General features: G+C 51.5%; 109 protein-coding genes, 2 tRNA genes, 2 pseudogenes and 1 CRISPR repeat array. Of the genes and pseudogenes, 57 read left to right on the forward strand and 56 right to left on the reverse strand.

The genetic code is table 11. The features are described from left to right. Positions 1-388: 388 nt before the first annotated feature. Positions 389-3,154, reverse strand: a complete 2,766-nt coding sequence (locus tag ABFZ84_RS13405) for a M14 family metallopeptidase (RefSeq protein WP_369314592.1) — start codon at positions 3,152-3,154, stop codon at positions 389-391. Positions 3,155-3,522: 368 nt separating this feature from the next. Between ABFZ84_RS13405 and ABFZ84_RS13410 the strand changes: the two genes are divergently transcribed. Further along, positions 3,523-4,272, forward strand: coding sequence for a creatininase family protein (locus tag ABFZ84_RS13410; RefSeq protein ID WP_369314593.1), 750 nt, complete (start codon positions 3,523-3,525; stop codon positions 4,270-4,272). Between the two features lie 122 nt (positions 4,273-4,394). On the opposite strand, the gene ABFZ84_RS13415 is transcribed toward ABFZ84_RS13410, so the two are convergent. From ABFZ84_RS13415 to ABFZ84_RS13430, 4 genes are all read right to left on the reverse strand, one after another. Continuing rightward, positions 4,395-6,869, reverse strand: a complete 2,475-nt coding sequence (locus ABFZ84_RS13415; RefSeq protein ID WP_369314594.1) for a S9 family peptidase — start codon at positions 6,867-6,869, stop codon at positions 4,395-4,397. 88 nt (positions 6,870-6,957) lie between these two features. Then, a complete protein-coding gene (locus tag ABFZ84_RS13420) occupies positions 6,958-10,137 on the reverse strand; it encodes a TonB-dependent receptor plug domain-containing protein (RefSeq protein WP_369314595.1) in 3,180 nt (1,059 codons plus the stop codon). A gap of 274 nt (positions 10,138-10,411) precedes the next feature. Continuing rightward, positions 10,412-11,500 (reverse strand): FecR family protein, encoded by a 1,089-nt coding sequence (locus ABFZ84_RS13425; RefSeq protein ID WP_369314816.1) that lies wholly within the window; start codon positions 11,498-11,500, stop codon positions 10,412-10,414. Between the two features lie 20 nt (positions 11,501-11,520). Next, positions 11,521-12,174, reverse strand: a complete 654-nt coding sequence (locus tag ABFZ84_RS13430) for an RNA polymerase sigma factor (protein ID WP_369314596.1) — start codon at positions 12,172-12,174, stop codon at positions 11,521-11,523. A gap of 321 nt (positions 12,175-12,495) precedes the next feature. Between ABFZ84_RS13430 and ABFZ84_RS13435 the strand changes: the two are divergent. From ABFZ84_RS13435 to ccoS, 10 genes and pseudogenes are all read left to right on the forward strand, one after another. After that, positions 12,496-13,128, forward strand: a pseudogene (locus tag ABFZ84_RS13435) (NADPH-dependent FMN reductase); the annotation flags it as partial. Positions 13,129-13,442: 314 nt separating this feature from the next. Then, entirely contained in the window at positions 13,443-14,732 is a 1,290-nt protein-coding gene (locus ABFZ84_RS13440) for an alanine racemase (protein ID WP_369314597.1), read from the forward strand. Between the two features lie 238 nt (positions 14,733-14,970). Then, positions 14,971-16,316 (forward strand): annotated as a pseudogene (locus tag ABFZ84_RS13445) (IS3 family transposase). A 732-nt stretch (positions 16,317-17,048) separates the two neighbouring features. Next, the gene (gene ccoN / locus ABFZ84_RS13450) at positions 17,049-18,698 is read left to right on the forward strand and encodes a cytochrome-c oxidase, cbb3-type subunit I (RefSeq protein ID WP_369314598.1); all 1,650 of its coding nucleotides are present in this window, start codon (positions 17,049-17,051) and stop codon (positions 18,696-18,698) included. Between the two features lie 12 nt (positions 18,699-18,710). Next, positions 18,711-19,463, forward strand: coding sequence for a cytochrome-c oxidase, cbb3-type subunit II (gene ccoO / locus ABFZ84_RS13455; protein WP_369314599.1), 753 nt, complete (start codon positions 18,711-18,713; stop codon positions 19,461-19,463). After that, a complete protein-coding gene (locus tag ABFZ84_RS13460; RefSeq protein ID WP_369314600.1) occupies positions 19,460-19,621 on the forward strand; it encodes a cbb3-type cytochrome c oxidase subunit 3 in 162 nt (53 codons plus the stop codon). Before ccoO ends, ABFZ84_RS13460 begins: the two co-directional genes overlap by 4 nt. Beyond that, complete coding sequence (gene ccoP / locus ABFZ84_RS13465; RefSeq protein ID WP_369314601.1) at positions 19,621-20,493, forward strand: cytochrome-c oxidase, cbb3-type subunit III; 873 nt, start codon at positions 19,621-19,623, stop codon at positions 20,491-20,493. Before ABFZ84_RS13460 ends, ccoP begins: the two co-directional genes overlap by 1 nt. A 237-nt stretch (positions 20,494-20,730) precedes the next feature. Next, the gene (locus ABFZ84_RS13470; RefSeq protein ID WP_369314602.1) at positions 20,731-21,552 is read left to right on the forward strand and encodes a DUF2189 domain-containing protein; all 822 of its coding nucleotides are present in this window, start codon (positions 20,731-20,733) and stop codon (positions 21,550-21,552) included. Further along, positions 21,549-23,795, forward strand: a complete 2,247-nt coding sequence (locus ABFZ84_RS13475; RefSeq protein WP_369314603.1) for a heavy metal translocating P-type ATPase — start codon at positions 21,549-21,551, stop codon at positions 23,793-23,795. Before ABFZ84_RS13470 ends, ABFZ84_RS13475 begins: the two co-directional genes overlap by 4 nt. Continuing rightward, positions 23,795-23,959, forward strand: a complete 165-nt coding sequence (gene ccoS / locus ABFZ84_RS13480) for a cbb3-type cytochrome oxidase assembly protein CcoS (protein WP_369314604.1) — start codon at positions 23,795-23,797, stop codon at positions 23,957-23,959. The genes ABFZ84_RS13475 and ccoS overlap by 1 nt, the downstream gene beginning before the upstream one ends. Before the next feature lie 460 nt (positions 23,960-24,419). Then, a CRISPR array of direct repeats spans positions 24,420-24,850; the repeat unit is 36 nt; unit sequence GTTGCGGTTGGTCCGACTTTTCCAGAGTGCTACAAC. A gap of 72 nt (positions 24,851-24,922) precedes the next feature. Here the strand turns inward: ccoS and cas2 are convergent. Together cas2 and cas1 are read right to left on the reverse strand one after the other, a co-directional pair. Continuing rightward, entirely contained in the window at positions 24,923-25,264 is a 342-nt protein-coding gene (gene cas2 / locus ABFZ84_RS13485; protein WP_369314605.1) for a CRISPR-associated endonuclease Cas2, read from the reverse strand. After that, positions 25,261-25,845, reverse strand: a complete 585-nt coding sequence (gene cas1 / locus ABFZ84_RS13490) for a type II CRISPR-associated endonuclease Cas1 (RefSeq protein ID WP_369314606.1) — start codon at positions 25,843-25,845, stop codon at positions 25,261-25,263. The genes cas2 and cas1 overlap by 4 nt, the downstream gene beginning before the upstream one ends. Before the next feature lie 45 nt (positions 25,846-25,890). Between cas1 and ABFZ84_RS13495 the strand changes: the two genes are divergently transcribed. From ABFZ84_RS13495 to ABFZ84_RS13505, 3 genes are all read left to right on the forward strand, one after another. Further along, entirely contained in the window at positions 25,891-26,241 is a 351-nt protein-coding gene (locus ABFZ84_RS13495; RefSeq protein ID WP_369314607.1) for a hypothetical protein, read from the forward strand. A gap of 128 nt (positions 26,242-26,369) precedes the next feature. Next, positions 26,370-27,377 carry a hypothetical protein gene (locus tag ABFZ84_RS13500; RefSeq protein ID WP_369314608.1) on the forward strand — a complete coding sequence of 336 codons (1,008 nt, stop codon included), beginning with the start codon at positions 26,370-26,372 and terminating at the stop codon, positions 27,375-27,377. Positions 27,378-27,409: 32 nt separating this feature from the next. Further along, entirely contained in the window at positions 27,410-28,168 is a 759-nt protein-coding gene (locus ABFZ84_RS13505) for an ATP-binding protein (protein ID WP_369314609.1), read from the forward strand. 142 nt (positions 28,169-28,310) lie between these two features. Here ABFZ84_RS13505 and ABFZ84_RS13510 read toward each other — a convergent pair whose 3' ends face one another. Beyond that, a complete protein-coding gene (locus tag ABFZ84_RS13510) occupies positions 28,311-31,607 on the reverse strand; it encodes a DEAD/DEAH box helicase (protein ID WP_369314610.1) in 3,297 nt (1,098 codons plus the stop codon). After that, complete coding sequence (locus ABFZ84_RS13515) at positions 31,600-32,439, reverse strand: hypothetical protein (RefSeq protein WP_369314611.1); 840 nt, start codon at positions 32,437-32,439, stop codon at positions 31,600-31,602. The genes ABFZ84_RS13510 and ABFZ84_RS13515 overlap by 8 nt, the downstream gene beginning before the upstream one ends. 319 nt (positions 32,440-32,758) lie before the next feature. Here ABFZ84_RS13515 and ABFZ84_RS13520 point away from each other — a divergent pair, with 319 nt between their 5' ends. The 3 genes from ABFZ84_RS13520 to ABFZ84_RS13530 are packed head-to-tail and all read left to right on the forward strand — an operon-like array spanning position 32,759 to position 35,123. Continuing rightward, entirely contained in the window at positions 32,759-33,019 is a 261-nt protein-coding gene (locus ABFZ84_RS13520) for a DUF3489 domain-containing protein (protein ID WP_369314612.1), read from the forward strand. Then, positions 33,016-33,486: a DUF2924 domain-containing protein gene (locus ABFZ84_RS13525; protein WP_369314613.1), complete on the forward strand. Its 471-nt coding sequence runs from the start codon at positions 33,016-33,018 to the stop codon at positions 33,484-33,486. The genes ABFZ84_RS13520 and ABFZ84_RS13525 overlap by 4 nt, the downstream gene beginning before the upstream one ends. Continuing rightward, positions 33,483-35,123 carry a recombinase family protein gene (locus ABFZ84_RS13530; RefSeq protein ID WP_369314614.1) on the forward strand — a complete coding sequence of 547 codons (1,641 nt, stop codon included), beginning with the start codon at positions 33,483-33,485 and terminating at the stop codon, positions 35,121-35,123. The genes ABFZ84_RS13525 and ABFZ84_RS13530 overlap by 4 nt, the downstream gene beginning before the upstream one ends. A gap of 243 nt (positions 35,124-35,366) precedes the next feature. On the opposite strand, the gene ABFZ84_RS13535 is transcribed toward ABFZ84_RS13530, so the two are convergent. Then, positions 35,367-35,451: transfer RNA gene (locus ABFZ84_RS13535), tRNA-Tyr, on the reverse strand. Positions 35,452-35,634: 183 nt separating this feature from the next. Here ABFZ84_RS13535 and rlmB point away from each other — a divergent pair. From rlmB to ABFZ84_RS13570, 7 genes are all read left to right on the forward strand, one after another. Then, positions 35,635-36,444, forward strand: a complete 810-nt coding sequence (gene rlmB, locus ABFZ84_RS13540) for a 23S rRNA (guanosine(2251)-2'-O)-methyltransferase RlmB (protein WP_369314615.1) — start codon at positions 35,635-35,637, stop codon at positions 36,442-36,444. Between the two features lie 30 nt (positions 36,445-36,474). Further along, on the forward strand, positions 36,475-37,107 hold the full coding sequence (locus tag ABFZ84_RS13545; protein WP_369314616.1) for a glutathione S-transferase family protein: 633 nt from the start codon (positions 36,475-36,477) through the stop codon (positions 37,105-37,107). A 48-nt stretch (positions 37,108-37,155) separates the two neighbouring features. Further along, positions 37,156-37,806: an HAD-IA family hydrolase gene (locus tag ABFZ84_RS13550; protein WP_369314617.1), complete on the forward strand. Its 651-nt coding sequence runs from the start codon at positions 37,156-37,158 to the stop codon at positions 37,804-37,806. A 66-nt stretch (positions 37,807-37,872) separates the two neighbouring features. After that, entirely contained in the window at positions 37,873-38,334 is a 462-nt protein-coding gene (locus ABFZ84_RS13555; RefSeq protein ID WP_369314618.1) for a carboxymuconolactone decarboxylase family protein, read from the forward strand. After that, positions 38,334-39,212 carry a sigma-70 family RNA polymerase sigma factor gene (locus ABFZ84_RS13560; RefSeq protein ID WP_369314619.1) on the forward strand — a complete coding sequence of 293 codons (879 nt, stop codon included), beginning with the start codon at positions 38,334-38,336 and terminating at the stop codon, positions 39,210-39,212. Before ABFZ84_RS13555 ends, ABFZ84_RS13560 begins: the two co-directional genes overlap by 1 nt. 60 nt (positions 39,213-39,272) lie before the next feature. Continuing rightward, positions 39,273-40,916 (forward strand): acyl-CoA dehydrogenase family protein, encoded by a 1,644-nt coding sequence (locus tag ABFZ84_RS13565; RefSeq protein WP_369314620.1) that lies wholly within the window; start codon positions 39,273-39,275, stop codon positions 40,914-40,916. A 225-nt stretch (positions 40,917-41,141) separates the two neighbouring features. After that, positions 41,142-41,849 carry a hypothetical protein gene (locus ABFZ84_RS13570; protein ID WP_369314621.1) on the forward strand — a complete coding sequence of 236 codons (708 nt, stop codon included), beginning with the start codon at positions 41,142-41,144 and terminating at the stop codon, positions 41,847-41,849. 56 nt (positions 41,850-41,905) lie between these two features. On the opposite strand, the gene ABFZ84_RS13575 is transcribed toward ABFZ84_RS13570, so the two are convergent. The 7 genes from ABFZ84_RS13575 to ABFZ84_RS13605 form a co-directional block, all read right to left on the reverse strand. After that, a tRNA-Pro gene (locus ABFZ84_RS13575) sits at positions 41,906-41,982 on the reverse strand. 104 nt (positions 41,983-42,086) lie between these two features. Continuing rightward, positions 42,087-42,635 carry a MerR family transcriptional regulator gene (locus tag ABFZ84_RS13580; RefSeq protein ID WP_369314622.1) on the reverse strand — a complete coding sequence of 183 codons (549 nt, stop codon included), beginning with the start codon at positions 42,633-42,635 and terminating at the stop codon, positions 42,087-42,089. A gap of 11 nt (positions 42,636-42,646) precedes the next feature. After that, entirely contained in the window at positions 42,647-42,964 is a 318-nt protein-coding gene (locus ABFZ84_RS13585) for an integration host factor subunit alpha (RefSeq protein ID WP_369314623.1), read from the reverse strand. A gap of 247 nt (positions 42,965-43,211) precedes the next feature. Next, on the reverse strand, positions 43,212-44,183 hold the full coding sequence (locus ABFZ84_RS13590) for a beta-ketoacyl-ACP synthase III (protein ID WP_369314624.1): 972 nt from the start codon (positions 44,181-44,183) through the stop codon (positions 43,212-43,214). Beyond that, positions 44,180-45,253: a phosphate acyltransferase PlsX gene (plsX, locus tag ABFZ84_RS13595; protein WP_369314625.1), complete on the reverse strand. Its 1,074-nt coding sequence runs from the start codon at positions 45,251-45,253 to the stop codon at positions 44,180-44,182. The genes ABFZ84_RS13590 and plsX overlap by 4 nt, the downstream gene beginning before the upstream one ends. A gap of 155 nt (positions 45,254-45,408) precedes the next feature. Continuing rightward, positions 45,409-45,939, reverse strand: coding sequence for a YceD family protein (locus tag ABFZ84_RS13600; protein ID WP_369314626.1), 531 nt, complete (start codon positions 45,937-45,939; stop codon positions 45,409-45,411). Then, entirely contained in the window at positions 45,936-46,484 is a 549-nt protein-coding gene (locus ABFZ84_RS13605) for a ubiquinol-cytochrome C chaperone family protein (RefSeq protein ID WP_369314627.1), read from the reverse strand. Before ABFZ84_RS13605 ends, ABFZ84_RS13600 begins: the two co-directional genes overlap by 4 nt. Positions 46,485-46,775: 291 nt before the next feature. Here ABFZ84_RS13605 and ABFZ84_RS13610 point away from each other — a divergent pair, with 291 nt between their 5' ends. Next, positions 46,776-47,234, forward strand: a complete 459-nt coding sequence (locus ABFZ84_RS13610; protein ID WP_369314628.1) for an outer membrane protein assembly factor BamE — start codon at positions 46,776-46,778, stop codon at positions 47,232-47,234. Positions 47,235-47,298: 64 nt separating this feature from the next. On the opposite strand, the gene thiL is transcribed toward ABFZ84_RS13610, so the two are convergent. Genes thiL through glyA form a run of 4 tightly spaced genes read right to left on the reverse strand, consistent with a single transcriptional unit; the run spans position 47,299 to position 50,602 of the window. After that, positions 47,299-48,279 (reverse strand): thiamine-phosphate kinase, encoded by a 981-nt coding sequence (gene thiL / locus ABFZ84_RS13615; RefSeq protein WP_369314629.1) that lies wholly within the window; start codon positions 48,277-48,279, stop codon positions 47,299-47,301. Positions 48,280-48,295: 16 nt separating this feature from the next. Then, a complete protein-coding gene (gene nusB / locus ABFZ84_RS13620; protein ID WP_369314630.1) occupies positions 48,296-48,772 on the reverse strand; it encodes a transcription antitermination factor NusB in 477 nt (158 codons plus the stop codon). Between the two features lie 25 nt (positions 48,773-48,797). Next, entirely contained in the window at positions 48,798-49,259 is a 462-nt protein-coding gene (nrdR, locus tag ABFZ84_RS13625) for a transcriptional regulator NrdR (protein ID WP_369314631.1), read from the reverse strand. 47 nt (positions 49,260-49,306) lie between these two features. Then, a complete protein-coding gene (gene glyA / locus ABFZ84_RS13630; RefSeq protein WP_369314632.1) occupies positions 49,307-50,602 on the reverse strand; it encodes a serine hydroxymethyltransferase in 1,296 nt (431 codons plus the stop codon). Positions 50,603-51,028: 426 nt separating this feature from the next. Here glyA and ABFZ84_RS13635 point away from each other — a divergent pair, with 426 nt between their 5' ends. From ABFZ84_RS13635 to ABFZ84_RS13645, 3 genes are all read left to right on the forward strand, one after another. Then, the gene (locus ABFZ84_RS13635; protein ID WP_369314633.1) at positions 51,029-51,517 is read left to right on the forward strand and encodes a MucR family transcriptional regulator; all 489 of its coding nucleotides are present in this window, start codon (positions 51,029-51,031) and stop codon (positions 51,515-51,517) included. A gap of 546 nt (positions 51,518-52,063) precedes the next feature. Then, the gene (gene sciP, locus ABFZ84_RS13640) at positions 52,064-52,375 is read left to right on the forward strand and encodes a CtrA inhibitor SciP (protein WP_369314634.1); all 312 of its coding nucleotides are present in this window, start codon (positions 52,064-52,066) and stop codon (positions 52,373-52,375) included. A 200-nt stretch (positions 52,376-52,575) separates the two neighbouring features. Then, positions 52,576-53,676, forward strand: coding sequence for a flagellar biosynthesis protein FlhF (locus tag ABFZ84_RS13645; RefSeq protein WP_369314635.1), 1,101 nt, complete (start codon positions 52,576-52,578; stop codon positions 53,674-53,676). Between the two features lie 102 nt (positions 53,677-53,778). Here ABFZ84_RS13645 and ABFZ84_RS13650 read toward each other — a convergent pair whose 3' ends face one another. From ABFZ84_RS13650 to ABFZ84_RS13700, 11 genes are all read right to left on the reverse strand, one after another. Then, positions 53,779-54,951, reverse strand: coding sequence for a peptidoglycan DD-metalloendopeptidase family protein (locus tag ABFZ84_RS13650; RefSeq protein ID WP_369314636.1), 1,173 nt, complete (start codon positions 54,949-54,951; stop codon positions 53,779-53,781). 122 nt (positions 54,952-55,073) lie between these two features. Continuing rightward, positions 55,074-55,838 carry a 5'/3'-nucleotidase SurE gene (surE, locus tag ABFZ84_RS13655; protein WP_369314637.1) on the reverse strand — a complete coding sequence of 255 codons (765 nt, stop codon included), beginning with the start codon at positions 55,836-55,838 and terminating at the stop codon, positions 55,074-55,076. Positions 55,839-55,842: 4 nt separating this feature from the next. Beyond that, positions 55,843-57,120, reverse strand: a complete 1,278-nt coding sequence (gene serS, locus ABFZ84_RS13660; protein WP_369314638.1) for a serine--tRNA ligase — start codon at positions 57,118-57,120, stop codon at positions 55,843-55,845. A gap of 41 nt (positions 57,121-57,161) precedes the next feature. Next, positions 57,162-57,995, reverse strand: a complete 834-nt coding sequence (gene tatC / locus ABFZ84_RS13665) for a twin-arginine translocase subunit TatC (RefSeq protein WP_369314639.1) — start codon at positions 57,993-57,995, stop codon at positions 57,162-57,164. Next, a complete protein-coding gene (gene tatB, locus ABFZ84_RS13670; RefSeq protein ID WP_369314640.1) occupies positions 57,992-58,399 on the reverse strand; it encodes a Sec-independent protein translocase protein TatB in 408 nt (135 codons plus the stop codon). Before tatB ends, tatC begins: the two co-directional genes overlap by 4 nt. 60 nt (positions 58,400-58,459) lie before the next feature. Next, positions 58,460-58,681, reverse strand: a complete 222-nt coding sequence (gene tatA / locus ABFZ84_RS13675; RefSeq protein WP_369314641.1) for a twin-arginine translocase TatA/TatE family subunit — start codon at positions 58,679-58,681, stop codon at positions 58,460-58,462. A 78-nt stretch (positions 58,682-58,759) separates the two neighbouring features. Beyond that, positions 58,760-59,797 (reverse strand): SMC-Scp complex subunit ScpB, encoded by a 1,038-nt coding sequence (gene scpB, locus ABFZ84_RS13680; RefSeq protein ID WP_369314642.1) that lies wholly within the window; start codon positions 59,795-59,797, stop codon positions 58,760-58,762. Further along, positions 59,794-60,678, reverse strand: coding sequence for a segregation and condensation protein A (locus ABFZ84_RS13685; protein ID WP_369314643.1), 885 nt, complete (start codon positions 60,676-60,678; stop codon positions 59,794-59,796). Before ABFZ84_RS13685 ends, scpB begins: the two co-directional genes overlap by 4 nt. Before the next feature lie 60 nt (positions 60,679-60,738). After that, positions 60,739-61,758, reverse strand: coding sequence for a beta-N-acetylhexosaminidase (gene nagZ, locus ABFZ84_RS13690; protein ID WP_369314644.1), 1,020 nt, complete (start codon positions 61,756-61,758; stop codon positions 60,739-60,741). A 61-nt stretch (positions 61,759-61,819) separates the two neighbouring features. After that, positions 61,820-62,674, reverse strand: a complete 855-nt coding sequence (locus tag ABFZ84_RS13695; protein WP_369314645.1) for an SPOR domain-containing protein — start codon at positions 62,672-62,674, stop codon at positions 61,820-61,822. Between the two features lie 227 nt (positions 62,675-62,901). Continuing rightward, a complete protein-coding gene (locus ABFZ84_RS13700) occupies positions 62,902-64,086 on the reverse strand; it encodes a deoxyguanosinetriphosphate triphosphohydrolase (protein WP_369314817.1) in 1,185 nt (394 codons plus the stop codon). Positions 64,087-64,348: 262 nt separating this feature from the next. Between ABFZ84_RS13700 and erpA the strand changes: the two genes are divergently transcribed. Then, a complete protein-coding gene (gene erpA / locus ABFZ84_RS13705) occupies positions 64,349-64,705 on the forward strand; it encodes an iron-sulfur cluster insertion protein ErpA (RefSeq protein ID WP_369314646.1) in 357 nt (118 codons plus the stop codon). Between the two features lie 32 nt (positions 64,706-64,737). Beyond that, positions 64,738-65,610, forward strand: a complete 873-nt coding sequence (locus ABFZ84_RS13710; protein WP_369314647.1) for a hypothetical protein — start codon at positions 64,738-64,740, stop codon at positions 65,608-65,610. A gap of 12 nt (positions 65,611-65,622) precedes the next feature. Here ABFZ84_RS13710 and ABFZ84_RS13715 read toward each other — a convergent pair whose 3' ends face one another. After that, positions 65,623-66,282 carry a hypothetical protein gene (locus ABFZ84_RS13715; protein WP_369314648.1) on the reverse strand — a complete coding sequence of 220 codons (660 nt, stop codon included), beginning with the start codon at positions 66,280-66,282 and terminating at the stop codon, positions 65,623-65,625. Between the two features lie 121 nt (positions 66,283-66,403). Here ABFZ84_RS13715 and ABFZ84_RS13720 point away from each other — a divergent pair, with 121 nt between their 5' ends. From ABFZ84_RS13720 to ABFZ84_RS13745, 6 genes are all read left to right on the forward strand, one after another. Continuing rightward, complete coding sequence (locus tag ABFZ84_RS13720) at positions 66,404-67,075, forward strand: nitroreductase (RefSeq protein WP_369314649.1); 672 nt, start codon at positions 66,404-66,406, stop codon at positions 67,073-67,075. 6 nt (positions 67,076-67,081) lie between these two features. Next, positions 67,082-67,558 carry an SRPBCC family protein gene (locus ABFZ84_RS13725; protein ID WP_369314650.1) on the forward strand — a complete coding sequence of 159 codons (477 nt, stop codon included), beginning with the start codon at positions 67,082-67,084 and terminating at the stop codon, positions 67,556-67,558. Then, on the forward strand, positions 67,555-68,337 hold the full coding sequence (gene xth, locus ABFZ84_RS13730; protein WP_369314651.1) for an exodeoxyribonuclease III: 783 nt from the start codon (positions 67,555-67,557) through the stop codon (positions 68,335-68,337). Before ABFZ84_RS13725 ends, xth begins: the two co-directional genes overlap by 4 nt. 32 nt (positions 68,338-68,369) lie before the next feature. Next, positions 68,370-69,215 carry an alpha/beta hydrolase gene (locus ABFZ84_RS13735; protein WP_369314652.1) on the forward strand — a complete coding sequence of 282 codons (846 nt, stop codon included), beginning with the start codon at positions 68,370-68,372 and terminating at the stop codon, positions 69,213-69,215. Positions 69,216-69,224: 9 nt separating this feature from the next. Beyond that, a complete protein-coding gene (locus ABFZ84_RS13740; protein WP_369314653.1) occupies positions 69,225-70,313 on the forward strand; it encodes an ATP-dependent DNA helicase in 1,089 nt (362 codons plus the stop codon). A 61-nt stretch (positions 70,314-70,374) separates the two neighbouring features. After that, positions 70,375-70,761 carry a DUF805 domain-containing protein gene (locus ABFZ84_RS13745; protein WP_369314654.1) on the forward strand — a complete coding sequence of 129 codons (387 nt, stop codon included), beginning with the start codon at positions 70,375-70,377 and terminating at the stop codon, positions 70,759-70,761. Between the two features lie 36 nt (positions 70,762-70,797). On the opposite strand, the gene ABFZ84_RS13750 is transcribed toward ABFZ84_RS13745, so the two are convergent. Next, positions 70,798-71,775 (reverse strand): DUF3137 domain-containing protein, encoded by a 978-nt coding sequence (locus ABFZ84_RS13750; RefSeq protein WP_369314655.1) that lies wholly within the window; start codon positions 71,773-71,775, stop codon positions 70,798-70,800. A 201-nt stretch (positions 71,776-71,976) separates the two neighbouring features. Here ABFZ84_RS13750 and ABFZ84_RS13755 point away from each other — a divergent pair, with 201 nt between their 5' ends. Next, a complete protein-coding gene (locus tag ABFZ84_RS13755) occupies positions 71,977-75,483 on the forward strand; it encodes a response regulator (protein WP_369314656.1) in 3,507 nt (1,168 codons plus the stop codon). A 1-nt stretch (position 75,484) separates the two neighbouring features. Here the strand turns inward: ABFZ84_RS13755 and ABFZ84_RS13760 are convergent, their stop codons facing one another. Further along, on the reverse strand, positions 75,485-77,236 hold the full coding sequence (locus tag ABFZ84_RS13760; RefSeq protein WP_369314657.1) for an ABCB family ABC transporter ATP-binding protein/permease: 1,752 nt from the start codon (positions 77,234-77,236) through the stop codon (positions 75,485-75,487). Between the two features lie 250 nt (positions 77,237-77,486). Here ABFZ84_RS13760 and ABFZ84_RS13765 point away from each other — a divergent pair, with 250 nt between their 5' ends. Then, on the forward strand, positions 77,487-77,882 hold the full coding sequence (locus ABFZ84_RS13765) for a PilZ domain-containing protein (protein ID WP_369314658.1): 396 nt from the start codon (positions 77,487-77,489) through the stop codon (positions 77,880-77,882). Here ABFZ84_RS13765 and mmsB read toward each other — a convergent pair. From mmsB to ABFZ84_RS13815, 10 genes are all read right to left on the reverse strand, one after another. Further along, the gene (gene mmsB, locus ABFZ84_RS13770; protein ID WP_369314659.1) at positions 77,879-78,769 is read right to left on the reverse strand and encodes a 3-hydroxyisobutyrate dehydrogenase; all 891 of its coding nucleotides are present in this window, start codon (positions 78,767-78,769) and stop codon (positions 77,879-77,881) included. The genes ABFZ84_RS13765 and mmsB overlap by 4 nt on opposite strands. Positions 78,770-78,789: 20 nt before the next feature. Beyond that, a complete protein-coding gene (locus ABFZ84_RS13775) occupies positions 78,790-79,206 on the reverse strand; it encodes an EVE domain-containing protein (RefSeq protein WP_369314660.1) in 417 nt (138 codons plus the stop codon). 20 nt (positions 79,207-79,226) lie between these two features. After that, complete coding sequence (locus ABFZ84_RS13780; RefSeq protein WP_369314661.1) at positions 79,227-80,285, reverse strand: enoyl-CoA hydratase/isomerase family protein; 1,059 nt, start codon at positions 80,283-80,285, stop codon at positions 79,227-79,229. Further along, complete coding sequence (locus ABFZ84_RS13785) at positions 80,275-80,538, reverse strand: hypothetical protein (RefSeq protein ID WP_369314662.1); 264 nt, start codon at positions 80,536-80,538, stop codon at positions 80,275-80,277. Before ABFZ84_RS13785 ends, ABFZ84_RS13780 begins: the two co-directional genes overlap by 11 nt. An 11-nt stretch (positions 80,539-80,549) precedes the next feature. Then, positions 80,550-81,698 (reverse strand): isobutyryl-CoA dehydrogenase, encoded by a 1,149-nt coding sequence (locus tag ABFZ84_RS13790; protein ID WP_369314663.1) that lies wholly within the window; start codon positions 81,696-81,698, stop codon positions 80,550-80,552. A gap of 4 nt (positions 81,699-81,702) precedes the next feature. Continuing rightward, positions 81,703-82,338: a DedA family protein gene (locus ABFZ84_RS13795; RefSeq protein WP_369314664.1), complete on the reverse strand. Its 636-nt coding sequence runs from the start codon at positions 82,336-82,338 to the stop codon at positions 81,703-81,705. A gap of 44 nt (positions 82,339-82,382) precedes the next feature. Continuing rightward, complete coding sequence (locus ABFZ84_RS13800) at positions 82,383-82,808, reverse strand: GFA family protein (RefSeq protein ID WP_369314665.1); 426 nt, start codon at positions 82,806-82,808, stop codon at positions 82,383-82,385. A gap of 2 nt (positions 82,809-82,810) precedes the next feature. Next, on the reverse strand, positions 82,811-84,307 hold the full coding sequence (locus ABFZ84_RS13805; protein ID WP_369314666.1) for a CoA-acylating methylmalonate-semialdehyde dehydrogenase: 1,497 nt from the start codon (positions 84,305-84,307) through the stop codon (positions 82,811-82,813). 195 nt (positions 84,308-84,502) lie between these two features. After that, a complete protein-coding gene (locus ABFZ84_RS13810) occupies positions 84,503-85,006 on the reverse strand; it encodes a hypothetical protein (protein WP_369314667.1) in 504 nt (167 codons plus the stop codon). A gap of 169 nt (positions 85,007-85,175) precedes the next feature. Continuing rightward, positions 85,176-85,628: a PAS domain-containing protein gene (locus tag ABFZ84_RS13815; RefSeq protein WP_369314668.1), complete on the reverse strand. Its 453-nt coding sequence runs from the start codon at positions 85,626-85,628 to the stop codon at positions 85,176-85,178. A gap of 482 nt (positions 85,629-86,110) precedes the next feature. On the opposite strand from ABFZ84_RS13815, the gene ABFZ84_RS13820 reads away from it, so the two are divergent. The 3 genes from ABFZ84_RS13820 to folB are packed head-to-tail and all read left to right on the forward strand — an operon-like array spanning position 86,111 to position 88,264. Further along, on the forward strand, positions 86,111-87,085 hold the full coding sequence (locus ABFZ84_RS13820; RefSeq protein WP_369314669.1) for a calcium/sodium antiporter: 975 nt from the start codon (positions 86,111-86,113) through the stop codon (positions 87,083-87,085). A gap of 3 nt (positions 87,086-87,088) precedes the next feature. Next, positions 87,089-87,850 carry an SDR family oxidoreductase gene (locus ABFZ84_RS13825; RefSeq protein ID WP_369314670.1) on the forward strand — a complete coding sequence of 254 codons (762 nt, stop codon included), beginning with the start codon at positions 87,089-87,091 and terminating at the stop codon, positions 87,848-87,850. A gap of 3 nt (positions 87,851-87,853) precedes the next feature. Then, positions 87,854-88,264, forward strand: a complete 411-nt coding sequence (gene folB / locus ABFZ84_RS13830; RefSeq protein ID WP_369314671.1) for a dihydroneopterin aldolase — start codon at positions 87,854-87,856, stop codon at positions 88,262-88,264. Here folB and ABFZ84_RS13835 read toward each other — a convergent pair. Beyond that, complete coding sequence (locus ABFZ84_RS13835) at positions 88,261-88,743, reverse strand: DUF3592 domain-containing protein (protein WP_369314672.1); 483 nt, start codon at positions 88,741-88,743, stop codon at positions 88,261-88,263. The two genes, folB and ABFZ84_RS13835, sit on opposite strands and share 4 nt — an antisense overlap. 168 nt (positions 88,744-88,911) lie before the next feature. Here ABFZ84_RS13835 and uvrC point away from each other — a divergent pair, with 168 nt between their 5' ends. The 7 genes from uvrC (at position 88,912) to ABFZ84_RS13870 (ending at position 96,655) form a co-directional block, all read left to right on the forward strand. Further along, positions 88,912-90,837 carry an excinuclease ABC subunit UvrC gene (uvrC, locus tag ABFZ84_RS13840; RefSeq protein ID WP_369314673.1) on the forward strand — a complete coding sequence of 642 codons (1,926 nt, stop codon included), beginning with the start codon at positions 88,912-88,914 and terminating at the stop codon, positions 90,835-90,837. A gap of 37 nt (positions 90,838-90,874) precedes the next feature. Beyond that, on the forward strand, positions 90,875-91,660 hold the full coding sequence (speB, locus tag ABFZ84_RS13845) for an agmatinase (protein ID WP_369314674.1): 786 nt from the start codon (positions 90,875-90,877) through the stop codon (positions 91,658-91,660). Between the two features lie 91 nt (positions 91,661-91,751). Then, positions 91,752-92,633 (forward strand): RnfABCDGE type electron transport complex subunit D, encoded by an 882-nt coding sequence (locus tag ABFZ84_RS13850; RefSeq protein ID WP_369314675.1) that lies wholly within the window; start codon positions 91,752-91,754, stop codon positions 92,631-92,633. A gap of 13 nt (positions 92,634-92,646) precedes the next feature. Beyond that, the gene (locus tag ABFZ84_RS13855) at positions 92,647-94,026 is read left to right on the forward strand and encodes a DUF2330 domain-containing protein (RefSeq protein WP_369314676.1); all 1,380 of its coding nucleotides are present in this window, start codon (positions 92,647-92,649) and stop codon (positions 94,024-94,026) included. Positions 94,027-94,090: 64 nt separating this feature from the next. Continuing rightward, a complete protein-coding gene (gene pgsA / locus ABFZ84_RS13860) occupies positions 94,091-94,645 on the forward strand; it encodes a CDP-diacylglycerol--glycerol-3-phosphate 3-phosphatidyltransferase (protein WP_369314677.1) in 555 nt (184 codons plus the stop codon). Beyond that, positions 94,642-95,340, forward strand: a complete 699-nt coding sequence (locus tag ABFZ84_RS13865) for a response regulator (protein WP_369314678.1) — start codon at positions 94,642-94,644, stop codon at positions 95,338-95,340. The genes pgsA and ABFZ84_RS13865 overlap by 4 nt, the downstream gene beginning before the upstream one ends. 4 nt (positions 95,341-95,344) lie before the next feature. Beyond that, a complete protein-coding gene (locus ABFZ84_RS13870) occupies positions 95,345-96,655 on the forward strand; it encodes an ATP-binding protein (protein WP_369314679.1) in 1,311 nt (436 codons plus the stop codon). Here ABFZ84_RS13870 and proC read toward each other — a convergent pair. The 3 genes from proC to ABFZ84_RS13885 form a co-directional block, all read right to left on the reverse strand. Further along, complete coding sequence (gene proC / locus ABFZ84_RS13875; protein WP_369314680.1) at positions 96,652-97,464, reverse strand: pyrroline-5-carboxylate reductase; 813 nt, start codon at positions 97,462-97,464, stop codon at positions 96,652-96,654. The two genes, ABFZ84_RS13870 and proC, sit on opposite strands and share 4 nt — an antisense overlap. A 53-nt stretch (positions 97,465-97,517) precedes the next feature. Beyond that, a complete protein-coding gene (locus ABFZ84_RS13880) occupies positions 97,518-98,021 on the reverse strand; it encodes a type III secretion system chaperone family protein (RefSeq protein ID WP_369314681.1) in 504 nt (167 codons plus the stop codon). 136 nt (positions 98,022-98,157) lie between these two features. Next, a complete protein-coding gene (locus tag ABFZ84_RS13885) occupies positions 98,158-98,400 on the reverse strand; it encodes an accessory factor UbiK family protein (protein WP_369314818.1) in 243 nt (80 codons plus the stop codon). Between the two features lie 113 nt (positions 98,401-98,513). Between ABFZ84_RS13885 and lgt the strand changes: the two genes are divergently transcribed. The 4 genes from lgt to ABFZ84_RS13905 all read left to right on the forward strand — a co-directional run bounded on the left by lgt (position 98,514) and on the right by ABFZ84_RS13905 (position 102,291). Further along, positions 98,514-99,383, forward strand: a complete 870-nt coding sequence (gene lgt / locus ABFZ84_RS13890; RefSeq protein WP_369314682.1) for a prolipoprotein diacylglyceryl transferase — start codon at positions 98,514-98,516, stop codon at positions 99,381-99,383. Then, positions 99,380-100,495 (forward strand): class I SAM-dependent methyltransferase, encoded by a 1,116-nt coding sequence (locus ABFZ84_RS13895; protein ID WP_369314683.1) that lies wholly within the window; start codon positions 99,380-99,382, stop codon positions 100,493-100,495. The genes lgt and ABFZ84_RS13895 overlap by 4 nt, the downstream gene beginning before the upstream one ends. Further along, the gene (gene pgeF, locus ABFZ84_RS13900; protein WP_369314684.1) at positions 100,492-101,262 is read left to right on the forward strand and encodes a peptidoglycan editing factor PgeF; all 771 of its coding nucleotides are present in this window, start codon (positions 100,492-100,494) and stop codon (positions 101,260-101,262) included. Before ABFZ84_RS13895 ends, pgeF begins: the two co-directional genes overlap by 4 nt. A gap of 84 nt (positions 101,263-101,346) precedes the next feature. Continuing rightward, the gene (locus tag ABFZ84_RS13905) at positions 101,347-102,291 is read left to right on the forward strand and encodes a ribose-phosphate pyrophosphokinase (protein WP_369314685.1); all 945 of its coding nucleotides are present in this window, start codon (positions 101,347-101,349) and stop codon (positions 102,289-102,291) included. On the opposite strand, the gene ABFZ84_RS13910 is transcribed toward ABFZ84_RS13905, so the two are convergent. The 6 genes from ABFZ84_RS13910 to ABFZ84_RS13935 all read right to left on the reverse strand — a co-directional run bounded on the left by ABFZ84_RS13910 (position 102,288) and on the right by ABFZ84_RS13935 (position 108,183). Continuing rightward, a complete protein-coding gene (locus ABFZ84_RS13910) occupies positions 102,288-102,665 on the reverse strand; it encodes a VOC family protein (RefSeq protein ID WP_369314686.1) in 378 nt (125 codons plus the stop codon). The two genes, ABFZ84_RS13905 and ABFZ84_RS13910, sit on opposite strands and share 4 nt — an antisense overlap. Positions 102,666-102,791: 126 nt before the next feature. Beyond that, entirely contained in the window at positions 102,792-104,399 is a 1,608-nt protein-coding gene (locus ABFZ84_RS13915) for a PAS domain-containing hybrid sensor histidine kinase/response regulator (protein WP_369314687.1), read from the reverse strand. Positions 104,400-104,506: 107 nt separating this feature from the next. Next, positions 104,507-105,412, reverse strand: coding sequence for a 30S ribosomal protein S6--L-glutamate ligase (rimK, locus tag ABFZ84_RS13920; protein WP_369314688.1), 906 nt, complete (start codon positions 105,410-105,412; stop codon positions 104,507-104,509). A 19-nt stretch (positions 105,413-105,431) separates the two neighbouring features. Next, positions 105,432-105,896 carry an ATP-dependent zinc protease family protein gene (locus tag ABFZ84_RS13925; RefSeq protein WP_369314689.1) on the reverse strand — a complete coding sequence of 155 codons (465 nt, stop codon included), beginning with the start codon at positions 105,894-105,896 and terminating at the stop codon, positions 105,432-105,434. Beyond that, positions 105,893-107,017, reverse strand: coding sequence for a CaiB/BaiF CoA transferase family protein (locus tag ABFZ84_RS13930; protein ID WP_369314690.1), 1,125 nt, complete (start codon positions 107,015-107,017; stop codon positions 105,893-105,895). The genes ABFZ84_RS13925 and ABFZ84_RS13930 overlap by 4 nt, the downstream gene beginning before the upstream one ends. A 77-nt stretch (positions 107,018-107,094) precedes the next feature. Beyond that, positions 107,095-108,183, reverse strand: coding sequence for a PAS domain-containing protein (locus ABFZ84_RS13935; protein WP_369314691.1), 1,089 nt, complete (start codon positions 108,181-108,183; stop codon positions 107,095-107,097). A 312-nt stretch (positions 108,184-108,495) separates the two neighbouring features. Between ABFZ84_RS13935 and ABFZ84_RS13940 the strand changes: the two genes are divergently transcribed. From ABFZ84_RS13940 to ABFZ84_RS13960, 5 genes are all read left to right on the forward strand, one after another. After that, positions 108,496-109,704, forward strand: coding sequence for a pyridoxal phosphate-dependent aminotransferase (locus ABFZ84_RS13940; protein WP_369314692.1), 1,209 nt, complete (start codon positions 108,496-108,498; stop codon positions 109,702-109,704). Positions 109,705-109,814: 110 nt separating this feature from the next. Further along, positions 109,815-110,288 (forward strand): Dps family protein, encoded by a 474-nt coding sequence (locus ABFZ84_RS13945; RefSeq protein ID WP_369314693.1) that lies wholly within the window; start codon positions 109,815-109,817, stop codon positions 110,286-110,288. Between the two features lie 136 nt (positions 110,289-110,424). Beyond that, positions 110,425-111,369 carry a hydrogen peroxide-inducible genes activator gene (locus ABFZ84_RS13950; protein WP_369314694.1) on the forward strand — a complete coding sequence of 315 codons (945 nt, stop codon included), beginning with the start codon at positions 110,425-110,427 and terminating at the stop codon, positions 111,367-111,369. 275 nt (positions 111,370-111,644) lie between these two features. Next, on the forward strand, positions 111,645-112,316 hold the full coding sequence (locus tag ABFZ84_RS13955) for a carbonic anhydrase (RefSeq protein WP_369314695.1): 672 nt from the start codon (positions 111,645-111,647) through the stop codon (positions 112,314-112,316). A gap of 29 nt (positions 112,317-112,345) precedes the next feature. Beyond that, positions 112,346-113,998, forward strand: a complete 1,653-nt coding sequence (locus ABFZ84_RS13960) for a SulP family inorganic anion transporter (protein ID WP_369314696.1) — start codon at positions 112,346-112,348, stop codon at positions 113,996-113,998. Here ABFZ84_RS13960 and ABFZ84_RS13965 read toward each other — a convergent pair. Further along, positions 113,995-115,275 (reverse strand): M20 family metallopeptidase, encoded by a 1,281-nt coding sequence (locus ABFZ84_RS13965; protein ID WP_369314697.1) that lies wholly within the window; start codon positions 115,273-115,275, stop codon positions 113,995-113,997. The genes ABFZ84_RS13960 and ABFZ84_RS13965 overlap by 4 nt on opposite strands. Between the last annotated feature and the right edge of the window lie 68 nt (positions 115,276-115,343).

Below are 115,343 nucleotides of genomic sequence, written 5' to 3' on the forward strand. Positions count from 1 at the left end.
AATCCGGAAGCTGATGAAAGACGATATCCGGCGCGATACAGAGATTGTCGAGAGAATCAGTCGGGTGATTACGGATTGAGGATGTCAGTCAGTTACAAAGCTCGCAGCACCAGCTGTTTTTAATCGTAAGAAAACTGCGCTTGCAGCGGTATTGCCTCATCCTGGGGCAATACCGCCGTTCGATGACATAGGGTTGGGATGTGATAGAAAGCGTTCGCTTAATCGACTGACCAAACGGTCTTTAAGAAGGTTGCCTTGTCAGATTCCGCATTATCCCGAATGCAATTTACAAGCAGTATTGTGAAATATTTTATTCACCGTCACGTTTGTTAGGAAACTAGGTAAGGCCAAATCCCGAGCCCTGAAAATGGACTCGGGATGTCTATGACTATTCAGCACCACTATAAAGAAGCGCATTAAACAAGAACTTGAACGTGCCATAGGATTGCGCACGTTGTGCGACTTGGGGACCAAGCAAAAACAATTTTCCATCACCGACAGAAACATCAGCGATAGCGATCGTTCCCGCCAATCGCTCCTCCCCAATAGCCCAGCCACTGCGAAGAAGGTCCCGGCCTTCAAACCAAGAGACGCTGTTTACGTCCCCGTCTCCAGTTGCCAATTCAAAAGTCTGCGACCGGTTAAAAAAGATATCCACTTCATCTGGTAAACCATAGGCGAGTGGTTGGCTGTTATCGACTTGGGCTCGCAAAATAGAGCCCGGTATGAAGAACTCCTTGCTATCAAGTGGTATTTCGATGCCATCAATAGTTTGGACAAGCGCAGGTTCAAGCGGTGTATCTAAAAGTTGCGAAAAGCGACCAGCACTACCGAGCGCGATCACCGCACCGCCACCACGGACAAATTCTGCAATTGCCGGAACCGTTTTCTCATCAGTGATCTCACCAAGCATGTGACGATACTCACGCGGAATATCACCACGCTCGGGCTGTGTTTCCGGTGAACTCTCCCCCCACGCACCGGCTGACGGCAATGCACGGTCTGCAAAGAGTAACACATCGAAGTCTTTAGAGAGGCCTCCTTGATCAAGGCGCTGTGGGAAAACCAACTCATAAGAGAACTCGAATTCTTCGAGCAGCCAGCGCGTCCACCCCACAGGGATCACCCCGCCATAGCGGTCAACAAGTCCGATCCGAACCGGCTTGAGCGCAATTATTTCGCCCGACGGTCTAGTGTTTACCGCAGTTGCAGAAATGCCAAGCTCAGTGACACTGCTCACCACAATCAGACGTGCTTCATCCGAAGCCGGTACCCAAAGTGCACCTGGCTGCATAGTCTCGCCGTCAATATTCACCTCGCCCGTCAACCATGACGGTTCAATACCTGCCTTCAACAAACGATTTGTAAGAATAAAACTGTTGTTCGCATCGTGACTGACGATCCATCCGGCTGCCCCCTGGCCTTCAATTTTTCCAGCTGGCGGCATGATGATATCCGACATCTGTGAAAACACGCCTTCAACGCCTTCAAAGACTCGGTCAAAGCTAACGCCCATTTGGTACGCCAGAGTATAACCCGTGACATCATAAGGTGGTTTTGGCGGACCACCCGGATATTCCTCATCATGGGGATGTTCCTGTGGTTCAAACATATCCATAATGTGCGGGCGATAAGCTTGCGCTGTACGTACAACATACGACCCGGAAGGATAGGTCTTGTTCCCAACATTAAAGGCGTTTTCAGCTTTCTCCACATCGACGCCATTTTTAATCAATGCATTGAGGAAAGCAATCGCAGTTGGAAAGTCGCGCTGGTCAGGCGAAATCACATAAGCGCGTGGATCGCGATTTTCCGGCGATTGCATGATCTCTTGGTACAACGCGGGATCGACCAGTTTTGGATCTCTACCTCGTGGTTGGTATTCATTGTTCCCTTCAGGAACGTATGGCGCAGCAGCAGCAAGCGCGTCAACGTTGGACGGTAATACTGTCCAGTTGTCACGACTACCTTTTTCAATGCTGTTGGCAGCCATGCGATAGATGTTGAATAACAAACGCTCTCGATTGCGCGATGCGTAATCCAATACGGCCATGTTGAGCGTATACTGATAATTTAGTGTATCTTGCAGGTGCCATTCCTGCGGCCCAATCGGCATAATTTCATCACCGCGCGGCAGTTGGGTGGACGGCACGAGTGGAATTGTGGTCGGCGTAGGGCCGCCTGTAATTTCAGTCAACAAACCAATCGCGTTGTGAAAATAAGAAACAGAACGAACCATGCCGTTGTGCCATGTTGAGTACGGTGCCGCTCCCCGTTTACCCGACCCAGCTTTGCCTTCTGAAAGAAGACGCGAATGCATCGCAGATGCGACCTCGTCTAGCTGCGCCATGACGATCGGGTCATAGTTAAAATTGAAAGGATCGCGGAACGGCGGCACGAAAACAACCATACCCGCAGGCGCTGTCTGATGCTGATTATAAACGATTTGCGGGTACCAATCGCGGAACAGAACTCTGTTAATGTTCTCTGTTTCTGGCATCTGTACCATAAAACTGTCACGGTTATTATCGTGACCAACATATTTCTGGTAGAGTCGCGGTAGATGCTCGAACTCACGGTCTTCTTTTCTAGAATGGCGCATATACCAATCGCTGACCAACTCCATCCCGTCAGGATTATCATGAGCGAAAAGAATTATAACATCATTCAATATACGAATTGTTTCTTGGTCCGTCTGCGTCAGCATTTTGTAAATGACCTGGATCTGACCTTGGGATGTCACTGTTTCGGTTGCATGCAAACCCGCATCAATCCACACAACGGCCTTCCCCATATCAGCGAGGTTGCGTGCTTCTTCGGGATCTAGGTTTTTAGCTCGAGCTAATTTTTCGGAAATGGCGCGGTAGCGTTCAAGATTGGAAATGTTTTCAGGACTAGAAACAATTGCCATCCACTGCGTACGACCCTCGGCAGTTTTGCCAATATCAACTAATTTCATTCGGTCAGATTCAACAGCAAGCCGCTTTAGGTAGCCCTCATACTCGCTATAATTGGCGAGATAATAGTCCGTACCCGGTGGCTGCTTGAAAAAAGAATCGGGCGGTGTCGGCGTAGACAATGCCATGCCCGGCTGTGGAAACAACGCTGCTTGAATAAGCAGCGCCGCCGACAAAATAAGCGAATGAGACTTCATAAATTTACTCCAGATTGTTATTGTTGTCTCGAAAATCGAATAATACTGAGTGGTTTCCCTAGCCGGCCAATTGTTACTTACCTCACTACCTACTGCCGATGCAGGCGCAGCATATGCCTCCCCCTTTTCCCATTCGCCCGACGCAGCGCAACCGTGCGCACAATGAATAACCAAGTTACAGTGTGCCTGTTGGATTAGACTCCTGACACGATTAAATGGCCGATCTATCGCGACAAGCATAGCCTAGAAAATAAAAGGCATTACTCTTTCGACAATTGCTGCCCGACTGAAACTCTATAGAAGTATAATGTTCATCAGGCGTCCACAATCAAACCTCAGAAACTGGTAAAATGAAAAGGGAAATCGCGATGGAACTTCAATTATCTACCTGGCCGGAAATCGAAACATATTTAAAACGCTCGCGGCTGATTGTCATTCCCATTGGCTCAATGGAGCAGCACGGTCCCACGGGGTTAATCGGCACGGACTTTATCTGTCCTGAGGTAATCGCCCGCAAGGCGAGCAAAGCATCCGATGTAATGGTCGGACCAACATTCAATGTTGGTGTAGCGCAACACCATATGTCGTTTGCCGGCTCCATATGCCTACGCCCAAGCACCATGATCGCTGTTATGAATGATTGGACGAATGCACTCGCTCATCATGGCTTCAACAAACTGGTGTGGCTCAACGGGCATGGTGGTAACATCGCAACTATCAACGCCGCTTTCGCGGAATATTATCACCAACGCAACTATGCCGCCGACGGCATCCACAAGAATGTACGATGCATCTTGCGCAACTGGTGGGATTTGCGGGGCATTGCCGATCTCTGCGCGCGTCTCTATCCAGAAGGTCATGGGCAACACGCTACGATTTCCGAAGTCGCCGTGACTTATTTTTGCCATCCGGAGCTAAGTAAAACCGAAGAGCTAAGCCCGAAGATTGCGCCAAAACATGAACCATTTACCGATGCGGATGACTATCGCCGAAAATATCCGGATGGACGTATTGGCTCGGATCCTAGCCTCGCACGCGCTAAAGATGGTGCGCTTATTATTGAGACGGCCACCCTAAGCCTAGCTGAGGAATTGAAAACGCTCAACTCCGAGTCCTGATCCAAATACATCTTTACGAAGATCAAATCGGCTAGCGTAAAATCACCCGCCGTTTAATTGTGACGGGATGACAGATCAAAGTCATCCCGTCAAAGAAGAAGTCAGAGGGATACTAACTTTTTCTATTTCTTAGCGTTTTTCACGTACTTGTCGAACCAATCAAACTCTTCGGCAAGCACATCCAAACGGCTTTCACGAGCAGCATAAATATGATCTTCAAACGGATACATCACGAGCCGAACAGTGGCACCAAGCCCTTTTAACGCATGATACATCCGCTGAGACTGAATCGGATACGTACCCGTATTCGAATCGATTTCCCCGTGGAACATCAAGACAGGTTCATTGATCTCCGGTGCATGCATGAATGGCGACATTTGCATATAGACATCTGTCGCCTCCCAGAACGTGCGACGTTCACGTTGGAACCCGAATGGCGTCAATGTACGGTTGTAAGCACCGTTCATTGCAATACCCGACGCAAAAATATCACTATGCGTCAGGAGATTCATCGTCATAAACGCACCATAGCTGAGGCCAGCCACGCCCATGCGGTCCGGATCTGAAACGCCCATCTCGACAAGCTTATCAACAGCCGCCTCCGCATTTGCCACAAGTTGCGGGACGTAGGTATCATTGGCTTCGAGGCCACCTACAATCGGCATCGCTGCATCCGCAAGCACGGCATATCCCTGCGTGAGGAAGAGCATGTAGTCAGTCGAGGTTCGCTGTGACATCCCAGAATATTTATATGATGAACCGCGAACCTGCCCGGCACCTTGCGTACTCGCAAACTCACGCGGGTAAGCCCAAACGACCGTCGGCAAACGTTGACCTTTTTTATAGCTAGGTGGCAGATAAAGAGTGCCACTTAACGGGACCCCATCATCACGAACATAATTGATCTGCTGCTTGTTAGCTTGTGTCAGCGCTGACGGTTCTTGAGTAATGTCAGTCAACGCCATCTTTGTCCCGGCTTCAAGATCGCGCAAATAGTAGTTCGGATAATCAATGCTAGTTTCATAACTTGTAATGACCCGGCCCGCGCTATCATCCAGCACAGCAACGACATGTTCGTAACTTTCACCTGATGTTGCGAGGAGCCGCTCAGTTTGACCCGTTGAAAGATTAAAACGATCAAGGAACGGATGATCTCCATCTGGAGATCCACCCTCACCTGAAAGATAAATCCAGTCACCATCTTGGCGAAGAACATCACCAGATTTCATAACCGGCGCGCCAGGGTCGCCGTACCAGTCATCACCATTATGCTCCCAAAGTACAGAAGCTTCAGTGCCTTTCTCAAATTTAGTGATCCAAACTTTCGTCCCGCGAGTCGCCCAAGTGAACTCTTTCAAAAGAGCAGCAGACCCGTCTGCAGTGAATTTGAAAAGTGACGGATCGTAATAACTTTCGCTGACAACACGATTGTTAGTACGCATCAGTTCTCTGGCTTTGCCTTTGAACGGTGCCGTCAGGACATTAACGGTATCGCGATAAACCGCCTCATTTTTCGGATTACCACCATCTAGCGGTTCTACATAAAGAAGCGATGCAGGTGTGCCAGGAGCCCACGCAAATCCCCGTGCGCCTTCTGGTGCCCAACCCATAGATTCTGGACCAGCACTATTCATCGGCAAACTCGCAACATGTTTGACGGATTTGCCCTTGTTATTGAGAATGTCCACCTCTTTCGGGAATCGACTTGCAGGTACCAAATAGGAATAAGGTTGCGCCATGCGTACCGACAGGAAGTATTTACCGTCATCCGACTTCGTAAGTGTCTCATACACCCCAGCATCACCAAATGCTTTTGCATCACCAGTTTTCGCATCAACGATCATCGGTTGAGACGTCATATAATAATCGAAGAGCGCTTCGTCGTGTTTGTTGGTCAACAGATCTGTGAAGGTCCAGACAGGTGCCTTTTCGCCATCAGACTCTTGCACCACAGAACTCTTGGGTACGCCCAAATTTGGAGCCTCGCCTCGATTTGGCATAACAAAATGACAAAGTAGATGCGCATTTTCATCAACCCACGAACATGGTGCATCCGCTTCTCTACTGATGCTACGCGCAGCATTAATCACTGGACCAGAAAGCTTTGTGGCATTTCCTGTAGCTACATCAGTAACCCAAAGCTCAATACCGTTTTCGACCGTATGGAGGAAAGCGAACTTACTGCTATCAGGTGACCAAATCGGAGGCCCTAGCCGTTCGGACGGAACTGTTAGGGCTTTTTTCTCACCACCAGACAAATCGACAAGCTGATAGCCAGTGCCAACCCCGGTGTATGAAGAGTGGAGGTCATATCGCGGGGTGTTATATGGACCATTTGTAGCAATATTTATGCGCACACCACCTAGGCGGAGCATCGGCGCAGCGCGGTCTTCTATCGAAGGCATGGCAACCAACGGAGTAATCACCATCCACTGACCATCAGGGCTAACACTTGCCGCGGGCTGCGGCGCAATATCGAGAATATCAACTGCTGCTTGTGACGGAGTGCGGTATTCGTCTTGCGCAGATGCAGCAACGCAAGAAAGGCTTACGGCGAAAGCTAACCCAACTGATGGGAGTCTTGATCGTATGAGCATGGCATTTCTCTCTAAAAATGTTTGATTTTTTTGATAACCGAATTGGGGCCGACGCATTTTCATAGCGTCGGCCCTGCAGTCGCTGGGACTAGAACGACTTCGTCACGCCGAGGAAGAAGTTCCGACCGACGTTCTCGTAATGAGAGCCGTCAAACGTACCGGCATAAATACCCGGTAAGCGTGGTGGATTCGTGTTCAGCAAGTTATTGATACCAACTTGAAGTGTGAGACCCTGATTAGGTAGCTCATAACCGATAAACAAGTCATGATAGAGTCGGGAAGGAACACCCTCAACATTATATTCGCGAGTTCTTTGGACATCGATCTCAGCGGAGCCGACATAACGCATGTTCCAAACGACCGTCAGATCATTGATGTTGTAGCTTGCAGAAAAACGACCACGCCAAGTCGGATCATCATATTCACCGTCTTCAATTAATAGAGAAGTTGGATCGGTCACATCAACCAACTCTTCGAGTTCCATGAGGTACACAAGAGACAAGTTGAAATTTAGGCCCCCTGACAACGATCCCACAACATCTTCAAGCTCCAGACCATAAGCCGCGGAGAAGTCGATACCTTTAGCAGAGAGTCTACCGATATTGACCTGACGAAGGTCAATTTGCGAAACGACACTCGGATCGGCAAGACCGGGGAAGTTACCGCGTGTAACCAAATCACAAAACACATTGTCAATGCTCGGCGAGTCTACACAGTTCTCAACGATCTTGTTGCCATCCAAAGTCTGGATGGCGTCTTCGATTTCGATTGTCCAATAGTCAGCAGACAAACGAAGCCCAGGAACGAAACGAGGCGTGATCACGCCGCCGATCGTCCAGGAGTTTGATGTTTCTTCCGTAAGGCTTTCGTTGCCACCGATCACAGTTTGAAGCGCAAGTGTTGCTGCGGGATCGGTCCAGCCCACCGGAACACCAAATGCGCGGCAGTTGGCTTCGCGGTTCGGCACCAGATTGATCTGGGACGCATCGCAAGGATCGTTATCGATGTTTAGAGTTCCTCGGCTTTCCGGGCCGAAAAGTTCAATGATATTTGGCGCACGCACACTCTTCGAACGGGTTACGCGTATTCGAACATCCTCGCTTGGAGCCCAAGCACCGCCGAGTTTCCAGGCAAGAGTAGAACCGATGCTGCTGTAATCAGAAAAACGCATCGCGCCCTCTATTTCCAGCGATTCCGCTAAGAATGCCCCTTCAAGAATCGGGGCCACCGCTTCAATAAAGGCCTCTTTAACGTCAGTGCTGGCCTTAACCGGCTGAGCACCGTTATCTGTACGATATAACTCACCGCGAGCGGCAAGTCCGTCATCTAGTGCAGACAGTTTATCCTGGCGGTATTCAGCACCAAGAGCGACGCTAAGCGGACCCGCCGGTAATTCGAGTAGCGGACCGGTGATCTGAAAGCCGGCAACAGCTTGTTCGTTATCAACTTTCCGAGACAGTGTATAAGAATAGTAAGCTTGGTCTGCCTCTGGGATCATCCCGCCTGTGAAAAAATCAAGCGGAACGCAGCCGGCAGCCACAGCAGCTGGATCAGCACACATAGCCCCGCCCATACCGTCGGAAACGGCATCAAGCGCTTGGAAATACCGCGACTCGATGCGCGTTCCAGCAATCGAATAGTTTTGGGTGCGGCGACCATATTGATAAAATGCTTCCCAATTAAAGCGATCAGCAATCTCGCCTTCAAATCCAACATTAGTGGTAAAAGTATAACGTGAATTATCATACTGTTTGTTGCCGAGACGATCCTCTTGCTGGGTTCCGATTGTTAATGTCGGCGCACCGCCCATGAGAGCTAACACTTCAGCCGGAATCGTTGGATTGTCACGGTCCAAAACAATACCTGAGTCAAAGAAACTCTGGCCATTTGTCTGGGTTTCCGCAAAAGAGAAATCCACTCCGGCAACTATGCGAACCGACGGTGCGACCTCGTAACTGACATTCGAAATCGCAGAAAACACAGTCCGCGGCGTGCGTAGATTGCGTTCCTTATTGTTGTAGCCATACGGACCGCCCGAACAGCTGTTACCGTAACAATCAGGATTATCAAGCGCCACAACCCCGCCATCATAGAAATAGCGATCACCACCAATCACAAAAGTTGGCTCATAAGAAATCGACACTGAATGAGGATCGGAAATGATTAGTCGATCAGGAATACCGTCATCCGGACCGGTGTTGGCCGGATTGTTGACAAAAGTGACGGCACCATCGCCAGAAGCGTAATCGCGATCTGTGTATTTCAGAACTTTCGATTCCTGCGCAGAAATGCCGAAACTTGCATAACCTCTACCACCAGCAAACTGACCGCCACCATTAAGATAAGCCGAATACGTTTCCGCATCTCCTTCCTGTGAGATACCGCCGCGAACAGTAGCCTCAAGGCCTTCAAAGTCTTTTTTCAACTTGACGTTGACAACACCAGAAACCGCATCAGCACCGTACACGGCCGACGCACCACCAGTGATAATCTCAATGCTTTCGATCATGCCTGGAGGAATTGAAGACAGGTCAACCTGGGAGCCCTCGCGAGAGCCAGAAACTCGGCGTCGACCATCAACCAATACCAATGTCCGGTTTTCACCTAGACCTCGCAGGTTGATAAAGCTCGACCCAATGTCGCGATTAAAGGTGTCATTGGAGGAGCCGAGACCAACACTGATCTGCGGGTTTTGCATGATGATTGAGCCAGTATCGACCAATCCGGTTTGCATGATTTGATCACTTGAAATAACAGTGGTCGGCGTCGGCGTATCGAAGCCGCTCCTCGCGACCCGAGAACCAGTGACAACCACTCTATCCGTATTATCCGTGGCCGAGTCTTGATTGGCCGGGTCTTGCGCAAATACGCCTCCAGCGCTGAATAGCGCCGCGACGCCACCCAATAATGTACCTTTTAGCTTATGTTTCGACACAGTCGCCCCTCGATTTTCCAGCTTAGCGCTTTTCTTGAGCGAGATGACAATCACCCCGCCTCGGGTAAGGCCGCCGGAAAACTCCGTGTCATTCAACAGCGCAACGAGCGCTTCTTTAACCGTGTACTGACCGATTACAGGATTAACCCCGTCTTCGTTCGCAAGCCTCTCAGGATAGATGAGTCGGGCACCAGTTAACTCAACAAACTGATCCAACGCGACGCCGAGGGTACAGTGCTCGATATGAAAATCATATCGGCCATTAGAATCCTGAGCGAAAGCGCTCGACGCAAACAATACCAATACCGCCAATAATCGGCAGAACACGCTCATTTGCCCCAAACCCAGCCAATCCCCGTCCGTTAGCCTCGCCAACAGCACACGCTGGAGATATTCAATCCGGCCTCGCTGGATAAGACTTCTCAAAAACCAAAACAGCCGATCGTCCTTTCGATTTTTATATCTTTTTTCATTACCGAGGTCTTGGTTACGTTTATTCTCTGGAATTTAATTGCGATCGTCGTCGAATTCGACCGACGTCACGTTTGTCATTACCACAGCACAACATCATTTTCCGCACCAGCTTGAAGCGCAGTAAGATGAGCTATCAACCTTCATCAACAGTCCGTACAAGGCGCACCCTCTTTGCGCTTACACGTTCCGCCTGAAGGTCAGCCATAATTTCTAAAGCCTCGAACATTTCATCGACATCCCCTATTTTAAAATAGCCCGTCACAGGAAGGTCGCGGAGCGTTTGTTCATCAATTTCTATAGCAATGTCAGTGTATCGACTGACGTCAGCGACGACATCAGACAACGGGTCGCCAGAAAATGCCAAAACGCCTTGCCGCCAAGACAATTTGCGCGCCAGCGTTTCTGGTTCCACAAGGTCAACGCTCTCAATATCATCTTTGATCACGGCGCTCTGCCCGGCGCTGACCGCTGTCGCAGCTTGCATCATTGCCCCCCCCACCTCTTGCGGTGCTGCTGTTTGCACAGGATACGAACTCTCCGGCATCAAAACAACGCGGCCTTCAGAAACCAGTACATCAACTTTGCTGTCAAAGTCGTTCAACCGTACGGTGAAAGCGGTGCCGACAGCGACAACGCGCCCATTCGGAACCCGTACTGAAAAAGGACGTTCTTTGTCTGGTGCCACTTTAAAATACGCCTCGCCTCGCGACAACCAAATATCGCGGGCACCTTTTCCATAAGCGTACTCTAAGCGGCTATTGGTATTCAGCTCGATAACAGAACCGTCCGGCAAGGCGACGGTCTGCTGCTCCCCTATAGCCGTTACAAATGAATAATGCTGAGGACCTGAAAGTTGGCTCTTAATCGTGACCGAAATGCCGATAGCACCAAAAATGGCTACAGACGCAGCCATGCCCGTTAAGACGGAACGCCGCCCAAACCATCCAAAGCGCGCTTGCGCAGCGTCTTTAGCCAGCAATTCAATATTTTCGTCTGAGACCGCATAATCGGCTAAAACCTTAGCTTCGTCGAAAGCGCCCCATAACAAAACAAGCCGTTCAAACGCTTCGCGATGTCGGGCACTAGCGCCGCGCCACGCCAAAAACGCCACTCGATCTGCTGCTGAAACGTTGCTCTCCTCCAACCGGACAAGCCAATCTGCAGCCTCAGCATCGATGCTCTTTTGGTCTGGCATCGTTGAAAGTGTTTCCGACTTACGCATCACTCACTATCGCTTTCGCCTCACTCGCTATCACTGATGTCCTTTACACCGCCGACCATTGCATACACCGCGGCGTCGCTGCGTGAACCGCCCCCCCTCACTGCAGGAAATGCACCAAACTCGGTAGGCTCATAGCCCTGTTTACGCAGATGAGTTTCACACATCAACAGGGCCTCAGCCACATACTTTTTCGCCGTGCTTACTGACACATCAAGTCTCGCCGCAATCTGCGCGAGCTTCAAATCCTCTATTTTTCGCATCCAAAAAGCCCTGCGGTGCCTCGGCGGCAAACTGGCTATAGCTTGCGACAGGGCCGTTAGTTTTCTCCGAGTATCGAGCTGGGTTTCCGCTGAGATCCCTGCTTCATCCATATAGACGTCTGAGCCACCGGAATCTTCGATAGAATCTGTGGTAGTGCGCACTTTTCTTTTCAGCTCACTGAAAGCAAGGTTTCTTGCCGACCGGAGAAGAAACGCCTTGGGATCGTGAATATCAGTCCTCATCTCCGCTGCAAAACATTTCATAAAGACCTCTTGGCTGAGGTCTTCAACATCCTCCAGCCGGCGAAAATACCGAGCAAAAATGCGCTTGATAGCGGTTTCGTTTCTCAAAAAGGTATCAAAAATCTTAGACATATGCCGATCACCAAACTGAAAACGCAGTTCCAACGGCATATTAGGAAGTATATCCCTCCCTTATCCAGACGCCGATCGGCTTTTACAAATTATTTTTAAAAACCTCGACCATTCCAATCCGTCAGAAGTCTTACTGCACGTAGGTGTATCAACGGTGCAGAAATACAAGCTTGATACTTAACCGTCTTACTTTGAGGCAAATTACTCCAATTTCATGCAGGAATACATCAAAGGCGCAATCTGAATTCTTGCTAGCTCGTTTCTGCGGCACGAGAAAAGAATCAAAAAGCCGCAACGATCCTCCGTATGCATTGCGACTAAACAGAAATTTCAGCATACCTGCCCCCTGAAAGCTCAATTATGAACGTGATTATTTTTCTTGGCTCAACGCGGAACAGTACGCCGCCACGTCCCGCGCGCATAGGTAAGCGCGCGGCGATCGCATGCGCTACCCAGTTGACCCAGCCTGGCACAGCGATGGAAATTATTAATCCGTTAGATTTTGATCTTTCAGCAGTTTTCAAACCGCACTTTGCTTCTACCTCTGGGCGGGCACCTGAAAACTTGAACGTCTAGCAAAAGACATAGAAGATGCGGACTGCTTTGTAATGATAAGCCCAGAATACAATCACCCCATGAGCCCAGCTTTAGTAAATATACTTAATCATTTCGACAGTTCACATTTTTCCTACAATCCGAGCGCCATTGTAACAAATTCGACCGGTCAATAGGGCGGCACAAGAGCTGTTGGTTAATATGCGCACGTTCTTAAGCGAACTGGGATGCCTTCCTGTTTCCGTTATGATCCAAGTGCCGCACGCTCAAGATGTATTTGACGAAGACGACCGGTTTGCACCCGACGTGGATAAGGAAAGGTGGCGAGGCTATCTCGGGCGAACCTTTCAACAACTCCGCTGGTGGAGTGAGGCAGCGATAAGCCAGCGCGAACTAAGTGAACCGACAGAACCATTTGACAAGGACCCGTCGCAAAAAAAGCTCCATAGTCATTCGTCCCAAACTAGGATTCTTATTGCGTACAAATACTTATTTAGACTTTTCACGCTGATCAGTTTACACATTAGGAAAAACAATCCCGCATCTAAAAAAGCATTGATTGTTAAGTCCGTATACAACCACCGTAGTGCGTTCGAAAATGTTGCCGGCGATTTCATAAATATAGACGGCCCAGGCGCATTAGACCTTTCTCTCAAATCTCTCATTTACAAGAATATGAAAGGCCCTAAATGGGCACTGACTACAAGCCCAATTTCTAATCAATAGACACCGCCAGTAACCGGAGAAATATAATGCGGCACCCACTTTCAATACCAGAGGTAATGTTAAACGGTTGTTATAAAGGAATCCCTGGACATACGCCGCCCTTCCCTCTGGACAAAATTTCCGACCGCAACTGGAACATTCTCAAAGGTGACATGACCTTTCCTTGCGCGGTGTTGCGAAGCTCTGCACTAGAACGAAACCAAATGTGGATGAAGCGCTTCCTTGAGCAAGAGGATGCTGTTTTATGTCCCCATGGAAAGACCACTATGAGTCCGGAACTTTTCTCTCTCCAACTGAAAGGCGGCGCTTGGGGACTGACCGCAGCCACTATTCAGCAAATACAAACATACAGGGCATTTGACGTTCAAAGAATACTCCATGCAAACCAATTAGTTGGCATGGCCGAGATTGATTATGTTTGCAAAGAGCTCAATGAGAATCCTAGCTTCGATTTTTACACGCTTGTAGACTCACCCGCGCTCGTAAGAATTTTATCCGATCGAGCCGAAATAAATCAAACCAATTTACAGGTCCTAATCGAAGTTGGGCAAGCTGGTGCGAGAACCGGTGTGCGAAGTATAGATCAGGCAAAAGCCGTATGCGATGCTATAGCTGAATCTCCACGCATAAAGTTGCGCGGCATCGAAACTTACGAAGGCATCATACAGGGCCCAAACGATGAAGAAATCGAAACTGCCATCGAAGCTTTGTACTCAACACTCAGTCAAGTAGCGATAATGGCTGAATCCCGCGGGTTTTTTAATCAAGGCCCCGTGATATTAAGCGGCGGTGGCTCGGCTTATTACGACATGGCCGCCCGTGGAGTCGCCGCAGTCCCATTACAAACAGAACGGCTACATGTTATTCGCAGCGGTTGTTATTTAACTCACGATGCGAAGTGGTTGGATGACTATTTTCAAAGGATGCAAATTCGAACTGAGGTTGTTGGAGAACCCCTTAATCCTCCGCAAGAAGCGATTGAACTTTGGGCCAATATTCATTCAATTCCAGAGTCCGGGCGCTGCTTCGCTACCCTTGGAAAGCGAGATGCATCCCACGATATACACTTACCCGCACTCAAAAAATGGTTCCGACCTGGTGAACATTCGCAACCAACTAAACTAGACGGTCACAAAATTGTCGCGCTGAATGATCAGCATGCGTATATTGATATGCCAGCGAATTCACCACTCGCAATCGGCGATATGGTGGCCATGGGCATTTCACACCCATGCACAACCTTTGATAAATGGCGTTTCATGCCCATCGTCGACGATGATTATTCAGTAATTGCAGGAATCAGCACCTGGTTCTGAATGAAGATCAGAACCCGACAGCATCACCGCCCTTGAGCTCCAACATTTCGCGCGTTTCTTCTGGTGTTGCAATATCCATGGAAAGTTCAGTCGAACCTATTCCTAATCGAATTGTCCAGCACTATGGGGGTCCGTGTCTAATATGGGTATGTGTATCCCGTCAGGGCGTTTGAGACAGTTTAGGTTGTTTTGCTAAGGGATAGTTTTTGGCTCATCGTAGTCCTTGAAGGGATTGATGATGAGAACGAGAACAGGGCCGAATGGATCGGCTGACAAGCATGTAAAAGAGATCAAGCGTAAGACACGGCGGAAGTTTTCGGCCGAGGAGAAGATCCGGATTGTTCTGGATGGCCTGCGCGGGAAAATTCGATCTCCGAGCTGTGCCGGCGCGAGGGCATCGCAGAGAGCCTGTATTATAACTGGTCGAAGGATCCTGGAGGCGGGCAAGAAGCGCCTGTCCGGTGACACAGCACGCCAGGCGACATCGGGCGAGGTGACCAGTCTGAAGCGTGAGACCCGCGACTTGAAAGAAGCGCTGGCAGAGACGCTGCTTGAGAACCGCTTGCTCAAAAAAAGCATGCTCGCGGATGGGGACGACCTAGAATGAGGTATCCCGCATCTGAAAAGCTGGAGATCATCCGGCTGGTCGAAGGCTCGCATCTACCGGTGAAGCGCACGTTGGACATGCTCGGTGTGTCCCGGCCAACCTTCTATCGCTGGTATGATCTGTACCGCCGGTTCGGCGAGACGGGTCTGGAAGATCGAAGGTCGCATCCGGGGCGCGTGTGGAACCGTATCCCGGACCACGTCCGTAAAGCCATGCTGGAGATGGCCCTGGCGCGACCAAAGCTTAGCCCCAGAGAACTGGCGGTGACGTTCACCGATGAGCGTCGTTATTTTGTCTCAGAGGCCAGTGTTTACAGGTTGCTACGCTCGCACGACCTGATTACCAGCCCTGCCTTCATCGTGATGAAGGCAGCGAACGAGTTTAGGGACAAGACGACGGCACCGAACCAACTCTGGCAGACAGACTTCACTTATTTCAAAGTCATCGGGTGGGGCTGGTGCTATCTCTCCACCATCCTGGATGACTTCTCGCGATACATCATCGCCTGGAAGCTCTGTACGGGCATGGCCGCATCAGATGTCGAGGACACGTTGAACCTGGCTCTGGAGGAAACAGGCCTGGACCGAGCCAATGTCGTGCATCGTCCGCGCCTGCTGTCTGACAATGGCCCGTGCTACATCTCTGGGCAGCTCGCCGACTATCTCGAAGACAAGGGCATGCCGCACACGCGCGGCGCGCCTTATCACCCTCAGACGCAAGGCAAGATCGAGCGCTGGCATCAGACACTCAAGAACCGCATCCTGGTAGAGAACTACTTCTTGCCGGGTGATCTTGAAAATCAGGTCGCGGCGTTCGTCGGTCACTACAACCATCAGCGCTATCACGAGAGCTCGAAAAATCTCACGCCCGCTGACGTTTACACCGGACGCGGACAGACCATCTTGCTCGCACGAGCGAAAACCAAAAGGAGGACGATGAAACAACGGCGCTTGCAGCACGCACAATCGGCTGCTTAACTGAAACCAAGATGAGCCAAGCCTCCTGAATGTCAGGCTGCTATCTGTCTCAAATTATCTGATGACGGACAATCTAATATTTTCTAGTGCATCACGAAGCCGAACCGCGCGACCATTAAACTAGAACTCCCCTTCCACAAACTAGGTAAAGCGCATTACATTTACCCCATTTTCTCTTTCGGTAGAAAGTCTGCATTTAATTTATTCGTTGAGAATACTAACTTGGATCGGATCATCTTATGGTCTTCGGATTTAATGCTTGCTTGGGGTTAGGGTTTGGCGGCGCTTTTACCGTAATGCCAATGATCCCTAAACGACAATCAGGCTTCGAATGCTCGTGCACTATACCCATGAGATGCATACGGACGATTGATGTTATAGAGATTTCGCCATTGCTCGATCAGGGTTTACACTTCCAACGGTCTCTAACCGCTTGTGTTAGCTAAAATCATCAATTCTAGATTGCATTCGCCTACGCGGACCGTTCCCAAACGCGCCTACTTATACCCCAAACGACCTACCACGATTCAATCGGTCAGCGCCATGCTGAGCAGAACCACGCCTTGATAATGAGATGCAATATACCCTTGATGGAATTCGAATCCTCACCTGCGACACAATTTGTCATAGAAATATTCTCGAAACCGATGCAACAATACATATTGGGCGCTACTGCTGGTGGAATTACCAGAACTCAATTGTCAATTTTCCGATGTAGAACGGTGGGACCTCATGACTTCCCGACTCACGAAAGCTGAACGCGAAACGGCACTATTTCTGGCGATCTTCCTCGCTGTCGCAGGGACCGTCTTGGCGCTGATCGGTCGCAACGATCTGCTTGGCGTACACGGCGTATTGCTGGCCGTCTCCGGATACGCGTTGACCTTCTTTTTAATGAAAGACCAATCCAATTCGGAACCTATTCGCGAAGGAAAGTATTATGACGACCCAACCAAAACCGGTATCGCCCTTGCGCTAGCTTGGGCAATTGTCGGCATGTTCGTCGGCGATTGGGTTGCTTGGTTACTCGTGTTTCCCGACGCGACCTTCGATGCAAGCTGGGCGAGCTTCGGTCGGTTACGACCCGTCCATACCTCAGGGGTCATTTTTGGCTTCGGCGGCAACGCATTAATTGCCACTTCATTTCACGTTGTTCAACGTACGTGCCGTACACGGCTCTCTGACCACGTGAGCCCCTGGGTTGTGGTTGTCGGCTTTAATCTCTTTTGTTTAATGGCCGCCAGTGGCTACTTAATGGGTATTACGAACTCCAAAGAATATGCCGAACCCGAATGGTATGCCGACATATTTCTAACCATCATCTGGGTCGTATATTTCGTGTTATATTTACGCACTCTCGCCCGACGCAAAGAGCCACATATATATGTTGCAAACTGGTATTACATGTCATTCATCGTCGTCGTTGCGATGCTGCATATCCTTAACAACCTAGCGGTTCCTGTCTCACTCGGGCACGCAAAAAGCTATTCGCTATTTTCCGGCGTACAAGATGCAATGATACAATGGTGGTACGGGCACAATGCTGTCGCTTTCTTTCTGACCACCGGCTTCCTCGGTATGCTGTACTACTACCTGCCCAAACGTGCCGGGCGGCCTATTTTTTCCTACCGCCTATCAATCATCAGTTTTTGGGGCATCGTCTTTCTGTATATGTGGGCCGGTTCGCACCATTTGCATTACACTGCTCTGCCCCATTGGGTTCAAACGCTCGGCATGACGTTTTCGATTATGTTACTTGTGCCGTCATGGGCATCGGCAGGAAACGCGCTGCTGACATTAAACGGCGCATGGGGAAAGGTTCGCGATGACGCGACACTGCGTTTCATGATGGTAGCCGCGGTATTTTATGGCCTTTCCACGTTTGAGGGGTCGTTCATGGCTATCCGACCAGTCAATTCTCTTTCTCATTATACTGACTGGACCATTGGCCATGTTCACTCTGGCGCACTTGGCTGGGTTGCAATGATCACCTTCGGATCAATTTACACACTCACTCCTTGGTTGTGGCGTAAAGAACGGATGTACTCCAACAAGCTCATTGAGGCTCATTTCTGGCTCGCGCTCATCGGTACAATGATCTACGTCTTTGCGATGTGGAATTCAGGCGTCATCCAAGGACTGATGTGGCGTACCTACAGCGAAGACGGTACGCTGGCATACTCTTTCATCGAGTCCGTTGCGGCGATGAAACCATACTACGCCGCTCGAGCAATTGGTGGGCTGTTCTTCCTGCTCGGCACTATCATTTGTGCATACAACGTTTGGAAGACCACAAAATTGCCAACGATAGCACACCAATCGCCAGACAAGCCACCGTTACCCGTCCGTGGCGGCCCGCAATCCATGCAACCGGCAGAATAGGAACACGCTATCATGCTAGGAAAACATGCAAAACTTGAACGTACAGCAATCGGCTTCGCAATCGCTATCATGGTTGTCGCATCGATCGGCGGTTTTATCGAGATCGCACCACTCTTCACAATCGATGAAACTGTCGAAGATGCGCCGGACATGCGGGTTTACACCCCGCTCGAACTCGCCGGTCGTAATATTTACGTTCGTGAAGGCTGCTACGCATGTCATTCACAGATGATCCGGACGCTTCAGGATGAAGTTGAACGCTACGGGCCTTACTCACTTGCAGTTGAATCAAAATATGATCACCCGATGTTGTGGGGGTCAAAGCGCACTGGCCCTGACCTCGCAAGGATCGGCGGAAAATACTCAGACAAGTGGCACGTTGATCACCTAATGGATCCACGCGCTGTTTCACCATTATCTGTTATGCCTGCTTATCGTTGGCTCGCCCGAAATGAGCTCGTTATAGACGATCTACCATTGCACTTGCGCGCGCTGCGCAAAGTTGGCGTGCCGTATACCGATGAAATGATTGAAAATGCCGATCAGGATGCATATGGCCAAGCCAACCCGAACTCAGACGCTGTCGACGCATTTTTTGCCCGCTATGGTAACGATTCTAACAGCCGTTTCTTTGATGGCGATCAACGAAGACTTACTGAAATGGATGCCTTGGTCGCGTATCTACAAATACTAGGTCGGCTAACAGATGCTGCTGATCAAGGCTTGAGAGAACAACCTGTAACGGCGGAAGGAACCAACCTGTGAACATAGATCATAATACGTTAGTTCTTTTCGCTAAATCTTTTGGCTTATTCTATATGATGGCTGTTTTTGCTTGTGTGGTCGTTTACGCCTGCTGGCCCTCCAATCAATCAAAATTCGACCGCGCTGCCCGCAGCATTCTTGAAGTGGATGGAGAATAATGGGCGAGCCAGAACGCGATCCATATACCGGACGTATGACAACGGGCCATGAATGGAATGGTATCAATGAACTTGCGACACCTGTCCCGAAGCTCGTTCTCATTTTCCTTGCACTTACGTTTATTTCGTCACTGATAATCTGGATTCTCGCGCCAGCGTGGCCTAGCGTAAATAACTACACCAAGGGCATATTAGGTATTGATCAGCGTACGACGCTAGAAAATAGCCTTGAAAAAGCCGACGCGATCACAACCCCTTGGCGCAACGAAATTAACTCGAAAGAATTCACAGAAATTCTCAACAACGATGACCTGATGAAGACTGTGCGACAGCATGGTGCACGTCTTTTCGCAGATAACTGCGCAATGTGCCACGGCACTGATGCAACAGGCGGTTATGGTTATCCAAGCTTGGTCGACGACCAATGGCTATGGGGCGGCGATCCCGCAACAATTATGGAGACCCTACGAATTGGCGTGAACTCCGGCCACAGCGAATCACGAATAAGCCAAATGATGGCTTATGGCCGTGACGGAATTTTAACATTAGATCAGCGCCGCACAGTCGGTTCCTACATTCTTTCACTTACTCAAGGCACCAACGCAGATGATGCCAAGTTGAAAGCGGGCAGTGAAATATTTATGCAACAATGCCAAAGTTGCCACGGTAGTGATGGTCGCGGCATGCGGTCTGTTGGTGCCCCGAACCTCACCGATGACTTCTGGATTTATGGCGGTGACCCAGTCGCCATAGATCAAACACTCCGGGAAGGCCGCCAAGGCGTGATGCCTTTCTGGGACGACAGACTTAGCCTCGCTGATCGAAAAGCCCTAACCTTATATGTTCTTGATCTTGCGGAGACACGAAAGTGATAACCGGGCGGAACGAGCAAAGAAACTCAAGACGAGCGTCTCTTTTTAACAAGCGCGCGTTTTGGATTTCGGTGGCACTGCTAGCCATATTGGGCGTCATCGCGGCGAACACGCATCTTGTCTATATCGCGATGCAATCTCAGCCCGACTGTGTCGCCCATAGTCGTGACCCAAACGAAACGCCGAACACCTATCGAGCAGCGAAATCTGGATGTACCTGGCGCGGAGAGAACCAAAATGATTGAAACTGCCCAAGCCACCCCAGACGCGCCCATGACTAGGCGCCATCAGTTGGGCTTACCATTGTCAACACCCTTTAATTGGTTGAGTGCTGGGTTCGCTGATACATTTCGTTATCCTTTAAGTAGCCTCGCATATGGATTAGTCGTGGTTGTCATTTCGGGGCTTCTCGTTGGCGGACTTCTTGAATTAGGGCTCGACTATATCCTCTTTCCTGCACTGTCAGGTTTTATGGTCATGGGACCTGCAATTGCCGTTGGTTTATATGAAAAAAGCCGTCGTCTTGAGAACGGCGAACCTGTTTCGCTTTCTGCAATGGTATTTGTCCGTGCAAAATCGCTAGGACAAATCCTATTTGTAGGCGTAATCATGATGCTTCTTTTAATTTTATGGTTGCGAGCTGCCGTTCTTCTTTACGCGCTCTTTTTCGGTATGCTGCCGTTCCCCGGTATTCATGAAATTGCCATTACCATACTAACCACCCCCCGCGGCTGGGGGTTACTTAGTATCGGAACACTAACCGGTGGCCTGTTTGCAGCATTTGCCTTCGCAATTAGTGCCTACTCGATTCCAATGTTACTCAATGAACGTATTGATGCATTTACGGCTATGGGAACGAGCATTGCATTCTCCTGGGCAAATAGAGGCGTTGCGATCGTCTGGGGAGCGATCATCCTAGTGTTATTTTTATTCAGCTTAGCGACGGGCTTCCTCGGGCTGATCGTCATTTTTCCCGTTATTGGTCACGCAACATGGCATGCATACCGAACCATGACACAAGGTAAACGCATGTATGATGTACAGGCAGAAACTACGTGAACCAAACGGATACCGCCGGAGAGGAGCTCTTACTTGCCAGTCGTGAGATCGACGACGACCTATTTCAGACTGTATTATCAGCTCCCGGCATAAAGTGTGCCGGCTGTATCGACAAAATTGAAAGTGGCATCACAAAAATACCAAATGTGGTACGTACACGCGTAAATTTATCAACCAAACGCGTGACCGTCGACTGGAAAAAATCAAATAACGCTCCGCCGTTAATTGACGCATTAGGCCAACTTGGTTTCCAAGCGCATTTAAGCAACTGTGACACGAAGCCGTCCGACAATGAACTACGTACGCTCATCCGTGCGCTCGCCGTCGCGGGGTTCGGCGCTGCAAATATCATGATGCTATCTGTGGGGGTCTGGGCTGGTGCCGACGAAGAAACGCGTACGTTATTTCATTGGATTTCAGCGTTCATCGCATTACCGGTTATGGTCTTTAGCGGCAAAATTTTCTTTTCGTCCGCATGGTCTGCGCTAAAATCAGGCGGAACAAATATGGATGTACCCATATCCGCGGGCGTCATTATCACTTTTACCATGAGCCTCTACGACACTATAACCGGTGGCCAGCATGCCTATTTTGACGCCGCGACGAGTTTACTCTTTTTTCTCCTGATAGGACGCACGCTTGATTATGTCGTTCGTGCGCGCGCCCATAGCGCCATTGACGGTCTACGCAAGTTAGCGCCCGAAGGCGCTGCTGTAATCCAGCCCGATGGGTCAACACGATACAGCCCAATCGAGCAAATTCAGCCCGGCATGGAAATGCGTATCCCCGCAGGTGCGCGCATTCCCGTCAACGGAACGATCACCGATGGCCGTTCTGATATTGACCACTCCGTCATCAATGGAGAGAGCGAACCACGCTCGACACATATAGGTGATACTGTGCTCGCCGGTGCTCTCAACCTTACCGGCCCAATAGTGATCAAAGCCTCATCCACCTCTAACACTTCATTTATTTCCGACATGATCCGCCTTATGGAATCGGCTGAAACCTCTCGTCACGGTTATCAACGAATTGCAGATCGGGTATCTAAACTTTACACTCCAGTTGTTCATATCGGTGCCGTTCTAGCGTTTCTGCTCTGGTTTCTTATTGATGGAAATGCGCATCACGCTCTCACCGTTGCTGTGAGTGTGCTGATCATCACCTGCCCCTGCGCCCTTGGACTGGCAACCCCTATGGTGCAGGTCATAGCAGCACAACGTCTTTACCGTAATGGTATTCTCATCAAAGGCGGTACCGCATTAGAAAAGCTCGCCGACATAGACTCGGTCATTTTTGACAAAACAGGTACTCTCACAGAAGGGTCCCCTCATCTAACAAATTGTGGTACTGTAGATGAAAGAACACTCCGCCTCGCCGCCTCAATCGCCGCACATTCGTCTCACCCATACTCAAAGGCTCTCGCACAATCGATACCGCCCCCAATGCAAGTGCAATTTAAAACAAATCAGTTTACTGAGCATCCGGGCGATGGAATAGAATCCAAAATTGATGGCGCTGTTTATCGGCTCGGACGTGCCGGCTGGGCGTCCGGCGACGCAGAATCACGAGACCATAAACACTACTCAACTGTCATTTTTGGCGTTTCCGGCCGAACACTCGCGACGTTCAAATTTATTGATGGGCTAAAGCCATCCGCAAGCGACGCCCTTAAAGAATTGAAAAACAACAATTTATCTATCGAGATACTGTCCGGCGATCGAAAGGGACCGGTTGCTGAGGTCGCAGCTCTTCTCGGCGGTGTTCCATATTTCGCAAACCTGCGACCCCAGGCCAAACTCGCTCATATTACTAAGCAGGCGGCACGAGGCCACAAGGTCTTGATGGTCGGGGACGGTATCAACGATGCGCCCGCTCTCGCTGGTGCATATGTGTCAATGGCTCCCGGCAACGCCGCAGACATCGGTCGGACGGCTGCTGACATCATATTTCTCAACAATGGGCTTGAAGCCGTCACGACAACCTATCTCACCGCGCGCAATGCTAAGACACTAATACGGCAAAATATCGCTTTCGCTATTCTCTACAATGGAGTTGCTATACCGCTAGCATTTCTTGGTTTTATTACGCCGCTAATCGCAGCGATAGCAATGTCCACATCATCAATCGTCGTAGTTCTAAATTCGCTTCGTCTTGGAATGGGAGAGCAAAAACAACTTGTCAAAACAATTAAGAACAAGAACGTCGCGCGCACGCCAACCCAATATCACGGAGCAGCTTGATGATCGTTATAGCTCTCCTAGTGCTGGTCTCCATAATACTCGGTGCGGCCAGTCTTGCTTTATTCCTTTGGACTCTCAGAATCGGACAGTACGACGACCTTGATGGCGCGGCAGAGCGAATCCTAATTGATGAAAATGAAACCGATACAACGCAAAATAACTAATCTTTAGACTGATGAATATGTTGTATTATCTGGATTAGTGCCCGAGAAACAATAAATAGCCCCGCAAAAATTGGTTTTCAGTTCACATCCAGCCATTCGTTCTCAGCAATGTCAAAATCGGTTTGTAACCGTGGCGACCATATTGAGTTTTCTAATTCAATGATCGTGAAGGTTAGCACATCTTCATCGTCAATGCACTGTGGTTCTCTCCACTGAGTTGGACGGTGCTGTAGAAAAAACGGCGAGTCAAGCGCTCTGAGACGTCGAATTTGCCACATGCGTGTTCAATAAACATGCGTTTGCGCGAGGGCGCTACCAGTTTCCCGAGGCAGTCCCTTTCAAGACCGCCTGTGGAGTTATGCATCCGCGGGAAGCCGTTTCAAGCGGCCATTCTCATGGACTTTTAAACGCTTCGTTAGCTCGACCTTCATGTAACCCGTCAGCGCATGAAGGAACGGAAGTTGCGGTTGGTCCGACTTTTCCAGAGTGCTACAACGCTTGGCGACCCGATCCCGCCGGGGTTCAAGTTGCGGTTGGTCCGACTTTTCCAGAGTGCTACAACGTCACATTTGGTAGACGGAACCGCTCCGCTGTTGCGGTTGGTCCGACTTTTCCAGAGTGCTACAACCTTCTAAGCGTGACGTGATCGAATCAACCGTTGCGGTTGGTCCGACTTTTCCAGAGTGCTACAACGCTTGGTGTCACCAATGCCATCACCACAAAGTTGCGGTTGGTCCGACTTTTCCAGAGTGCTACAACAATGGCGTAGTGGTAGCAGTACCAAATGCAGTTGCGGTTGGTCCGACTTTTCCAGAGTGCTACAACGTTTTGGGCGATGGTTTCCATCTCACCTGTGTTGCGGTTGGTCCGACTTTTCCAGAGTGCTACAACCGCTGTGTGGGTAGACGATTGAAAAGAAAGAGAATTATCACTTTGTCTGTTTCGAAAAGTCGTCTACTCGCCTTAGAACATGACAAGTTGATCGGGGTTTTCACGCGAATCATTGCGTCTTCGGCCTCTCAGTGAAACGATATCTGCGTATTGGCGATCGGTAAATTGCAGAATATCTACATGGCCTTCCAGCTGCACGGCAGTTTTTATCCGATCAATAATTGGTACCGATTGGGTTCGGCCCGTCGTATGACGAAGATATACTGAATATTGCGCCATGACAAAGCTCTGATCCAATAGAAACTCACGAAATTGCGTATAAGCTTTGCGCTCTTCCGGCGTTGTTGTGGGCAAATCGAAGAGAACCATGATCCACATATGCTGATAAGCGGAAAGGTGCGACAGCGCCCTCACTCGCCACCTCCTGTCGGATTGAAAAGTAAGCCGTCTGGTAGGTACAATTTGCTCTGTTCACCAAGGCAAATGCGGGCAAAGCTCTGACACAAGCGGTTGAGGCAAGATTGGACAGGACTTGCGCCATGCGCCGTTCGCAAATCAAGATTGAGCACCTCAATGATCGCTGCTTTGTTGTCCCGGTTCAGGTCGGATAAATTTTCCATTTGACGCAATGCGCGTCGGCGAACCGTGAGGTCGACCCAAGGCCGGAAGGGCTCCATAATATCGGAGGCGAGCCTAAGGGCTTCTCCTCTGCTTTCATGATGAACAGAAAGGCTTGGATGGAGTCCGGCGGACAGGATGCTTCGCGCAGCGCCAGCCCGAAGAACCGCATATCCATAATTGAGCCAACCATTTAAACCAGCGGACGCGCTATCACGTTTAAAATGCTCATCCATCTCGGCCATAATGCGCGGCCAGTATTTGCGCGCTGCCTGGGCCTCATAATTATCCGGATCGCCGGAACGCACAACCAGCACAACAGCTTGGAACAATCGTTTATCGGCCTTGGTGTCGCGCGGACTTTTGCGAGAATTCACACGTGGTCGGGCAAAGTTTTACCGATCGCTGGTTGAGGAGAATGCATGATGGGTGCCGAGTTTCTGAAAAAGACGCGCAACACAAACGCAAAGAGCCTCGACAAAGGACGCGCGCGGCTTGCAACGCCGGATTTGTTTACGCGAACGCCAGACGATCAACCGCGAAGCGCCGTTGCGAAAATCAACGCCGGCACCGCGCTCTCTTGCGGCGAGAAGGTCATTGTCGAATCCGACGGCAAGTCGTTGAGCGCCGTTATCGGCCACAAAACAGTTGCCACATTTGCAAACCCGCCCGCCGACGTCGTTTCTGCAATTTCCAATAGCGGCGGTGTCGCCAAAGGCGAAGTTTCAAAAATCAACCCGATCTCAAAAACCGCGGATATCAAATTATGCTGAATGTTGAACGCGAAGACACCCGGAGCAACAGAGTTATCATCCGCACTTTGACGGACTCGCCTGGCGTTCATCCAATGTGCCTGGGCTGTGCCTCATGTAAAACTCGTGATGTTTGCGGCGGATTATGTGTGGAAGCCAATATTGAAGACTGCCTGTGGCTATGCTGCGGTAAACCAGAAACCTGTAATCGGGTCTGCAAAAACCACCGCCACAAATTTGTCGATCAGGTCCGCGAAATTGGCGGCTTCCGGCTTCGGGACGTGCCGCGCGCGCCTGCGCTGAGCCGTCCAACTCTGCCGCCGGTCGTGCCTCTGGTGTATCACGGTAGCAGTCGCAAAACGCCGCTGGCAAACCCCGTGGTTGCGCTCCGCATGGCAGATCTTGTTAATTTTGTGACGCGCAAGCCTCGATTTGAAATCCGTGAGGCCCTAATCGAAAGTTTTGGTTTGTCTTCGGACGCTCGAATCATTTTGTCCGGGATCGACAAGGACGAACGAATTGAACCCTTCTGGTCGCTCGGCGACGAGATGGAAAACATCGTCCGGTCTTTTAAGGAAATCGGCGTTGAACATGTGACGACGCCAAACTTCAGTGTCGTTCTTGATCATCCGCGCTACGAAGATCTCCACTCGATCAAAAAGATCGGACTCATGTTCGCCGCATTTCAATCAGCCGGTATGCCATGCGCGCTCCATCCCAATGGACGCACTGAAAAAGATGCAGAACGGTGGTCTCGGTTTGTCGCGGAACGTTTCGAGGTCGAGGCCCTCGCCTATGAGTTTATTACGGGCCCTTCCAGAAAAGATCGAAAGTCATTTCACGTCGATCACCTCACCATGATCGCCGAAAATTGCCCACGCCCTTTAGATATCATCTTAAGGGGTGATCCTGACGTCATCCCGGCGCTTCGCAAAGTTTTCCGCACGGTTACTTATATCGATACCACCGGGTTCATGCGCTCCATCAAAAGGCAACGCGCTGTCCGGGTGGGTAATGACCATCTCGAATGGACGCCGACGCCGACAGCCAAAGGTGCGCCTATTGACGAGCTCGTGGAGTACAATCTGCGCGAACGTGAGCTGCTATTGAAGTCGCTCTACTTTGCGGATCTCAAACCGCTTCGAAAAGCGGCGTGAGGTGAACCATCGAACCCCTTTCCTTCGAATTTGTGGACGACGTCTGCTTTGCGCTTGAAGACGGTGGCGTCTCTCAAGATGGCTGGCCTGTTGCCAATGCAGAGTCAATCGGTCCGTTGTTGGAGTTGCATCACGCACAACCCTGGCTGATGGGCGACAATCCTTCATGGCTACATTCCAACGCCATGTCGCCGTTGATCAGAGCCATCATCAGTCGGAAAACATATTTCCTCGAAGGCGATCGCCATTTCGGCTTCGCCTCCGCGACTAAATTGGACGACGACGCCAATCTTTTCACGGACTTTACCTACCGAGCGCGGAGAGCAGCACAGCGGGCTGGCTTTCACCGAAGCGACGCAAACATGCTGACGGCCGCTGCGACGGAACTCCACGGCAATATCCTCGAGCACAGCGAGGCGTCAGACTCGGGCTATATCGCATTCGCCGCAACGGAAAACGCTTTCGAGTTTGTCGTCGCGGATCGCGGCATTGGGGTTTTAAGGAGCCTAAGGCAAAATCCCAAATTCGCTGCGCTTTCAGATGCCGGTACGGCGCTGGAGCTCGCGCTCACAGAGGGGAATTCAAGGTTTGCCGATGAACCGGATCGCGGCCGCGGATTTCGGCCAATATTTATCGGATTGGCGAACGTCAGCGATCATGTTCGTTTTCGCTCCGACGACCATGCGCGCGAACTCATCCGCGCGCCCGACGGTGCCATTCCTGCGCATACGAGTCAGAAGCCAACCGCACCCGGGTTTTTTTCCTTTGTTCGCTGCGTTCCGATTCAATAATTTCCTATTGCGCAAAAGATCAGGGTGTTGCTGGGCGAAATTCGAACATCCGCTTCATGCGCGGTCTCGGATTTCGGTAATATTCTCTCATCGGACTAAAGCTAGCGTAGACCGGTTCATTCTGTAATGCGAAATGAAATCGCTAATTGAAGTCTTGCCACATCCGGCCATTGATTTCTGCCTCAATCGCATGCTCAACACGGCGCGAAAGCTGTTCGATGGTCTCGTCTTCCGGTCTGCCGTCTAAATGATTTTTGATCTCGTCAAAGCGGCGATGCACCTCACGTCGTGCCAATCTTGATCCGCCCGATTGAATATAGGCGGCAAAAGCCGCCATCTCGGCACTCAGATAGCCGCGACGTATACTGATATTGAGTAGTTCTGCGGCTGGCGGAGGTTTGACTTCCGGCGTATCCCCGTCAGTTGCGCGTTGCAGCAAATCGGCGACAGAACCAAAAATATGGGCGAGATCAGGAACGACCCGGATCACGAATTTCCGCGCGCTGGTGCTTCGCTTTTTATCCTGCGTTCTTCCGGGTAAGAGCTTTTGGATCTCTTTAAAAGTCGCACCCGACATCCACGCCAGAAGCGCATCCCGCAAGAGCGGGACCGCGAATACCGCTCGCGCGGCATTGTCGTCTAATTTCTTAAACGCGGACCCAAAAAGATATTCTAGCGTGTCTTGACGGATTAATCGAAACATGTTGTCGGGATGGGCCGCGAACCAGCCGAACAGCCAGTCACACCAATCCGACAGCTCCGCGTCGTCCCCCGGTCCATCTCCTTCCAGCGCGCCGCGCAAATCGCGAAGAACGCCTTCTGGCAAGCCTAGTTTGGCGGCAATTTTCCGAAGCATCCCAGCGTCATCACCAGGTTCAGCCGTATCGGCCAGCAGCGCCCGAGCCGAGGCCAAACGCGTTTGCACCCACTCAGCATCACCAGCCTGACGCTTGCGATAGGCGGCGAAACTTCTTGAAAGGTCCGACCGTCTTTCATCCTCAGCTTCCATCCCTTCCTCAGGAACAAGGCGTGTGACCACGTAGCGTTCCAGATCACCGGTCTCATCACGGCGGTCGTGAATTCTGTCCATGACCTCCGTGAGTGGATCGTCGAGATCAAGGCACTGATCGGACTGCGAGAAAATGGAGCGGAGCTTATTCCACTGATGACCAATTTTATTGGTACCAAGATTGATGCCGGTGACTTTGCTCGGGATCACCACCACCATGCCGGTGGCGTTTTCGCCTGCCCGCCCCGCGCGCCCGGCCGCATTCAACAAGTCCTCCGCCTTGAGAATACTCCGCCCGCCGGTCTCGGCATTGTATTCACTGTCGGTGGATAAGATCACAAGCTCGGCAGGCAAATTCATACCCTGCGCCAACGTCGATGTTGCCGCGAGAACACTGACGGCACCGTCACGCCGATAAAGCGATTCAGCAACCTGGCGCTCTTCAGGCAGCAGCTGTCCGTGGTGGCACGTTGCTGGAGCGGCAAGGCGGCCATCTCGCATGTCGACGTAAAGTTGATCAGCCCCGCCCAACTCATCAATCGCGGTCTGCAGCGCAGCATTTTCGGTCTCTGTCAGTTCGACGTCGACCTCGCCCATGAGACCTGCGGCGCGTTCCGCGATCGATGCCGCAATAGGGATTGTCGGCGCAAAAACCAAAGTGCGAACGCCAGCTTGAGCCGCCGCCGCCGCGAGCGATCCTGCGAGAACGCCGGCATTGGCGGTGAAGCCCCAACGTTCGTTGAGCCCGAGCGGAAGCTTGTCGGGATAAAAGGGCAGCAATGCGTAATCAGCGCGCGCCTGAGACGCCCATGTTTGCTTCACGCTGAAAAAACCGAGCGGCTGTGCAGTCATCCTTCGCGCCACAGCCGCTGACGCTCTCCCCTTCGGCTTTTCCTTATGCGCGGCAACCAGCTTGGCCCTTAAATCCTTGATCGCGTTAAGATCGTATACGATACACCCGCGTAGCTGCCGCGTCGGCTTCCAAGGGTGGTCGAGCGAAAGTGCAGGACGTGCTGTAAGTTCACTGATCCAGCCCGTCAATTCGTCGGTGTTTCGCATCATCGCGGAAAGAAGAACAAAGTCCGCCCCCGGTGCCACACGCGCAAGAGCGAGGATACAAAGCATCGCGTCAAGCGCGCGACGACTTCCATCGGTCTTTGGATGGACGAGATGGCACTCGTCGAAAATGACGAGGCCCAAATCTTCAAAAGCTTCCGGGTCCACATGAGAAAGCAGCAGACAGGCCTCCGGCGTCAGAACGCGGATGTCCGGCAACTCTTCCGCGCCGTCAGCGCCGAATTCATCTTCTCGCTGACCCCGAACGCGCGCTCTCGGAAACGCCTTGCTCAAATCCCGAGCGGTCTGGTCCACCAAAGCATGGGTCGGCGCGAGAAAAACAGCTGTGCGCCCTGCCAGAAGGACAGCCTGAATTTTGAGCTGGGACACCGTCGACTTACCGGCACCGGTCGGAAATCCGATGACGGATGAGACGCCTGGTTCCAGACAGCCTTTTTCGATCGCGTCTTGGTGGTTGCGCCAAAGATAAGGACGGCTCGCCGCGATAGTCCGCTTCGCTTTGCGCCATGGTTCTCCAGGCACGTTAGTAGGCGGCGGAATATTGATCAATGCTCCTTCAAGCAGCGTGTCGCCAATCGCGATCAACAGCCCGGCAAGTTGATAAGGGCCTGGGAACACCGCGATTGGGCCATGCTTAGTCTCACCCATCTTAACAGTTGTGAGCGGCGCTGCGAGGCCTTGTACGTTCCGGAACACCGAGACCGGATTGTGCATGCCTTTTTTGCGGCGGCCTTGCAGCCGAAAGGCGAGCGCGCGAACCCCTTGGAGAAGCTCAAAGTACAACGCCTCAACGGCGCGTTCAGCCCCTTCAGCGCGAATAAGCCCGTCCGCCGATGGCGGCGCCCGGTCGGTCAGGCGTCCGACCTGACCTTGCGCGAGCATGATCAGTGCCAAGATCAGTTCAGACTGTAAAGGTACGCCGCGCGGCACTTTCATCTTACGCGCTATTTCTGTGGCGTCCGCTGACGCTTCCGCGACCAAAAAAAGCAGCATCGCTGAGAGGTCGGGACTGATCCCGTCGGCTTCGACGAACGCGCGATCTTCATTGACGCGAGCGAGCGCATCGACCTGACGAATCAACTGATATGCCGTAGCGGCCACGAAGGCCGCAGCGGCTTTGTCTTCGCGATCTGGAGCGATCGCCACCAGAGCTTCGTTTGTGTGTGCGAGCCGCCGCGCAAATGAATGCGTGTTTCGCAAGGACTCGGGCTCCGCATCGCCGTCGCGCAAGGCGACTCGCGCGGATGCGATTTCGGCAAAAGCGCGCGATAAGGTGTCCGGCAATCCTTCGCGATCAAGCTCCGGTAGTTCTGGCGTCAGGCGAATGAGCGAGGCTGTTGAGGGATCATACATACGCACCATCCTGCTCAAAAGCTGCCTCTGCGGCGTCGATTACTGCCACAGCTTTGGCTGCAAGCGCACCAATCCACTCGCGAACGTCCTCAAGATAGAGAGTTTCGGCCTGACGCCGCTCCACATCTCCATCGACCGTCTCTTCATAGCCCTTGAACAGCCGCTTGCGGCCAGCCGACGTGGCGTGGGTATCACCGACCGTCACAGCAACCCGATAGGCCCGAACATCCTCCCACAAAATATCAGCTACCACCGCGTCAGGATCGTCTTCAGCCGATGTCGCCAGCAGCGAGGTCACGCCTGCGATAAGCTCATGGTCCCGGACGCCGGTCTCGAAATCTTCGAACTCCGGCCAGACCTGTGAGTATACTTTCTGACGGGGATGCTCCGTCGCTTTTTCTTCGCAGATCACGACGTGCGCGACGTCATCGTCATCAAACCGGATCAGGAGACCATCGAGCCCCTTGTCGGCCTTGCGGATTTGAGGCGCCCGTATCAGCGCGTTCTCTTCCTGAGTGTTCAATGCAATCCATGAGATCGCCTGAAACACCCAGCCATCGCGATGGTAAGGATCGTCGTCCTCGTCTTTGAGCGTCAGCAACGCTCTGGCGCCAGCAAATCCGCCTTTCGGAAAACCCGTCGGTGCGGCGTTGAGTTTCTTGAGAACCTTTCCGACCACGCGCGATTGGCCGATCGCGATACGCGCGATCATCTCAGCGAGCGTGTCTTCATCATCGACGCTCCAAGTGGCACCGTGCCAGTCATTACCTGACGAAATGGGCGTGAATGAAAGCGGCATCTTTCCCAACTTTTTCGCATGTTTTTCAGCCATGCAATTTAAGGAACTCAGACTCAACTATGGCTGTATTTGGAAAGAAGTGCCAACTAGCGCTAAAATTCAGAATGTCCGCTTTTGCGCGCGTTGCTGACCTTTTTTGAGATCGAAAACAAGTCCCTTTGAATCGGTGCCATAGAAATTCACAATCGTTAGCGTTCGAACCCACCCCCAACGCGGCCGCTATTCCCGAACAATTCACTGGACTTCCTCCTTATAAAGAGCGTTGCTGTGGCTATCGCGAATGCCTTGTTTCGCCCCTGCCCGACCGTCTCCGACGCCGGGCTTGTCGCGGTGCAACAACGAGGAGGCAATCATGGGCCAACATGGAAAAACTACGGCTAAGCACCGGACTAAAAACAACGCACCTGAAAAATCGAAGAAGGATCGAATTCTAGCGCAGCTACGGCGTAAAAGCGGGGCAAGCCTTGAGGATTTAGCCGCGGTCTCTGGGTGGCAAGACCATTCTATTCGCGGGTTTTTATCCGGGACCGTGAAGAAGAAACTCGGCTATACGCTGGTGGCGGAAAAGCCAAATAAGGGCCCTCAGCGCTATTACATCCGAGATGCTAAATGACCCGGTATGGTGATACCGCCGCGTTGGAACAGGCACTCTCCAGCCTTGATGATCTTTCATTTGGGGACCTGAAGCAGCTCTATCACAAGCACCACAAACGCACGCCGCCTAAACGCATCGGCCGCACGCTTTTAATCCTCGCCATCGCCTATGAGATGCAGCGTAAATTCCATCGCGTACGTGTTGATCGTCTGCACAAGCGCGTTATGGCACAGAGTTCAAGTAGCAAAGGGCGTCAGGGTCCTTCCAAAGTAAAGATTGCCCCTCGCCAATCCCTGCGGCCGGGCGGGCGGCTGGTCCGCGAATGGCGCGGCAAGCAATATGAGGTCTATGTCGCGGGTGATGGCTGCTATTTAGACGGTAAGCGCTTTCGATCACTGTCGGCGGCTGCGGAAGCCATTACCGGTGTCAAACGCAATGGCCCAGCGTTCTTTGGGCTGCGTTCCGCGAGAGTGGTGGCGCAATGAAACGCTGCGCCATCTATACCCGTAAATCGACGGAGGAAGGGCTTGATCAAGCCTTTAACTCTCTCGATGCCCAGCGGGAGGCCTGCGAGGCCTATATCGCGTCCCAGCGACATGAGGGCTGGAAACTGGTCAAGACCCGTTTTGATGATGGGGGCCTCTCCGGCGGTAATATGGACCGTCCTGCACTCAAGGCGCTGCTGGCAGAGATTGATGCTGGGCGCATTGATCTCATCGTCGTCTACAAGGTGGACCGCCTCACCCGATCGCTTGCCGACTTCGCTAAACTGGTGGAACGCTTTGATGCACAAGAGGTCTCCTTCGTCTCTGTAACCCAGCAGTTCAATACGTCGTCCTCCATGGGTCGGTTAACGCTCAATGTCCTCTTATCCTTTGCCCAGTTCGAACGGGAGGTCACGGCCGAACGCATCAAGGACAAGATTGCAGCCTCTCGCCGCAAAGGCCTGTGGACCGGCGGCAACCCACCCCTCGGCTATGACAATATCGATAAGAAGCTTGTGGTGAATGAGGCCGAAGCCAAAACCGTCAGAAGGTTATTTGAGCTTTATCTTGAGACTGTTTGTGTCCGCAGCGTTCTGAAGATTGCAAGGGATGAAGGTCTGCAATCCAAACAACGATCCCATGGTGGCGGAAAACCAATCACGCGCGGGCCGCTTTATCATATCCTGGCCAATCCAATCTACGTTGGCCTTGTGCGATGTGGAAGCGAGTTGCATGAAGGTGCACATGACGCGATTGTCGACAAAGCCCTTTGGGACAACGTGCAATCGAAGCGTCGCGCTGCAAGTCAACGCAAAGGCATTAAAACCAGATCGAGTAATCCCTTATCTGGTAAGCTCTTTGCTGATGGTCATCGGTTGACACCGAGCCACGCCTCCAAAGGCGGCAAGCGCTACCGATACTATGTGAGCCATGCGTTCGAAAAAGGAACGGCTGCAGCAACAGCGCGCTGGCGGATTAATGCTGAAACACTTGACGCGACCATCGTCAAGGTAATGGCTGAAGGAATGGCATCACCAGATATCATGCAATCGTTGTTGCCGAAGGGCGCGAGCGCCTCGGATCTACAAGGGGCGCGCCATGCAATTGATCAGATGCACGCTGAACAATTGGGGCAATCATCACAATCAATATTGTTGCGATGGGTTACGCGTATCAAACGTGTAGACCTTTACGAAACTGGAATGGAAATCATTTTATATGCTAGCGCGCTTTTTGGAAAAGACGTCCAGCTTCCCCTGCTCGAGACTTGCGTCATTAAATCACAAACACACATTGGCAAGCGCGGCACCGGCCTTCGACTGGTGCTCGGAAAAACTGAAACCCATCCGGTGCCCAATGAAACCATCGCAGGACTATTGAAGACCGCCTTCCTCTGGCGCGACCGATGGTTCAACAATCCGGATACAGCACTCAAAGATATCGCGAAAGAAGCCAACACCGACATAAGCGATGTGAGCAAACAAATGCGCCTCGCCTTCTTAGCGCCAGATATAGTCAGAGCATTATTAGACGGAACGACCTCCGATGATTGGACGCCAGAGCGACTTCGCCGCCTTGCGGATTTGCCTCTCACTTGGTCGGAGCAGCGTCGCCTATTCGGACTGGCACAAAACTAATCAAACCAAAATCTGTGACGTAATAAGGGAAAACGCGTAGGCGTTCGGCATCATTGCCTATTCCACAGCCGATCATCGTGCCCGTTCAGTTGGTGGCCAAAATAGGCGCACGGAGATTTTTGCGAACATTGCGCTCTCTCACCCACTTTGGAGACAACAGAGACGTTCTAATCGCCCGAAATCCCGCCACACTGCGGGCCTTTTGGCGCAATACACCTTATAGACGAAAACTAGTGGACTGAATGGTGGAGGGGGTTGGATTCGAACCAACGTACGCTAAGCGGCCAGATTTACAGTCTGGTGGATTTAACCACTCTCCCACCCCTCCACGGGACGGCATCAACCACCAAAGATGGCTAATCCCGGATTGGCAAAATCGACGCGGTATCCGCTTGATCCCGCCGGGAGAACGGGGTCTATAGCGGCGCTGGCCGCGCTTCGCAACCGTTTGATTGCGCTTCATAAGTGATTTCCTGTTCACAGGGGCTTTCGAACCGGCTAGGCCGTGGATATGAAGCAAAAAAACCAATCTCGTCCGCGAAAAAAACCGACCAGAAAGCCGTCAAAACTGCGCAGGCAGGGTCACGATTCGGCCCCAGCTTGGGACGAAAACGGTCTGTGGCTATATGGACGACATGCGATAGCAGCAGCGATCAAAAACCCAAACCGCAAAATCAATAAAGTGTTCGCGACCCGAAATGGTGCGCAATGGCTGGCGGATGCAGAGACGGGCCTGACCGAGGCTATTGAGGCCCGGCCCGAAGAACTAGACCAATTACTACAACCTGGCGCTGTTCATCAGGGTGTTGCCGCCCTAGTCGAACCACTGGCGAAACGCACCCTTGAGGATGTCTGTGATCCGGTGATGTCAGGTCACCCTGTTTTAATCCTCGATCAGATAACGGACCCGCAAAACATTGGCGCGCTGTTTCGTTCTGCGGCCGCATTCGGTGCCTGTGCGGTGATCGTTCAGGACAGGCGGACACCGCCCCTTGCCGGCCCTTTGGCCAAAGCCGCCGCTGGGGCAATCGAGATAATCCCTTGCATCGAGGTCGTGAACATCGCAAGAGCGATCAACGCGCTTCAGGAGCTAGGGTATTTTTGCGCAGGCCTCGCGGGCGAAGGAGCCGAGGCGATCACCACCCTACCCGGCGCGCAACCTTTAGCATTGGTCATGGGTGCAGAAGGCGCTGGTCTGCGCCCGCTGGTCGCTAAACACTGCGACGGACTTTACCGCATACCAATCGCTGATGGCGTTGAGAGCCTCAATGTTTCAAACGCGGCTGCAATTTCTTTGTATGAAGCAGCGCGCAACCGCTAAACCATTTTTACAAATAATAGGAACGCCACAATGCCAAAACCCGTCCTCTACCACACGCCCAATTCCCGATCGCAAACGCCGCAATGGCTTAACGAAGAGCTGGGTGGTGTGTGTGACGTCAAATTGATTAACCTTGCAGCGCAAGAACATAAAGCGCCGGAATTTCTGAAGCTGAATCCGATGGGAAAGATCCCCGTACTGATTCATGAAGGTGTCGTTATTTCCGAAGCTGCAGCGATTTGTGTTTATCTGGCGGATCGTTTTCCTAATGCGGGCCTTGCACCCAAATTTGATGATCCGCGTCGCGGGACCTATCTGCGGTGGATATTTTTCGCGCCATCCAGCATAGAACCATTGATACTCGACAAGCTAATGCCAGTGGAACGTCCGAACCCGGACGCAGTGCTTTATGGCTCCGAAGAATCTGCATTAAATACCATGCGTCATGCCCTTTCAAATGGTGATTACATCTTGGGTGATCAATTTAGCGCCGCAGATGTCGTTTTTGGTTCCGCATTGAATTTCGCGATGCTGTTTGGCGCTATAGAAAAAGAAAAACTGTTCACGGACTATGTTGACCGTTTGATGGCAAGACCAGCCGCCCAAAAATGCGCCGAAGCAAACCAACAATTCAGTAAGGAATTGGGGCTCGACAACCAATAGAATACCCTCACCAATATTCTCCCCAGCCTTCCAAAGGTCATATATATAATGCCTAACTTCAAAGCTGTGATTTTTGATTTCGGCGGGGTGTTTACCACCTCGCCCGTACAAAATTTTGCTGTATTCGAGCGCGAGAACGATTTACCCGAACGCTTCATTGGCGGCATAATAAAAACCAACATCAACGAAAATGCCTGGGCGAAATTTGAACGAGCCGAAATTGATTTTGATACGTTCGACCAGGCTTTTGCCGAAGAAACCCGCGCGGCGGGGTTTGAAATTCGCGGCAGGACACTGGTCGGGCTTTTGTCGCTGACTTTTAACCACAACATGATCGATGCCCTTTCCCGTGTAAAATCGCATGGGCTTAAAACTGGCTGCATCACTAACAATTTGCCCAAACTCGGGTCTGACGAAATGTTGGCCAAAGACGAGAACCGGGAGGTTCTTGAACTGATCCACAAAAATTTCGACCATATGATCGAGTCGGCCAAAGCAGGCGTTAGAAAACCCGAACCACGCATCTATGAAATGATGTGCGAAGCACTTTCGGTTGCGCCAGCGAATTGCATTTTCCTCGACGATCTTGGCGTCAACCTCAAACCTGCGCGGGAAATGGGCATGACGACGATCAAAGTGCCGTTTGGTGATGTTTCGCCGGCGATCAAAGAATTGGATATGCTTTTGCAAAGAAATTGACCACGGCATGTCACAAACGCCGAGGCTATCTCGTCTTGTTTTCTGAAGCTTTATTGGAGCCCTTTGGTGAAAACGAGACTCGACTATCATTCGAAACACCCCGCCGCGTTCAAGGCCTTGTTGCAATTTTCGCAATATGTTGAAACCACAAACCTTGAACATTCTCTGCTTGAGCTTGTGAAAATCCGGGCATCGCAAATCAATGCCTGCGCTTTTTGTGTGCATATGCATACTCGCGATGCACGCAAAGCGGGCGAGACCGAAGCCCGGCTTTATCTTCTTTCTGCATGGCGCGAGTCGTCGCTTTTTTCCCCACGCGAACGGGCAGCACTTTTGTGGACTGAAACAATTACGCAATTGACTGGCCAGCCCGTTTCCGATGAAATCTACAATGAAGTTCTCGAACATTTCCTCGAAGAAGACTTGATCGACCTTACGGTGTCGATCGGTATGATTAATGTCTGGAACCGGATGAATGCTGCGTTTCAACTTGCTCACCCTGTGGAGCCCATGGAATTGGCGTCTTGATGTCTCATGATGAAGCCTTTGAGCAACACAGAACCTATCTGTTCGGTGTTGCCTATCGCATGCTTGGTTCGGTCGCTGAAGCGGAGGATCTTGTTCAAGATTCCTACCTTCGATGGCGAGAAAGCAAGAACGTCGAAAATCCACGGGCATATCTTTCTAAAATCGTGTCGCGCTTGTGTCTTGATCGGTTGAAGCAAGCCCGGACAAAACGCGAAATTTACGTAGGCCCTTGGTTGCCTGAGCCAATAATAAACCGGCCAGACCTTGTGACAGAAGAGCCCGAAATCCTGGCGCAAGATATCTCTTACGCGCTTATGTTGGCGCTTGAACGATTGTCGCCGCTCGAACGGGCGGCATTTTTGCTTCATGATGTTTTTGACAATGGTTATGACGAGATCGCAGAGGTTCTTGACCGGTCGGAAGCCAGTTGCAGGCAACTTGCGACCCGCGCCCGCAATCACATCCGACACGAACGTCCGCGCTTTACCGTTGAACCGAAACGTAGCCACGAAATCGCCAACGCGTTTTTCGACGCCATGCGTAGCGGCGATACTGATGCGCTGAGTGCTGTTCTTGCTAAAGACGCCGTTCTTCACACCGATGGCGGCGGCAAGGTTAGTTCCGCCCTTAACATTGTTTATAGCGCAGAAAAGATCGTCCGGTTCTATGCGGGGCTTACAAGAAAAAGCGGCGATCAACGCTCTACACTTTTGCGCCGCACCCGAATAAACGGCATGCCCGGCGAGATTGTTCGTGCGAACGATGGCATATTGCAAACCAATGTCGTTGAGATCACCGACGGAAAGATCACGGCCATATACATTACCCGCAACCCCGATAAACTGCGGCATCTCTCCTATCTCAACACTGCACACTGATATTGAAAGGCCCGCACGAAACGCGCACACTTGGCAATATCGCAGAGATGGACATTGGCCATGACGCATTTTCGCCCGCAAACCGAACTCGAAACACACGACGTCACCAATCAGCCCCCGCCCCTTGAAGACGTCAATTTCTATGATGGCGACGCAGCGTTGGTGAATGCGGTTAGCAAAAACGGTGGCCGCGATCACAATGCCCATCTTTCGGCCTATGGAGACGCACTTGGGCGCGCGGAAACGACGCAATGGGCGCGCGAAGCCCATCAGACCCCACCGAAACTCAAAAGTTTTGATCGCTACGGACATCGGTTGGACGAGGTCGAGTTTCACCCTGCCTATCATCAATTGATCGCGCTCGGGCTTTCGTCCGGATATGCATCGCTTGCATGGACCGCGAAAAGCGCTGGCCACCTCGCCCACGCCGCGATGGTTTACCTTCAGGCCGGCACCGAGCCCGGTGTCGGTTGCCCCATGACCATGACCTATGCGTCGATGCCGGCTTTGCGGCACGAACCGGCACTGGCGGAACAATGGGGTCCGCGCATCATTTCGGGCCAATATGACCCGCGATTTATTCCGGCGTCGGAAAAAACGGGCGCGACCATCGGCATGGCCATGACCGAGAAACAAGGCGGATCTGATATTCGGGCCAATGCAACGCGCGCGACACCCATCGGCAATGGTGAATATGAACTGACCGGACACAAATGGTTCTGTTCCGCGCCTATGTGTGACGCATTTTTGACCCTCGCCCAAACCGATGCAGGCGTTACCTGCTTTTTGGTGCCGCGATGGCGACCCGACGGCACCCGCAACCAAATGCACATCATGCGGCTTAAAGACAAATTGGGTGACCGCGCCAATGCGTCGTCCGAGATCGAATATCACGGCGCGTGGGCCCAGCGCATTGGCGACGAAGGCCGCGGCGTTCGCACGATCATCGACATGGTCCAACACACGCGACTTGATTGTATCGCCGGATCGGCAGGCGGCATGCGCGCCGCCACGCGCGAGGCCGTATGGCACGCGACGCATCGATCGGCGTTTCAGAAAAAACTGATCGACCAGCCCGCCATGACCATGGTGCTTGCCGATCTCGCGCTCGAGAGCGAAGCCGCGACCGCGCTTTCCATGCGGATCGCCCGCGCCTTTGACCAAATGAACAGCGACGCTGGCGAAGCTGCGTTTATGCGCCTTGCAACCCCCATCGCGAAATATTGGGTGTGTAAACGCCAACCGGGCGTCGTTTATGAGGCGCTTGAATGTCATGGCGGTGCTGGTTTTGTTGAAGAAGGGCCGATGCCGCGTCTGTTTCGGCAATCGCCGCTTAACGCCATATGGGAAGGATCGGGCAATGTGATTGCGCTCGACATCTTGCGCGCGCTGACGCGCGAACCCGATAGCATTGCGGCCGTCCGTGAAGAGATCAATTCGGCGCGCGGCAATAACAGCGACCTCGATCAACATATTGACCGGCTCGACGATTGGTTCAAACCCGGCGCGCTGAACGAAAGTACGGCCCGCGCCTTTGCCGAAACCATGGCCGTGGCCCTGTCGGCGGCGGCACTGTTGAAGACCGCGCCGGATTTCGTCTTTGACGCCTATATTGACGCGCGCATCGGTGAACACGCCCATATCTATGGCGGTCATCCGATCAGCGAGGCCAACAAAATCATCGGCCGCGCCCGCCCCGCATAAACCCATTCGCATACGAACCCACACAAAACTAAACACGGCCGGAGCATAACCCAGCCGCGCAATCCGTTGATATCTATCCACCAAATGCGGGTTTTAGGGTGATTATCTATTGGAGGTTGCAACGCCTGTCGATTCACAGTGAAACTTCTTAACCCAACAGACAAGCGAGGTTTTTATTTAATTCGAAACAGTATAGCTAAGTAGAAAACTGTCGAGGTCTTAGCAATGGCGTATGAATTTTATTCGGCACAAACAAGACAAGTTAAAACCGCAATGGTTTTATCCAGTGCTACACTTTTGTTGTACACGATTGCAGGACAGCCAGTTAACGACTTCATAAAAATTCCTCCCGGGCAATTTGAAATTCCATCAGCCTATTTAATCGGCCTTTTCTTCGGGTCAGCTATTTATTTCACGGCGTCTTTTTTCGTTTCAGCCAAATACGACAAACGCATGGCTGAAATACCTGAGTTACACCAAGATATCCTAGATATCGTAGACAATTTAAAGAAATGCAGAGATGTCTTACGATCCTTGGGGCAACGAATGATTGCGGCATCCGAGAAACAAAATGATCGCATCCATGAGAGCGCGAAACAGGTGGACTGGAAAAAACTCAAAGAGTCTGGCTCAGCAGTGGATGGAAATACAAAACCACTCGTCGATAATGCCGCTGAACTGATCAAAAGTCTTTCTGACTATCACGCTATCGAAAATATCAACAACAACTACCGAAAACAAACCGATGAAATAGAACAAGAGGCAAAAAGCCTTTTTCGAGAAATAGACGAAAAAATAAGCGAATTTAGAAAAAAAACAGTGGGAATGGCTCATTTTCACAATCATTTTTGGGAATACCAACTGCCCCTCTTCGCCTCTCTACTCTCAATCCCAGCGAGCTTTGTAATTAGCATTCTCAAACAATCAGGTTGAACCCGCAATTGAACCCGAGAACACTTTATACGAAGGCATAAAAACGGCTTAAATATTGGTCGGAGCGACTGGACTCGAACCAGCGACCCCTTGACCCCCAGTCAAGTGCGCTACCAGACTGCGCCACGCTCCGACCCGGCGGCGGATGGAAACATCACGCCGCGAAGTCGCGGACTATAGCCAGCTTGACCAAAAGGGAAAGCCGCTTTTCTCACAAAATTTCACCGAAATGCGCGATTAGCGCTCGTCGTCTTCGGGGTTGATGGCCTCCAGGGCCAAAGTCGCCTGATCAAGGGCGTCTTGCACCTGTTCCAGCCGCCGCAGCAGCCCGGTTAGATTTTTGCGCATGGCCGGCGACAACGCGCCCGGCGCAGGCACGACCGAGGCCGGCATAAGGTCGAGCACGCCACCATCATCGTCTTTCGTGCTGGCTTTCGTCGGCGTTTCAACGTCTGGCTTTTCTTCGTCGTCAAGAACCGGGCGAACGTCCGTTGCCTCACCGGCGGCCGCACGTCGGCCTAGCTCGGAGACATATTTGACGCCTTCATCTTTGAATATTTTTTGAACGCCCTTGGTGGTGAAGCGCTGATCATAGAGCAGCGTTCTTATCCCGCGCAGGAGATCAATGTCGAGCGGACGGTAATAGCGACGCCCGCCGGCACGGCGCATGGGCCGGACTTGTCCGAACACTTCTTCCCAATGGCGCAACACATGTTGCGGCACGTCCAATTCCTTGGCCGCCTCTGAGATTGTGCGAAAGGCTTCGGCAGATTTCGCCACGGACATTGACCTGCTCTTTATTCAGCCGCGTTTGACTGTCGGTGGCTGTTGTTGATTTGATCTTTAAGAACATGCGAGGCACGGAAGGTGATCACCCGTCGCGGCTCAATCGGTACTTCTTCGCCAGTTTTCGGATTACGACCCATACGGAGTTTTTTCTCCCGCACGGAAAAAGTTCCGAAAGATGAGATTTTGACCGTCTCACCACCTTCGAGTGTTGAAGCCACCTCATCGAGGATACGTTCTACGAAGGCCGAAGATTCATTTCGCGAAATACCAAGCGAGCGATAGACCGCATCGGTCAGATCCGCCCGAGTAATGGTTTTTCCAGTCATGCTTACCCTTCCCCAACAATCCAACCTAGAGGCCGCCAATGTTTAAGTCGTGGTGTGCCCGGCAGGTTCAGTTTCGCCGCCCATTTGCACCAGAGGTTAATGGCTTAAGGCCGCTGTGGTCAATAAGTCTTTGAAATATAATACCTGTTTTATTCATCGTCACCTGTTTCAAGTGAAACGAAGCATAAACTTTTGGCCATATTGGGCGCACAAAGCGCGCCAAATGACAGATCAAAGCTCGATTTGACTAGGCGCGCATCAACGCGGCCCCCCAAGTCAGACCACCGCCCATGGCCTCAAACAGCACAAGGTCACCGGTTTTGATCCGCCCATCGGCGACACCGGCGCAATAGGCCAGCGGGATCGACGCCGCAGAGGTGTTTCCCTGCCCGGCGATGGTTGAAATCACCTGATCGGAACGAAGATTGAGTTTTTTGACAACGCCGTGAATGATTCGCTCATTGGCCTGATGTGGCACGAACCAGTCGATGTCCGTGACCGGGGTTTTTGCCTCTTCGCAGACCGCGACCATCGCTTGGGAGATGCGCGTAACGGCCTCGCGGAAGACTTTGTTGCCTTGCATTCGCACATGGCCGATCGTGCCGGTCGAAGATACGCCGCCATCAACATAAAGAAGATCGACCAAGCGACCATCGCATCGCATATAGCTTGCCTTGATGCCGCGCTCGCCTTCGTCCGCCTCATCAACAGCCTCAAGCACAAACGCGCCCGCACCATCGCCAAACAAAACGCAAGTACCGCGGTCTTCCCAATCAAGGATCCGCGAAAAGGTTTCTGCGCCAATGACCAGTGCGCGTTTATGTTGTCCGCTAATGAGGAACTTCTCTGCCGTTGACAGCGCATAGATAAAACCAGAGCACACAGCCTGAACGTCAAACGCAGCCCCCGCACCCGCCCCTAGCTTTGCCTGTACGATTGCAGCCGTAGATGGAAATGTGAGGTCAGGCGTTGTGGTCGCCACAATGATCAAGTCGATATCGCTGGCTTTCAGGCCAGCGTTATCGAGCGCGGCTTGGGCCGCGTGCGTCGCGAGGTCGGATGTTAACTCACCTTCGGAAGCAATATGACGCTCACGGATTCCAGTCCGCTCTCTGATCCATTCATCACTCGTGTCAACACGCTTCGAGAGTTCTTCATTCGTCAAAACTTGATCAGGAAGAAAAGCTCCGCATCCACGCAGGACTGTCTTCAAACTCATACCACCGCCGCTTTTACTGTTGTTTCTTTTGCATCACTAAGCCGGGCGCGTCGTTCCATAACGGCCTGAACTGTTGAAATAATCTCATCCCGGAATGGTCGGTTCGCAAGACTAGCGGCCATATTTACCGCGCTTGCGACCCCACGCGCATCTGCGCCACCATGGCTCTTCACAACGATTCCGTTGATGCCCAAAAATACGCCGCCATTGTTCGACCCTGGGTCCATGCGATCCTTTAGTTTCTTTAGCCCCGGTGCCATCATCAGCGCCCCAAGCTTGGCATTCAAAGACCCCGTAAGTGTTTGTTTGATCCACTCGCCCAAGAGACGCGCAGCACCCTCTGCGGATTTAAGCGCCACATTGCCGGTAAAACCGTCAGTGACCACCACATCCACGGTGCCTTTTGAAATATCATTACCCTCAACAAATCCGTGAAATGACATGTCAGGATCGGCCTCGCGCAGGACACGCGCAGCGGTGCGGATCAATTCATGCCCTTTGAGGTCTTCCGCGCCAACATTCAAAAGACCAACCGTTGGTCGCTCAACTTCCGTCAGTGCACGAAAGAATGCCTCTCCCATAATCGCAAACTGCACGAGCTGGTTCTCATCGGCGTCTACATTCGCGCCCACGTCCAGCACTACCGAGCGCCCGCGCGGGGTTGGCCAAAGCGCCGTCACCGCCGGGCGATCCACGCCCTCAATCATCCCGAGCTGTTTGCGCGAAACTGCCATCAGCGCGCCCGTATTCCCGCCAGAGACAACTGCGCTGACCTCGCCCTCACTCACGGCTGTCACCGCCGCCCACATAGAGGTATCGCGCCCGCGCCGTAAAACATGCATCGGCTTATCGGTCATCGAAACTACATTATCAGCATGGCGAATTTCAGCGTCGCGGGTTTCCGGTGCGGCTGCGATCAGTGGCTCCAGCTGAGCCTTGTCGCCAAAGAAAATGATTTTATTCTTGAGCCCGCGCTGGATCGCATATGCCACCCCTTCGACTACAGCTTTGGGGCCGGCATCGCCGCCCATCGCATCAATCGCCAGTACGTGATCCTGACTTTTTGTCATGGAATACATCTACCTATTCAATTCCCAATATGACCCCAAACAAAGGGCCCCTTATCGCGGAGCGCGGCGGAGAATATGGGCGACCGTCGGCTGATGCAACGCACGTGGCAAAACATCGTTAATGATCTTATAGCCTGCGCGATGCTTAGGTAAACCTATTGATTATCATCACTTTTTTTAATTGCCCCTTGCAACACAGCAAATGGGGAGACTTTTTCCTCTTTCGCGTAAATATCAGCAAGGCTGGTCGCGCCCTCTTTTCGGGGGAACGGATCCAAGGCGAGAGAAAGCTGTTGAACGAGCAATTCGCCAATATCAATGTCATCCCCAAGATGGACCTCTGGCAAGCGCCAATCCTCTTCAGTCTCGGTTTCATCTTCGTCTTTTGTCTCTGGAATACGCGTGAATTCAATATCAAATTCGTCATGCACAGCTTCATCCACGGGCTCAAGACTGGCCACACATTCCCGGACCATCTGGGCTTTTACCGCACCATCGACAAAAATCTCGGTTTTGGTGGTGGAGATGCGAATCTCCCCCTCGAAATGGGAAATCGACAAAGCGCCAAGCCTCGCCGCGACTTTGCGGCACTGATCTTCGTTCGCAGTCAGGCTGAAGATTTTTGGCGCGCGGCCCGGATCGCCCAATTCAATGATTTTACTGAATTCTGGTTGCGGCTCGCTCATATCAGTTCCTCCATTGGCGGGAAAACGACAATTCCCTTGGCGACACGCCCATGTGGTTGCCCATGAAGGGCCGCATCGAGCTTTCTCACATAGGCAGCAAATTTTGGCGCGGCGGCGGCCTGTTCATTCGCGAAAAGATTGCGGCCCAGCGCGCGCTCAAGCTCTGCCGGCTCTGCGTTGGGTGCGAGGGCATCTTCAAAGGCAGCGATCCGCCCATGAAAGCTCTCCGCCATTTTCCGCACTTTCTTACCCACCGCATCATCGCCAACGCCCATTTCACGCAATGAATCGTCCATATTCTGGAACATCGCATCGAACATACATTGGCTGGTTTCGCGTGCACCCGGCTCGGTCTTCAAACGACGCATCACCAAATAAACGTGAAGCGCGACCTGCTCGAATCGGCCCTCGACCGTGTCTTCAGCCCCTAGCTGCTCATAAAGCGGCGCTGAGCGGGCCTGCTCAACGGCAGCGGCGTATAACGCGCGGCCAGCCTCAAGCGACGGATCTTTTTTGAAGATCGCATTCAATAGCGGTTTAAACATGCAGGAGTATTCCTTAGCTTCTTTTCTTACTGGCTGGCCGCTCGCGTACCCAAAAATGACCTGATACCGGCGAGAGGCAGGATTATCGCCATCAAGGGTTTGCGGCGCATCGCAATCGCTGGTATCGATGGGCGAAGTATTCCCGACGGGCCTCACGATCAAGTCCCAGTGGGCGAAAAGGCCAAAATCGACTATGTTTTCCGGTAATCTATGTTTTCCGGCATCTGGCTATTTGGTAAAATCCGACCCGCTCTTATTAGAGCACGACGAGCAAAGAGTAGAGAGCGCAACATGATCAGACTTCTTCTTTTGGCGCTTTGCCTAACGACCCTGCAAGCCTGCGTTTCCGTTCGTTCTAGCCACGGCTATGTGCTCGAGCGGGATCAGGAATCACTGGCCGCGGAACCGGGCTTTGACACGAAAGACTCTATCCTCGCGAAATATGGCGAACCATCAATGATCGGCGTCTTTGATCGCAACGCATGGTACTATCTCCATTCAACAGATCATTCACGGGCATTCTTTAAGCCAAAGACCCAGACACGAACGGTCACGGCGATTCATTTTGACCCCGAGGGTGCCGTTGAAGAGTTTGACACTTATACACTCAACGATGGCGAAGATATTCGGCTCGTCCAGCGCCAGACCCCAACACGCGGCAAAACCCTCAATTTCTGGGAACAGCTATTGGGTAATGTCGGCGCGCTGCCTGCGGGTATTGGCGAAGAAGGCCCAACACCCGGCCAGTGAACCGCACATAATTTGATCTCTCAAAATGCCGACCTCAGCGTCGGCATTTTTTGTGCACCAATTCTTAGCTGAAGTGGTCGTAACCCACATTTTCAACCGGTATTGGGTTGCCCGCTTCATCGAGAAACAAAACGCCATCGCCACGACTTAACGTCCCGATACGCGAAACCTCCGTACGCGACGCTTTTGATGCGACTGTTATGGACCGGCGCATAGAGGGCGGTGCCGCAAAGAGAATTTCATAATCGTCACCAAACCCCACGAGCTTCGCCAGCGCACGCCAACGATGATCTTGGGCCGCCACCCATGACGCAGCCCCCGCCGACCGCGGTATCGCCACGGCTTCGATCTCGGCGCGCAAACCCGAGGCATGCGCAAGATGCCCCGCATCTGCAATCAACCCGTCCGACACATCTATTGCCGCTGTTGCAAGGCCCGCAAGCGCAGCACCCAGGCTCAAACGCGGCTCTGGCAAATGGTAGCGCCCCGAGAGCGAAGCTTTATCAACGGTTGTGAATTTGAACTCTTTACGAAGAGCCGCAAGACCTAGCCCCGCATCGCCAATTGTTCCGGACACGTACAAATCATCACCCAGCGACGCGCCTGATCGCGACGTCATGCCCTGCCGTGGCGGCGTACCAAAAAATGTCGCCGACAGTGTCAACGGGCCAGTTTTGGTACTGTGCATGGTGGTATCACCGCCATAGAGCGAAATCTTATAGCGGCCCTGATCCTCGCCGAGGCCACGGGCGAATTGCACGATTGAATCGCGCGCCACCGCCTTGGGCCAAACGCAACCCAGAAAATAACCAATCGGTTTTGCGCCTTTTGCAGCCAGATCAGAAAGATTGGCTCGGATTAATTTCTGCGCCACGAGATCGAGTGGGTCTTTGGGCAGGAAATGCACACCAGCAACCATCAAGTCTTTGGTTACCACAAGGTTTTGTTGCTCTAGCAAAGCCGCATCATCAATAAGATCAAACGCACCCGGTGCTGACGCGGTCAGCGGCGCGAAAATATCGCGGATGATGTCAAACTCGCTCATGCATTCTTCTTTGTGTTTAGACTGTGACTTCGTCGCCGCGCGCCTCTTTTGAAGCCGCATCAAGCACCGCATTGATAAAGCCTGGTTCATCACCTTCAAAGAAGGCTTTGGCAATGTCCACATATTCGTTGATGACAACCTTATACGGAATATCCGGACGGCGGATCATCTCATATAAGCCCGCCCGCAGGATCGCACGCGCAGTCGCGTCAAGCCGGGACAGCTTCCAACCGGTCGTCAATTGCCGTTGAAGATAGGGGTCAAGGCGGTTTTGTGCTTCTACGGCACCGCGCAAAATATCAGCGAAGAAGGTCTTATCCGCCTCTTGCAGTTGCACGCCTTCAATTTCACTGCCAAAGCGATGATCTTGAAACTCACGAATTGTGGCCTCAACACCCTGCCCGGCGGTCTCCATTTGATATAGCGCCTGAACGGCGGCCAATCGCGCTGCGGACCGTGGCGGTGCGCCTTCTCTGTTTTTACTTGATGTCATCCCATTGGGCCCGTTGGGCCTCGCCTCACTCTTGTTCACTGTCGTCCATCTTGCCAAGAAATTGCTCGAAATCCTTAGCTTCACGGAAATTTTTATACACGGATGCGTAGCGCACATAGGCCACAGCATCGAGCTTGGCGAGCCCTTCCATCACAAGCTCGCCCACTCTTATTGTCTCGATTTCATTTTCGCCCATCGCTTCGAGTCGGCGAACGATGCCCGATACCATTTGCTCAACCCGCTCTGGCTCAAACTCGCGCTTACGCAATGCAATCAAAATCGACCGCATGAGCTTGTCTCGGTCAAACGGTGCGCGTTTCCCGGTGTTCTTGACCACCATCAACTCGCGCAACTGCACCCGCTCGAACGTCGTAAACCGACCACCACAGGCAGCGCATTCACGACGCCGCCGGACCGAAGCGCCATCTTCGGCCGGGCGAGAATCTTTGACCTGAGTTTCGTCACTGCCGCAAAAGGGACATCGCATCTGTATATTCCTTGCTGCTGTTTCGAACCCAAAAGGCCACGCAGCGTTTAGCTATAAATCGGGAAGCGCGCTGTGAGCGCTTTGACGCGCGTCGCCACAGCGGCCTCAACGCTCGAATCGGCCTCGCTATTATTGGCCATTGTATCAAGCACTTCGGCCATCATAGCCCCGATTTCCCGGAATTCCGCAACGCCAAAACCTCGGGTGGTGCCCGCGGGCGAGCCAATCCGGATGCCAGATGTCACTGTGAACTTCTCAGGGTCAAAAGGTACCCCATTCTTATTACAAGTTATACCTGCCCGTTCTAAGCTCTCTTCAGCCTTATTTCCTTTGACGCCCTTTGGTCGAAGATCAATCAAAGCCAAATGCGTATCGGTACCGCCAGAGACCACCGCATAGCCAGATTCAACCAGCACACTCGAAACAGCCTGAGCATTTTCAATGACTGCGCGTGCATAAGATTTAAATTCAGGGCGTAGCGCTTCACCAAAAGCGACAGCTTTTGCCGCGATGATATGCATCAACGGACCACCCTGTATTCCGGGAAATAATGCCGAGCGAATTTTCTTCGCAAGGTCAGCATCATTGGTCAGCACCAAACCACCGCGTGGTCCACGCATTGTTTTGTGCGTCGTCGTTGTAACCACATGTGCATGGTCCATCGGGTTAGGGTATTCGCCCGCCGCAACAAGGCCTGCAAAATGGGCCATATCGACCATGAGGTATGCGCCAACATTGTCGGCAATTTCACGGAAGCGTTTGAAGTCGATAATACGTGAATACGCACTACCACCAGCAATAATCATTTTCGGCTTATGCTGCTCAGCCAGATCAGCGAGTTGATCATAATCAATCAGATTATCATCCTCACGCACGCCATAGGATACTGCGTTGAACCACTTCCCTGATTGGTTCGCCTTGCCACCATGGGTTAGGTGCCCGCCAGACGCGAGATCCATCCCCAGGAACGTATCCCCCGGCTTCATGATCGACATGAAAACGCACTGGTTTGCTTGGCTTCCTGAATGCGGCTGAACTATTGCTTCAGTACTATTAAACAACTTTTTAGCGCGACTAATCGCAAGCTCTTCGACCTCGTCTACGAATTCACAACCGCCATAATAACGTCGCCCTGGATAACCTTCAGCATACTTGTTTGTAAGCACTGACCCGGCGGCTTCAAGCACAGCTTTTGATACGATATTTTCAGATGCGATCAGTTCGATCTGATCTTTTTGACGAACAAGCTCACGTCCCATTGCGGCAAAAATATCAGCATCTCTCTCAGCGAGAGTTTCAGTGAAAAAACCTTCCGGTAATTCGTAGGCATGACTAGCACTCATTAAGGCGTCTCCTGGCGAGGTGGCGGCACCCAAGAGCGGGTCCCATTTTATGGGGCTGACATATAAGCGCCGATTCTTTTAACGGCAATGCAGTCTGGGCATAACAGTCAAAATCGATCGAATATTCGTTCGAACTGATCAGTTTACCAATCTTGTGTGTAGAAGACCTGCGTACTTCACAATCAATAAATAGCGTATGGGCGCTCTTATCGATCAATTGTGCATGATTACTTGATTTTTTTGTATCTAAATAAGCGAAACCATTGCCAAGACGCTTAATTCGAGTTACCGGAATATTGGGGTGAGGAGCGCAACTTGTATTATCTTGCGCATAAGGGAGTGTATCCTTAGCAGTGCTTACCTTACTAGACAGTTCTATTAGTAAGCTCCGCATCTCCGGGAAAACGCTCCCAAAGGAGAAATAGTATGATTACTAAGAAGCCGGCTTCCGGCGAACAATTCAACGCAATAAATGTGGCTGGTGATATTGTGGCCGCCTATGTTGGCAACAACTCAGTAAAAGCTGAGGACTTACCAACTCTACTTCATGACGTTTTTTCAGCTGTCTCCGGCCTCGCTGAGGAAGGTGCAGACTTCATAACCAACCGCGAGCCTGCCGTTCCGATCGACAAATCGGTGACACCTGATTTCGTTATCTGCCTAGAAGACGGCAAAAAGCTCAAAATGCTAAAACGCTACCTGCGTACGCATTATGATCTTTCGCCTGAGGAATATCGTCGTAAATGGGGCTTACCTGCGGATTATCCGATGGTTGCACCAAATTACGCCAAACGCCGTTCACAATTTGCCAAAGATATCGGCTTGGGCACGGCTGCAACGTCTAAAAACCGCGCCGGCACTAAATCCGCCGCAAAGAAAGCCACCAGCAAAAAGCGTGTGGCAAAAAAGAAGTAACCAGCGGAGGCTCGGTCAAGGATAACGACACCTGCCCCCGAGCCTCTGCCATTCGCGCAGAAGTACCGAAAAAAGCGCAGAATAGATTGAAAGCCGAAGCCCCGAACAAATCGGGCCTTTCAATTCTACTCAATCACACCTCAAATTCCGCTCAGAAGCCGCAATACCGCGCCCTAAATAGGTTTGGGAATTGCTCACGCGCAAAAAAAATTGCGCCCTTTGAGAAATATTGCTTGCCGCCGCCGTTAACGGATCAGCGGCATCGCATCACTGTCCAGTGTCTAGTTCTGATACGGATTTAAGACACCTGACCTAATTTTTCTCTCCTCAATCCAATAAACGCGTCAATTCCAGCGTCCCATTTCCGTGGGAAATATAAAATTGTTCCTATCTGGGAAATTTTCAAATCAATTTTTTCACCAATAATCAACCACTTATCGAAGCTTTTACCATGATGTTTAGCCGTTTCTTAAAAGCCCCAATTTAGGTTCAGCCTCATCAAATAAGTAGATCCATTAGTTGCGTATTACGGGGATTAAAACCGTCATGACTGTCGTCGCAGAAACAATAGTACCATTGGCCATTGCCGAAGAAGCCCCGGCAAAGACGGATGCTTACGTCATCGGTCCAGATGGTACGCCACTGACTTTACAAGACCTCCCTCCGCCGAGCACGAAGCGCTGGGTAATCCGTCGCAAAGCAGAAGTCGTTGCCGCAGTTCGCGGTGGCCTTTTGACCCTCGAAGAGGCCTGCACCCGCTACACCCTCACTGTGGAAGAGTTTCTTTCATGGCAAAAAGCAATCGATCAATTTGGTTTGCCCGGCCTACGCGCGACACGCGTTCAACAATATAGGTAACCCTCCACTTTTCGGTTTTCGAACAGCCCGCGTCATCTATGACGCGGGTTTTTTTATGTCGGGCGATAACACGAAGAACCTCTACAACTGGCATCCCCCCCTTAAAGCCGTTACAATAAAGGCGATTTCGCTTTGGTCGGAATAGGCCAGCCCAGTAGTGGTATTCAGGCGAGCCCAAACAATGACCGGTTGTGTTCCTCATGATGAAGTTTATCGCCTCAACCCTCGACGCGGCAAAAGCAAAAGCGCACCGAGCGCTAGGCGAAAAAACGGTCATCATTTCCGTACGTAATCTACCGAGCGGTGATGTTGAGGTAACGGCCTCTGACAAACCATCGCCCGCAGCCCCGACCCCCGCACCGAAAGCCAGCTTTGCGGGAGCGGCCCGTGACGCGGTCGATGAAGGCCCGTTCAAGATGGGCGCTGGCGCGCGATTGAGCGATAGCATCGAAGCCAAATTTTCGGCCGATGCACTCTCGCGCCTTTCCAGCAAACTTAGCGGCGGAAAATCATCGCGCGGCATCAATATGAGTGACGTGACCGTTCGCGCTATGGCGGAAATCCTTGCGCCTCATGGTATCGGCGAGAGCCTATTGGCTGCGTTGGTCGATGGAGCCCGCAAATCAGACATTGATGAGGATCTTTATCGGTTGGAAACGGGCTTTCGCGAAACCTTCGTCTTTGCGCCAATGGTTTTCTCACCGACAAGCCCGATCATGCTTGTGGGGCCCACAGGCGCAGGCAAGACCTCCACCGCTGCAAAACTTGCCGCTGCGGCGCAGGCAAATGGCAGCAAAGCCACAATGATCACAGCGGATGTTGGGCGCGCCGGGGCTATTGATCAAATCAAAGCCTATGGTGAAGCGCTGCATGCGGAATATTTCATCACGGAATCGCCACTTGATGTGGCGCAAATTCTACGCAGCCACAAACCGCAAGGGGCCGTCGTTTTTGACACGCCCGGCGTCAGCCCTTTCGATAGCGCCGATATCGCTGCACTCCGAAGCTATCGTGAAGCCGCCAATGCCGAGCCGGTTTTGGTATTGCCTGCGAGCGGTGACGCCGACGAATATGTAGATTGGGCAATGGCCTTTAAAGAGATCGGTGTTCGGCGCTGTATCCTGACCAAATTCGACGCCACCAAACGGGTTGGCGCGGGGCTACGCGCAGCGTTCGAGGGCGAGCTTGCGCTCGCGCATTTCTCAGAAACGCCATTCATCTCCGAGGGGTTATTGACCGCGACGCCGGAATTCCTCGCGCGGCGGTTGATCGCCTCTCGCCCCGGCCCGATTTCACGCTAGGCCCAAAAGAAAAGCGGGCCATAGGCCCGCCAATTAAAACGCTACTTTATCTTTATACTGAATACGCTTTGTTACTAGATCAGCTGTTGGGGGACAGCTAAACTACTGTTTGCCAAGAAGTGCAACCGGGTCGACAGTTTTTGAATCCTGACGAATTTCAAAATGCAACTGCGGTGTGGTCACTGCGCCGGTCTGGCCGACTTTCGCGATCAACTGACCTTTGCGGACAGGATCACCTTTTTTGACTAGCATCGCGTCGTTATGGGCGTAGGCCGTAACAAATCCGTCCTGGTGTTTCACCAGTAATAGATTGCCAAAGCCCTCAAGCTCCGACCCGCGATAAACAACCTGACCATCGGCGGCCGCACGAACCGGCGAACCGACAGGCGCCGCAATATTGACGCCGTCATTACGACGACCAAGGTTGCCAGAGCCATATTCCGAAATCACCGCACCACGAACAGGCCACGAGAACAACGATTTCGCCGAAGCTGGTTCAGGCTTAGTATAAGAAACTGTACGAGAAATCTCACCTACGTCTGCGGGTGCTGTTTCACGTTTTACCGTGCGTTGCGTATTGGTTATTTGCGGTGTCGCTGGGCGATCTAACGCGGTGACCGGCGCTTGTGGAATCACAATCCGCTGGCCGACACTAAGCGCATATGGTGCACGCAGATTATTTGCCGCAGCAATATTACCTACGGAAACGCCTGATGCGCGTGAAATTGCATAGAGCGTTTCACCGCCGCGAACCGTATGTAATCTGTCTTGGGCTGCAACACGCCGGGTCGGCGCATCAACAGCAATCGCCGTCGCCCCTTTCGGCAGCTTTAACACTTGCCCAACACTCAACCCATAGGGTTTTTTAAGGTCATTCGCGTCAATGAGTTCGGCGGGTTCAACATTAAAGCGGCGCGAAATAGCATACACAGTATCCCCACGCTGAACTTCGATATAGCCTTTGGCTTTATGCAGATGCGCCGGGGCTGTTGAAACAGCCTGTCGCCCACCGTCACCTAAATAGACCGCCTTCACCGGGGTCAGCTGCACCGGCTCAATCGCTGCGCTTTGCGGTTGGTAAACTGGCTTTTGATAAACTTGCGCGGTTTGCACATTTTTCGCTTCGCGCGCGCGATAGATATCTTCTGGTGAATGATAAACGCGGGTTTGCCGCGCCGGGTCTGCACCATAAACAACAGGCGCATGATTATGAGATCCACACGCCGCGATCGCCATAAAAGAGCTTGTTAATAATGCCCAACCCACGGTTTTCATCACCCCTCCTCCAAAGAAAATATCAATTCGATTCGAACTGACGTTTGCTCTCTTTGGTTAACAGAAGGTAAATATATGGCCAGTCTGTTAAGGATTTGTCATTAATTTGAAAACCGTGGAGTCTACGCCTCAGTTTTAAAGCTATCCGTCAGTTTCTGATGCGAGTCCTTGTGGGTCAGCGCAAGGTGAAGCGGCGTAATCGAAATGCGGCCATCATAGATCGCGCGCAAGTCTGTTCCTTCGGGTGGATTGGATCGCGTCCCCTTAAAGCCATACCAATAATAGGTTCCGCCACGAAGGTCTTTGCGCTCTTCCGCAAAAAGCTGCACCGCGTCGCGATGGCCCTGCTCGGTGACCTCAATTCCTTTTACGTCGTCCGGCTCAACATCTGGAAAATTTACGTTGATCACCACGTCATCCGGCCACCCCGTATCGAGCAACTGGCGGACAATGCGCGCACCATTTGCCTCAGCGGTATGCCACCGCGCTTTGTCGCGATCGAGCCGTGACAACGACAGCGCGATTGATGGGATGCCCATAGACATGCCCTGAAAGGCTGCTGCGATGGTGCCAGAAACCGTCACATCTTCCGCGAGGTTCTGACCATTATTGACCCCGGAAAGAATTAGGTCCGGTTTTTTACCCTCTACTAACCGCGTCACGCCCATCATCACAGCATCACTTGGTGTTCCTGAAACAGAAAAGCGGCGATCATCAAATTTGCGCACACGCAAAGGGTGGGCAAGTGTCAATGCCCGCGCCGCGCCCGACTGTTCCTCTTGGGGCGCAACAACCCAAACATCATCAGAAAGCTCCTGCGCAATCTTAACCAGGCTTTCAAGCCCACGCGCATGGATACCATCATCGTTAGAACATAAAATCCGCATTCGGCTATTTCGCCTCAATCTTGGTGACACCACCCATGAACGGACGAAGTGCTTCGGGCACCGTCACTGAGCCATCAGCGTTCTGATAGTTTTCTAAAATCGCTACCATGGTGCGGCCAACCGCCAAGCCTGACCCATTCAGCGTATGCACAAACTTTGTTTGTTTCTCACCTTTGGGCCGGCACCGCGCATTCATCCGCCGCGCTTGGAAGTCGCCGCAATTGGAAACCGATGAAATCTCGCGGAATGCATTTTGTCCCGGCAACCATACTTCAATGTCATAGGTTTTAACTGCACCAAAACCCATATCGCCTGTTGAAAGCACCATGGTCCGGTATGGCAATTCAAGACGTTTCAATACCTCTTCGGCGCAACCGATCATGCGTTCATGCTCGTCTTTCGATTGGTCGGGCGCAGTGATTGAAACCAGTTCCACCTTTGAGAATTGGTGCAAGCGAATCATGCCGCGTGTATCGCGCCCCGCCGACCCAGCTTCGGACCGAAAGCACGGCGTCCATGCGGTCAAGCGCATGGGCAATTCTTCCTCGGCCACAATCTGTTCACGCACCATATTCGTCAACGAGACTTCTGCCGTAGGGATTAACCAATGATCGCCGGTGGTCTTAAACAAATCCTCTGTGAATTTCGGCAACTGGCCCGTGCCATAAAGCGCATCATCCTTGACCAACAATGGCGGAGCGACTTCGGTGTAATTAAATTCGCCCGTATGCAGATCAAGCATGAAGTTAGCAATCGCACGTTCCAAACGCGCTAGCTGCCCCTTTAAAAGAACAAACCGCGCGCCAGACATGTTCGCAGCGGTTTCAAAATCCATCTGGCCGAGCGCTTCGCCGATATCAAAATGTTCTTTCGCGCTGTTAGACCGGTTTGGCTCGCCCCATGTGCGCAATTCGACATTGGCGTCTTCGTCTTTGCCTTCGGGTACGTCATCAGCCGGGATATTCGGAATACCCGAAAGGATATCGCGAATGGCATCCTGTTTTTTCTTTTGCTCAGCTTCAGCAACGGGCATCTGCTGTTTGATCGCATCCACATCGGCGCGCAGACGGTTGAATTCATCCTCGTCGCCCTTGGCTTTCGCTGCACCAATCTGTTTCGAGGCTGCGTTGCGGCGCTCTTGCAGATCATTCAACACATGGGTGTATTTGCGCGCTTCCTCATCAAGGGCGAGGATCTCACCTGCGCGCGGACCTAGGCCACGGCGCGCGAGGCCAGCGTCAAATGCATCGGGGTTATCGCGGATGAATTTAATATCAAACATAGCGCTCGTTTAAAGGTGTTATGGATTTGGGTCTAGCCTGTTCAGCTAGCGACTTCCTCGTCAGCGCCCTCAGCGGCTTTTTTGACCCGCTTTTCTGCAAAGCGCACCGAAACTACGGAGGCCTCATAAAGGGCAATAATCGAAATCCCTAATATCAACTGACTAAACGGGTCCGGCGGGGTCAAGAATGCAGCCATAATGAAGATAGCAACGATCGCTACACGGCGGTTTTTGACCAAAAAACCAGAGGTCATCAAACCAGCGCTCGCCAGCAGGGTCAGGAATACCGGCAACTGAAACGCAAACCCGAACGCCATTATTAAGGTCGTCATCAGTGATAGATAATCACCCACACGCGTCAGAAGCTCAATCGAAACACCCGTGCCAGAACCTGCATCGCGCTCCATCCCCACCGCAAACCGCATGACGAACGGCATCAACACAAAGTAAACGAGGGCCGCGCCGGTGGTGAACAAAACTGGCATCGCCGCCAAGAACGGCAGCGCCGCCCGTCTTTCGTTGCGATAAAGCCCGGGCGCGACGAATTTGTAAATTTCATAGGCGACAACAGGAAATGCCAAGGCAATCGCCCCAAGCGCAGCAAGACGCACACGCGTGAAAAAAAACTCAAGCGGCGCGAAATACAGTTTTGGCTCAACGCCTGCTTCGGTCACCGCTCTTTCAAATGGAATCACGAGAAATTCATAAAGCGGGATCGAGAAAATAAAACAAACAGCAAACGCAACACCAAGCGCAATGACAGAAACGATCAAACGCTGCCGCAGTTCAACAAGATGGTCGAGCAGCGGCGCAGCCGATGCTTTTAACTCGTCCTCTTCATCATCGGGTTTCTCGTTCGCCGGATCGCCACTCATGGTTTGGCGATCTCTTGGTTTGGTTTTGCGTTTTCGGTCTTTGTCTCGCTTTGCGCGTCATCAGATGGCACTTGATCACCGACGGAATTTGAGACGGCTTGGTTAATCTCGCTCGCCTCTTTACGAATTTCGCTGTCTATCGGCGCAACAGTTTCATCGATTGCGCGTTTGGCATCACTGATCGGATTATGTTTTTTCAGATCATCAATCTCTTTGCGCAGCTCTTCCATATCGGCTTCGCGCGCCATTTGATCAAAAGCCGCCGTAAATTCGCCCGCCATGGCGCGGGCCTTCGCCATCATTCGCCCAGCATCGCGCATTAATTTGGGTAAGTCTTTTGGGCCGACCACGATCAGAATGACCACAGCGACGAGCATCAGTTCAAAAAAACCAAATTGCGGCATGAGGCTCATAAGCGGCCAATCACACTTCTACCTGTTTGCGCACTCCAGAATGGGCGCGGTTTATTCGGCGCGGGATTTTTCTTCATCGGAAACTGGCGTCACGTCCGTCGCCTTGTCGCCGCGATCATCAATGGCTTTTTCTTCTTCCTGTAGCCCTTTGCGGAAGGATTTAATACCTTTTGCAAAGTCACCCATAATTGATGAAATTTTGCCGCCACCGCCGAATAAAAGCAGGGCAAGCACAAGAATAATAACAATTTGCCAGGGTCCAATTGCGCCCATGATGCGCCTCTCAACTAGTTTCAGCGGTATAGGTAGAACGGGCGAGCGCGAGACGCAAACACCAATCGAAAAAAGTGGCTATATATCAGCCGCTTCATCAATAGAATCGGGGATTTCCTTGCCTTCATCCTCGTTAAGGAAGTCTTGGGCAAATTCACCGTCTTCCCCGTCCTCACCGTCATCTTCGTCGTCTTCTGCCTCAGATGGGCTTGGAACCGAGAATCCGGGCGGTAATCGCGCATCGAGAAGCCCGGCCGCTTTGAGGTCCGCAAGGCCTGGAAGATCGGTCACAGTCTCAAGACCAAAATGCTCCAGGAATGATTGCGTCGTACCATAAAGCGTTGGTCGCCCAGGCGCATCACGGCGCTTGCCGCGAAGTTTCACCCAACCAATTTCCAAAAGCTGGTCGAGCGAACCCTTGGCCACTTGAACGCCGCGCACATCCTCAATGTCAGCGCGGGTGCATGGCTGGTGATAGGCAATAATCGCCAATGTCTCGAGTGCCGCACGAGAGAGTTTACGCTGAGTGGTTTTTTCTTTTTGCAGGACGTGTGCAACATCTGCCGACGTCACGAAATGCCACTTGCCTTCCACCGCCCTTAGATTCACACCGCGATTTTCATAGTCAGCGCGCACGCGCTCAAGCAATGCATCTACGTCGGCACCGGCCGGTAGGCGATCAACAATGCTCTTGCGGTCAAGCGGTTCAAAGGCCGCGAACAACAGTGCCTCGAGCATACGTGTCTGCTCGACGAGGTCTTCTTCGCTCCATTCGACTGGTGCCGGCGCGGCGGCTTCTTGCAACTCGCCCTCGTCGCTAGTTACATCCTCCGCATCAGTTTCGACGGCAGTGTCTATCTCGGTATCGGCAGCCACATCTTCTGAAACAACTTCGTCGCTGTCGTTCAACGACGGTTCATTGTCTTCAGCGGTACGCTCGGCGACATCATCCGCCGTCGGCGCGGTTTCCAATTCGGTTGCCATTTCGTTTTCGGAAACTTGGTCATCCACGCTTGTCACTTCGCTTTCTTCACTCGACAATTCTTCCGCTAGCGCATCTTGGGTTGCGCGCGCATCCAATCCTTTGAAATCTCTTCCGGCGTCAGAATCCGTCATGACGCATCCTCTTCATCCGTTGACTGACGAGCTTTAATGTAAATAGGCTCGAAAGTTCCAAGCTGGCGAAGGTCAATCTTCCCGGCCTTTGCAAATTCAAGCGCCGCATTAAACGAGCTGGCAAGCACCGAAATATCTGGTGCCTCGACGTCGTAAGTTGTGGTCAGCGAACGAAGTTCAGTCCATTCCGGAATGGCACCCAGAATACGCTCCAGCCTAATACGCGCAGCTTCGACCGAATACACCGCCGGCGGCTCAATGTGATATTCCCGGTCCACCGCGGCGACCCGCTGCACCGAATAGGCACGCAAAAGATCATAGAGATCTGCCTGCCAATCGGGTTTGTGGGTGACACGAACCCCCTCTGGTGCGCCGCGCGTGAAAAAGTCTTCGCCTTTTTGCGGCAGCGCCTGAAGGTCTTCGACCACTTTGCGCATAGCCTCTAGGCGTTGTAGCTGAAACGCCAAGCGCGCAGCCATTTCGTCCGCAGTCGGCTCATCGCTGTCGCTCTCAACGACCGGCAGCAGCATTTTCGATTTAAGAAACGCCAACCACGACGCCATGACCAAATAGTCTGCCGCCAGCTCTAGATTGCGTTCTTTAGCGACTTCCACAAAGCGCAAATATTGATCGACCAACGCGACCATGGAAATCTTGCGGATATCAACCTTTTGATGACGCGCAAGATCAAGAAGAACATCAAGCGGTCCTTCATAGCCGTCGAGGTTCACCACCAACGCATCGACTGCGTCTTCCGGCACTTCAACGCGCACCGGCGCATCAAAAGCATCCTGCGTCTCCGCAGGAGCCTCGCTTGTCGCCGAGGTTGCGCCTTCGTCGGTCACAACTGCCGCCAATACAATGTTCTCACCATCCGCCATTACGCCACATAAGACCGATTCTGGCCCCTGCCTATCAGCCTTTCGTCCCCCTGTTGAAAATCAAGCCAATACTGGCTTTAGGAGCGCCCCAAGCCGCTCATAGGCCTCGGCAGTATCATCCCTGTCAACCACACGAAGCTCCAATAGCGCGGCCTTGGCGCGCTGTTCGGCCTTTCCCTTAAGGGTTTTCAATGCCTTAGCGCTTTCTTGCTTTTCCCCCATTGAGAAATTGCAATTTAGCACGATGTCACAACCAGCCTCATAGGCACTGGAAATCCGGTCACTGATTGCACCGCCCAACGCCTTCATCTTGAGATCATCCGTCATCAACAGGCCGTCAAATCCGATGTCACCCCGAATGACATTTTCCACAACCGCTGGTGATAGTGTTGCCGGATGCTCAGTGTCATAGGCTTCGAAAACGATATGCGCGGTCATGCCCATGCGGGTTTCGCAAAGCGCCTTGAAAGGATGAAAATCAACCTCTTCAAGATCAGCTTTCCGCGCACAGACATTTGGCAAATCATGATGGCTGTCGCATAAGGCCCGCCCATGGCCCGGCAAATGTTTAATCACCGGCAATGCGCCGCCATCTTTCAGGCCATCAATCTGTGCCTGCGCGAGCTTAATGATTGTGTCTTGATGTTTCGCCAGCGCGCGATCGCCAATCACCACCGGGTCTGCATCCATTTGCGGCACGTCGAGCATGGGGACACAATTTACATTGACCCCACAATCAGAAACCAACCGACCAAGCAAATAGCCATTTAGCCTTGCCGCCTCCGTCGCTTTTTTGGGGTCGAGCCGATAAAGCTCGCCAAACATGGCCGGCGCTGGGTGTTCAGGAAAAACCGGCGGCTTCATCCGCGCGACACGCCCGCCCTCTTGATCAATCAAGATCGGGGCATTGTCGCGCCCCACACATTCACGCAGTTCATCACAATGGGCCCGCAGTTGTTCCGGGCTTTCGCAATGGCGCGCAAAAACGATAAAACCCCATGGGTCTACATCACGGAAAAACGCGCGTTCCTCAGAAGAGAGACGCGCGCCTTCACAATCAAAAATTGCCGCTGTGGGCATCAGCCCCTTACCTCAATCATCACATCAGAAATAACTGCGTTCAAAGCCAAAGCGCCCAAAATCAAAGCGCTTTGATCAGGCAATCCTGCCCACGCTCTTTGAGGCCTGCACAATAAGTCTTTGCCGCATCAGAAGATGAGAAAGGCCCAATACGCAAACGATGATAAACGCCGCGATCACCGAGGTCCGCCCGCTCTACGTCAGGTGATTTACCGTCGAGATAACCATCGAGCTTTGTTTGCAGCCGTGACCACTGAGCCATGGCTTCGTCATTTGAACGGAACGCCCCGACCTGAACAACATGAGTACCGCCACTCGCCGCGGCAGAATTGCGCGACGCCGGACGGACATTACTCGCCGTTGTTGCGGGGGTCACGCTAACTGTTGCCGGTGCTGTATTTCGTGCCGTATCCTTGGGCTTTGGTGTCGGTGCCGTTTCAGGCCCCAGCGTTGCAGCATCTTCTTGTTTCAAGCTCGCGAGACGATCTTCGACTTCATCGGTGATGTCGGTGGTCGTTGTTTCTGCCTGAGATGCGAGTGCACCAATGGTGTCTTCTACATTGCGTGTAACTGGCTCTTCCGGGCCTTCGGCCAAGGTTGTCACTGGCTCCGGGTCGTTGCCGTCAAGCGCGTCATAAACTTCGCGGTCGGCAACAGTCTCGGAATTGTCAGCGGTTTCAATCTTGATCGGCTCAGGATCAGCAGCAACATAAGGCATCTCAGCCGCACCACCCTCGCGTCCGGCTTTCATGCCTTGGTTATAAGATATCCACACCACCGACACAAAAGCGCCGATCATGACAATACCCATGATCAATACGACTAGTCCCGACAGGCCGCGATCATCATCATCGTCGAACTCGTCATATTCTTGATAGTCGTCTTCGTAGGTCTCTTCATGTGCTGCGTTGGTCATGGTCCTAAACCGCTCCTTGGCAGACGTCGTTATCATAACGTCTGTATCATCTGTATGCGCCCGAAAGTCATAGGCGCGCTAATTCATAACGCAAGAGCGTTTGTCTAATCGCTCTTTTACGAACACTGCCGCAGAACTGCGGGCGCTCTGAAAATTCCCACCCGATTCGGCCACCCGAATCGCTTTGCGTCGTTCATTCTACCACCTTAGCGCCAAATGATGGAGCTTTAGCCGTCAAATTCGACACCAAAAAGGCGGCGATACTCGCGCGAGGCATATCGGTCGGTCATTCCTGCAATATAATCACAAACTACGCGCGCAAGCCTTGCTTCGCTTGCCCCCTCATAGCGCCCACGCCATTCTGGCGGCAATGTTTCTGGCTCGTGGAAAAACAAGTCGAACAAAGATTTAATGATTCTCTTTGCCTGACTGCGCGCACGATTGACCTTGTAGTGACGATACATATTCTCGTGAAGAAACGCGCGCAAACCACTGAGATCTCGATCCATCTCTGGGGAAAATGCACTGTAAGCTTGCTTCGCACGGCGCACAGCATCCGCACTGGCGGGCTTACCCTCCGCAAGCCGTCGCTTGGTTTCCTGCAAGACATCGACAACCATTGCGCCAATTAGATCTGAAACAGCCTCAGCAATCAGGATATCACGGGGCGCATCGGGGAAACGCGCTTCGGCATCGCGCAATGCGGAACCAACAAGCGGCACTTCGCGCGCTGCCGCAAAATCAAAAAGCCCCGCTCGAAGCCCATCATCAACATCATGATTGTTATAAGCGATATCATCCGCCAGCGCCGAGACCTGCGCTTCTAGCGATGGATATGTCGCAAGCCAAAGATCATGCCCTTTGGCATATTCAACGATGGCCGCTGGTAATGGGTCATTCTTTTGCGCAAGCGGCCCGGTCAATGGCCCATTATGTTTGACGACGCCCTCTAATGTTTCCCAGGTAAGGTTCAGCCCATCAAATTCTGCGTGTCGGCGTTCTAGTTTCGTCAAAAGGCGTAATGTTTGAGCGTTGTGATCAAAACCGTCATATTTTGCCATGCATTCGACCAGAACATCTTCACCTGTATGGCCAAATGGTGGGTGACCAAGGTCATGCGCCAAGGCAAGACATTCCGCGAGGTCTTCATCAAGTTTGAGCGCGCGGGCGAGCGTTCGGGCGATCTGGGCAACCTCTAGAGAATGGGTCAGACGCGTTCGGTAATGATCACCCTCCTGAGAGACGAAAACCTGCGTTTTGTGCTTTAGCCGACGAAAAGCCACCGCATGAACAACCCGGTCGCGGTCGCGCTGGAACGGCGTGCGGAACGCGCTTTCCGGATCCGAGTGTAGCCTGCCACGGGTTTCCTCAGCGCGCGCCGCATAGGGCGCGAGTGGCGCTGGAAACGCCATAGGTTTTACGCCAAGAGTCGCTTTTTCTGACATATTTTCAGTCACTTGCGCCTGTATCCGCACTCTTTACTCTCAAATTATGTAGCCGCCCTATCGTCCTTCTCTGCCGATTCCATTAAGGATGTCGGCTTAAATATCGTTGATGTGCCAAGTTTTTCCCAATGCCATATCGAAAACTTGATCAAAAATTGAGGCTCTTGGGTGAACATAGCACATCACACCCCCTCGAATTTCCGGGACAACCTCCCTATGTTCGAGCCATATGAGTAAAACGAGCGAAGTTATGTCCGACGTCAATCCTGTTTCCGTTTCTGACCGCGCCGCAAAGCGCATCGCCGCTATCCTGTCAAAGGAGCCTGCGGGGTCGATGTTGCGGGTGGCCGTCGAGGGCGGCGGATGTTCCGGCTTTCAGTACAAATTCGATATCGTCTCCGACCGCGACGATGATGACCTTGCGCTCGATGCCGACGGTTTTGCGGTGCTGATCGATTCTGTTTCGGTCGAATATCTCAGCGGCTCCGTGATTGATTTCTCCGACGAGCTAATTGGTGCTGCATTCAAAATCGAGAACCCGAACGCAACGGCGTCATGTGGCTGCGGTACGAGCTTTTCTCTTTAATCAGTTGAGCTGATTTGTAGGGCACTAGGGGAATGAAGCTGCAGCGGATACGAATTTTAGTATCAATACCACTCGTCATTAAAGTGACGATCTTAGCAGCAATTTTAGTCAGTTTAGCCGGTTTCTTACTTTGGTCCGGAGATCTTTGCGTACCTTGGAATGCGAGTGACGCTTGCAGTGTGGACTGGCAAGCAACAGGAGGAATATTCTCAGCTATTGCCATCGGGATAACTGCTTACGTTGCTCACCAAGGCCTAAAGACATGGCGGGATCAGCACCATGCAAAACTAGCAATGGAAGCGTTAAGCGCGATTCATGAAGGCGTTGCCGACCTCCGTTCTGCTATAAGCTCTCAAGCGATCTCCGATTTTGCTACGCCCGCTCAATCAGACCTAGAAAATTCAGATCGTTATAGAGCTTACTTACTGAACCGTAGCTTCGAAAGTGCGCGTAGGTTCCGGGACAGCGCAATAAATTCTCGGAGATTATGGGCAAAGATTGAAACCTTAGGAAGTCAAATTAGAGCCAATGAAAAGACTACAGTCGGTGGCCCCAACCCTTGGGAAGAGCTTGTGTCGTTACGATATGAATTGCTGGACGATGCTTACCTTCTAAAGGCCTACGAGGAGCATATTCGGCGTGGAGAAACGACGGAATTTGGTTTATGCGGTAACAACCAACCCGAAACAGATTTAGAGCGTGCGAAAGAAATGTTCCCTCACGAAATTCGCGGACGATCAGGCCTATACATCGGAGAAACCGAAATTTCTAACGGTTCTTTTTCTGACCGACAAAGAGAGCTTCGCGAAAAAATTCAAGGTATAGTCACGATGGCACGCTACACGAGCTTTCAACTGACAGGAAAAGAGTGGACACCGGAAAATAAGTACGAGATCCCCGGCTGATTGCCTCCCGCCCTACTCTAGCACCGTTACAATATTAGAGCCTTCGCTCATCAATTCCCGGCCAGAGACAAAATAGTCTTTGCCGCGCCATTCCACCGCAAGTTTTTCACGCCAATTCGGGTCCATTTCGGAGTTGACGAAATAGCGGTGGAAAAACTTGTTTGACGACATCCGTTTGTCAAAAGCGGGTTCGTCAATTTTCTCGCCCGTATAAACGTCATAGACCGATGGTTCGTGGAACATAAAGCGCGATGATGCGGCCGCATATCGCTCTTCGCCCTGTAGGAAAATCGGCACGCACATCGAATAACAAGACCGCCGACCACGCACTCGCGTATCGACGATATGGGTGCGTTTCATCTTATTGATTTCGCGAATAACCAATTCGCCTTCACCCAGCGCGCCGCCCGGTGAATGAAGGTCAATTACGATCCGGTTTGTTTGACCCTTATACTCGCGAAATGCTTCAGCAAAACGGCGTGCCATGGGGACTTCGACATCATTACGCCAATAGAATACGGCCGTTTCCGGGTCATCAGGGTCAAGCTTGACCACCAATCGGCCCTGATCTTGGAACACAAGGTCTTCATTACGGGCCATCAGAATGGCCGTGATCGCGAATAAGACCAATGTCACAACCAAAGTCAGCCGATTTTTTTGTTTATGCGTCACTGCCAGTATCCGTCGTCTTTGATGTCCTTGGTATCATTATTCATGATATGGTTTACTTCTCGCCCCGAACAAGCCCGAATAGCGCACCTTTAGACCGGACAGGCCAACAACTGAACAAATCATGAGTATTGCTGAGACGATCAAATCTCGTATCTCTACCCGCGCGTTTCTTGATACGCCCGTGAACGAACATGAATTGCGTGAAATTCTTGATGTTGCTCGTTGGTCCCCATCTGGCGGAAATCTTCAGCCTTGGCGCGTGCATGTGGTTTCAGGTGATGCGCGGGCGCGACTTATTGAAACTGTAAAAAAAGCGATTGCTGAAAATCCGTTTGCGGACGAATCTGAAATTGCGATTTACCCGCCAAAACTCGGCGAGCCATGGCGCACAAGGCGATATGAACTCGGCGAGGCCATGTATCAAAAACTCGAAATTCCGCGCGAGGATAAGCCCGCGCGCATTGCCCATCTTTTGCGAAATTACGAATTCTTCGGCGCGCCGGTTGGGTTGTTCTTTTCGCTTGATCGCCAATTTGACAAAGGGCAATGGGCGCATTTAGGCATGTTTATGCAATCCATCGCGCTTGTCGCCGCTGAACGCGGCCTTTCTAGCTGTATGCAAGAGGCTTGGACCGCACGGGCAAAATCCGTTTCGGCTTTTTTGGGCCTCGCAGCCGAAGAACAGCTTTATTGCGGCATGGCTTTAGGGTATGGCGACACAACAGAAAAAGTAAATCAACTGCGCTCGTCGCGAGTTACCGTCGATGAATTCGCGACCTTTATGACAGAATAGATTTTTATGACCGTTCAACTAACAGTTTGCGAAAATGTGAACGCCTCTACCCGGATTGTTTTTGATGCTGCCGTCAGCATTGATGCGCGCACACTTATTCAAAAAACCGGCTTCCTTCCCGGCGTCCATAACGTTGAAGGGCATGATGCCCCATGGTCAACGGTTGGCGAAATCCGGCAGTACACTTTAACGGACAAATCATCCGTACGCGAAGAACTAACCAATATATCGCCTAGCAAAAACTTTACTTATCGTCTGACAAAATTCACTGGTGCATTCGCGCCCTTGATTAGCGGCGCTCGCGCTGATTGGCACTTCACTCAACTCGGTCAAGAAAAAACCAAAATCGAGTGGACCTATGCCTTCACGCCCACAAGCGCCATCGCAGAACCCATTGTGTGGTTTATTGTCAAATTATTTTGGCCCCGTTACCTCAAAAATGCGCTGGAACGCGTCAAAGAAAGAGCCGAGAGCCCATCGTGAAAATTGCGACCTTTAACGTCAATTCCATCAATGCCCGCCTACCCCGCATTTTGGAATGGTTCGACAATACCACACCGGATGTTGCGGTATTGCAGGAAATAAAATGTATCGACGAAAAATTTCCAGCGCTCGAATTTGAAGATCGTGGCTACAATGTCGTGGTTCACGGTCAAAAAACTTATAATGGTGTGGCGCTTCTATCCAAGCATCCCATTGACGATGTGATGCGCGGTCTGCCCGGCGACGATAGTGACGAGCAAGCCCGCTATATCGAAGCATTGATAATGCCCGATCATGCCGAACCAGTGCGCGTGGGCGGCCTTTATCTGCCTAATGGCAATCCAGTGCCCGGTCCGAAATATGATTATAAGCTCGGATGGATGGCCCGCCTTCAGCGCCATGCTGAAACATTACTCAGTCACGAAGAGGCGTTTGTTCTCGCGGGCGATTACAACGCCATTCCGCAGGCGGAAGACACCCATGATCCCGCGGCGTGGGAAGGTGATGCGCTTTACCGGCCCGAAACTCGCGCGGCGTTCCGGGAGTTGCTTAACCTAGGTCTCACCGATGGATTGCGTCAGGCTAATCCGAGCGGCGTTTGTTATACCTTTTGGGATTATCAGCGCGGCTCATGGGAAAAAGACAACGGCATCCGTATTGACCATTTGCTTATGTCGCCCCAAGCCGCTGACCGCTTTAAGGATGCTGGCATAGACCGTTCAGAACGCGGAAAAGAGAAGCCCTCTGACCACGTGCCTGTATGGATTGAGTTAATCTAGAAAACCCGTTATCATTTGTGTTTCGGCGGTTTTTGACCGTATGGGGCGCAATTATTCGAAAAATAATCTGCATATTGATTTTATTGTGGGCATTACCCGCATCCGCTCAGGATCGCCTAGACTTTCTTCAAAGTATCAAGCCACAAGGTTATCACCTCCTCCAATCAGAAACGCTCGGTCGGCCTTTTCACATCTATGTTGACCTGCCTCGCGCTTATGATTGGGGTAACGATAAATACCCAGTGATTTATCTGCTTGATGGCGGCACAATGTATCCGCTTCTATCATCATACTTCCTGCTCATGACGATTGACGAACCGATGCCAGAGGCAATCATTGTCGGCATTTCTTATGGTGCCACTTCTGCCGCAGACGGAAACTTTCGGAGCACGGATTACACAGCCGAGGCTAAAGGGCGCGATCATTGGGGCGGTGCGCCCGCGTACCTCAATTTTCTAGAAAATGAATTACTACCACTTATCGAAACGACCTATCGCACGGACACGAAGCATCGCGTTTTATTTGGGCAATCATTAGGCGGGCAGTTCGCGATCTATGCAGCGATGACGCGACCTGAATTATTTTGGGGGTATATCGCCAGCAATCCTGCCCTACATCGCAATGTAGATTTTTTCCTCGACCTTGAGCCTGCAAGGCCTGCGAATAAGACTCATCTTTTTATCGCTCAAGGTTCGCGTGACAATGAACGATTTCTTTCTCCCCGTGCGGCGTGGGTCACAAAATGGACCAATCAAACCCCGCCCTGGATTATGGCTGTGGAAACACTCGAAGATGAATATCATGCCTCGGCTGCCCCCCTTGCTTTTCGGGCCGGTATGCGGTGGTTGTTCTCGAATGATTCCGAGGTCCGAGAGTAAACATCTAAAATGAAATGGTCTGCAGAACAGGATAACGCGCTGGTCGCGGTTGAGCGCTGGCGTAACGCTGGCGATACACAGCTTTTCCGGCTGTTTGGCTATGCTGGTGCCGGCAAAACCACCATGGCGCGGCATATCGCCGAAAACGCCGGTGGCGAAGTCGCCTTCGCGGCATTTACCGGCAAGGCTGCCCATGTGATGCGCCAAAAAGGGTGCATCGGCGCAACAACAATCCACTCCCTCATCTATCGCCCAGCAAGCGACGAAGGCGAAGAAGGTGAACCCGCCTTTACGATCCGCCGTGATGCGCCAGCTTCAACCGCCGATCTAATCATCATTGATGAATGTTCGATGGTCGACGAAGAATTGGGCCGCGACCTTCTTTCGTTTGGCAAGCCGGTTCTCGTACTCGGCGACCCGGCGCAGCTCCCGCCCGTTAAAGGAGGCGGTTACTTCACCGAGAGCGATCCGGATTTCATGCTGACTGAGATCCACCGGCAAGCCGCTGACAATCCGATCATCAGGTTATCTATGGCAATCCGCGAAGGCACTGAATTCGACGAACAATCTGAACTTTGTCAGATCGTCTCACGGCATGACATTTCAACCGATGCGATCATGGAAGCTGACCAAATCTTGGTCGGGGCCAATCGCACGCGTAAACGCTACAATGACCGCTTGCGCGAGCTACATGGCTATAGCGAAGATTCACCCGAAGGCGGCGAAAAACTCGTTTGCCTGCGGAATAATAAGAAAAAGGGTCTGCTTAATGGCGGGCTATGGTCCGTCGACCGCCGAATGAGTCCGCGTGGCGGGCGTGTTCGCTTTTCTGTCCGCCCCGAAGAAGGCGGCAAAGCGGTCACGGTTACCGTGCCCCGCGCGTTCTTCACCGACGGCCCAGAAAGCGTACCGTGGACCCAACGAAAAGGCGCAGACGAGTTTGACTATGGATACGCCCTTACGGTCCACAAAGCCCAAGGCTCTCAATGGGATAATGTGGTTTTGTTCGACGAGGGGTATATGTTCCGCGAACATCGCGCTCGCTGGCTTTATACGGGTGTGACCAGGGCCGCTGAACGCCTGACACTCGTTCGCTGAGCCCTTGCGGGCGAAACAAACCTTGTTAGACTCACTTCTTTTGCAATGAAGGGAGCGGCTCATGGATATTCAGCAGTCGGTAAAAACGGTTCTAAACAGTTACGCAAAATTCGAGGGCCGTTCGGGCCGATCCGAATATTGGTGGTGGGTACTGGCCTATATCATCGCCGCGGTTATCTGTAGCGTCATTGGATCGATGTTGGGGATGGGCCAACTCGTGGTCAATCTTTTGGCTCTTGCTTTACTCGTTCCCAATATTGCGGTTGGTGTCAGGCGTTTTCACGACATCGGAAAATCTGGCTGGTGGCTGCTGATTGGCTTGATCCCTCTGGTGGGCTGGATCGCAGTCATCTATTTCGCCGCCCAACCATCCGTCGGTCCGAATGAATATGGCGAAGGCCCACAAGGCCCTGTCGCACCTAGCGGACCAGACAATATCGCAAATTAATTCGAGAGCGGAAGCGAGGTTTTCGCTTCCGCGGCTTCATTCCCCCCTCACCGCGTCGACAGAAAATGCTCCATCGAGCTTTCCGTCGACGCGCTTGAGAAGAACATCCATTAAATCAAATATCAGATCGAATTCCTTAAGGATTTTCTCAACTCGCTCAGGTCCGGCGAGTGGCTTGAACATTGATCCCATGTTCAATTTGTCACCCGTTTTCATGGCTATATATAACTTCCCACCGGTGAAGGCCGCGCATAAAGCGGCACCATCAAATAAGCGGTCTAATTCTTCAAAGCGTTCTAAAACCAGCGGGTCCAGTAACTCCCGCGCCTCCACTTGGTCGGTTGACCATGCTTCAAAGATTTTTTCAAATTTCGGCGACGTGATCCCGATTTGTTGAAATTCTTTTCCCGGTTTTCCGAAGCGATTAAAAATACCGGTATCGCGTTTGATCACTGTCTCGCCGAGAAAGCGTTTGCTATAATCAATAATCAATAGCTGTCCGTGGAAAACCGTCTTTGTACTGCTATTTTTGCCATTGGAAGATTTGTATTTTAGATGCGCCTCACAAAAAACAAAACTAGCCCCATCACGCTCGCCGATAACTTCATCTTCCCAACTTTCGCGATTATAATTAGGCAATAGTTTGAGTCGGTCATAGACTTCACAATAAACAGGTCGGCCCATCTTTTGGCGATATTCAAAACCCATCTGGCCACAAATCCGCGCCAGCAGGCCATTTGTAATGTCGGCGCTCGTGCGAGAAAGCCGCCACCCTATCGCAACAAAGCCAAAAATCACGATCAAGAATGTGATAACGAAGTTGTCTTCGCCAAAAGGCAGATTCAAAAAAGCCGCCATCGCCACCACAGCAACCCCAATCGCGATTAGGCCTGCGTGCATGACGGCTTGCTGTCGAGCGTCTTCTTTTTCCTTTAGAAATGGCAGAATATTGGTCTCGTAGAACACCGGAAACCCGGCGAACTCCCCGCGTGATGATGGCAAGGAAATTTTCATCTTATCTCTCTCGACGTCGTTCTAAACAAAGACACTGGCAATATACTAGTGAAGTGTTAACTAACCTTACCGGTTTTTTTCATATACACGCCAATAATCTACTATTTTGGCCTGTCTTGTATGCCTAAGTTACAGGCAATTACACCGCCTATTAACTAACATTTCCGATGCTCCTCGTCTGTTTTTGGAGCAAACTTACCGATGAAGAGGTTTTTGCGGCACGTTGGACACGCGCTGAGCGCTGCAGATCCGCATGCGCCAGATGTCGTTATTGACCGCCAGTTGCGCGAGCTAAAACAGCAATTCCCACGCGAATTGATCGGCGTCTCTATATGTTCCGCACTCGTCTATCTCCGGTTCTTCGATGCTGCTCCTGTTTTTGTCCTTGCTAGCCTCGGCACACTTCTAGCGATCGCAATGATTGGGCTCCCGCATTGGGCCTTCCTAGATATCGATAAAAAAACACCAACCCAAAAACGACGTTCACTGAACTCGATCTTCCCAATAATATACTGTATTTGTATACAGAACATTGTCAGCACTTTGTACCTTGCACCGTTTGCCACCGAAAAAGATTTCATTCTCCTGGCGATATTGGCGCTCATTGTGGGTGTTGGAACCGCAATGGCGATTGCATCGCTGCGGGAAAAGTCAAGCATCCCGATGATATTGTGCGTTGTTCCGCTGGCGGCTCGTTTACTTCTTTCCAACGACGGTACTTTGACGACAATTGCGGTCACAATGATCACCGCGACCATCGTTGTGCATTACTATAACACTCGAAGCGGCAATGCGCTGCGTGAATTATCACTTCACCAACAACGCAGTCAGGATAGCGCCGAACGTGCAAAAAGGCGTTTCCGCGATTTCATCGCTTCGGCTTCGGATTGGGCGTGGGAGATGAATCACGAGCGAAAACTCGTTTACCTCTCGCCCAACTTTGAAACCCTCACCGGTATTCCTATAGAATACGTCATGAACAAACCTGCGCTTTTTATTGGAAATGCCGGCGAAAATTCGGCACGCAACGCAGACGAAGCAATTTCACATATCTTCGATAATAGGCTGCCTCTGACGGACTTTCTATACGACGTAAAAACCCGCACGGGTGACATAATAACTGTATCGGCGAATGCGCTACCACAATTTAACCGTGCTGGTGAATTCACCGGCTATATCGGATGGTCAAAAAATGTGACGCGTCAAGTCGAAGCAGAACGACTTCTGCGCGAAAGTGAACAGCGCTACCGAGACTTCTCTGAAAGCGCTGGCGACTGGACATGGGAATGCGACGCCGCCCTGAACTATACATTCATTTCAAAACGCGCTGATCAGCTAATCGGCCTTAGCCACGATGGAATTCTTGGGACCTATATTGCTAACCCCAACCGGCATAAATTCACCGAGAGTTGGAATGCATTTGAAGACGCGTTGCTAAATAGGCAGCCCTTTAGCAGAACGATTTCAAAGGTCGAGATTCCCGGCGAAAAGCCATATTGGTTAGAACGTAGTGGCGTTCCAATTTTCGACGAAAATGGTTCCTTTACTGGCTATCGCGGCGTCGCACGAAATGTGACCGAACGGATGGAGGCACGAGAGGCCGCGCAAGAAGCCGTTGCAAAGCTTGAAGAAATTAACGCCCATCTCGAAGATACAATCCGACAACGGACTGCTGATATAAAACAAAAATCTGTTCTATTGCGTGAAATTTTAGAATCGATGGCCCAGGGCCTTGTTGTACTCAACGATGATTTCAAAATCATCGAGCGCAATGAAAAGGCTTGGCAACTCGCGGGTATGCCCTCGTCACATTGGGCCAAAGGAACGAATGTCCGTGACCTTCTCAATGTCGGTATTAGCCAGTCTTTATATGAATATGAAACCGTCGATCAGTATTTCGAAAGTTGTTACGAGGCGCTAGATCACGGCGATGAGTTCCGCGCAACCCGCAGGCAGGGGAACGGAATTATCATCGAAGAAACCACACGACGGCGACCCGAAGGTGGGTTCGTTGTTACCTATCGCGATATTACTGAGGCGCAACAACGCGAAGACGAACTTCGGGCGCTTTCTGAAGAACTGAGTGCTTCAAAAGACGCCGCAGAATCCGCTAATCGAGCAAAATCAGAGTTTTTGGCTAATATGAGTCATGAAATTCGCACCCCAATGAATGGGGTGATCGGTATGGCATCGCTGCTTTTAAAATCACAGCTTGATCCGAAACAAACTGACATGGCAAAAGTGATTGTTAGTTCGGGTGACGCGCTTCTCAAGATCATCAATGATATTCTTGATTTCTCACGGCTCGAGGCTGGAAAGCTACGGCTTGTGCGAGAGCCTTTTGATCTGCGCGAATGCGTCGAAGATGTTGCCACATTACTGTCGTTACCGGTTGAAGAGAAGAACCTTGAGCTAATGGTTCGGTTTCACCCAGATATTGACGGCACTTACATAGGTGATCCTGGCCGCATTCGACAGGTTGTCACTAACCTCTTGGGCAATGCGGTGAAGTTTACGGATGCTGGCCATATCGTTGTCGAAGTTAGCGGCAACAAACGCGGCGAGATATGTGATCTTACCCTTTCAGTTTCCGACACAGGCTGCGGTATTCCCCAAGACAAGCTGAACGCAATCTTCGAGGAATTTGAACAGGTCGATGGCTCCTCGGCGCGAAAACATAACGGTGCCGGGCTCGGCCTTGCGATTAGCAAACGCATGATCGAAGCCATGGGCGGCAACATAACCGCCGATAGCACACTGGGCAAAGGTTCCGTTTTCAGTATTCGTCTGCCGCTTGCGATTGATGAAAATTCCGTCTTTACCAAACCCGACAATACGTATTCGTTCGAAAAAATGCGCGCGCTTGTTGTTGATGACAATGCGCTTAATCGGACCATTCTAAAAGAACAACTGGCTTCCTGGGGCCTTGCGTGCGATCTCGCGGAAAATGCTGATGAAGCCATTCCCAAATTGCGTGCCGCAAGCCTGAACAAAACGCCCTATTCGCTTGCCATTCTCGACTTTCAAATGCCGGGTGCGGACGGCGTTGAACTCGCGCGAATGATCAAAAAAGAAGAAGCCATCGCAACGACACCCCTTATTCTTCTCACCTCTGCGGGCCGTAAAGGTGATCCGACAGGACTGGCTGGTGATTTATTCTCCGCCTATCTCGTAAAACCAGCGCGAGCATCAATGTTGTTAGATTCTCTTCTCACGGCTGTAAATGACGGTGCCGTTGCGAATCTAAGATCAAAAACTGCATCGCTCGTCGAGAACCACGAGAAAAAATGTCCGTTTACCGATGATGGTTCGCCGTTAAAGGTTTTGGTAGCGGAAGACAACATCGTAAACCAGATGGTCATCAAAGCCATGCTCGAAGAATTGAAATGCGATGTGGCACTGGCCTCAAATGGGCAGATTGTCGTTGAAAAGTTTAGCCAAAGCGCACCCGATCTTGTGCTTATGGACATGTCGATGCCTGAAATGGACGGCACAGAAGCCACGGGCGAAATACTGAAAATCCAGACCGCCAATGGCCAGCATGTACCCATCATTGGCGTCACTGCCCACGCATTGCGCGAAGACCGTCAACACTGTCTTGATGCAGGTATGAATGACTATCTACCCAAGCCAGTAAAGCGCGAAGCTTTACGCGACGTTGTCATGAAATGGACGATCGGCAAAAACCAAGCGTCTCAATCAGCCTAGGTTACGCATCAACTAAATCTGGATGCGCAGCATTTTCGCCAATCTGTCGCTGCCAAAGCGATGCATAAACCCCGCTCTTTTCCAACAATTCACTATGGGTACCGCGCTCGACAATTTTTCCTTTGTCGAGAACGATAATGATATCAGCCCCCGCAATCGTCGATAGTCGGTGCGCAACCGCAACCGTGGTTCGTCCACGTGCGGCCTCTTTGAGGGCCGTTTGAACTTCAAGTTCGGTCGTTGAATCGAGTGATGATGTTGCTTCATCAAGAATAAGAATTGGCGGATTAAGCAAAATTGCCCGCGCAACTCCAACACGTTGTTTCTCTCCGCCCGACAGTTTCAGACCGCGCTCACCCACTGGCGTATCGAGACCGAGCGGAAGACTATCAATAAAATTGCCGAGTTGTGCCCGTCGCGCTGCTTCCATGATCTCTTCATCTGTTGCGTCGAGCCGCGCATAGCCAAGATTAAAGCGCAGAGTGTCATTAAAGAGCACAACCTCTTGTGGGACGAGGCCAAGATTAGCACGCAATGATTCTTGCGTGACGTTGGCAATGTCTTGGCCATCAATGGAGACCTTACCCGAGGCAGGATCATAGAACCGGAATAGTAACTTGAGGATTGTCGATTTTCCCGCACCCGACGGACCGACAACACCGATCATTGCACCGACCGGTGCTGTAAAACTTATGTCGTCAATGCCACTCTCTCGCCCCTCATGAGCAAAGCTGACATGCTCAAACGCAATCGCCCCGCCCTTGGCATGAAATGGAACTGCATCGGGAGCATCAATGATGTTTGGCTTTCGATCCATCAGCCCGAAAAGCTTCTCAATATCGATGGTGCCCTGTTTGATTTCACGCCACGCCCAGCCCAAAATATTGAGCGGGCGATAAATATTTCCAAGCATAAGGATAATCGCAGTGACATCACCGGCTTTCATATCGCCATTGATCGCACCGTATCCGGCCATGATCGCAACAGCCATTAGACCACCCGTCATGATAAATTCCTGTCCTGCATTCAGTACAGAAAGCGATTGCATCACCTTTACGTAATGGCGGTTATATTCCTTGGTCGCGTCATCATAACGCCCTGCTTCGCGGTTTTCTGCGGCAAAGGCTTTGACCGTTTCAAAATTTGAGAGTGTGTCTAGCGCGATACCGCGCAGATGAGTATCGGCATGGTTCATTACCCGCCGTTGTTTATTTCGCCATTCCGTAATGAGGATCGTATAGAGCGCATAAACGCCAACGGTGATGATCGCCGCCATTGAGAACTGTAGCCCATAAAGAACGGCCAATACGACCGCCGCGAAAGCAAGCTCAACCAGCGTCGGACCTATATTGAACGCCAAAAACCGAAACAAATATTCAAGCGCACCCGCGCCACGTTCGATCACGCGGTTCAGCGCACCTGATCGCCGCGTCACATGGAACTGAAGGTCGAGATTTTGTGCATGTCGAAATGCCTCAACAGCGGCGACCCGTGATGCGTCTTGGGTGACAGCCGAGAAAAACCCGTCGCGCACCGCCGGCAGGGCATTTGACGCAAATCGTGCGGCAGCAAATAAAACAAAGAACATCACGAATGATGTGCCCGCCGCCGCGCCGTCGCCATCGATGAGTTTGTTGACGCCTTCCCCCATAAACACCGGCGCTATGACGGACAAACCCTTGGCCAACACCGTAACGACAAATGCGAGACCAATTCGAAATCGCCATTTTTTAAGTTCCGGATGCAGCAACATTCGGAACATACGCGTTATCGACCTACCGAAAGGCGCGGGCTCACTATTAAACTCTTGTTCATTTTCTGGCGGCATGAGCGGCTAAATGGGGTCAAAATGAACCAAATACCAGCCCCAGCGTCGGAATTATGTCCCACAATCAGGGTACGCTAATCAAATCTAAAGGAGCCCGTTAATAATAATGGGGGTTGAACAAGCTACCATTGCGTGTGCATGAACCCTTTATGCCGCGTATGCGTTAGGCATTTTGATGGCGAAGAAAGACAAGAACCGGATAGCGAATCGGCTTGCAGCGATTTCAAGCGCTGCGCCGACGATATCTGATGTCCGTATTCCGCCCCCAAAGCGCCGGGGCCCGCCACAACGAGAACCACGCGAACCGGTATTCAGGCCCGGAAAACTATTCCTTTCGCGCACCCACCATATTCGTTGTGTAATCCGAAATGTCAGCCCAAGCGGCGCATATCTTCATGTGGAGGGTGATCATCCCCTACCACCAATAGTGGTTTTACGGTTTCAACAAACGGGTGTGACGAAAAAAGCCCGTGTCGTATGGCAGAACGAAACCGAAGTGGGCCTTCAGTTCATAAAAGACATGACGCCCGATCAGGAGAGCGCAACAGAGCCAACCGGGGACGAAGGCTAAAGCGACCCTTTGATCAGCTTCATCACACCGGAAAAATCAAGATCGCCTTTACCCGCCGCTTCCATCAGCGCATAAAGCGCTTCTGACTGTGCGCCCAATGGCGTCGAAGCTTTGGCTTGGTGCGCTGCCTCTTGTGCTAGGCGCATATCCTTTAACATCATCGCAGCAGCAAATCCCGGCTGATAGTCTTTGTTCGACGGTGCATTCGGCACAGGCCCCGGCGCAGGGCAGTAGCTCGTCATCGACCATGACTGACCCGAAGCCGTAGACGAAATGTCGAAAAATGTCTGGGCATCAAGCCCAAGTTTTTCCGCGAGATTAAAAGCCTCGCATGTTGCGATCATCGAAATACCCAAAAGCATATTATTGCAGATCTTCGCGACCTGACCGTTGCCAGCCTCGCCCGCATGGAAAATGTTTTTGCCCATTTTCTCAAGGACAGGTTTAGCGCGCTCAAACCCATCGCCCTCGCCGCCGACCATAAAGGTCAGCGTACCCGCCGTTGCAGCCGCCACACCACCGGAGACCGGCGCATCGACCATGACAAAACCTTTATCGGTCGCAGCGCTAATGACTGCGCGTGCGTTATCGACATCAATCGTTGACGAATCAATCAAAAGCGCGCCTTTTTTTGCATTCGCAAGCACGCCATAATTATCAAGATAAACCGAACGGACATGCGCGCCCGCCGGCAACATAGAGACAACAACATCAGCGTCTTTGACCACATCGGCGACGCTTTCGCCCCGGGCACAACCCGCCTCAACCGCTCGATCAAGCGCCGCGATAGAAAGGTCGGTTGCCGTTACATCGAACCCAGCCTTTGCCAAATTGGCCGCCATCGGCCCGCCCATATTCCCTAGACCAATAAATCCAATTTTTGTCATTGCTGTTTCCTCTAGCCCAATTATTTTAAGCCGCCCATTTTTCGGACAAATTTCCATTCAGCATCAGTCACCGGTTGAACTGACAGCCGAGAATTCCGTACAAGAACCATACCGGAGAGTTTTTCTTCGGCTTTTATATCTGCGAGTTTCACAGGGTTTGGTACGTCTTCAACCGCGACCACATCGACCACCAGCCAGCGCTCGTCATCGGTTGTAGGGTCTTGATAAGCTTCCTTGGTAATCTTGACGACACCCACCACCCGCTTTTCACCACCAGTGTGATAGAAAAATGCGAAGTCACCTTTTTTCATTTCACGGATAAAATTACGCGCTTGTGCGTTGCGAACACCGGTCCACGGCTCACCTTTTTTGCCTTTGGCGATCTGCTCGTCCCAGCTCCAGTCATCCGGTTCAGTTTTTATAAGCCAGTAAGCCATCACCCGCTCTCCGTTTTCCGTTACGGCAATATCAATTCCGCGTCGCCAAGTTCGTTGAAATAATAGGCGATATCTTCGTCGGTGATCGCATCGAGCGATTCAGGGTCCCATTTCGGGTTACGATCTTTATCAAGGATCTGCGCGCGCACGCCCTCGAAAAAATCGTTGCCTTCCATAATCCGGCGAACAACGCGGAACTCCATTTTCATCACTTCATCAAAATCAAACGCACCGCCGCGTTTCATCTGTTCAAAAGTAATCCGCATGGATGTAGGTGACATACGCGACAGCGTTTTCAATGTGTCGGCGGCAAACGCGCTATTGTCGTCGCTCAGCGCTTTCATAAGCCCATCGAGGGTATCATGGTCACTGAAAAGCCGTTTGATATCGGCGCGAAGATCATTGATCGGCGCGTGTCCGGGATCACCGGCGAAACGATCAAGAATAGCCTCTATATCGGCATGGGCATGATCACCAAGTTTCGCGGCCATCAACGCCTTCTCTAGGTCCGCATATTGATCATCGGAGGTATAATGGGTCGCGATGCCGGCGGCCATACAATCAGCAGCCTTTGCGCGCGCGCCAGTCAACGCATAATAAAGGCCGACACCATCATGCAAGCGCGGCATGAAGTGCCCACCGCCCACATCAGGGAACAAACCAATGCCAGTTTCAGGCATGGCAAATAACGTCGCATCGCCCGCCACGCGAAAATCGCCGTGCACGGATATTCCGACGCCGCCACCCATATTAATTCCATCAATAAGCGCGACATAGGGTTTGGGGTAATGGTATATCAGCGAATTATTGCGGTACTCTTCGCGGAAAAATTCTGACGCGTGGGCCGGATCATTTTTTGCAGTTTCATGTAGCCAGCGAATATCGCCGCCGGCGCAAAATGCGCGGTCGCCCGCGCCACGTACCAATATCGCCTTGATCGATTTATCGCTCGCCCATTTCATGAGCTGCGCGCGCATGGCTTTTGCCATATCCCAATCAAGGGCATTGAGCGCCTTTTCATTTTGAAGTGTAATAACACCCCAATCGCCAATTTGTGTGAACTCGATTTTATCCGTCATTGGTTTTCTTCTTTCCGATCAGATAGACAAAAGAAAAGGCGATCAATAGCGCACCGAAATAAAGAAACCCAGTCGATTGCGGAATGTCGCCCGAGGCAATCCGCTGGAGCGTTTCCATCATAATCGACGTCGCTGCGCCAACGCTTTGCGTTGTTTCAAGATCCATAGCGATTTGAACAAACGCAGCGATATAAGAATAGGCGACCGAACCGCAGCCAGCGAGAAAGATAAGAATGGCGATTAAAATACGCATGGTCTTCCTTTCTAGGCTTGATACTCCTTGAGGAGATCCCGCGCGACGATCACGCGCATAATTTCGTTCGCGCCTTCGAGGATTTGATGGACACGCACATCGCGCAACATCCGTTCGAGCGGATAATCTTTTAAATATCCGTACCCACCATGAATCTGAAGCGCGTCGTTCACGAGATTAAAACCAATATCCGTCACGAAACGTTTTGCCATCGCGCAATGCCGTGTTGCGTCTGGTGTCTTTTGGTCAAGCTTCCATGCGGCCTGATACAGCATGACCCGCGCGGCTTCCAACTCGGTCGCCATATCCGCAAGTTTAAACTGAAGCGCCTGTTGCTGGTTGAGCGGCTTGCCAAAAGCATTGCGTTCATTCGCATAATCGAGCGCAGCTTTTAATGCCGCTCCGGCAGTTCCTAATGAACACGCAGCGATATTCAAACGCCCGCCGTCTAGCCCCATCATGGCGAATTTGAAGCCCTCGCCCTCTTCACCGACGCGGTTGCTCACCGGAATGCGGCAGTCCTCAAAAGTGACAATAGCGGTGGGCTGAGCATTCCAACCCATTTTCTTTTCATTCGCGCCGAATGAAAGCCCCGGCGTTCCTTTCTCGACGAGTACAGTTGAAATGCCCTTAGGACCTTCGCCACCGGTACGCACCATCACCACATAGAGATCAGATACGCCCGCACCAGAAATAAATGCTTTCGAACCGTTGAGCACATATTCATCGCCATCACGTACGGCTTTGGTTTTAAGTGCCGCCGCGTCAGAACCCGACCCCGGTTCGGTCAAGCAATAGCTCGCGACCATTTCCATAGAGGTGAGTTTCGGGCAATATTTTTGTCGCAGATCTTCTGACGCGAAGCGATCAATCATCCACGAACACATGTTATGGATAGAGATATAGGCCGCCGTCGCAGTACAGCCCGCAGATAACGCCTCAAAGATCAACGCGGCATCAAGCCGGCCAAGGCCAGAGCCACCAACATCGTCACGCGTATAAATGCCCGCCAGGCCAAGCTCAGCCGATTTCTTAATGACATCTACGGGGAAGTGTTTCTCTTCGTCCCATTTTGCCGCATTCGGAGCCAGCTCGTCAGCTGCAAAACGCTGAGCCATTTCCTGAATGGCGGCCTGTTCATCGCTTAGTGCGAAGTCCATCGGCTTACTCCTCTTCTTTTTTTGAAGACCGCTCGACCAACGGTGTCCCTTCAAATCCGGGCATACCTGGCATCGGGTGGTCAAACTCGTCGGTCATGGGCGTCATTGGCCCTTGATGTTTGTTGACGTGATTTAACCAGCGCACCAAAATATAAAGCGCGAGCACAACAACAGCGATAATCGGCAACCAAATTTTGGCTTTCTCGCCAGCGATCATCCCCACAGAATGAAACAAGCCGAACAAAATCGCGACATAAACCGCCGCCGTAAAGGTCAGTGTCAGAATGTATTTCGGATAATAGGCCTTAAAGAAGCCCGCAGCAATATAGGTCGGGATGCGGGTTCCGGGAACAAACCGCGCAGTCAACATGGTCTGATAGAATTCTTTACGGATCAAATCACCCGCAATCGACACTCCGGGCTTTTCCGCAAAGCGATGTGCCCAATCATACCGGCGTGCCAAACGGCCCATCCAATATTTCCAAGCATCTGAACCGACCAAACCGGCGAGAATTACGGCGATGATCATTGCGGTAGGCGCTACGCCAGCCAGAGAGGCCGTCGCCGCAAAAATTACCGCGCCATCTTCCTGAATGAAGGGCGAAAAAAAGATAATCGCAAACAACACCCAGCTGCTCATCACCGAAATGTCTAAACTCTCTAAACCGAGCAAACCCCGTCCCCTTAATCTGTTACGCTTTGCGGGAGGCCATCTTGGATGTCGTAGTAATCGCCCTTGTCCGCAACGAAAATATGCTCCGATAGGGAAATTCCGCTGGTATCGTCAATCGACCCTGCAGCGATAGCAATACGATCTTTGTATTCGTCCAGCTTATCGCCGTGCCAGAACAACGCAGAGCCACAGCTTTTGCAAAATCCGCGGCGGGCATAGTCAGATGCGCGAAACCAACCCAGTTGATCCTCGCCAGCATTGAACTTCAGAGATGCAAAAGGTGCATTCACTGACGCCCAATAATGACCACTCCACTTTCGGCATTGGCCACAATGACATGCGGCTATACCATCTTTGTCTTTCGTGAACTCAAATGCCACTTGCCCGCACATACATCGGCCTGTGCGGGTATCCGTTGAATTTCGGAGTGCGGCCATAACTAGCCCATTGTCGGAATGACAAATTCAGAACCCTGAATATCATCTGGCCAGCGTTGGGTAATGGTTTTGACTTTCGTCCAAAACTTTACGCCCTCAGTACCATATTGATTGGTGTCGCCAAAACCAGAACGCTTCCAACCACCAAAAGAGTGATACGAAACCGGCACGGGGATCGGCACGTTAACACCAACCATGCCCACATTGACCTTAGCCGCAAAATCCCGCGCCGCCGCGCCGGATCGCGTAAAGATCGCGACGCCGTTGCCGTATTGATGATCGGATGGAAGCGCTGTTGCTTCCTCAAAGTTTTTCGCGCGCACAATTTGTAAAACCGGGCCGAAAATTTCATCCTGATAGGATTTGTGATTGGGCTTTGCGTGATCGAGCAAAGTACCGCCCATGAAAAAACCGTCTTCATAACCTTGAAGCGAGAAACCACGGCCATCAACAACGAGTTCTTGCCCCTCGTCCACCGCCATTTGAATATAGCTCGCGACACGGTCACGGTGCGCAGCTGAAACCAGCGGCCCCAGGTCTGAATCTTCCGACATTGATGGCCCGATCCGCAAGCTTTCAACGCGCGGTTTCAACATCGCGACTAACCGATCTGCGGTTTCTTCGCCAACAGGGACCGCAACTGGCGTTGCCATACAACGTTCGCCCGCCGAGCCATAGGCCGAACCAAGGATCTGGTTGACCACATTTTCCATGTCGGCATCAGGCAAGATCACCATGTGGTTCTTGGCACCGCCGAACGCCTGAACACGTTTGCCGCGCGCCGCACCGCCCGCATAAATATATTGTGCAATATCAGATGAACCGACAAAGCTGATTGCTTTGATACGCGGCTCCTCGATGATGGCGTCTACGGCGTCTTTATCTCCATTGACCACGTTTAGAACGCCAGCTGGTGCGCCTGCTTCCATCATCAGTTCCGCCAGACGTAAGGGGACTGAGGGATCTTTTTCCGACGGCTTACACACAAATGTGTTTCCGCAAGCAATAGCGACGCCAAACATCCACATCGGGATCATCGCAGGGAAATTGAATGGTGTGATGCCTGCGACCACGCCTAATGGTTGGCGCATGGAATATACGTCAATATCCGGTCCAGCAGATTCTGTATATTCGCCCTTTTGCAAATGCGGGATACCGCACGCAAACTCAATCACTTCCAAACCGCGTTGAACATCACCGCGAGAGTCCGGCAGAATTTTGCCGTGCTCCGCCGAAAGCAGCTTGGCAAGGTTATCCATATCCTTTTCGATCAGTTCTTTGAATTTGAACATCACTCGCGCCCGGCGCTGTGGGTTCATCGCGGACCAAGCGGGAAAAGCTTTTTCTGCTGCGTCCACGGCTTTATTCATTTCCGCACGGGTCGCCAACGCGACCTTAGCCTGTATCTCGCCCGTCGTAGGATTAAACACATCATGTAAGCGGCCACTCTCGCCTGCCACATGTTCGCCGTTGATGAAATGACCGTAGGGCGCTGACATACTAAGGTTTCCTTGCCAATTGCACAGGACTGATACCCACCGGGAATCATGTGCGCGTGTTGATTATTGGCGCAAACCTAGTCGTAGCGAAGCCTGCTCGCAAGTGAGGGAAAATACGAAGAAATGGCCAGCGACAAACGCTGATTACACTAATTTTACTTCAGATTTAGAAGAATGCTGCGCCAGCCGAGGATGCTAGTCCACAAGCTGCAATCTTGGCTGCCCGGCACCACTCGCAACGCGACCACTCGCCGCGCCTACCACATGGGTGATGTTGCTTCCGTCATCAGCAAGGGGCGCGGTGACAACGCGAAATAATAACTTCCGGCCATCACACAAGGTCAGTTCGTCATCTCTGAAATGAGGTGCCTCTGACGCAACGGCCGCGTTAATATCGACTGTGGCCTTATCGAGCACAGTCATCGTCCAATCGCCTTCACCGCGCAGGTAAACATCCGAAAGCCGCGCTAGGCGGTCACCCATATAAACGAAATAGGGAAACCCAATGCTTCGCTCTAATTCGACAACGAACATCCAGTCCAGATCATCGCCGATATCCATTTTCTGCATCGCATCCCAACTCGGAAATTGTCCGCGTGCAGATCGTGCCCATATATCGACCAGTCGCCGTGTTAAGCGACGATCAGCCGAAGGTAAGACAAGTTCATTTCCAAAAAGGTCTGCGATATCGCTTAGCATTTTTCTTCCGTCGAATGGTCGGCCATAAAGGCATGAACAGCATGAACCTTAGGACAGATTTGTAAGCTGATGATTTTTTTAGGGCAAAGAATTTGCATAAAATTTAGCGCTTACAATAACCAAGCTCGCAAGGTTAGCAAAGCGCACTGCGAACGCTGCCCACAAAAGGTTAAACGCCCTTGCCCCTCGCCGCGCCAAAAATATGGCTCACATCAGTACCATTCTCAGACAAGGGTAGAAGTATACTGCGGAACGCGACGCGGCGGCCATCATCAAGTCGCTTAATCTCGCTAAACTCAACGGGTGCCCGGCTCAATGTTGCTTCATCCATTTTGACCATTGCCGTGTCGAGAAGCGTTTTTTCGCGCCGAGCATCGCCCATGGGATAAAGGCTGGAATAGCGGGCCAATTCCTCGCCCATAAATATGAAGTACGGCAAAATATCGGAAAGCCGCATATCGACTGCGAAACAATAATCGCGGTCGGGGCCAAAATTAAGCGCCTCAACCTCTCTCAAGGACGGGAGCCGGTCACCGGCCAGCCGCATCCACTGATTGCGCACGCGCTCGGTTAGGCGCCGTTCCGTGACGCGCACCGGTGCATCTTTAACTTCAAACTTCATATAGCCCGCCCGTTTGGTCGCTCCATCACTGAGCGCAAAATGACCCTACCCACAGGCCAATAAACGAGATGTGTCGCGCGGGGCGTCACTTTGTCCAAAATTTGATACGTTTTGCCACTATATTCCGCCCCATCAGGGCCGCTAAAGGGTAACGAAATGGGGGTGACGCTCGGTTCGAGCACGCTTATAAGAAGCGCCCAATAGTACAAAGAAGGGGTTTTCTAATGGGTCCAGGTTGGATGGCAGTAATCGCAATTGTGGTTTTCCTAGCAGTGTTCGCCTTGTTGAATGTGCTTGAAAAAGGCTCAATCGACTAGACTGCGGCGTAGCGCCACCGCTCGCATGGTGGCCTTTAAGCGCGAAAAAGACTTCCCATATGCCGCACCTATCGCAGCTTATGGGAAAGCCTTGAAATAGAATGCCGAATCGCTCGGCATACTTCACTCGCCGCCATAATACCTGAGCAACCGCAAAGGCGTTTCATGATCCCAGAGATCGCTAATCAAATCGCGCTCGTTGTCCTAGGCCTCGTGATCCTGCTTGTGGCGGGTGATCTGTTGGTTCGGGGCGCTGTCGGTCTTGCAACTGCTCTCAAAATTCCTGCATTGCTCGTCAGCCTGACAATCGTTGCCTTCGGCACCTCCGCACCAGAATTATTCGTGTCCGTTCAAGCGGTCCTAACCGGCAATGACGGCATCGCCTTAGGCAATATTATCGGCTCTAACATTGCTAATGTGATGTTGGTGCTGGGTTTGCCGGCGCTCATTTATCCGATCACCACCCACGTCATCGGCCTGCGTAGACATGCGATTTTTATGCTGCTTGCAACTGTGGCGTTGTTGGCGATTGCCTATGGACCGGGCGCGATCAACACAACAATCGGTGCCGGTCTATTTGGCGGCATTATTATTTACGTCTCCTACCTTTGGATTCGCGCCAGCAGCGGCAAATCCGAAGACCCTATTTTAGATGAAGTCGAAGAGTACAAAGAAGGTGGATTGAGCTTTAAGACCATCGCATTTTTGATCACCGGACTGGTCGGGCTGCCGCTTGGGGCGCATCTTTTGGTCACGCATGGTGCCGACCTTGCTGCGGACCTTGGGGTCCGCGACGAGTTGATCGGCCTCACCATTGTCGCCTTCGGAACCTCGCTGCCTGAGCTTGCGACGGTCATCGCCGCAGCGCTCCACAAAAAATCTGATGTCGCGATTGGCGGCGTAATCGGCTCAAACATCTTTAACATTCTTGCTGTCGGCGGCGCAGCCGGACTTGCTGGCACAGCAATCTTTAGCGACGCATCAAAAATGCTCGACATACCGTTCATGGCGGTCTCCGCGATTGCTCTTGCCGCATTTGTCCTAACGCGGCGCGACATTGGCCGCTTATGGGGTGCAATATTCTTTTCTTCTTATATCGGCTTCATCGCCTATCTCGCGCTCAATGCGAGCGGAGTCTAATTGATGAGCACGCCACAAACGGCGCTAGTCACGGGGGCCGGCAAGCGCCTTGGCCGCGCTATGGCATTGCGACTTGCCGAAGCCGGTTTTGATGTTGCTGTCCATTATCACCACTCAAAAATGGATGCGGATGAAGTCGTCAATTTGATCACCGCTAAAGGGCAAAAAGCTGCGGCCATTCAAGCCGATTTATCAAATGAAGCTGAGACCGCCGCATTGTTTGGAAACGTCAATCAGGCGTTGGGGCCCGTCACCCTGTTGGTGAACTCTGCATCGCTCTTTGAGGATGATGATATCTATAGCATGACCCGCGAAAGTTGGGACAAGCACATAGAAACCAATCTGCGCGCGCCCCTAAAACTAAGCCAAGACTTCGCCGCGCAAGTGTCCTCAAATGCAAACAACCTGATCGTCAACATTACCGATCAACGGGTTCTTAAATTGACGCCGCAGTTTCTTTCTTACACGACCTCGAAAGTTGCGCTCAACGAATTGACGATTACCCTCGCCCAAGCACTCGGTCCCAACGGTATCCGAGTAAACGCTATCGGCCCAGGGCCAACACTCAAAAACGCACGCCAGTCGGACGACGATTGGCACCGCCAAAATGCGAGCACAATCCTCGGACATGGCGCAGCGCCCGATGATATTTGTGACGCGCTGATGTATCTGATTTCGGCAAAAGCAGTGACCGGCCAATTGATTGCTGTTGATGGTGGACAACACTTAGCGTGGCAAACAGCCGACGTTCTGGTAAAGGAATAAGACATGGCGGAACGGCAAAAAGACATCGCCCCTTTACCCAGAACGGCGAATGCACCGCAACGCAAAGTGTTTGTCCGTGGATTGGTATTGGACGCACATATTGGTGCCTATGAAAGCGAACAAGGCATCACCCAGCCGATCAGAATTGATTTTGAAACAGACGTTATTGAGCCCGCAAATCCCGTTAGTGACAGCTTGGAAGACGTTGTCTGTTACGACCGCATGACCCAAGGTATAAAGGCCATCATCGCGGAAGGACATTTTAAGCTTGTCGAAACGCTGGCCGAGCGCATTGCTGACCTTGCCTTATCGCACCCTATGGTTATTTCTGTCATGGTACGGATTATAAAACCGCAAGCCATCACAGAAGCCGAGGCCGCTGGCGTTGAGATTATACGAAAAAAGCTCGATTAAGCAGGATCACCTGCGGGATGAAAATATTCATCATCTGCATTTGTCAGCGCCCACAGAATTCCGCCAATACCAAAGAACATCGAAAGTGCGCTGATGACCGACAAGATAACGAACAGATAACTTGCGCCGCCCGCATATAGCACTGAATAAGAATGTTCTTGGGGGTGAACATAAACAACAACCACGTCGCCCGGTTTATAATCAACCGCCCCACCCTTAGGCATTCTCGTCATAAGCCAACGCTCACGGGTCGACTCATAGCTCATCCCGTCAAAAGAATAGACATAGCGAATCGGCGCATGTTCATCGTCTATTTGACTCAGAACAATTCCTTCGACCGTAGGCCAAGAAACACTGGCGCGTGCCCGTGCATAATCGTGAACGACGAATGCGCCACCGACCAGACCAACAACCGCGAACGCCATAAAAAGGAACAACACGATTGAAACGTCTGATTTGGACTTAATCTCCTCAGGCATTTGACGTCACGCCTCCGCGCTATTAGCTCCATTGCGGTCAGGAAAAGACGCGAAACGCCCTATCACGTGGTTTAGAAAGCCAGATGTAGGGACATTCGTCGCGCCGATGCTGAACCAGCGCAGATATGTTATACCCCACATCGTGAATACCCAGTTAACCAGTTAGTTATGCCCTCTGAAACGCCGCCCATAAACGATAGTGAAACAGCCGAAACGCCGCCACAGATCGGCGCAGCGTTGATTGCTGATTATGTCCGGAATTTACCGACAAAACCGGGTGTTTATCGAATGTTCGGTGAAACCGGCAATGTACTTTATGTGGGCAAGGCCAAGAACCTAAAAAACCGGGTAACGTCCTATTCCCGAGATTATGGTCACTCAAACCGCATTCAGCGGATGATTGCCGAAACCCGGTCGATGGAATTCATCATCACCGCAACCGAAACCGAAGCGCTTTTGCTTGAAGCCAATCTCATCAAGCAGTTAAAACCCCGTTACAACGTTATTCTGCGCGACGACAAATCCTTCCCGTATATTCTTTTGACTGATCATCCCGCACCGCAGATCACTAAACATCGAGGGGCGCGCAAACGCGACGGCACTTATTATGGTCCGTTTGCATCGGCGACGGCGGTTAATCGCACACTTGATGTTTTACAAAAGGCCTTTTTGCTAAGAACCTGTACCAACAGCGTATATGAAGCCCGCTCACGCCCATGCTTGCTTCACCAAATCAAACGATGCTCCGCCCCTTGCGTCGAATTGATCAGCGAGAATGACTACGGAAAACTCGTCGAAGAAGCCAATACATTTCTATCCGGCGAAAGTGCACAAATTCAACGCGAATTTTCAGAAAAAATGGAAGAGGCTGCCGCCGATCTCGATTTTGAGTTGGCCGCGAGTTATCGCGACCGTATTCGCGCGCTTTCCTATGTTCAAGGTACTCAGGCGGTAAATCCTGGTGGGGTTTCCGAAGCTGATGTGTTTGCCATTCACTCAGAGGGCGGACAGTCATGTGTGCAAGTGTTTTTCTTTCGCGCTGGCCAAAACTGGGGCAATCATGCATTCTTCCCAAAGCACGATAAAGAAGAAACACCGGATGTCATTCTCGATGCGTTCATTGCGCAATTCTATGACAAACGCGAACCGCCAAATTCAATTCTCGTCTCGCATATGCCGCCTCAGGCCGACCTTTTGTCTGATGCGCTGACCATGCGTGCCGATCGAAAGGTCTCAATTCACGCGCCACAACGCGGCGAGAAACATGACCTTGTGAAAGCCGCATTGATGAATGCGCGCGAAGCGTTATCGCGCCGTATGGCCGAAACGGCGAGCCAAGAAAAAAGCATGCAACAGCTCGCCAGCATTCTCGGTATGAAAGCACCGCCACAACGCATCGAAGTTTTCGACAATTCACATATTCAAGGCAGTAATGCCGTTGGTGCAATGATTGTTGCCGGACCCGAAGGTTTTATCAAAAATCAGTACCGTAAGTTTACTTTCAAGCCGGGCAGGTTACCGCCCGGTGACGACTATGCCATGATGCGCGATGTCCTGACCCGGCGGTTTGAACGTCTAATCAAAGATAAAGATGCTGAGCGTCCGGATTTGATCATCATTGATGGCGGAAAAGGACAGTTGAGTGTGGTCCTTGATGCCCTGCGCGAAATTGGTTTTGACCATGAGGCCGAAAACATCACCATCATCGGCGTTGCAAAGGGACGCCGCGAAACCGACACCGGCCAGAAGCGTATTGATCGCACCATGGGTGCTACCGGTGAGCAAATCGTCATGCCGGGGCGGTCGCCATTTATGTTGCCGCCGCGCGATCCCGGACTTTTCGTGTTGCAACGGCTTCGTGATGAATCCCACCGTTTTGCGATTGGTGCCCACCGCGCCGCTCGCAAAAAAGCATTCGGTGCAAATCCGCTTGATAGTATTCCGGGTATTGGTGCTAAGCGTAAACGGGCACTGCTAAATCATTTTGGTTCAGCAAAAGAAATTGCACGCGCAAAGCCCCATGACCTAGAAGCGGTTGACGGTGTTTCGGCATCCCTCGCCCAGCGCATTTATGATTACTTTCACGGTGAATAGCGCCATGATAATATATGCAGAGCTTTGAGGAGTACCTATGAGCGTTCAACTAATCGGACTTCCGTGGGATTCAAGTTCGTCATATGCGCGCGGACCTTCACATGGACCAGCGATCATTCGTACACTCCTTTTCAGTGATGCTTCGAGCCCCTATTCGCTTTCCGGTATCAATGCCAATGATGCAATCACCGGATTCGATTTTGCTGACTTGCCCAAAAGCGGCGCTGAAGCCAGAGCAGCGATAAGCGACCGTATTCGCGCGGTAACAACCGCCGGCAAAAAGCCACTTAGCCTGGGCGGTGATCATTCGGTTACATTTCCAATTTTAAAAACACTTAGCGAAACCCATGGTCCGTTGAACATTCTTCATATTGACGCCCATACGGACCTTTATGACACGTTTGAGGGTGACCCATACTCTCATGCTTGTCCGTTTGCGCGGGCTATTGAACATAATTGTATCGACACGCTCGTTCAGGTCGGTTTGCGCAGCATCTCACCCGATGCAAAAGCATTCGGTGAAGATCATGGTGTCGTCATGCTAGAATCTGATGCGATTGACGAAATCCCATATCACCGCTTAACCGGTCCACTCTATGTGAGTATTGATCTAGACGGGATCGACCCTGCCTTTGCCCCCGGCGTATCCCATCCGGAACCCGGCGGACTGTCGAGCCGCGAAGTCATAGGGATTTTGAAAAAACTGCCTACGGCCCCCATTGGCGCGGACGTGGTCGAGCTAAACCCAGAGCGGGACCAAGGCATGATCACGGCCCATTTGGCGGCACGCTTAGTCAAGGAACTCGCTGGATATATGGCATAGCGCCGCGAAACCATCCTGCCCCTGCCGCATATTTGCCTTAGTCCTAAGCTTTAAAGGTTGTGTGGCAAAGCGCTCGGGGCCGGACCGCATTATGTTAGATGTCTCATTTAAAGACAAAATTGCAAAAGACCCACGTCATTATCAATTACTGACGTTATCGACATTGTTGGCCTACGGTATAGCATCGGGTATTTTTGAAATTAGCGCCGCTCAGATCGTTGGGATTTTTGCGGCTGCGCTTAGCGCACAATATCTTGGTTGTTTGATGAACGCTGTTCGCTTTGAACCGCGCAGTGCATTAATCACCGCGCTCTCGCTTTCGCTTTTGCTGCGCGGTGACGGTGTCGCCCCCTTGATGATGGCAGCAGCAATTGGCGTTGGGTCCAAATTCATGTTGCGTTTATACGGCAAGCATATTTTTAATCCCGCCAATATCGGCATTGTTTCTATGCTTCTTATCTCACAAACAATCATGCCGGGCGCAGCATGGACAACGCCGGGTCAATGGGGAACCGCATTCTGGTTTGCGGCACTCCTTGCGGGGGTTGGTCTTTTCGTGACCTATCGCGCCGCGCGATTTGACGTACCACTGATTTTTCTAGGCACATTTGCAGTGTTGATTGTTGCCCGCGCCTTCTGGCTCGGCGATCCATTGGCTATTCCATTCTTGCGGCTTCAAAACGGAGCACTCATTCTTTTTGCTTTCTTCATGATCTCTGATCCCAAAACCACACCTGATGGAACACTTGCCCGCGCGGCATTCGCGGGTACCGCCGCCCTACTCACATATATCCTGTCATTCCATTTCTTTATTTCTGACGGACTATTCTATGCGCTCGCATTTGTGTGCATCGTGCGTCCTATCTTTGAAGCCCTTGACCCTGCACCCCATTACCATTGGGGCGATAGTATCAAACCAATTCGTCTACCGCGTATTTCCCCACGCCACCGCAAACATATTCCTGCTGAATAAGATGGAGAGACTTATGCGCCGCAACTTTAAACGCACATTATTCGCCGCCGTATCTGCGACCGCCGCACTGGCCCTGACCACAGGTGCCGTTGCTTTTTGCGGATTCTACGTGGCGAAAGCCGACACGAAGCTCTTCAACAAAGCATCAAAAGTCGCATTGATGCGCGATGGCGACCGCACGGTCATGACCATGGCCAATGACTTTCAGGGGGATTTGAAAGAATTCGCGGTTGTCATTCCGGTGCCCGTTGTTCTCGAAGAGGGGCAAATCCACGTCACTGAAAATGCGATCATTGACCACCTCGACGCATATACGTCACCGCGCCTTGTTGAATATTTTGATGATGACCCTTGCGCTGTTTATTTGCGCCGCGAACTCCAATCAGTGACAGCGGCCCCGATGATGGAAGCAGAAGACGAAACCCGCATCGCAGATAGTTTAGGCGTCACAATAGAGGCCGAATACACAGTCGGCGAGTATGACATTCAAATTCTTTCTGCCGAACAATCCGACGGGCTGGCCGCATGGTTAAAACAGAATGGCTATAAATTACCCGATGGCGCAGAAGAAATCCTCGGAAGTTACATCAAGCAGAATACCAAGTTCTTTGTTGCAAAAGTAAACCTAGAGGAACAAGAACAAACTGGCCTTAAATACCTGCGCCCACTACAGATCGCATTTGAATCGCCTAGATTCAGTCTTCCAATTCGTCTCGGTACGGTCAATGCCAATGGGAAACAAGAACTTTTTGTTTTAGCACTGACACGCACTGGCCGCATTGAGACCACGAATTATCGCACCGTAAAATTGCCAACTGACAAAGAAGTACCACTTTATGTAAAGGGCGAGTTTGGTGAGTTCTATAAGTCAATGTTCCACGAGCAGGTAGAACAAGAAAATGGTCGAGCAGTCTTTCTCGAATATGCGTGGGATATGGGATGGTGTGATCCATGCGCCGCTGACCCACTATCCGCGAAGGAACTACGAGAGCTGGGCGTTTATTGGCTCAATGACGGCGCAAACAATATTATGCCCCGCCGCCCTGCCCCCCAGGCCCAAAATGTTTTCGTGACGCGCCTGCATGTTTCTTATGACGCCGAACATTTCCCCGAAGATTTAATGTTTAAAGAAACCGGTGACCGTTCAAATTTTCAGGGCCGCTATGTTCTGCGCCACCCCTATAAGGGCGACGCCAAATGCGACGCGGCAGAGCAATATCGCGCTGAGCTTCCCAAACGCTTTGAAAAGGAAGCCCAGACGCTTGCCAATCTGACCGGCTGGGATATCGACGATATTCGCGAAAAAATGAATGAAGGCGATCAACCATTTTCGGAACCCGCCAAAGAGAGCTGGTGGGAACGACTTTGGGGGAATGATAAAAAAGATGGATAAATCCGCCATTTAAGACCCCTATGTAACATTGGATTTGAGATGCGGCGCAGTTTACAATCGCCAAATGGCAAATCTCATTACAATGGCGCGTATGGCGCTGATCATTCCGTTCATCTTCGCATTTCTTGCAAATGCACCGTGGAACATGACGGTGGCGCTCGGCATTTTTGTTGTCGCCTCCCTCACCGATTTTCTCGATGGTTATGTGGCGAGGGCCAGAGGTGAAACCTCTGCATTAGGGGCCGCACTAGACCCACTTGCCGATAAATTATTGATCGCCGCTGCATTCATCCTTTTAGTCCGCAATGGCGTCATTATGGGTTTCGGCGTCGTGGCAGTCATCATCATTATTCTGCGAGAGCTATTCGTTAGCGGTATGCGCGAGGCGTTAGGCGCGGCCAATCAAACCTTGCCCGTGACCATGATCGCCAAATGGAAAACCACCGCGCAACTGGTTGCGGCAGGTTTACTCATTGCTGCGGCCCCCACAGGCATCATGGGCGAAAGCTTGCGGCCTGCTGCAAGCGCAGCACTTTGGATCGCGGCAATGCTGACCCTATGGACTGGAACAGAATACGGAATTCGCGCGTTTAAAATGTTGGGGGCTCGCCCCTCGTGACCCAGGCACCGCTCATTCTCGAAGGCGCGGCGCATCTTTTGATCGTTGATGATGATGACCGCATCCGCAGTCTTTTAAAGCGATATCTTAGTGAGAATGGGTTCAGAACATCGACCGCATGTAACGCGGGCGAGGCACGCACCCTTATGGCCTCTGTCACTTTCGATCTGCTTATATTTGATGTGATGATGCCCGGTGAGAACGGTTTTGATCTGACCAAATCAGTGCGCGCAATTTCAAACATACCGGTTTTGCTGCTTACCGCTCGTGGGCTACCCGAAGACCGGATCAAAGGTCTTGAATTGGGGGCCGATGACTATCTTTCAAAACCATTTGAACCGCGCGAATTATTGCTGCGCGTAAACGCCTTGTTACGACGAACACAATCGGCCGCGCTCGAGCGGCGTGAATTAAAATTCGGCGATTGTGTTTTTTCCATAGGGCGTGCCGAGTTGCGCAAAAACGGCGAACTGGTTCGCCTGACCGCTGCGGAAGCCTCACTCCTAAAGGCACTTGCGCAAAAACCACGCGAGCCCATGAGCCGGGAATCTCTAGCAGAGCAAACAGCATCCGCCATGGAACGGTCTATCGACGTTCAAGTTACGCGATTGCGTAAAAAAATTGAAGAAGACCCCCGTGCGCCAATCTATCTGCAAACAGTACGGGGCATCGGTTACGCCTTAATGGCGGATTAGTCCGATGATCTTGCGGTACTTACCTAAAAGCTTATATGCCCGCATCACGCTGATCGTCATATTGCCGATCTTCATTACCCAATCCGTCGTGACCTATATTTTCTTTGCACGCCATTGGGATTTAGTCACCGCAAACCTTTCGGAAAATGTCGCGGGCCAAATCGCCTTAGTTACAACAATGTTTGAGGCGGCAGAAACTGATGCTGAAAAAGAAATCATCAGCGAATTGGCGCTCAATGATTTGCACATGCGTGTCCGATACGCCCCCGACACCACATTACCGACCACCAATCAATTGGCACCGTTCAATGTCTACAACAACACGCTCAATAAACGACTAAATAATGCGTTGGGCCGACCTTTTTGGCTGAACACACAGACATGGCCGAACGATGTCGAAATCCGCGTGGCTTATAAAGATGGTGCACTGATCTATCTAGCGCGGCGCGACCGTGTATTCGCCACAACCGGACGCATTTTTCTGTTCTGGCTGATCGCGACTTCCGTACTCATCGGAACGATCGGCATCATCTTTATGCGGAATCAGGTTCGATCAATTTTGCGCCTTGCCACCGCCGCCGAAGCGTTTGGTCGTGGGCGAGATGCGCCTAGCTATCGCCCATCTGGCGCAACAGAAGTCCGCAAGGCTGGCTATGCATTTATCGCCATGCGCGAACGGATCAAGCGCCACCTGGAGCAACGCACAACCATGCTCGCAGGGATCAGCCATGATTTAAAAACCCCGTTAACCCGCATTAAACTTGCGCTCGCAATGCAAGCCGAAAGCGAGGATATTGCGGATATTCAAAAAGATGTCGAAGAGATGGAGCGCATGATTGCAGCCTATCTCGACTTCGCCAGTAACGAAGCTGCCGATGAAGATCCCGCACCTTTCCGGCTTGATGAACTAGCGCTTGAAATTGCTGAAAATGCGCGACGCACCGGACGTCACATCGAAACCAGTATTCCGCGACCGGTGACGCTTGCTGCAAGGCGCAGCGCGCTCAAGCGCGCCATATCTAATCTTGTGAATAATGGCCTTCGTTACGCGACAAATGTTTGGGTGAGCGTATCCGTGTTAAATCGCTATGTTGAAATTATCGTCGATGATGACGGCCCCGGCATCCCCGTTGAACAGTATGAGTATGTTTTTAAACCCTTCACACGACTTGATGAGGCGAGAAACCTGAATGAAAGTGGTGTGGGTATGGGATTGATCATCGTACGCGATGTTGCCCGTGCCCATGGTGGCGATGTTACGCTCGACCAATCCCCGAAAGGCGGATTAAGAGCAACCATCCGCTTGCCCGTTTAATCGGTCAATTCACCCGCACGTTTAGCCGCCGCAAGTGTCGCGGCCTTCATCAGTTTACGAATCTCTTTGTCGTCACCATCAAGAACATTAAGGGCGGCCTCAGTTGTACCGCCAGGCGATGTCACAGCACGTCGCATTTCTGCTGGACTGCGGGTTTCAGTACCCATCAGGCGACCGGCACCAACAAACGTCGCCGTGGCCAAGGCGCTCGCTTGTTCAGGCGAGATACCAAGTGCCTCACCTGCTTCGGCCAGTGCTTCAGCCAGTAAAAAGAAATAGGCAGGACCAGAACCCGAAATCGCTGTTACAAAATCGATCTCTTTTTCATTCTCAACCCAGACCACATCACCAGACGCCTCCATCAAGCTGCCGATCATCAACCGCTCTTGCGCGCTAACTGTGTCAGACGCAAAAACGCCCGAAACCCCCTCGCCGATGGCCGCCGGCAAATTGGGCATCGTACGCGCAATTTTTTCAGCGCCCCCAAGGAATTCTGAAATTCTTGCAACGGATTTTCCAGCCATGACCGAAACCACGACCGCGTCGCGGGCAATCACCGAGTAATCAGGCAAAACTTTTTCCGCCATTTGCGGCTTAATCGCGACAACGACCGCATCAAAGCGTCCGTCAATTTCCGGATTAAGCGAAAGGCCATGATCCGCGCACAGCGACTTCATTGCGTCATTCGCTGTGGGATCAAAAACTGCCGAGGACGACGGCTCGATCGCTTTGTTTTTCAGCCAACCACGGAGCATAGCGCCACCCATGGCACCAGCCCCGATTAATGCTACAGCAGGTAAATTTTTCATGGGCCCAACCTACCGTGGACGGTCACACAAGCAAATGCTCATCCGGGTAATATTTAAGCGTTTCCGGCCGTTTCGAACAATGACGCTTGTAAAGCATCATCTGGGTTCTTGCCGCCCCAGATCAAAAAGTTGAATGCAGGATAAAACCGATCAACCGCTTCACTCGCCCCTTTGATCAACGCCTCGCCCTGCATACTGTCGAGGTTTCCTTCGGGGGTCAGCAACGCTGAATTGCGATAGACGATAGATTTGTCATCCGCCCACAAATCGAAATGCCCGAGCCAAAGCCGCTCATTAACCATCGTGACTAACCGCGCAGCTTCATCGACCCGGCCGACCGGTGCTTTTAATTCGAGCGGCGCACCCATTTGAAGTGTCGCGAGTTCGGGACGCCACGTGAACCAAAGGCCGATATCGCGCCAAACACCGGGCATCAGCACATGAAGCTCATGTGTGCCCGCGCGTTCAATTTCAAATTCGAGACCACTCGCAGCAGTCTCGAGCACTTTCAGCGGGTCAACGCTTTGTTTCGGCTTGCGGATCAGCTCAATGGACATATTTGCCCCTTTTCCCGGTTCGCGCGACTTTTTGCAGCCGCTTGCAACTACATGTCGCGGCGATTCGGGGTGCTGACAAATGATTCGATTACTCTGTTTTTCCTCAACGGCCAGAATAACTTACCACAGGAGGGTGTTAAGAATTCTCGAGCGCATCAAGCCGCGCCTTTAACTGTTCGTTTTCATCGCGGGCGATTCGCGCCATATCACGGACGGCTTCGAACTCTTCACGTGTCACAAGGTCCATATCCGCCAACAAATTTTGTAACCGGCTACGAAACACAGTCTCTGCCTCCCGCCGCACACCGTCCGCTGCCCCAGCGGCTTCGGTCATCATTTTTGCGATTTCGTCGAACAGGGCGTTTTGGGTTTGCATGATCGGCTCCTTATTGCGACCTATATAAGCATAGAGTACGCGGGGCGACAGGGGCCAAAAACCGCGCTATTGAGACGCAGCGCCCCATCCCATTTGCATCAAGGCTGCCGAATAACATGAGTTTACCCTATCCCCACATCGAGCCGGTTTTGTTTCAGATCGGTCCCCTCGCCATCCGTTGGTACTCCCTCGCCTATATTGGCGGCCTTGCCCTCGGTTGGTTCTACTTGACCGGGTTGATCAAGAACAAACCTTTATGGATTAAAAACACGCCGCCCATCGACAAGCCAAAACTCGATGATGTGATTTTCTGGGTGGCCATCGGCACAATGCTCGGCGGACGGCTGGGGTATCTCTTCTTTTACGAACCGTCCCTCTTTCTCGCGAAGTGGGAAACTGTTCTAGGGTTCCTTCCTGTTCCGCCAGCACTCATGACATGGCGCGGCGGGATGTCGTTCCACGGCGGATTGATCGGCGTTACATTGGTCGGGATCTGGTTCGCCCGAAAACACAAAATCAACATGCTTTCCTTAGGCGATATGTTTGCCTGCGCCGCGCCGATTGGGTTATTTTTTGGCCGAATCGCAAACTTCATCAATGCCGAATTATATGGCCGGCCTTGGGACGGCCCGTGGGCCATGGTTTTCCCGACCGACCCGCTGGGCGTTGCGCGCCACCCAAGCCAGCTTTACGAAGCCGCATTAGAAGGTGTCGTATTATTCGCGATCATCCGCATTGCGACCCATTCGTTTGGTATGTTGAAACGCCCCGGCGCGACAATAGGGATATTCCTAGCGGGGTATGCACTATCGCGGATCATCGTTGAGAATTTCCGCGAGCCCGATGCGCATATGCCCGATTTCCCGCTCGGCTTTACTATGGGGATGATGTTATCAACACCGATGTTGTTACTCGGTATTTGGATGGTATGGCGCACACGGAATGTTATTTCTAAAAATAAACCTAGCAATGAGACAACGCCATGACCGCCACCGCTGAAACGGTTGCCGTTACGCCACTCGAAGAGCGCCTTGTTGACCTGATCAAACTAAAAGGCCCGATCAGCATCGCCGACTATATGACCGATGCGCTGGGTCACCCCCACGAAGGGTATTATATGCGCCAAACACCAATCGGCGCAGACGGCGACTTTACCACCGCACCAGAAATCAGTCAGGTGTTCGGAGAATTAATCGGCCTCTGGCTCGTTGAAGCGTGGCAAGGCATGGGTTCGCCCGAGAGCTTTAATCTAATCGAACTTGGTCCTGGCCGCGGCGTTTTGATGGCGGACATTTTGCGGGCCGCACGGCTACGGCCCGGTTTTGCGCGTGCAGCGCAAGTATGGCTTTTAGAAACCTCCGGCTTGCTCAGGCTAGAGCAACAAAAGCGCTTAAAAACAACCGAGATAAAACCACTTTGGGCCGATGAGTTCGCAGACATTCCGCCCGCACCCTCGCTTATTATCGCCAATGAATTTTTTGATTGTCTCCCAATCCATCAATTTGAACGAGTGAAAACTGGCTGGCGGGAACGCATGATTGGCCTTGACGAAACGGGTGAGCGTTTAGCCTTCACTTTAGACAAAACCCCACCGCCGCCAGAATATAATTTGCCGGACATAACAGAAAGCGAAATCGGCGATATTTTTGAGGTATCGCCGTCTAGCCACGACTTTGCTGCCGACATATGCAGCACACTGAACGACCAAGGCGGCCATGCGTTGATCATCGACTATGGCCACATGGAACGTGGTTTTGGTGACACTTTACAGGCAGTAAAAGACCACGCCTACTGGCCCCCATTACTCGCGCCGGGCCACGCCGACATCACGGCCCATGTTGATTTCGAAATGCTCGCCAACACAGCAATTGAAAACGGCATCAATGCCCATGGCCCCGTGACGCAAGGGCGGTTCCTCGACCGTTTGGGCCTACCGCTCCGCGTCGAAACGCTTTGCAAAGACTTAGCGCCGGAAAAAGCGGAAGAGATTCGAACAGGCGCGGCACGTATCGCGGCGACGAACGCCATGGGCGAAATTTTCAAAGTCATTTGCCTTTCCTCACCCACATTACCAGCCCCCGCAGGTCTTGAGACATGACCCCGCCCTTTCTTGTTTCCCCATTATTTGACGCCCCAGCGATCGCTCATGGTTTTTTTTCTCGTGACGGCGGCGTCTCACCGCCCCCCTATCAGTCACTCAATACTGGCCTTGGTTCAGATGACGCGCCGGAAAATGTCGCGAAAAACCGCCAGCGTTGCGCAATCGCTATGGGCGTAGAAACCACTCATTTATTGACCGGCTACCAAACCCACTCATCCGATGTTCTGGTCGTCGATGGGCCTTGGAAAAATAGCCCTGCCAAAGTTGATGGTCTCGTTACAAAAATGCCGGGCGTTGCCTTGGGCGTTCTCGCGGCAGATTGCATGCCATTCTTATTTGCAGATTTTGAAGCAAAAATAATCGGGGCTGCCCATGCTGGTTGGCGAGGCGCGCTGGGCGGAGTTCTCGAAAACACCGTTGCCAGTATGATCGCCCTCGGTGCGAGCGCGAATAATATACGCGCAGCTGTCGGGCCTTGTTTGCGGCAAGCAAACTTCGAAGTCGGGCTCGACCTTTATGAGACCTTCACCGCGAAATACACTGATGCAAAAGAGTTTTTTGCACCGGGTAAAAATGCAGAAAAACGCCAGTTAGACCTTGTTGGATTCGGTCGTTGGCGATTGGCGAGCTGCGGCGTCACACATTTCGACGACACGGGACTTTGCACGCTCGGCGCGCCGGCTCGTTTCTTTAGTTACCGCGCAATGAAACGTCGAAACGAACTCGATTACGGTCGTAACCTGTCGGCTATTGCATTGCGGTAAAAAACGCAATTTTACGGGTTGCGCATACGTCAAGAAACCGTCATGAAGCCCTCGCTGAGTGGCGGAATAAAAGGGGCCGACGATATGAAACTGATTGCGGGAAATTCAAACCGTCGGTTGGTCGAAGCTATATCCAAAAGACTGGCCACAACCCCTGCCCGCGCAGAAATCAAGACTTTCAAAGACGGTGAAGTCTTTGTCGAAATTCAGGAAAATGTGCGCGGCGAAGACGTGTTCGTTATCCAATCCACTTCCTACCCCGCCAATGACAACCTGATGGAATTGCTGATTACCATGGACGCGCTCAGTCGTGCCTCAGCAAGTCGCATCACCGCCGTAATCCCTTACTTTGGGTATGCCCGCCAAGACCGCAAAGCTGGCCCAAGAACACCAATTTCAGCAAAACTCGTCGCAAACCTCATCACCAGTGCCGGTGCTGACCGGGTTTTGACCGTCGACCTTCATGCGGGCCAAATTCAGGGATTTTTCGATATCCCAACCGACAATCTTTATGCGGTCAAAGAGTTTGAACGTCGCATCCGTGAAATCAACAATAACGACCTATCCAGTGTCACCGTGGTTTCCCCCGATGTTGGCGGCGTTGTGCGTGCTCGTGCATTAGCCAAAAAACTCGAAGACCGCCCCCTCGCCATAGTAGACAAACGACGCGAAGGCCCAGGTCTGTCAGAAGTCATGAATATTATCGGTGATGTCGATGGGCGCGATTGCGTGATCTTTGACGACATCGTTGATTCAGGCGGCACCCTTTGTAACGCTGCCGAAGCGCTAATGGCGGAAGGCGCAAAAAGCGTGACCGCATGTGTGACACACGGCGTTCTTTCTGATCATGCGGAACGTCGCGTGATGAAATCAGACGCACTTTGCCGGTTGATCATCACCGACTCGATTGAGACACGCAAAGAAGTTGCAGAATGTCCGAAGATCGAAGAAGTCTCCATCGCGACATTGCTTGCTGAAGCCATTCGACGGATCGCGAACGAAGAATCCGTCTCTAGTCTCTTTGATTAACCTGCTTTCTTACCGTCTGGCTCCCAAAGTTGAATGGGATTTCCTTCAGGGTCTTTGACGGTTGCAAAAAGCCCGTTGGGATATTCTTCCTGGTCAACATCGACTTCAACACCATTGGCGCGCAACTGAGCAACCATGGCATCAAGATTTTTGACGCGAAAATTGATCATCCATTGCTGTGACATCCGACCGAAAAATTCGCTGTTTTCTTCAAATGGCGCGAACACTGTCGTCCCCGCAGCAGTTTCCCAAGCCGGTGTATCATAATCTTTCGGAACCAATGAAACGCCAAGATTATCCGCATACCACTGAGCCAGTTCACTAGGGTTTTTAGCTCTGAAGAAAAACCCGCCTATACCGTCAACTTTTTCCATCAACTATGCTCCTATGAAGTTCGGTAGCCAAAGTTTAATCGAACGCCACAATCTTTAGATCATAACAGTCTTTTACCCTTCGGCGAAACCACCTCGGAGTTGCTGGAATAAGTTAAGCGATCATGGTCAGCCAACAACTCGTTGGGAATGCCATATATTGGGAGTTTCTGTGGCCTCAGACCTAGGTCCCTCAATCACGCAATGAAGCGTAGCAATCAAATCCTCTACCCGGTAGGGTTTTGCGATACATCCGTCCATTCCAGCCGCTTCATACTTCTCGATTTGATGCGCCATGGCATTTGCAGTTAGGGCAAGAATGGGCAGACGTTGTTTGTTCTCGCGGCGCTCATTTGCCCGGATTTTCAGTGTCGCCTCTACTCCGTCCATCACTGGCATTTTGATATCCATCAAGACCGCATCGAAATGTTTTTCCGACACCCGATCAAGACATTTTCTGCCGTTGTCGACGATTTCATATTCAACATTGGTAGATTTCAAAAGCGCTTCCAGAACCATCTGGTTCGTGACATTATCTTCCGCGACAAGCACTTTAAATGGTTTTTCCGTTACGTTTTGCCTATTAAGAGCCGGCGTATCATGAGTGCCTATTTTTGAAGTCTCATCCGCGCGTGTAAGCGTTTCCATTTTTTCAGCTGCTACTGCAAGTGTAAAAATTGTGCCTTCGGTTTCAACGCTTTCAACCGTAATATCTCCGCCCATCAAACGCGCTAACCGGCGCGAGATAGAAAGCCCTAACCCGGCCCCACTCGCTGGCGTATATTGTTTGTCGCCCGCTTGACGGAAAAGTTCGAATATCAAATCATAGTCCGCCGAATCGATTCCTATTCCGGTGTCTTTCACCGTAAATATCAGCATTTCATCATTACACGATACATTCAGTTCGACGGAGCCTTGCTTCGTAAACTTAATCGCATTTGACATGAGGTTATGAAGAACCTGTCGGATTCGCATTGGATCCGCGTGCCAACACCCTTTTGCATCATGGTCAATAGTGACACTCAGGTTGAGGTTTTTCTCTCGGGCGCGCTGAGCATGAAGCTGTTCAATTTGAAATGTCAGGTCAGCCAGATTGAAATATGTTGCTTCAATGCGAATGGCCCCGGCTTCGACTTTTGATAAATCCAATAAATCATTGAGGAGCGATAAAAGGTCTTTCCCAGATTTGGCAATAACGCCAAGCATCTGACGTTGCGTATCATCTAATTTGGTGCCGCCTAAAGCCGTAGCCATACCCAAAACACCATTAAGCGGCGTTCTGATTTCGTGGCTCATATTGGCTAAGAACAACGACTTGGCGTGGTTGGCATTTTCCGCCTCGCGCCGTGCCTGTTCAAGCTCTTTGAGGTTTTTTTTACGTTCACTGATATCACGAATGAAACCGATAAAACCGATTGTGTTCCCATCATTATCAGTGATGTTCGTACCGATCGTTTCGCCCGGAAACACAACCCCGGCTTTCGTTCGATAATTTACTTCGTATGGCGTCGGCTTTGATCTCGCCAGGGCATTAAAGCGTTCTTTCCCAGCTTCATGGTAATCCTCCGCTTTTTCGTACAAAACTTCAGTTAGCTGGCCACAAAGGTCATCGTTGTTGTAGCCAAAAAGCTTTGTAAATGCGGGGTTAATCGCAATTAATTGTCGATTGACATCGGCGACTGCAACCGCTTCCGGTGCATTTTCAAAAAGAGCGACAGACAGATTCTCGCGCTTCATCAGCGTTCACACCTCTAGTTGTCCTCCCCTTAGGGCAACACCTAGAGTTGAATGGTTAAACAAAAATAACCACGCTCAAGCAATGAGGAACAATGTTTATGCTTTCACTACCCTTTGCCCCGCGTTTTGGTCTTGCCGGGTCTGGCATTCTTCTCGATGAAATCAATTAGCTTATCTGCAACATCAATCCCTGTTGCTCTTTCAATTCCCTCTAAGCCCGGAGACGAATTCACCTCCATCACCACAGGGCCATGATTTGAACGCAACAAATCGACACCACAAAAGTTCAACCCCATCGCTTTGGCGGCACCAACGGCGGTCGAGCGTTCCTGCGGTGTAATTTTTACCTTCTCGGCCGTGCCGCCGCGGTGAATGTTTGAGCGAAAATCACCTTCTTTACCTTTGCGTTTCATGGTCGCAACAACCTTCTCGCCGACAACGATACATCGAATATCTTCGCCGCCCGCCTCTTTGATAAACTCCTGCACAAGAATGTTTGTGTTCACGCCACCGAAAGCTTGAATGATCGACTCAGCGGCTTTTTGCGTCTCACCAAGCACGACCCCAATGCCCTGAGTGCCCTCAAGCAATTTAATAATGACAGGTGCACCGCCAATCATATCGAGAATTTCATCCGCCTGACTGGTTCGATGCGCAAACACGGTAACCGGCAGGCCAATACCTTTACGTGCCAACAACTGCAATGAACGAAGCTTGTCACGCGATCTCGAAATCGCCACGGATTCATTCACCGGATAAACGCCCATCATCTCTAATTGGCGAAGAACCGCAGTACCGTAAAAGGTCACAGATGCCCCGATACGCGGGATGACGGCATCAAATACCGGTAGCTCTTCGCCGCGATAGCGCACAGTCGGCCGCAAAGACGTGATGTTGATATAACAACGCAAATGATCGACCACATCAATTTCATGTCCACGGGACGTGGCCGCATCGACGATACGCTTATGCGAATACAAATCGGCGTTTCGACACATTAGCGCTAAATTCATCGTCGAACTCCTATCTTCTTCATCGGTCGAGCAAATAAGAAGCGCCCGGATCAATCATAAACTTCCGACGCAAGGCGTCCCGACCTATCAACAAGCGAAACCCCATGGCGTCACGATTAGTTAAAGTCAAATCTATTTTTAGGGTGGCTTCTCCCATCTTTAAATGGGTTTCCACCACGTACCGTTCTTCTTCTTGGCCATTAGAACTGCGGATGATTCGCCTTCCTGCAATCGGCACACAACATAACACCTCGGGTCGTTTACGGCGTTGAACCGGGTGGAGGTAAAATTCAACATGCGGCACCCCTTCGATCAGAACTTCCTTAATCTTGAATGCGTGAATCGCAGATGACTTAGCGCCCGTATCTATCTTTGCATTGACATGGTGTACCTCCAAATCTGGAAGGTCTACCCATTCACGCCATCCTATTAACGTACGCACACGCTTTTTCTTTTTGTGCTTGACCGGTGCAACCTCGTTCATAACAAACCCTGCGAACGCAGCATTTTAATTCTTGCCGCACCAATACCAATCTCCGCAAGGATGTCTTCCGTATGCTGACCTGATGCCGGAACTGTTCCGGGATCATCGGGAATCACACCATCAAAGCGCGGTGCTGCGACGGCTTGTAACACGCCGTCAATTTCTCGTAACGAATTGCGGGCCTTCATGTGCTCGTGCGATTGGGCTTCTGTGGGACTCAATATTGGCGCAAAACAAACGTCAGTCCCTTCCAGCTTATCGGTCCAGTAATCTCGCGGCTTGGTCGCAAACAACGCTTTCAGCTCTTCTTTAAGCGCAGGCCACTGCGCAGCGTCATATTGCGCCAAGAATTTGTTATCTTCCCCAAGACCTAAACGCTCTATAAGTTCCATATAAAATTTAGGTTCCAACGGCCCAATGCTGATCCAGCCACCATCTGAACATTGGTAGGCACCATAAAAATGGGCACCATCTAACATACTTTGCCCACGCTTATCGGGCATTCCGCCCACAGCACGCAGTGAGTAGATTAAATTCATCATATGAGCAGAGCCGTCGACAATCGCGGCATCAACAACAGTCCCCTCACCGGACTCGCGCGCGCGCATCACACCCGCTAGAATACCAATGGCAAGATAAAGCGCACCACCACCAATATCACCGACCAAGGTTGGCGGCGGAACCGGCGCATCACCCGCATTTCCCGCATACCACGCTGCGCCTGACAGGGATGCATAGTTGATGTCATGCCCTGCATTTTGCGCAAACGGTCCAGTTTGCCCCCATCCAGTCAACCGTCCGTAAACTAACTTCTTGTTGCGCTGATGGGCAATCTCGGGCCCAAGCCCCAAACGTTCCATCACCCCAGGACGAAGGCCCTCGATCAATGCGTCCGTGTTGGCTATGAGTTCTAAAGCAATTTCTTTTGCCGCATCTTGCTTAAGGTCAAGCACAATCGACCTTTTGCCGCGCTTGTAAATTTCGGCCGGTGCCGCACCGGACTTGCCTTTGCGTTCAACCAAAATGACGTCAGCACCTAAATCGGCGAGCAACATGCCGCAAAACGGTGCCGGTCCTAATCCTTCGAATTCCACAACTTTGACGCCAGAGAGAACACCCATTCCAAACCCCTAGAAAACATGTGCAGTGACTACATCACTAATGCGCATGATTCCGACCGAGGCAAGAAATAAGGGTGTTACTCAGCTGCATGAATATGGTGGGCTGATGCATTCTCATGCAAACGACGACCACCATTAAAGACAAATCCTTCAACTCCGGGCACATAGAGCATGTTGGTGAGCCGCCCGGTCATGGCCACATAGGTCCCGTCTTGCGAGCCACGCATACAAACATGTGGCAAGCCAATCACCTCGCCCAGTTGGGAAAGTGACCGCTCACCCACAGAGCGAAATTGTGACATGTCATCAGGGTGCACAATTTCCTTGGTGGTTTTTCCTAATAACAATCCCGGCGATATATTAAATGCCTTTTCAGCCGAAGGGCTGGCATAAATTATTTTCCCCTCGGGTGAAAAAATAAATGTGACATCCAACGAAGATTCAACAAGCGCGCGGAAACGTTGTTCAGCAGTATGCGCATCATCAACACGTCGGCGCAGAACCGATAGAAGCTTTTCGTTCTTGGTATGCAACAAAATTGAACGGTCAATCATGCGTTGAGTGACAAGCGCTAGATAGGTTGTCGCCAGGCCATAAATACCAATTATCGCAGCAACACCAATTCCATTAATGCCCATTGTAACCGCATACGTTGCCGCAAGAGGAAGCAGCGCCGGAATATTGAACGCCAGCACCGCACGCCACGAAGCGCCCGCAGAAACAATCGCAGCGGCCGTCATTCCCGCAATTATAAAAGGAAGAATTGCATGATCAATTACACCGTGCACAGAAAAAATTGGTCCCAACGCACCCCAAAGCGAACCATTCAGCGCCATAAAAATTAGATGCAGTCGGGCAAAGCGAGAAAGGTTTCTTGCGGAAACGCCGCTAACTTTAAACTTTAGCCAAAGGCCCGCACGCAAAACGGCTACACCCAAGACTGCCCCAGCCCAAACGAACAAAACCCTGTGCTCAACGATCGACCAAGCGATAGCAAGAACGATCAGCGCATTCGCAATGCTCGCAAAAATCGCAACGGGCGCACCCCGGAATAGAAGTGCCGCTCGTTCGACCTTAATCTTAACTGACTCGACCTGTGTAAGCCCTCTTAAGTGGGCTTTCCGGCTCGACACTTGAGAAACTGCCGACTGCAATTCCGCAATCATAGGCGCTCCTTAATTGTCCCCGCTCTCCCGTATGAGAACACATTCGCAGCGTACAGAAAACTAAAAGTTGCAAATATTGGCCCCTTAAATTTTCCCCTTATTTTATTTTTATCAAATATTTCAATGCCCTAGAGGGCGCGCCTTCAACGCCGCACTTCACAGGCGACTTTTAGGAAAGCATATTTCCCTTTTTGACCAATATGTTAGCGCCGAAAAGGCATCTCAAAAACCCGAATCTACATACAAAAAGATATTGGTTGCAACGCAACAAAGCGCTAAAACGCGCTCCTAAATGACAACCGGATTCGGAATATGAGCACATTCTCGCCGTCTGACGCCCTATCACGCATTAAACCATCACCGACCATGGCCGCGACGCAAGCCGCCCGGGACCTAAAAGCTGCTGGCCGCGACATCATTTCGCTGGGGGCTGGCGAGCCTGATTTTGACACGCCCGATTTTGTGAAAGATGCAGCGATCAACGCAATCCGCAACGGTAAAACCAAATACACAGCTGTTGATGGCATCGCGGAATTAAAACAGGCCATCGTTGCGAAGTTCAAGCGCGACAACGGTCTCGATTACGACACGACACAGATCACGGTCGCACCCGGTGGCAAGGCTGTACTTTATAATGCGCTCGTCGCAACCATGAATCGCGGGGACGAAGTGATCATCCCTGCCCCTTATTGGGTTTCATATCCTGACATGGTTCTTTTAACAGGTGGCAAGCCAATCATTGTTGCCGCCGGAGCAGAAAGCAATTTTAAGCTGACGCCCGAAGCACTTGAGAAAGCAATTACCCCCAAAACGAAATGGTTCATTTTTAATTCGCCATCGAACCCCACGGGTGCCGCCTATACGCGAGAAGAAGTAAAAGCCCTTACGGATGTTCTTCTAAAGCATCCTCATGTTTGGGTGATGTCAGACGATATGTATGAGCATATCGTCTATGATAATTTTGAATTCGCCACCCCTGCACAGGTCGCACCAAAACTTTATGACCGTACACTGACTGTAAATGGCGCATCAAAAGCATATGCCATGACGGGATGGCGTATTGGATTTGCAGGCGGGCCGTTGCCGCTCATAAAGGCAATGGCAAAAGTCATGTCGCAATCAACCTCCAACGCATGTTCAATCAGCCAATATGCAAGTGTGGCTGCGCTGAACGGTGATCAGTCATTTCTCGCGGCACGGAATGACGCGTTCAAAACGCGCCGGGACCTCGTGGTTGAAATGCTTAATGACGCAACCGGTATTGAATGCGCTCGTCCGGAAGGGGCATTTTACGTTTACCCATCATGCGCAGGAACAATCGGCAAAAAAACGCCGGAAGGCGTCATTATTGATAGTGACGAGACCTTCACAAGTGAGTTATTAAATGCCGAAGGCGTTGCAGCGGTCTTTGGTGCAGCCTTCGGGCTTTCCCCTTTCTTTCGGGTATCATATGCCGCCGCTACTGAGGAGCTACGTGACGCATGCACACGAATTCAACGATTTACGGCGTCACTTCAGTGACCCCTTGTATCGACTTAATCGAAGGATCACTTTGAAATTATCAATTTGATTGAACTAATTTGACACCCTATGTGTTGACCAGAAACATGAGATTAGAGGAGAACACTCAGATGTCGAAAATTGATATTGGTTTGGACGAAAACGCACGAAAAGCAGTTGCCGAGGCGCTGAATGCCACCCTCGCCGATACGTATTCACTCTATATGAAGACTCACTCATATCACTGGAACGTGACTGGACCACAATTCCACACACTGCATGTGATGTTTGAAGAGCAATATCGCGAAATGTGGGCCGCACTTGATGAAGTCGCAGAACGTGTCCGTGCGCTAGGCGTGTTCGCCCCCACCAGCGGTAAACAGTTTGCAGACCTTTCCGCTATTGAAAGCGCCGACACTAGCCCGCCGAAAGCGGCCGACATGGTTGCAAACCTTTTGGCTGATCACGAAACACTTATCAAACGCGCACGCGCGGGCCTCTCCACTGCCGAAGAGGCGGGAGATGCGGCGAGTGCAGACCTTCTAACAGTGCGTATTCAATCGCATGAAAAAACAGCTTGGATGTTAAGAGCAATGAACCAATAACATTTGAGAATAAAAAGACCCGCAAAAGCGGGTCTTTTTTTTGTCTCCACCACCCCACACTATCTCCTTTTTCTATTTGACGAACACCACTCGCGAACCTTCAGCAAGCTGATCAGCCGAAACGAAAACACAATATATGGCCGACCTCCCCGTCACTATCAAACAGCTACAATATTTACTCGCCATTGGCGAACTCAGACATTTTCGAAAAGCCGCGGAACGATGCGGGATCAGCCAGCCATCACTAAGCGTTCAGCTTTCCAATCTTGAAGAATCCCTCGGCATCAAACTCGTCGAGCGCAGCCGTTCAGGCGTTGCATTAACGCCAATTGGGCGAGAAGTCGCCGATAGAGCGCGCCGTGTAATTGACGAATCGCGCAGCATTGTTGATCTAGCCAAAGACGCCAAACATGGCCTTAGCGGGACAATCAGGCTCGGGTCTAAGCCGACGCTCGGCCCTTACCTACTGCCCCACGTTGTGGCCACCCTTCATAAACAACATAAAGATTTGCGCCTCTATGTACGCGAGAACAGCCCGCGGGAACTAGAGCATGAACTGACAGCTGGTATCCATGACCTGATACTGGCGCAATCACCAGTTGAAAGCACAGAACATGTTACATTCGAATTGTTCCGCGAGCCTCTCTATCTTGCCCTCGCCAGTGACCATCCGCTTGCGCAACAAGCAAAAGAAAAGAAAGCCCTGCCCGTCGCCGCTTTAAAGGGCTTAGATATGCTTTCCTTGAACCCACTTTACTATCTCAATGACCAAGTAAATGCCCTGTGCCAAGAACACGGCGCACATCTGCTGAAGGATTACGAAGGAACAAGCCTCGACGCATTACGCCTAATGGTCGGTATGGGAATGGGGGCCGCATTTCTTCCTGCGCTTTATGTTCATTCTGAAATTAAAGCGCGGTCTGAAATCGTCGTTATACCTCTTAAAGGTCGTCGAATTTATCGAACGATTTGTCTTGCTTGGCGCAAAAGCGCGGGGCGCGCACGCGCATACAACGAACTCGGACACGTAATCCGCAATGTCGTCCGCCGAAAATTTGATGACTTGGTCGTCCCTGAATAACGTGAATGTGACCATTGTTAAATTAACTGAAAATTCCGATCACCATCTAGTGTAGAAATTTTTCGATAGTTTTTTTCTATCAGAATTTTTCACTTTTCCCGATTGCGGTATGCCGAGTATTTCCCCATTTATCACAACATAATGAAGCGCTTTTTTTCACCCTATGCCCCCCGAAAAATGCGTTTCACCTGGCTCCGTTCCCGCACAGAATGGAGCCAGGACCTTATGCTTGTGTTCCAGTTTATCTGGGTAGTAACAAAAAGGGTCCCTTGCTTATGCCGCAATTTGCAGCCGGTGTCGTAAAATTCCAATCAGAAGTTTACCCCCATAAAAAAGAGCTTTTTGAAAAACTCAGTCGAGGTCAATCTCCTGAAGCGCTTTTCATTACATGCTCTGACTCGCGTGTCGAAACCGCGATGATCACTCAAACAGAACCGGGTGAACTATTTATTTGCCGCAACGCAGGCAACATCGTCCCTCCCCACACAAATTTTACCGGCGGTATGACTGCATCTATTGAATATGCAGTTGCAGTTTTAAAAGTGCCGCACATTGTTGTCTGTGGACACACCGAATGTGGCGCCATGAAAGGTGCAATGGATCCCAACTCTCTAGAAACATTGCCCCACGTAAAAGAATGGCTGGGCTATTCCAAAGCGGCCGTTGATATTGTCAAAGAAGTTGGCATCGAATCCTCGCCAGAGGAGCAAATGAGAATGCTGTTAGAGCGCAATGTCGTTCTACAATTGCAACATTTGAAAACGCATCCGACTGTGGCGACACGGCTCGCGAAAGGTGATCTCACACTACATGGTTGGCTTTATGATATCAAAAGTGGCGACGTCACCGCTTATGATGAAGCTAAAAATACTTTTCTAAACGTTACTGAACGCTACGCCGCTGAAATGGCTGCATTAGCAACCTCATCTGCTCACTGCGCAGCATAAAGAATACGATCAGCCCCCGGAGAACTGTAATGAAATTACTCGACACTTCGCATTTGCGCGGTGACGTCTTTGGCGGGCTGACCGCTGGGATCGTTGCCCTCCCTCTGGCACTTGCCTTTGGTGAGGCCTCCGGTGCCGGACCAATTGCCGGATTATGGGGAGCCGTGTTCGTTGGCTTCTTCGCCGCTCTTTTTGGCGGTACCAAAACACAAGTTTCGGGCCCGACCGGACCAATGGTTGTGGTCTTTGCGGGAATATTTTCCTCACTTTCAGGCGAACCGGCATTAGTCTTCGGCGCTGTGATCCTTGCTGGGATATTTCAAATCCTGTTCGGTGTGTTTCGATTCGGACAATATATTCGTCTTGTGCCTTATCCGGTTATTTCCGGATTCATGAGCGGCATTGGCTGTATCATTATTGCGCTCCAGCTATCGCGTCTATTCGGACACGAACCAACAGAATCCGGAACGATCCCCGCTCTTGCCTCCGTCCCGGAGGCGATTGCTAATCCAAACATTGCTGCACTAACGATTGGTTTGGTTACGCTCGCGGTGATTTTCACTTGGCCGAAAAAACTCGGGAAATTTGTTCCTGGCGCATTGGCCGCTCTTGTCATTGGTACGCTTTTAAGCCTTGTTCTAAAAGGCGCGCCAATTCTTGGTGATATTCCTACTGGCTTACCCAGTTTTGCCCTGCCTGCCTTTACTCAAAGCTCTTTTATTATCGTCGTGGAGGCTGCGTTCATCCTCGCCATCCTTGGCGCTATCGATAGCCTTTTAACGTCTCTCGTTGCCGATAATATGACGCGTGATCGCCACAACTCTAATCGTGAATTGATCGGCCAAGGAATCGGCAACACCGTTGCGGGTTTCTTTGGTGCCATTCCCGGCGCTGGTGCTACGATGCGTACTGTCGTAAACATCAGAAGCGGCGGCGTGACCAAAATATCGGGTATGCTGCACTCTCTTATTTTGGTTGTGATAATTCTTATCGCTGCACCGTTAGCGTCGCAGATACCTCACGCAGTACTTGCCGGTATATTGGTCAAAGTTGGCTACGACATTCTCGATCTTGCTTATCTTAAACGTGCCCATAAGGGCCCTCGCTGGGATCTGGCCTTGATGGCGTTGGTACTTGGACTGACGGTCTTTGTTGATCTAATCACGGCAGTCGGTGTTGGAGTCGTTCTCGCAGCGCTCGCGTTCGTCAAGAAAATGGCAGACGACCAACTTGTTGCCTTTGGCGAAACCCAACCACGCATCACTACCGAAGAAGAACGCACGATCCTAAAGACGGCGGGTGGTCGCGTAACTATGTTTGATTTCGGTGGACCACTTAGCTTTGGCGCGGCGGCCGACCTTGGTCACCGCGTACGAGAACGCGTAAAAGACCATACCAGCGCAATCATCCTCGACTTTTCACGCGTTCCTTTTATTGATGTGTCTGCCGCACGCGCCGTTGAAACCATCGCTTGCGACGCAAAACAATCCGGGAAACGAGTTTACGTAAGCGGTATGAGCGAAGAAGTACGCAACGTACTCTCCGGCCTTAATGCTGATCATTGCCTCGCAGACGACAATCGATTTGAAAATCGTCTGGAAGCGTTGAAAGATGCTGCGCAATGGGTTGCGGAAAAGCACACGGATGAAATGCCGAAACTCGCCTCACCCGCAAGCGCCTAATCCGCTGGCGCGGGCACGTCCTGCCCAAGAAAATAGCCGAGCAACGCAACATGGCGGGCTGTCCGCATCATCGCATCGATATCGGCCCATTCATCGGGGTGGCCCCGCTGACCACCTCGCTCGCCGCCCAACCCGATGGCCGGTGTACCATTAGCGATCGCGATGTTGAGGTTCGCAGAACCCGCGTCGTTCAGTGCTGGCTCTAGCCCCAAACGTTTCGAAATCGCCACGGACCAACGCACGAGATCGCTTTCGAGTGCGCCGGGAATTTGCCCTCCTGGCGTCATGTTCTCTGGCACCATCGTCAAGGAGACCGATGTTTCCGCGGCAACATCTCTTAGAATTTTTCGAACGTCACTTTCGATTTCTTCAATCATAGGCGCATCGAGCGAGCGAATGTCGAGCGAGAACCACCCCTTGGGTGGTTTGTGGTTGAACACCTTACCACTATTTAGAATCGCAACATTCACCCGGGTCATCCGGTCTTCATATTTACGCGGTTGCGGCAAATCAAAAATCTGATCAACAGCGCGGGCGATACCTTGGTTGATATTTGGCAGTCCTCCACGCAAGGTGTGTCCGGGCGGCCCTTCGGCGACCACTTTCCACCAATGAATACCTAGCGCACCATAGCTAATGCTGCGTCCGTCACCCAATACGTCCACAAATAGAATCGCATCATCTTTATACGTATCATAAAGCGCACGCATTCCATTTAATCCAGTTTCCTCTTGAGAAACAGCGGCAAAGATAACATCATGTTTCGGTTTGAAATTTGCTTTCAATAGCGACCTTGCCGCAGCAATAATTGCAACCGTCGTTGACGACGTGTTCGATCCGGGTCCTTCGACCCGGCCACCAGCGATATTCAATGGCGCATTTCGCTCTCGCTGGTGTTCGGCTACTGTTTTAAGGTCATCAAGCGTCGAGACAAAAATGATGGCTTTGCCCGAACGACCTGGTATCCGGCCTATCACATTAAGGTCTTCCGTGACCTTCACATTGTTGAGGCCGATCTCACGCATCTTATCCGCAACTTTCGCCGCGCGCTCATCTTCCTCGCCTGACGGCGACATGATACTACCGACCTCGACCAACATCGTTGTTGCTTCATTTTCAAACCCAGCTACATCGCGCTCAATTGCGGCAACGGCTTTGTCGGAAAATGAATCCGTTGCGCTCGCCGGCTGTGCCGTAAAACTTAACGCCGCAGTCAGCATACCCAACGATAATGCGGCCGCTCGCTTTAACTGGCACTTTTGATATTCTGAGAACATTCCTCACCTTTCAAATCATACTGATTTGGCAATGTCCGCATAAAAACAGTGAGAGAGTCAAATTCTAT

Origin of the sequence: Hyphococcus lacteus (assembly GCF_041058985.1) — a bacterium.
GTDB lineage: Bacteria > Pseudomonadota > Alphaproteobacteria > Caulobacterales > Parvularculaceae > Hyphococcus > Hyphococcus lacteus.

Excerpts from the sequence above, each read along its gene's own strand:
- ABFZ84_RS13405 (WP_369314592.1), bottom strand. The coding sequence starts at position 3,154 with ATGAAGTCTCATTCGCTTATTTTGTCGGCGGCGCTGCTTATTCAAGCA.
- ABFZ84_RS13410 (WP_369314593.1), top strand. The coding sequence starts at position 3,523 with ATGGAACTTCAATTATCTACCTGGCCGGAAATCGAAACATATTTAAAA.
- ABFZ84_RS13415 (WP_369314594.1), bottom strand. The coding sequence starts at position 6,869 with ATGCTCATACGATCAAGACTCCCATCAGTTGGGTTAGCTTTCGCCGTA.
- ABFZ84_RS13420 (WP_369314595.1), bottom strand. The coding sequence starts at position 10,137 with ATGAGCGTGTTCTGCCGATTATTGGCGGTATTGGTATTGTTTGCGTCG.
- ABFZ84_RS13425 (WP_369314816.1), bottom strand. The coding sequence starts at position 11,500 with ATGCGTAAGTCGGAAACACTTTCAACGATGCCAGACCAAAAGAGCATC.
- ABFZ84_RS13430 (WP_369314596.1), bottom strand. The coding sequence starts at position 12,174 with ATGCCGTTGGAACTGCGTTTTCAGTTTGGTGATCGGCATATGTCTAAG.
- ABFZ84_RS13440 (WP_369314597.1), top strand. The coding sequence starts at position 13,443 with ATGCGGCACCCACTTTCAATACCAGAGGTAATGTTAAACGGTTGTTAT.
- ccoN (WP_369314598.1), top strand. The coding sequence starts at position 17,049 with ATGACTTCCCGACTCACGAAAGCTGAACGCGAAACGGCACTATTTCTG.
- ccoO (WP_369314599.1), top strand. The coding sequence starts at position 18,711 with ATGCTAGGAAAACATGCAAAACTTGAACGTACAGCAATCGGCTTCGCA.
- ccoP (WP_369314601.1), top strand. The coding sequence starts at position 19,621 with ATGGGCGAGCCAGAACGCGATCCATATACCGGACGTATGACAACGGGC.
- ABFZ84_RS13470 (WP_369314602.1), top strand. The coding sequence starts at position 20,731 with ATGATTGAAACTGCCCAAGCCACCCCAGACGCGCCCATGACTAGGCGC.
- ccoS (WP_369314604.1), top strand. The coding sequence starts at position 23,795 with ATGATCGTTATAGCTCTCCTAGTGCTGGTCTCCATAATACTCGGTGCG.
- ABFZ84_RS13495 (WP_369314607.1), top strand. The coding sequence starts at position 25,891 with ATGATGGGTGCCGAGTTTCTGAAAAAGACGCGCAACACAAACGCAAAG.
- ABFZ84_RS13510 (WP_369314610.1), bottom strand. The coding sequence starts at position 31,607 with ATGTATGATCCCTCAACAGCCTCGCTCATTCGCCTGACGCCAGAACTA.
- ABFZ84_RS13515 (WP_369314611.1), bottom strand. The coding sequence starts at position 32,439 with ATGGCTGAAAAACATGCGAAAAAGTTGGGAAAGATGCCGCTTTCATTC.
- ABFZ84_RS13520 (WP_369314612.1), top strand. The coding sequence starts at position 32,759 with ATGGGCCAACATGGAAAAACTACGGCTAAGCACCGGACTAAAAACAAC.
- ABFZ84_RS13525 (WP_369314613.1), top strand. The coding sequence starts at position 33,016 with ATGACCCGGTATGGTGATACCGCCGCGTTGGAACAGGCACTCTCCAGC.
- ABFZ84_RS13530 (WP_369314614.1), top strand. The coding sequence starts at position 33,483 with ATGAAACGCTGCGCCATCTATACCCGTAAATCGACGGAGGAAGGGCTT.
- rlmB (WP_369314615.1), top strand. The coding sequence starts at position 35,635 with ATGAAGCAAAAAAACCAATCTCGTCCGCGAAAAAAACCGACCAGAAAG.
- ABFZ84_RS13545 (WP_369314616.1), top strand. The coding sequence starts at position 36,475 with ATGCCAAAACCCGTCCTCTACCACACGCCCAATTCCCGATCGCAAACG.
- ABFZ84_RS13550 (WP_369314617.1), top strand. The coding sequence starts at position 37,156 with ATGCCTAACTTCAAAGCTGTGATTTTTGATTTCGGCGGGGTGTTTACC.
- ABFZ84_RS13560 (WP_369314619.1), top strand. The coding sequence starts at position 38,334 with ATGTCTCATGATGAAGCCTTTGAGCAACACAGAACCTATCTGTTCGGT.
- ABFZ84_RS13565 (WP_369314620.1), top strand. The coding sequence starts at position 39,273 with ATGACGCATTTTCGCCCGCAAACCGAACTCGAAACACACGACGTCACC.
- ABFZ84_RS13570 (WP_369314621.1), top strand. The coding sequence starts at position 41,142 with ATGGCGTATGAATTTTATTCGGCACAAACAAGACAAGTTAAAACCGCA.
- ABFZ84_RS13580 (WP_369314622.1), bottom strand. The coding sequence starts at position 42,635 with ATGTCCGTGGCGAAATCTGCCGAAGCCTTTCGCACAATCTCAGAGGCG.
- ABFZ84_RS13585 (WP_369314623.1), bottom strand. The coding sequence starts at position 42,964 with ATGACTGGAAAAACCATTACTCGGGCGGATCTGACCGATGCGGTCTAT.
- ABFZ84_RS13590 (WP_369314624.1), bottom strand. The coding sequence starts at position 44,183 with ATGAGTTTGAAGACAGTCCTGCGTGGATGCGGAGCTTTTCTTCCTGAT.
- plsX (WP_369314625.1), bottom strand. The coding sequence starts at position 45,253 with ATGACAAAAAGTCAGGATCACGTACTGGCGATTGATGCGATGGGCGGC.
- ABFZ84_RS13600 (WP_369314626.1), bottom strand. The coding sequence starts at position 45,939 with ATGAGCGAGCCGCAACCAGAATTCAGTAAAATCATTGAATTGGGCGAT.
- ABFZ84_RS13605 (WP_369314627.1), bottom strand. The coding sequence starts at position 46,484 with ATGTTTAAACCGCTATTGAATGCGATCTTCAAAAAAGATCCGTCGCTT.
- ABFZ84_RS13610 (WP_369314628.1), top strand. The coding sequence starts at position 46,776 with ATGATCAGACTTCTTCTTTTGGCGCTTTGCCTAACGACCCTGCAAGCC.
- thiL (WP_369314629.1), bottom strand. The coding sequence starts at position 48,279 with ATGAGCGAGTTTGACATCATCCGCGATATTTTCGCGCCGCTGACCGCG.
- nusB (WP_369314630.1), bottom strand. The coding sequence starts at position 48,772 with ATGACATCAAGTAAAAACAGAGAAGGCGCACCGCCACGGTCCGCAGCG.
- nrdR (WP_369314631.1), bottom strand. The coding sequence starts at position 49,259 with ATGCGATGTCCCTTTTGCGGCAGTGACGAAACTCAGGTCAAAGATTCT.
- glyA (WP_369314632.1), bottom strand. The coding sequence starts at position 50,602 with ATGAGTGCTAGTCATGCCTACGAATTACCGGAAGGTTTTTTCACTGAA.
- ABFZ84_RS13635 (WP_369314633.1), top strand. The coding sequence starts at position 51,029 with ATGATTACTAAGAAGCCGGCTTCCGGCGAACAATTCAACGCAATAAAT.
- sciP (WP_369314634.1), top strand. The coding sequence starts at position 52,064 with ATGACTGTCGTCGCAGAAACAATAGTACCATTGGCCATTGCCGAAGAA.
- ABFZ84_RS13645 (WP_369314635.1), top strand. The coding sequence starts at position 52,576 with ATGATGAAGTTTATCGCCTCAACCCTCGACGCGGCAAAAGCAAAAGCG.
- ABFZ84_RS13650 (WP_369314636.1), bottom strand. The coding sequence starts at position 54,951 with ATGAAAACCGTGGGTTGGGCATTATTAACAAGCTCTTTTATGGCGATC.
- surE (WP_369314637.1), bottom strand. The coding sequence starts at position 55,838 with ATGCGGATTTTATGTTCTAACGATGATGGTATCCATGCGCGTGGGCTT.
- serS (WP_369314638.1), bottom strand. The coding sequence starts at position 57,120 with ATGTTTGATATTAAATTCATCCGCGATAACCCCGATGCATTTGACGCT.
- tatC (WP_369314639.1), bottom strand. The coding sequence starts at position 57,995 with ATGAGTGGCGATCCGGCGAACGAGAAACCCGATGATGAAGAGGACGAG.
- tatB (WP_369314640.1), bottom strand. The coding sequence starts at position 58,399 with ATGCCGCAATTTGGTTTTTTTGAACTGATGCTCGTCGCTGTGGTCATT.
- tatA (WP_369314641.1), bottom strand. The coding sequence starts at position 58,681 with ATGGGCGCAATTGGACCCTGGCAAATTGTTATTATTCTTGTGCTTGCC.
- scpB (WP_369314642.1), bottom strand. The coding sequence starts at position 59,797 with ATGACGGATTCTGACGCCGGAAGAGATTTCAAAGGATTGGATGCGCGC.
- ABFZ84_RS13685 (WP_369314643.1), bottom strand. The coding sequence starts at position 60,678 with ATGGCGGATGGTGAGAACATTGTATTGGCGGCAGTTGTGACCGACGAA.
- nagZ (WP_369314644.1), bottom strand. The coding sequence starts at position 61,758 with ATGCCCACAGCGGCAATTTTTGATTGTGAAGGCGCGCGTCTCTCTTCT.
- ABFZ84_RS13695 (WP_369314645.1), bottom strand. The coding sequence starts at position 62,674 with ATGACCAACGCAGCACATGAAGAGACCTACGAAGACGACTATCAAGAA.
- ABFZ84_RS13700 (WP_369314817.1), bottom strand. The coding sequence starts at position 64,086 with ATGGCGTTTCCAGCGCCACTCGCGCCCTATGCGGCGCGCGCTGAGGAA.
- erpA (WP_369314646.1), top strand. The coding sequence starts at position 64,349 with ATGAGTAAAACGAGCGAAGTTATGTCCGACGTCAATCCTGTTTCCGTT.
- ABFZ84_RS13710 (WP_369314647.1), top strand. The coding sequence starts at position 64,738 with ATGAAGCTGCAGCGGATACGAATTTTAGTATCAATACCACTCGTCATT.
- ABFZ84_RS13720 (WP_369314649.1), top strand. The coding sequence starts at position 66,404 with ATGAGTATTGCTGAGACGATCAAATCTCGTATCTCTACCCGCGCGTTT.
- ABFZ84_RS13725 (WP_369314650.1), top strand. The coding sequence starts at position 67,082 with ATGACCGTTCAACTAACAGTTTGCGAAAATGTGAACGCCTCTACCCGG.
- ABFZ84_RS13740 (WP_369314653.1), top strand. The coding sequence starts at position 69,225 with ATGAAATGGTCTGCAGAACAGGATAACGCGCTGGTCGCGGTTGAGCGC.
- ABFZ84_RS13745 (WP_369314654.1), top strand. The coding sequence starts at position 70,375 with ATGGATATTCAGCAGTCGGTAAAAACGGTTCTAAACAGTTACGCAAAA.
- ABFZ84_RS13750 (WP_369314655.1), bottom strand. The coding sequence starts at position 71,775 with ATGAAAATTTCCTTGCCATCATCACGCGGGGAGTTCGCCGGGTTTCCG.
- ABFZ84_RS13755 (WP_369314656.1), top strand. The coding sequence starts at position 71,977 with ATGAAGAGGTTTTTGCGGCACGTTGGACACGCGCTGAGCGCTGCAGAT.
- ABFZ84_RS13760 (WP_369314657.1), bottom strand. The coding sequence starts at position 77,236 with ATGTTGCTGCATCCGGAACTTAAAAAATGGCGATTTCGAATTGGTCTC.
- ABFZ84_RS13765 (WP_369314658.1), top strand. The coding sequence starts at position 77,487 with ATGGCGAAGAAAGACAAGAACCGGATAGCGAATCGGCTTGCAGCGATT.
- mmsB (WP_369314659.1), bottom strand. The coding sequence starts at position 78,769 with ATGACAAAAATTGGATTTATTGGTCTAGGGAATATGGGCGGGCCGATG.
- ABFZ84_RS13775 (WP_369314660.1), bottom strand. The coding sequence starts at position 79,206 with ATGGCTTACTGGCTTATAAAAACTGAACCGGATGACTGGAGCTGGGAC.
- ABFZ84_RS13780 (WP_369314661.1), bottom strand. The coding sequence starts at position 80,285 with ATGACGGATAAAATCGAGTTCACACAAATTGGCGATTGGGGTGTTATT.
- ABFZ84_RS13785 (WP_369314662.1), bottom strand. The coding sequence starts at position 80,538 with ATGCGTATTTTAATCGCCATTCTTATCTTTCTCGCTGGCTGCGGTTCG.
- ABFZ84_RS13790 (WP_369314663.1), bottom strand. The coding sequence starts at position 81,698 with ATGGACTTCGCACTAAGCGATGAACAGGCCGCCATTCAGGAAATGGCT.
- ABFZ84_RS13795 (WP_369314664.1), bottom strand. The coding sequence starts at position 82,338 with ATGAGCAGCTGGGTGTTGTTTGCGATTATCTTTTTTTCGCCCTTCATT.
- ABFZ84_RS13800 (WP_369314665.1), bottom strand. The coding sequence starts at position 82,808 with ATGGCCGCACTCCGAAATTCAACGGATACCCGCACAGGCCGATGTATG.
- ABFZ84_RS13805 (WP_369314666.1), bottom strand. The coding sequence starts at position 84,307 with ATGTCAGCGCCCTACGGTCATTTCATCAACGGCGAACATGTGGCAGGC.
- ABFZ84_RS13810 (WP_369314667.1), bottom strand. The coding sequence starts at position 85,006 with ATGCTAAGCGATATCGCAGACCTTTTTGGAAATGAACTTGTCTTACCT.
- ABFZ84_RS13815 (WP_369314668.1), bottom strand. The coding sequence starts at position 85,628 with ATGAAGTTTGAAGTTAAAGATGCACCGGTGCGCGTCACGGAACGGCGC.
- ABFZ84_RS13820 (WP_369314669.1), top strand. The coding sequence starts at position 86,111 with ATGATCCCAGAGATCGCTAATCAAATCGCGCTCGTTGTCCTAGGCCTC.
- ABFZ84_RS13825 (WP_369314670.1), top strand. The coding sequence starts at position 87,089 with ATGAGCACGCCACAAACGGCGCTAGTCACGGGGGCCGGCAAGCGCCTT.
- folB (WP_369314671.1), top strand. The coding sequence starts at position 87,854 with ATGGCGGAACGGCAAAAAGACATCGCCCCTTTACCCAGAACGGCGAAT.
- ABFZ84_RS13835 (WP_369314672.1), bottom strand. The coding sequence starts at position 88,743 with ATGCCTGAGGAGATTAAGTCCAAATCAGACGTTTCAATCGTGTTGTTC.
- uvrC (WP_369314673.1), top strand. The coding sequence starts at position 88,912 with ATGCCCTCTGAAACGCCGCCCATAAACGATAGTGAAACAGCCGAAACG.
- speB (WP_369314674.1), top strand. The coding sequence starts at position 90,875 with ATGAGCGTTCAACTAATCGGACTTCCGTGGGATTCAAGTTCGTCATAT.
- ABFZ84_RS13850 (WP_369314675.1), top strand. The coding sequence starts at position 91,752 with ATGTTAGATGTCTCATTTAAAGACAAAATTGCAAAAGACCCACGTCAT.
- ABFZ84_RS13855 (WP_369314676.1), top strand. The coding sequence starts at position 92,647 with ATGCGCCGCAACTTTAAACGCACATTATTCGCCGCCGTATCTGCGACC.
- pgsA (WP_369314677.1), top strand. The coding sequence starts at position 94,091 with ATGGCAAATCTCATTACAATGGCGCGTATGGCGCTGATCATTCCGTTC.
- ABFZ84_RS13870 (WP_369314679.1), top strand. The coding sequence starts at position 95,345 with ATGATCTTGCGGTACTTACCTAAAAGCTTATATGCCCGCATCACGCTG.
- proC (WP_369314680.1), bottom strand. The coding sequence starts at position 97,464 with ATGAAAAATTTACCTGCTGTAGCATTAATCGGGGCTGGTGCCATGGGT.
- ABFZ84_RS13880 (WP_369314681.1), bottom strand. The coding sequence starts at position 98,021 with ATGTCCATTGAGCTGATCCGCAAGCCGAAACAAAGCGTTGACCCGCTG.
- lgt (WP_369314682.1), top strand. The coding sequence starts at position 98,514 with ATGAGTTTACCCTATCCCCACATCGAGCCGGTTTTGTTTCAGATCGGT.
- ABFZ84_RS13895 (WP_369314683.1), top strand. The coding sequence starts at position 99,380 with ATGACCGCCACCGCTGAAACGGTTGCCGTTACGCCACTCGAAGAGCGC.
- pgeF (WP_369314684.1), top strand. The coding sequence starts at position 100,492 with ATGACCCCGCCCTTTCTTGTTTCCCCATTATTTGACGCCCCAGCGATC.
- ABFZ84_RS13905 (WP_369314685.1), top strand. The coding sequence starts at position 101,347 with ATGAAACTGATTGCGGGAAATTCAAACCGTCGGTTGGTCGAAGCTATA.
- ABFZ84_RS13910 (WP_369314686.1), bottom strand. The coding sequence starts at position 102,665 with ATGGAAAAAGTTGACGGTATAGGCGGGTTTTTCTTCAGAGCTAAAAAC.
- ABFZ84_RS13915 (WP_369314687.1), bottom strand. The coding sequence starts at position 104,399 with ATGAAGCGCGAGAATCTGTCTGTCGCTCTTTTTGAAAATGCACCGGAA.
- rimK (WP_369314688.1), bottom strand. The coding sequence starts at position 105,412 with ATGAATTTAGCGCTAATGTGTCGAAACGCCGATTTGTATTCGCATAAG.
- ABFZ84_RS13925 (WP_369314689.1), bottom strand. The coding sequence starts at position 105,896 with ATGAACGAGGTTGCACCGGTCAAGCACAAAAAGAAAAAGCGTGTGCGT.
- ABFZ84_RS13930 (WP_369314690.1), bottom strand. The coding sequence starts at position 107,017 with ATGGGTGTTCTCTCTGGCGTCAAAGTTGTGGAATTCGAAGGATTAGGA.
- ABFZ84_RS13935 (WP_369314691.1), bottom strand. The coding sequence starts at position 108,183 with ATGATTGCGGAATTGCAGTCGGCAGTTTCTCAAGTGTCGAGCCGGAAA.
- ABFZ84_RS13940 (WP_369314692.1), top strand. The coding sequence starts at position 108,496 with ATGAGCACATTCTCGCCGTCTGACGCCCTATCACGCATTAAACCATCA.
- ABFZ84_RS13945 (WP_369314693.1), top strand. The coding sequence starts at position 109,815 with ATGTCGAAAATTGATATTGGTTTGGACGAAAACGCACGAAAAGCAGTT.
- ABFZ84_RS13950 (WP_369314694.1), top strand. The coding sequence starts at position 110,425 with ATGGCCGACCTCCCCGTCACTATCAAACAGCTACAATATTTACTCGCC.
- ABFZ84_RS13955 (WP_369314695.1), top strand. The coding sequence starts at position 111,645 with ATGCCGCAATTTGCAGCCGGTGTCGTAAAATTCCAATCAGAAGTTTAC.
- ABFZ84_RS13960 (WP_369314696.1), top strand. The coding sequence starts at position 112,346 with ATGAAATTACTCGACACTTCGCATTTGCGCGGTGACGTCTTTGGCGGG.
- ABFZ84_RS13965 (WP_369314697.1), bottom strand. The coding sequence starts at position 115,275 with ATGTTCTCAGAATATCAAAAGTGCCAGTTAAAGCGAGCGGCCGCATTA.